The sequence below is a fragment of the Comamonas testosteroni ATCC 11996 genome (assembly GCF_000241525.1).
In the GTDB taxonomy this organism is placed as follows: Bacteria; Pseudomonadota; Gammaproteobacteria; order Burkholderiales; family Burkholderiaceae_C; genus Comamonas; species Comamonas testosteroni.
Map to the genome: position 1 here is coordinate 56022 of NZ_AHIL01000002.1, position 113584 is coordinate 169605.

The window sequence follows — 113584 nt, forward strand, 5'->3', positions numbered from 1 at the left end:
GATTGCCGACGATCTGGTGGACGCCGCCATCGACGCCATCGAGGGCGCGGCCCGCACCGGCAAGATCGGCGACGGCAAGATCTTTGTGCAGGCGCTGGAGCAGTCGATCCGTATCCGTACAGGAGAAACCGGCGACGCGGCCCTGTAAAGGCCCAGTCTCTCTGGAACCGTTTTGAGAAAGATTGCCATGATCAAGAAACTATTGAGCGCAGGCCTGGGACTGGGCCTGCTGGCTGCCGGCGCCACCGGCTTTGCCCAGGAAGCTGCAACGGCTGCAGCCGCCGCAGCACCTGTGGCCGAAGCAGCGGCCGAGGCCGTTCCCACCCTGAGCGCCGGCGATACCGCCTGGATGCTGACCTCGACCATGCTGGTGATCCTGATGGTCATCCCCGGCCTGGCGCTGTTCTACGGCGGCCTGGTACGCAGCAAGAACATGCTGTCCGTGCTGGCACAGGTCTTCGTGATCTTTTCGCTGATCACCGTGCTGTGGGCCATCTACGGCTACTCGCTGGCTTTTGGCGGCGAGGGCAAGTTCTTCGCAGGCTTCGACAAGCTGTTCCTCATGGGCATCACGCCTGACACGCTGTCGTCCATGCTCAAGACCATCCCCGAATACGTGTTCGTGGCCTTCCAGTCCACCTTCGCCGCCATCACCGTGGCGCTGATCGTGGGAGCGTTTGCCGAGCGCATCAAGTTCGCGGCCGTGATCGTGTTCTCCGTGCTGTGGTTCACCTTCAGCTACATCCCCATGGCCCACATGGTGTGGGGCGGCGGTCTGCTGGGTGCCGATGGCGCGCTGGACTTCGCGGGCGGCACCGTGGTGCACATCAACGCCGCCGTGGCCGGTCTGGTGGGTGCCTACATGCTGGGCAAGCGCATCGGCTTCGGCAAGGAAGCGCTGCCTCCTCACAGCCTGACGCTGACCATGGTGGGCGCTTCGCTGCTGTGGGTGGGCTGGTTCGGCTTCAACGCCGGCTCCGCCGGTGCCGCCAACGGCATTGCCGGCCTGGCCTTCATCAACACCATCCTGGCCACCGGCGCCGCCGCCATCTCCTGGATCGTGGCCGAAGCGCTGCTGCGCGGCAAGGCCTCCATGCTGGGTGCTGCCTCGGGTGCCGTGGCCGGTCTGGTGACCATCACCCCCGCCGCCGGTTTCGTCGGCCCCATGGGCTCCATCGTCATGGGCATCATCGCCGGCCCTCTGTGCTTCTGGGGCGTGTCTGGCCTCAAGCACCTGCTCAAGGTTGACGATGTCTGCGACGTGTTCGGCGTCCACGGCGTCGGCGGTATCCTGGGTGCCATCCTGACCGGCGTGTTCTGCGCCAAGGGTCTGGGCGGTATCGAGCCCGAGGGCTACAACATGGCCCATCAGCTGTGGGTGCAGGTCGAGAGCGTGCTGGTGACCATCGTCTGGTCCGGCGTGGTCTCCTACGTGGCCTACAAGATTGCCGATCTGACCGTGGGTCTGCGTGTCTCGGAAGAGTCCGAACGCCAGGGCCTGGACATCACTTCCCATGGTGAGGTGGCCTACACCCGCTAAGCGGCAGGCTCTTCGCAAGTTCAGTTTCATTACGTTGCCCCGCAGTGCGAACTGCGGGGCTTTTTTATTCACGCCTGCTTTTCAAAAAAATCAAAGACCAGGCCTTCCTGCCCAAGGGGCGCCCCGGCTACCATGCAGGCCATGGATTCAGCCACCAGCCAAATCAATCAGCTCAGCGAGCGCATTCGCGCCGCTGCCAGTGACAAGACCCCGCTGCGCATCTGCGGCAGCGGCAGCAAGGACTTCTACGGCCTGCGTCTGCAGGGCGAACCGCTGTCCACGCGCGCGCTCAGCGGCATCGTCAGCTACGAGCCCAGCGAGCTGGTTGTCACCGTACGCGCCGGCACGCCGCTGGCCGAGCTGGAGGCAACATTGGCCAGCCAGGGCCAGTGCCTGGCTTTCGAGCCGCCGCACTTCGGCGCCGCCAGCACCGTTGGCGGCATGGTCGCCGCAGGCCTGTCGGGCCCGTCGCGTGCCAGCGTGGGCGCAGTGCGCGACTTTGTGCTGGGCCTGGAGATGATCAACGGCCAGGGCGAGCTGCTGCGCTACGGCGGCCAGGTCATGAAGAATGTGGCCGGCTATGACGTCTCGCGCCTGATGGCGGGCAGTTGGGGCACTCTGGGCCTGATCACCGAGGTCAGCCTCAAGGTCCTGCCCGTGGCTCCGGCCGAGGCCACTCTGCGCTTTGATAGCTGCAGCCAGGCGCAGGCGCTGGACTGGCTCAATCACTGGGGCGGCCAGCCTCTGCCGCTCAATGCCAGCAACTGGCTGGAAGAAGACGGCAAGGGCACGCTGTATCTGCGCCTGCGCGGCGCCCGCGCGGCCGTGCAGGCCGCCACGCTGCGCCTGGGTGGCGAGCGGCTGGACAGCGACGCCGTCGCCGCCGACTGGAGCGCAAGCCGCGATCTGAACCTGCCCTGGTTCCAGCAGCGCGCTGCCGATCATTGCCTGTGGCGTCTGTCCACTCCTGCGACCGCAGCGCCGCTGCCATTGCCGCAAGGCGCGGCAGGCCCGTTCATCGACTGGCATGGCGCTCAGCGCTGGGTGCAGGCCCCGCGTTCGGCCGCCGCAGCCTTGCAGCAACTCGCGCAGGCAGCCGGCGGATCCGCTTCTCTTTTCAGAGCCGAAGACGCCAGCCAGACAAGCGCCAACAGCGATCTCGATGTGCATGCACAGGCCAGCCCGGCAGGCCGCACATCGGCACAGCTGCATGCCCGGCTCAAGCAGGCCTTCGACCCCGCCGGCATTCTCAATGTGGGCCGTCTCTCGGCGCATTGGTAAGAACAAGGACAGCGCCCCATGCAAACCAATCTCGCGCCCGAATACCGTGCCACGCCCGAAGGTCAGGAAGCCGAAGCCATTTTGCGCAAATGCGTGCATTGCGGCTTTTGCACCGCCACCTGCCCCACTTACCAGACCCTGGGCGATGAGCTGGACGGCCCGCGCGGCCGCATCTATCTGATCAAGCAGGTGCTGGAAGGGCAAACACCCACGCGGGCCACGCAGCTGCATCTGGACCGCTGCCTGACCTGCCGCAACTGCGAATCCACCTGCCCCAGCGGCGTGCAGTACGGCCACCTGGTCGATATCGGCCGCAAGATCGTCGATGAGCAGGTCGAGCGCCCCACAGGCGAGAAGCTGCAGCGCTGGCTGCTCAAGGAGGGCATGAATTCCCCGCTGTTCGCCCCCGCGCTGAAGCTGGGCCGCGCCGTCAAAGGTCTGTTGCCCGAGTCCCTGGGCGAAAAAATACCGACCGTCCAGGATGCCGGTGCCTGGCCCGTGCGCGAGCATGCGCGCAAGGTGCTGCTGCTGGCAGGCTGCGTGCAGCCGGCCATGATGCCGCGCATCAATTACGCCACGGCCCGCGTGCTGGACGCCGTGGGCGTGCAGACCGTGATTGCCGACAAGGCAGGCTGCTGCGGTGCGGTGAAGTTCCACCTCAACGACCAGGACGGCGGCAAGGCCCAGATGCGCGCCAATATCGACGCCTGGTGGCCGCTGGTGGAACGCGGCGAGGTCGAGGCGATTGTGATGAACGCCTCGGGCTGTGGCGTCACCGTCAAGGAGTACGGCCATCTGCTGCGGCTTGAGCCGCAATACGCAGACAAGGCCGCGCGCATCAGCGCCTTGACTCGCGACCTCAGCGAACTGTTGCCCGCCATGCTGCCCGAGCTGGTGGACAAGCTCAAGGACCGCGTCACGGTGCCCCCCGCTCCCGTGGCCTACCACCCGCCCTGCACGCTGCAACATGGGCAGAAGCTGCGTGGCGGCGTGGAAGCGGGCCTGCGCGAGCTGGGGTTTGATCTGCGCGTGGCGCGCACCGAATCCCATCTGTGCTGCGGCTCTGCCGGCACCTACTCGGTGCTGCAGCCCGAGATCTCGCACCAGTTGCGCGACCGCAAGATCGCCGCACTGGACGAGCCGTTCGCGCCCGAAAAGCCTGCGGCGATTCTCTCGGCCAATATGGGCTGCATCGTCCATCTGCAAAACGGCACCGAGGTCCCGGTCATGCACTGGGTGGAGCTGCTGGATCAGGCGCTGGCCGCCGGCTGACACCCCCGCATGCCACTGCAGTTTGCAATGCTGGCATGATTGGGGGTTTTGTTTTCCCAGGCCCACGGGCTTTGCCATGACTGAAATCGTGTCTGAATCACAAGAGCAGAAAGCCTCGCAAGCGGCATCGCAGCACAGCGTGCAGGACTCGCAGCCCGGCTCACGCTCGCGCCGAGGCGGCCGTGGCCGCCAGAACCCGGCCCCTGCAGCCAAAGCCGCCCCGCAGGCCGCACGTCCGCAACACCCCTTGCTGGAGCAGCTAGCGCAGTGGCACCCGGCCCTGTTCGGCGAGCAGCTGCTGCCCTTCAAGCGCGGCATTTTTGAAGACCTGCTGGCCGCACACCCGGAGCTGGACAAGGACGCGCTCAAGAGCGCACTGCAGCAGCACACCCGCTCCGGTCGCTATCTGGCTGCCATGGCCAGCGGCCAGCAGCGCCATGACCTCGACGGCCAGCCCGTGGAGGCCACGCTGCCCGAGCATGTGCACCACGCGCTGATCGAAGTCTTCCGCCGCCGCCAGCAGCGCACGCAGGAAGACCTGACGCCCAAGCTGCGCAACCGCATCGTCGTCGCCTACGAAGCCTCCGGTCTCACGCGCGAGGAATACGCCGAACGTGTGCAGGGCCGTGACGAAAAGACCAACGCCCTGGTGGTAGATGCCCTGGCCGAGGCCGATGCCCGCGCAGCCAAGGACGAGGCGCTGCTGCGCTCCTTCCAGCTCAGCGGCCAGACTTCGGAGCAGGAGTTCGCCGAGATGTACGGCATGAATCCGCGCCAGGTCGCCCAGCAGCTGGAACGCGCGCGTCGCCGCCAGCAAAATATTCAATAAAAATAGCTGCTGGCGCCCATCAGATAGGCACCAGCAGCTATTGATCTTGAATAGATCAGGCTGCGCCGTAGCCCATGACAGCCTTGGTTTCCAGGAAATCGCGGAAACCGTGCTCGCCCCATTCACGGCCATTGCCTGACTGCTTGTAGCCGCCGAACGGCGCATTGAAATCGGGCCCCGCGCCGTTGAGGTGGACCATGCCGGTGCGCAGGCGCGCGGCCACGCGGCGCGCACGCTCCAGGCTGCCCGACTGCACATAGCCCGAGAGACCGTACACCGTGTCGTTAGCCATGCGGATGGCGTCTTCCTCGTCATCGTAGGGAATCATCACCAGCACGGGACCGAAGATTTCCTCGCGCGCAATGGTCATGTCATTGCTCACGTCGGCAAACACCGTGGGTTTGACAAAGTAGCCCTGAGCCAGCCCCTCGGGACGGCCCGTACCGCCGGCCACCAGGGTCGCGCCCTCTTCGATGCCCTTGCGGATCAGGGCCTGGATCTTGCCCCATTGCGCCTCGCTGACTACGGGTCCCATGTGCATGCCCTCGGCCAGCGCATCGGCCACAGTCGCTGCGCCGGCGACGCTGCGGGCGATCTCCACGGCCTGCCCATGCAGGGCGCGCGGCACGAACATGCGCGTGGGGGCATTGCAGCTCTGGCCCGAGTTCATCAGCACCGCTTGCACGCCCTGGGTCACGGCCTTTTGCAGGTTGGCGTCGTCCAGCACGATATTGGCGGACTTGCCACCCAGTTCCTGGGCCACGCGCTTGACGCTGTCGGCCGCGGCCTTGGCCACGGCAATGCCCGCCCGCGTGGAGCCGGTGAAGGTCATCATGTCTATGCCGGGGTGAGAGGACATGGCTTCGCCCACGCCTGGGCCGTCGCCGTTGACAAGGTTGAAGACGCCGGGGGGCACGCCCGCCTCGTGCAGCACCTCGGCCACGAGCAGGGCATTGAGCGGGGCGACCTCCGAGGGCTTGAGCACCATGGTGCAGCCAGCGGCCAGGGCCGGGGCAACCTTGCACATGATCTGGTTGATGGGCCAGTTCCAGGGCGTGATCATGCCGACCACGCCCACGGGCTCGTGCACGACGGCCGTGCTGCCCTGCACATGTTCGAAGGCGAAGTTCTTGAGGACCTCGATGGTGGAGCCCAGATGGGCCACACCCATGGCGGCCTGCGCCGCCTTGGACAGCCACAGCGGCGCCCCCATCTCCTGCGAGATGGTCTGCACGAAGTCGCCGTAGCGGCGCTGGTAGACCTCCAGCACCTTGGCCAGCAGGGCCAGGCGCTCTTCGCGGCTGGTGCGCGAGTAGCCCTCGAAGGCGCGGCGCGCGGCGGCCACGGCCTTGTCCACGTCGGCGGCCGAGCCCATGCTGATGCGGGCGATGGCCTGCTCGTTGGAGGGATTGATGACCTCCAGGCTGCGCGGGCTGACCGGGTTCACCCATTGGCCGTCGATGTAGAACTGCAGATGGTCTTGCATAAGGCTATTTCCTTGGTGTCGAGTCAAAAGAAGAGGTTTGCGATCCGGGGCCGCCGGTGCGTGGCTCGGGGGCACCTGTGGCCCGGCGTGGTGAAGTACAGCTTCAGGGCTTGGGCCGGATGGCGTCCGCCGTCCCCTGGATGAAGGCCTTGAGGGACTCCACGTCATCGCCCGACAGCTTGCCCGTGAAGTCCGGCATGCCGCGCGCCATGGCCGGGCCCTTGAAGACGAAGCTGGGCAGGTTCTCGATAAAGCTCGCGTCCATATAACCCAGATTGGGAATGTTGCCGCCACGGTCCACGCCCGGCACGCCGTGGCAGAAAACGCAGTTGGCCACATACAGCATGGTGCCGGCCTCGACCTTGGCAGGGTCGTATTTCACACCCTGCAGCAACTGGCCCGTGCGCTGGGCCACGAACTCAGGCATCTTGGCCTTGCCGCCCACGACGAAGGTATAGACCGTGCCCGGGCCCTGGCGCTCGGTGGCGCGCGCAGCCAGGCCGTAGACACCGCCCCAGCCCACGGCCACCGAGACATACTGCTTGCCGTCCACCATATAGGTGCTGGGCGCTGCCACCACCCCGGTGCCCGTGGGCGCTTCCCACAGCTTTTCACCGCTGGTCGCGTTATAGGCCACGAGGCGGCCGTCCGCCGTGCCCTGGAACACCACATTGCCCGCCGTGGTCAGCGTGCCGCCGTTCCAGGGCGAGACATGCTCCACGCTCCAGGCGGCCTTTTGCGCAACGGGGTCCCAGGCCAGCAGGCGGCCAAAGGGCTTGCTCTTGGGCGGCTCGGCATTGAAGAACTTGGCCGTGTTCCAGCCGGTGCCCGACTGGGGCTTGCCCGGTCCGGCCTGGTTGAACTCCCACTTCTTGTCGTCCATCAGGTTGACGGGCACGTTCTGCGCAGGCAGATACACCAGGCCCGTCTGGGGGTTGAAGGACATGGGGTGCCAGTTGTGCGCGCCATAGGGGCCCGGCACCGCGTCCTGGGGCTTGCTGCCGTCGCGTGCCGCGGCAATGTTCATGGGCTTGCCGTTCTTGTCGTAGCCGCTGGCCCAGTTCACGGGCACGAAGTTCTTAGCCGAGATGAACTTTCCATTGGTGCGGTCGAGCACGAAGAAGAAGCCGTTCTTAGGCGCATGCAATATGACCTTGCGCGGCTTGCCGGCGATCTTGATGTCGGCCAGGATCATGGGCTGGGTAGAGGTGTAGTCCCAGTTGTCGCCCGGCGTTTCCTGGTAGTGCCACTTGTATTTGCCGGTGTCGGGATCCAGGGCCACGATGGAAGCCAGGTACAGGTTGTCGCCGCCCTTGGGGCTGCGCACCTTGTGCGACCAGGGCGATCCATTGCCCGTGCCCACGTACATGGTGTTGAGCTCGGCATCGAAGGTCATGCTGTCCCACATAGTGCCGCCGCCGCCGGCCTCCCACCATTTGCCGCTGGGGTCCCAGGTCCTTGCGGCGCGTTTCATGGATTCGTCCTCGAAGGGTTTGGACGGATCGCCGGGTACGCTGAACCAGCGCCATTTCTGCTCGCCGGTCTCGGCGTCATAGGCCGTGATGTAGCCGCGCACGCCATATTCGGCGCCGCCGTTGCCGATGATGACCTTGCCCTTGAATACGCGCGGCGCGCCGGTGATGGTGAGCGAGCCCTTTTGCCCCTCGAAGGTATTCTTGTGCCAGACCTCCTTGCCGGTGGCAGCGTCCAGCGCGATCAGGCGGCCGTCCCATGCACCCACATAGACCTTGCCCTTCCACAGCGCCACGCCGCGGTTGACGACGTCGCAGCAACCCTTGAAGCCGGTGCTGCGGTCGATCTGCGGGTCATAGGTCCAGATTCTGTTGCCGGTACGGGTGTCGATGGCGTGCACGACGCTCCATGAGGCGCTGACGTACATGATGCCGTCCACGACCACAGGCGTGGCCTCCACGCCGCGCGTGGACTCGAGGTTGTACGACCATGCCAGGCCCAGGTCCTTGACGTTGGCGGCATTGATCTGGTCGAGGCGGCTGTAGCGGGTCTCGGCATAGTCCACGCCGACGGTGGGCCAGTCGGGCGTCTTGGCGGCATTGGCGCGGATGAAGGCGCCATCGACGCGCTGCACGGCGGCCGCGGCCTGCGCCGCAGGGTCGGCTTGCGCGAGGGCCGCTGCGCTGCCCAGGCAGGCGGCCAGCATCCAGGCCATGCGGCCGGGCCGTCCATGAGAGTTGTCGATCAGCCGTTCCATCGAGGTCTCCTGTTGTGATTTCTGTGCCGCAAAGCATGGTGTATCGCCTGTTTTTCTTCATGATCGGGATTTCCCCAGGCTCGAACTGTTCCATTGCGGAACACATTGACCGCTCCTGCGGACAGCCTGGACATGACATGAACGTTGATGAGCCACGCGCGATGGATGCGCTACAGCAGTGCTTCTCGAGCACCGGGGCGGAGCGTGCCCTGCAGGCTCGCCGCCAGTTCTTCGAGGCCGGCATACGCCCCTCGGGCCTGGTCAGCGAGGCGGTCATCCAGTCCTGGCTGCGCAGCCAGCGCCAGCACTGCAATGGACGGCGGCTGGCTCTGGCTCCCGTCAGCCCCAGCAGGCTGCATGCCACGCAGGAGCGCTGCCGCAGCCTGCTGCAGGCACTGCAGCACGAGCTGCCGACCCTGGAGCAGGCCCTGGCGGGCACCGGCACGCGCGTCATGCTGACGGACGACAAAGGCATCGTGCTCCATGTCTCCCCGGCATCCATGCGGCCCCGTGACGAGCGGGTCGGCCTGAACATGTCCGAGCAGGCCATGGGCACGAACGCACCGGGCATCGTCGCCGCCACCGGCCAGGCATGCACCGTCACCAACGGCGAGCACTATTTCGACGAGCTGCACGCCTTCCGCTGCGCAGCAGCCCCCATACGCGATGTGCACGGCCGCCTGGCCGGAGTACTCAATCTGATGGTGGAGGAGCAGCATTTCAGCTTCGACGCCAGCCCCGTGGTCGGCATGTACGCCACGACCATCGAGAACACCTTGCTGCAGGCGCAGTCGCACGAGCATCTGGTACTGCGCTTTCAGGTGACGCCAGCCCTGCTGCACACGCCGCTGCAGGCGCTGATGGGCGTGGCTGCCGATGGCCGCGTCGCCTGGATGAACGGCACCGCCGCCCAGCTCATCGGCCAGCCCGTAGATACAGCTTGCAGCGCGCAGGAACTGCTGGGCCATGATCTATCGCGCCTGCTGCAACTGAGCGGCCAGCCCGACCCCGCGCCGCTGCGCCTGGCCAGCGGCCTGGGCGTCTGGATGCAGGCACACCTGCAAACCTCGCATGGCCTTGGCTCGCACCTGGACATCAGCAGTGCGCAAGACCAGACCAGCCCCATAACCACCGAAGCAACGCCCGTCGCCGAGACACAACCCCTGGCGACGCTGCGCGAGCACGGCGAGCAGTTGATCAGGGAGATGCTGGATCAGCATGGCGGCAATGTCTCCCAGGCCGCGCGCGCCCTGGGCATCTCGCGCGGCACGCTGTACCGCCGCCTGCGCGGCGGTCGGGATGAGGGTTTCTGAGCCCATTCCCGACCCACGGCGCAAGACTCTTTTGCGTTCGCACAGGGTTACGCACCGCCCCACACGGCCCCACAATCCTCGCCGCGCTGCACCAGCCTGCAGCCAAGGAGCTTTTGTATGTGGTTGGGTTTGTCGCTGTTTTATGTGGGAGCCGTGCTGTTTCTCAACGGCCTGTGGATGCTGGGCAAGATTGCCGACAAGGAAATCTGGGTCATCAACATCTTCACCGGCGTGGTGTCGCTATGCATTGGCCTGGCCAGCATCTTCGGCCCGGCGGCCGATGCGGCATCGGTCAAGAGCGGCGCGCTGACCCTGCTGTTCGCCTTCACCTATCTCTGGGTGGCTTTCAATCGCTTCAGCGGCGCCGACGGCCGGGGTCTGGGCTGGTTCAGCCTGTTCGTGGCGGTCACCGCCGTGCCCGTCGCCCTGGATACGCTGACCAGCGCCAGCTCGGGGCTGGACTGGTGGATGGGCGTCAACTGGGCCGCCTGGGCCGTGCTCTGGGCCTTGTTCTTCGCATTGCTGGCCCTGAGAAAAAGCATTGAGCGCCCCACGGGCTGGCTGTGCATCGCACAAGGCGTGCTCACGGGCTGGGTGCCCGGATACCTGATCCTGGCGGGGAAGCTGATGTGACACCCTGAGGCGCTGTGCGCCTCCCCCCTGAAAGGGGGAACGACGCCCTTGCTGCGGGGCGGGGCGGCCGGCTCGAACCTTGCTCAGTGTCTCTGGGTTTGATTGGCGCCTGTTCAGGCCTGTCTTCTTCGGCCCAGAGACGCCAGCAAGGCTGCCCCCATGATGAGCGCACCGCCGGCCAGCGTGCGTGCACTGAGCTGCTCGTTGGCGATGAGCACGGAGGAGACGCTGGCAAACACCACTTCGCTGAGCATGACCACCGATGTCACGCCCGAAGGCAGATGGGCGGCACCGAATTGCAGGGCCCAGTTGCCCAGCATCAGCAGCCCGGCCAGGCCCAGTGCCACCAGGGCCCAGCTGCCGTCGAAGGCCGGAAAGCCCGGCACCACGCCCAGGCTGCCGGCGGTCAGGGCAGTCAGCAGGCCCATGCTCATGCAGCCGGCAAACATGGCCAGCATGCGGGCCTGGGCCGGAATGCCTTGGAAGCGGCGCAGCAGCACATTGGTCAGCGCAAACATAAAGCCGCCAAACACGGCCAGCGCATCGGCCACGGTGAGACCGGCAAACAGCCCGGAGAGCGAGGCATCGGCAGGCAGCAACACCAGCACCACACCGCCAAAGGCCAGCAACAGGCGCAGCAGCGCCATGGGAGTGGGTTTTTCGCCCAGCAGCCTCCAGGCCAGCAGCACCGCCCAGGCCGGCATGAGATAGAACAGCAGGATGACGCGCACCACGTCGCCCACGGTCACGGCCCAGTTGAAAGCCACGTTGTTCAGGCCCGAGCTGGCCGCCAGCAGCAAGAGCACCGGGTATTGCAAGGCCTGCCTGATGCTGGCGGGACGCAGCGCCAGCAGACCGGCCAGCACCAGTGCATACATCGCTGCCGTGGCCCACAGCGGATGCAGTCCGGCCTCATGCATGAGACGAAACGGCCACCATGACAAACCCCAGATCAGGGCATTGAGCAGCAGCGCAAATACAGGCAGTGGACTATGCATAAAAAAGGCTTCTAACGCCCACTCTAAAAGCGTTAGAAGCTATTGATTGTGTAGTTAATGCAGCGCGCTGGCTGCAGGGCTTCAATGGCAGTCGCGACGGGCGATTTCCAGTAGTTTCTCGACCTCTTGCGGGTGTCGTTTGCAATTATTCCAGTGCCAGAGACCGATCAGCACCATGCTAGCGGCAACCAGCAGACCGAATACCGTGATCGCACCGAAGGCAGTCAATCCCATCTTGGTGGACAGGCTGTAGAAACCGCCCATGGCCAAAATGGCCAATTGCTCGTTGAAGTTCTGCACCGCAATCGAGCGACCCGCACCCATGAGATTGTGGCCACGATGCTGCAGCAGGGCATTCATGGGCACGACCAGAAAGCCGCCCAGACCGCCAAGCAGAATGAGGAAGGGCACGGCCACCCAGAGATTGTCGATAAAGATCATGCAGACCACGAGCAGGCCCATGAGTACGCCCAGGGGAATCACACGCGTGGCGTTGTCCAGGCGCATGCGCATGGATGCCAGCACTGCACCGACGGCCGTACCTATTGCAACCACCCCCACCAGGGCCGAGGCCTGGGTGGTGCTGTAACCCAGAGCAGCGGCCCCCCAGGCCAGCACGATATAGCGCAAATTGCCCGAAGCCCCCCAGAACAGCGTGGTGGTGGACAGCGAAATCTGGCCCAGCTTGTCGGCCCACAGGCGCTTGCTGCACTGCCAGAAGTCGGGCAGCAGGCCCAACAGATTGGCAACCAGGCTCTTGTTCGGGTCTTCGCGCAGCGGGCGCATGGCCACGCCCGTCAGCGGAATATGCAGATTGAACCAGGCCGCAACAACGTAGATCAGGATCAGCAGGGCAATGGCGGCCTCGGCAGGGGTGTCCACGCCAGTATTGAGATACGGGAAGTCGAAGCCCAGCAGATGCTGGGAAATGGTCGGCCCCACCAACTGGCCGCCCACCAGCACGCCCAAAATGATGGAGGTGATCGTCAGCCCCTCGATCCAGCCATTGGCCTTGACCAGTTGTGAGGCCGGCAGCAGCTCGGTCAGGATGCCATACTTGGCCGGCGAATAGGCGGCCGCGCCCAGCCCGATGACGGCATAGGCGATCAGGGGATGATGACCGAAGAGCATCATCAGACAACCGATCACCTTGATGGCATTGCTGATGAACATGACCTTGCCCTTGGGCAAGGCGTCCGCAAAGGCTCCGACAAAGGGGGCCAGGACCACATAGAACAGAGCGAACATGGGCACCAGGGCAGCACGTTGCCACTCGGGGGCACCATTGGCACGCAACAGCTCTACAGCGGTCACAAACAAGGCGTTGTCTGCCAGCGAGCTGAAAAACTGCGCTGACATGATGGTGTAGAAACCGCGCTTCATGAATTAGCTGTAACTGGCACCGGACGGACCGATGCCAAGGAAATAATAGACCCCGTGGCAAGTGACTGGCGGTTATATCACGCAGGCTCCGGCTGACAGTGCCAGAATCCCACTGGTCTGATTGAGAAAAACCATGCCTCGTCCCATTACTGCCACCATCCATCCTGAAGCCGTTCGCCACAATCTGGAGCGGGTACGGCAAGCCGTCCCTGATGCCAAATTGTGGTCCGTGATCAAAGCCAACGCTTATGGCCACGGTATCGAGAACGTGTTTGAAGGGTTGCGAGCGACGGACGGTTTTGCCATGCTGGACCTCGATGAGGCCCAGCGCGTGCGCAATCTGGGCTGGCGCGGCCCCATCCTGCTGCTCGAAGGCGTGTTCGAGTTGCGCGACCTGGAAATCTGCTCGCGTCTGGGCATCTGGCATGCCGTGCACTGCGACGAGCAGATCGACTGGCTGGCCGCCCACAAGACCCAGGTCGGCCATCGTGTCTTCCTCAAGATGAACAGCGGGATGAACCGACTGGGCTTTACACCCGAGCGTTTTCGTGCGGCTTATGCGCGGCTGAATGCCCTGCCCCAGGTCGACGAGATCTCGTTCATGACCCACTTCAGCGATGCCGATGTGGAGCATGGCATGGACCACCAGCTCAGGGTCTTTCACGAAACCACGCTGGACCTGCCCGGCGAGCGCAGCATCAGCAACAGCGCTGCCACCTTGCTGCATGGTGACGAAAACAATGTGCGCTGCGACTGGGTGCGCCCCGGCATCGTGCTCTACGGCAGCTCGCCCGACTTCCCCACCCATGATGCGGCTCACTGGGGTCTTGAGCCGACCATGACGCTGTCGTCAAAAATCATCGGCACGCAGGAGCTGCATGCCGGCGACACCGTGGGCTACGGCTCGCGTTTTCAGTGCGACGGACCGCTGCGCCTGGGCGTGGTGGCCTGCGGCTATGCGGACGGCTATCCGCGCGTCTGCCCCACGGGCACGCCCGTGCTGGTGGACGGTGTGCGCACCCGCACCCTGGGCCGCGTCAGCATGGACATGATGGCCGTGGACCTGAGCCCTGTTCCCAAGGCCAGGCTGGGAAGCGAGGTCACGCTCTGGGGTCGCGCCAGCAATGGAGTCGTGCTGCCCATCGACGAGGTAGCCGCTGCTGCCGGCACGCTGGGCTACGAGCTGATGTGCGCCGTGGCTCCCCGCGTACTCAAGGTGGTGGAAGGCGCGGGCAAATAAGACTGCCCGCCTCCCGCAAGCCAGAAGCCGCTGCATGGCAGCGGCTTTTTTGCGAACTCAGCAGGCGCGGGCTAGACGGCCTGGTGGCTTGCGCCACTGTGACGGCACAGACTTGCAACTCGAGCCACGATGTCGTCAATCTGCGCTTCCTCACAGATCAGCGGCGGCAACAGCCGGATCGTGCGCTCACGGGTCACGGTAATCAGCAATCGCTGTTCGGCCAGCGCGCGGCCGACCAGCTCCTGGCAGTTCCGGTTCAACTCGATCCCAGCCATCAGCCCCAGGCCTCGGATGGCCTGCACACCTGGGTGTCCTCCCAGAGCCAGCCGCAGCCCGGCCAGCAGGCGCTCGCCCAGCAGGGCTGCCCGCTGCGCAATGCCGTCTCTTTCCATGATGTCGAGCACGGCGCAGGCCACGCGGCAGGCCAGCGGATTACCACCGAAGGTTGAGCCGTGCTGGCCCGGGGAGAACAGATCGGCGGCGGCGCCGCGCGCCAGGCAGGCGCCGATGGGAACACCGTTGCCCAGTGCTTTGGCGAGGGTCATCACATCGGGCGTGATACCGGCGTGCCGGTGCGCGAACCAGGCCCCCGTGCGGCCCAGGCCGGTCTGTATCTCGTCGAGCATCAGCAACCAGCCCTGGCTGTCGCAGAACTCGCGCAGAGCGCGCAGGTAGCCGGGACTGGCGACACGGATGCCGCCTTCGCCCTGTACCGGCTCGACCAGCACGGCGACGATACCTGGTGCTTCCCGGGCCGCTCGGCGCACGGCATCGATGTCGTCATAGGGCACGCGCACAAAGCCGGGCATCTGCGGCTCGAAGCCCTGTTGCTTGGCCGCGTTGCCCGTGGCGGCGAGCGTCGCCAGCGTGCGGCCATGAAAAGCGTTCTCCATCACGAGAATTTGCGGCTCGGCCACCTGCTTGCGATGTCCGTGCAAGCGGGCGAGCTTGAGAGCCGTCTCATTGGCCTCGGCACCCGAATTGCAGAAGAACACCTTTTCCATGCCGGCGAGCGCGCATAAGCGCTCGCCAAGCTGCTCTTGCCAGTCGATACGGAACACGTTGGAGGTGTGCAGCAAGGTCGCGGCTTGCTCGGCCATGACGGCGGCGAGCTCCGGATGGGCATGACCCAGGCTGGTGACAGCCACGCCGGCGATGGCGTCCAGGTATTCCACCCCTTGATCATCCCAAAGGCGCGCACCGCGACCGCGCACAAAAGAAACAGGCTGGCGGGCATATGCCCTCATCAGATGGGAATCGGTTTGCGGCATGCAATGCTCCGGTGGGATGTAAAAGAAAACTGGCGGATATCAACCAGTTCAGGAGAACTCTGCAGCGGGTCGAGGCCCGGTGTCAGCGGCAAAAATCGTGCATCGCGCCTGCCGGGCATGGCGCAGCACCCGCAGGACTTGGCGGCAGATTGGCCGGCTTGCTGCGGCCGCAACACGCAGCGCGGGCACAAGCCACCTGCGATTGCGCCAATGCCATGTCAATCGGCAGCGGATTGCGGCGTATCCGGATCAGGGCGCGTTGGCCAGTAATAGCTATCGGGTAACGGACGCGCGCCAAAGATGGCCTGCCCCACGCGCACCACGGTAGCGCCCTCCTCGATGGCGATCTCGAAATCGCCGGACATCCCCATCGACAGAGCATCCAGCTCAATACCCACGGGTGCGCTTTGCCGCAACCGATCACGCAGCTCGCGCAGGAGGATGAAGCACCGGCGCACCCGTTCGGCTTCGGCGGAAAACAGCGCCAGCGTCATCAGACCACGCACGCGCAACGCGGAAAACACAGGCAGTTGCTGGATGAAGTCCGGAACAGCCTCGGGACTCAAGCCATACTTGCTGGCCTCGCCCGAGGTATTGACCTGCACGAACACATCGAGCGACCGCCCTTGGGCCTGCAGATGCCTGTCCAGCGCCTCTGCCACGCGCAGGCTGTCCAAGGCCTGAAACTCGCTGGCAAAGCGTGCCACCAGCCTGGCCTTGTTGGTCTGCAGGTGGCCGATGACCGACCAGCGCAGATCGGCCAGGTCCTGCATGGACTCCCATTTCCCAAACGCTTCCTGTACCTTGTTCTCACCCAACAGGCGGCAGCCCGCTGCATAGGCCAGACGCAGGCTGGCTTGCGGCTTGGTCTTGCTGACGGGCAGCAAGCGCACACTGGCTGGATCACGCCCCACGCGCTGGCAGGCAGCTGCAATGCGCTCCTGAACGGTGGCGAGGTTGCGGCGGAAATCCTCTACCGTGCCGGCCTCAGGGTACAGGCCATGTTGATCGTGACGGGTCGGGGTTTCTGAAGTCATGGGCACCCCCTCATCCTTTTTCCATGGCGGCTATCGCGCCCGGCTGTGCGCTCCACGGCATCCGGCCGTTGAGGACTGCATAGGCGAGCAGCCCTATGACCAGTCCCCAGAAGGCGCCGCCAATACCCAGCAGCGTGATGTTGGCGGCTGCCGCCAGGAAGGTGATCAGCGCGGCCTCGCGCACCTTGGCATCCGCCAGGGCCGTGGCCAGGCTGGCGCCAATGGTTCCCAGCAGGGCCAGGCCCGCCAACGTGGTGATGAAGGTGTTGGGAAAGGCCATGAAGACCGCCGCCAGCGTCACCCCGAACACGCCGACCAGGATGTAGCACACGCCGGCAGCAACACCGGCAATCCAGCGCCTGGCTGGATCTTCATGCGCCTCCCGGCCCGTGGCGATTGCAGCCGTGATCGCGGCGATGTTGAACGCGTGCGAACCAAACGGAGCCATCAGCAGCGAGCCCAGACCCGTGATCGTGACGATGGGGTTGGCACTGGTCTTGAAGCCATCGTTGCGCAACACCAGCATGCCGGGCATGTACTGTCCGGTCAGCGTGATGAGAAACAGCGGCAGCGCGACGCTGAGCAAGGCATTGGGCGAGAACTCCGGCCTGGTGAACACGGGAGCAGCAAGCTGCAATTCCAGCCCGGACAGATCGACCCGATTCTGCGACAGCAAAAAGACCAGCCCCAGCACCAGGAGGCCGACGACGGCATAGCGTGCCGAAATCCGTTTGAGCACCACATAGGTCGCTATCAGCAGGCCCGCCAGCAGGGGATCGACGCTCATGCCGCCAAACGCCTTGATGCCGAATTGCAGCAGGATGCCCGCGAGCAGCCCGGCCGCAATACCGGCAGGGATCAGCCGGATGACGCGTTCGAAATAGCCCGACAGTCCCAGCACCACGAAAGCCAGCGCCGAGACAAGGTAGGCCCCCACGGCTTCGGCGTAGGGCGTGGTCGCCAGGGCAGTCACAAGGAAGGCCGCTGCAGGCGTGGACCAGGCCGTGATGATGGGCTCGCGCGTCACCCAGCTCATCAGCAGACCTGTCACCCCTACGCCAATCGAAATCGACCATACCCAGGAGGCCGTCAGCTCCGGGCCGAGGCCCGCCACCTTGGCCGCCTGGAACACAAGAATGAAGGTGCCGCCGTAGTTGACGATGACCGAGATCAGGCCAGCCACGATGGGATGAAGGAGATCGCTCCAGCGCAGGGAGGTTGGCGAATGGATGGTTGGCATGTCTTGCAGTAGCTCTTGAAAATTGATCGGCCCTGGGGGCATTCGATTTATAGAATCGGAATGGACTGATATTCCCTGCCACTTTCTTGAAGGCATACAGACCAATTGTTCAAGCACGCCCAACTCGAATCCGTCAAGGCCTGGATCGGCGACCCCGCTCATGGCGCCTTGCCGCTGCATGTCCGCATCCAGCGAGCCCTGCGGCAGCTGATACTCGATGGCTTGCTGGACGTGGGCCGACGCCTGCCGGCATCGCGTCCTCTGGCCCAATCGTTGGGCGTCTCGCGCGATACGGTGGAAGCCGCCTATGGCCAGTTGCATGCCGAAGGCTTCATCGAACGGCACACGGGCAGTGGCAGCTTTGTGTCCGAGCAGGTGCAGCGCCTTCCGGGGCGCGGCCTGATGCACAGCCCTGCGGTGCGCGTTCCAGCCCTGCGCTTGAGCCAGCGCGGCGCAGCCATGTTCGCGGGCGGTGGCCTGCGTGATTTCCTGGCGCCACGCGCTTTCGCGCCCGGTGTGCCTGAGACACGCAACTTCCCGATTCAGACCTGGGAGCGCTTGCAACGGCAGGTACTCAAGGAGCACGGCACCCGGGCTCTGCTGCACAGTCCGCCGCAGGGCATCGAGGCTTTGCGCCAAGCGATTGCCGCCTATGTCAACCTGGAGCGCGGCGCACGCGCCACGCCCGAACGCGTGCTGGTGCTGACCAGTTCGCAACAGGCTCTGACTCTCTGCGCCAACGTGCTGCTGGACGCCGGCGAACGCATCTTCATCGAAGACCCGGTGTATCACGGCGCACGCAAAGCCTTCGATGCGGCGGGACTGGAATGTGTGCCCGTGCCGATGGACGGCGACGGCATGAAGGTGGATTTATTGCAAACACTGCCCTCTGCCAGGGCAGTGTTTCTGACTCCCTCCCATCAGTTCCCGACGGGCACCACACTGGCCCTGGATCGCCGGCTGGCCGCCATAGCCTGGGCGCAGCAGGAGCAGGCGTGGATCATCGAAGATGACTACGACAGCGAATTTCACTACGCCGGCAAGCCCACGGCCTGCGTGCAGGGGCTGGATCAGCACGAGCGCACGATCTATGTCGGCACCTTCACCAAGTCGATGTTCCCTGGGCTACGCATAGGCTATATGGTGCTGCCGACTTCGCTGGTTGCCCCCATGACGGTGGCGCGGACCTTGCTCGATGGACACAGCGCACCGATTGCGCAATTGACGCTGGCGCGGTTCATCGAAGGCGGGCACCTGGGAGCGCATGTGCGTATCATGCGCGCCGTCTATGCCGAGCGGCGTGACGTGCTGGCGCGGCTGGTGCGCGAGCATCTGGGGGATTTTCTGGAGCCGCGGGTGCCTGCAGGCGGCATGCAGATGCCGTGTACCTTGATTCGCGACATTTCCGAGCTTTCCGCAGTGGACTGCGCTCGCAGAGCAGGCATCGACCTGCTCGGGTTGACGCAGTTGCATGCATCGAGCCCGCAGCAGGCTGGATTCCTCATGGGATTTGCTGCACATACACCGCATGAGCTGGAAGTCGCCGCGAGGAAGCTGGCGCAGGTACTGCAGGCGCTACGCCGCTGACAGCGAGCAGCGAGCGGCCAGGCCTCAGCCTGCCAGCTCCTGCAGCGCTGCCAGCAGCTGGCTCACATCCGCCTCAGTGTGCAGCGCCGACAGTGCGATACGCAATCGAGCCGTGCCCACGGGCACGGTGGGAGGGCGAATCGCCGGCACCCACAGGCCATGGCGGCGCAGCCCTTCCATAAGGCCGAGCGCAGCGTCGTTGCCGCCCACTACCAGCGCCTGCACGGCGGTGTCCGATGGCAAAAGCCTCCATCCCTTGCCCTGCAACAAGGGCTGCAGACCCGCGCGCAGCTGGGCGATACGGGCCTGCAACTGCAGGCGCAGGGCGCTTTGCTGCTCTATCAGTTGCACACTGGTTTGCAATGCACGCGCCAGCATCGCAGGGGCAGCCGTCGCAAAGGTGTAGCTGCGCGTTTTCTGCAGCAGCCACTCGATCAGCAGTTCATGCCCTGCCACAAAGGCGCCCGAGACGCCGGCCGCCTTGCTCAGCGTAGCCATGTACAGCACGCGTGGCGAAGCCTTGGCCCCCGTCAGCCCTGCGGCTGCCAGGCTGCCCCGGCCTTGCGGACCGAGCACGCCGAAGCCGTGGGCATCGTCGAGCAGCAGCAGGGCGTCGTAGCGCTCGCACAGGGCCAGCAGCCCATCAATATCAGCCACATTGCCGTCCATGCTGAAGACGGCGTCGCTCACCACCAGCTTACGCTGCACCGGGCAAGCAGCCAGCAGCTGCTCCAAGGCGACCAGGTCGCCATGCCCGAAACGGTGGATCTGTGCGCGCGACAGGCGGCAGCCATCGATCAGGCTGGCGTGGTTCAGAGCGTCCGAAAAAATGGCGTCGTCCGCGCCCACCAGCGCCGGGATGATGCTGGCGTTGGTGGCAAACCCGGCATAGAAGTAAAGCGCACGGGGCAGTTGCACAAAGCGGGCCAGCTCTTCCTCGAGCGCGGCATTGGCCGTGCTGTGGCCGTTGACCATGGGAGAGCCACCCGAGCCCACGCCAAAGTCTTGCGCACCGGCGCAGGCCGCCTCAATCATGGCCGGGTGCTGGGCCAGCCCCAGATAGTCGTTGCTGCAGAACTGCAGCATGGGCTGCCCGTCAACCAGAATACGCGCACCTTGCAAGGGCGCCACGGTACGGCGGGTACGGCGCAGTGCGGCGGCGTCCAGGGCAGCCAGCTGCTGTGGAATATCCTGCAGCCAGAAATTGGAAGATGCGGTCATTGCCATTCCTTGGGCAAAGAGAAACTGGTCAGGCGAGGATCGGGATTGGCCTGCCAGGGAATATCGGCCAGCAGCGGCGCGCCAAGCCGTCCCAGCTGGTTGCGCAGCCAGTCCATGTTTTCCTCGGGCACCAGCATCTGCGGCTCCACACGGCTGGCCACCCAGCCCGCCAGCGGCAAGCCGGCGGCGCGAATCGCCTCGGCGGTCAGCACCGCATGATTCAGGCAACCGAGCTTGAGGCCCACCACCAGCACCACTGGCAGCTGCAGCGCCACGGCCAGATCGGCAATACACAGAGTCTCGGACAACGGCACGCGCCAGCCGCCCGCGCCTTCGACCACCACGACATCGGCCTGCGCCGCCAATTGCCGGTAGGCGTCCAGAATCGGGGCCAGCGTCACCTCCACGCCCGCGCGCCGGGCCGCGATATGCGGCGACATGGGGTCGGGCAGCAACACGGGGTTGTCCAGCGCTGCCGGCACGGCCAGCGTGGAGGCCGCGCGCAAGGCCACCGTGTCTTCGTTGACCCAGCCGCCCTGCCCGTCGGGATCGGCGCCTGCGGCCACGGCTTTCATGCCCACCACGCGCGGATGATGGGCTGCCAGTGCGTGCAGCAGCGCACAGCTGGCCAGGGTCTTGCCCACACCGGTATCGGTGCCCGTGACGAAACAGCCGATCATGCTTTTCCCTTCTTCGCGGCAAGCTCCGCTTCCTGCTGCAAGGTGGTGTTCAGCGCGGCCAGCGCGGCCTGACCCAGGTGGGTGATATCGGCATCGTCCAGCACATAGGGCGGCATGCAGTACAGCGTGCGTCCTATGGGGCGCAGCAGCAGACCCAGGTCCAGCGCCGCCTCGTGGTAGCGCTGTGCAAAGTCCGGCAAGGAGGTATCGATGTCCCAGGCCCAGATCATTCCCTGCTGGCGCGCGTTGCTGACGCGGGGGTGAGCATTCAGCCCGGCGAATGCCGCACTGATTTTTTCGGCCAGCTGCCGGTTGACGACCAGTTGGTCCAGCTGCTCGAACAGCTCCAGCGTGGCCACGGCAGCGCGGCAGGCCAGCGGGTTTCCGGTATAGGAGTGCGAGTGCAGAAAGCCGCGCGCGGCATCGTCGTCATAAAAAGCGGCATAGACCTTATCGGTCGTCAGCACGGCAGACAAGGGCAGCGTGCCGCCCGTCAAGCCTTTGGACAGGCAGATGAAGTCCGGCCTGATACCGGCCTGCTGATGGGCAAACAGGCTGCCGGTACGGCCAAAGCCCACGGCGATCTCGTCCACCACCAGATGCACGGAATAGCGATCGCACAGCGCCCGGGCCAGGCGCAGGTATTCGGCGTCATGCATGGCCATGCCGGCTGCGCACTGCACCAACGGCTCCAGAATCAGGGCAGCAGTCTCCTGGTGATGCGCTTGCAACCAGGCCTCCAGGCCCTTGGCTGCGCGGCGCGCCACATCGGCAGCGGTTTCGCCAGGTCGGGCCTGACGGGCATCGGGGCTGGGCACGGTGGCAGACAGACGCACCAGAGGGCCGTAGGCATCGCGAAACAGCGCAATATCTGTGACCGACAGCGCGCCTACTGTCTCGCCGTGATAGCCACCGGCCAGACCCACGAAGCGGTGCTTGGCCGGATGCCCCTGGTTGCGCCAGTAATGGGCGCTCATCTTCAGTGCGATCTCGGTGGCCGAAGCGCCGTCGCTGCCGTAGAACGCATGGCCCAGGCCCGTCAGACCGGCCAGGCGCTCGGACAGCTCGACCACGGGAGCGTGGGTGAAACCGGCCAGCATTACATGATCGAGCTTTTGCAACTGCTCGGTCAGCGCCGCCCGAATATGAGGATGCGAGTGACCGAACAGATTGACCCACCAGGAACTGATGCCGTCCAGATAGCGGCGGCCATCGATATCCACCAGCCAGGGACCGACGGCATGGTCGATGGCAATCGGCGGTGCGGCTTCGTGCCGCTTCATCTGTGTGCAGGGATGCCAGACATGGCGCACGCTGCGGCCGGCAAGGCTGTGGTCCATCAAAAACTCCTGAGGCGAATCACCGGCCTTGTCAAAACGCAGGCGCAGCGCGGCCTGGCCTGTACCGGAGGCAGGGCCATGCAATTTGCAACGAGAAAACCCCGGTGCGATGACCGAGGGAGATTCAGGGATCAGCTTGCGGCCGATGTCCCCAGGCCCTTGAGGCCCAGCTTGCGCATCAAGGTGATATCGGCCTGCACATCGGGATTGCCGGTCACCAGCAGCTTGTCGCCGTAGAAGATGGAATTGGCCCCGGCCATGAAGCACAGGGTCTGCACGGCCTCGCCCAATTGCTGGCGGCCCGCCGACAGGCGCACGCGGGCCTTGGGCATGGTGATGCGCGCCACGGCGATCACACGGACAAAGTCCAGCGGGTCCACCGGCTCGCTGTCGGCCAGCGGCGTACCGGGCACGGGCACCAGGCTGTTGATGGGCACGGACTCGGGGTAGGGCTGCATGTTCGCCAGCTGGGCAATCAAGCCGGCACGGTGGACCTCGGTCTCGCCCATGCCGATGATGCCGCCGCAGCACACGCTGATACCTGCATCGCGCACCGCAGCCAGCGTGTCCAGCCTGTCCTGGTACTGGCGCGTGCTGACCACATCCTTGTAGTACTCGGGCGCGGTATCGAGATTGTGGTTGTAGTAGTCGAGCCCCGCATCGCGCAGCGATGCCGCCTGGTGCGGCTGCAGCATGCCCAGCGTGGCACAGGTCTGCATGCCCAGGCCCTTCACGGCGCCAATCAGCTCGTTCATCTTCTCGATGTCACGGTCCTTGGGCGCGCGCCAGGCAGCTCCCATGCAAAAGCGGGTGGCTCCGGCATCCTGGGCCGCCTTGGCAGCGCGGGTGACCTCCTCCACGCTCATCAGCTTCTCGGCCTTCACTCCCGTATCGAACTCGGCCGACTGCGGGCAGTAGCCGCAGTTCTCGGGGCAGCCGCCGGTCTTGACTGACAGCAGGGTCGCCAGCTCGATCTCGCCCGCCGGCCAGTGCTCGCGATGCACGCTCTGGGCGCGGTGCAACAAGTCCAGAAAAGGCAGGTCCAGCAAGGACTGTACTGCCTCCACGGGCCAGCGCTGCACTTCGGGGGCCGCGACGGGCTTGGCCGGCGCATGCCAGTGCATGGTCTGGCTGCCGCAGGCGGCGGCTTGCTGTGCGTCGGCGGCGCGCACTGGGTTGTCTTGCTCGGGCACGGAATAGGACATCGCGGTCTCTCCTCAGTCGGGGGAATGCCGCGCATTTTGGGCAAAAAAATCAAGGATTTACAGAGCCCACATGCAAATAGTTGCCTACCAAAGAGTTGCAGCAAGAAGCGCTATTTTTGAGCGCCATTTCAATGCACTTGACAGATTTTCAGCACTCATTAGAAACAGCCAGCCATAACTTCTGCCAAATTGAGCTCTAGTGCACTCAATTAAGTGGAATACACCAGATTCAGATCTTGGATTTCAACGATGAAGAGCGTAGATAGCGGCGAAAAACATGATTTTTGGCGATTTTTACCCGGACAAAACCTGAATCAGGACCAGAAACGGTGCTGTACTACCCGTGCCAAGGCGGACAAACACCCCAAACTGGCGGATTTAATTCCCTCAACTCTTGTTGGACATTCCGCCAGGCACAAAAAAAGCCGCAGCAAGGCTGCGGCGGGAGGCCGGGGCTCAGAAGGCGTGCGCCATGCCCACACCGAACGAAGTCCCCGAATCCGCACCGTACTCGTAGCTCTTGCGCCCCAGGCTGGCATAGAGCGTGGTGCGCTTGGACAGCGCGTAGTCGGCCCCCAGGGAATAGAAATGATTGGTCTGCTCCTGCATGCGCTGGCGTCCATAGCCGGCCTTCAGCGTGGTCTGCCCCATCTGGTAGGTGGCACCCAGCGTCAGGGCCTTGGCCGAGAGTGCCGTCTGGGCCACGCGCGAGTAATCCCAGGCGGCCATCACGGCGGCCGCGCCAAAGCGGTATTTACCCGCGACAAAAGTGTCCTTGTCACCGCTGCCGTTGCGCTCGAAGGCCAGCATGCCGCTCAGGCTGTCCGAGTCGTAATTGAGAGAGGCCGAGTAACCGCGTCCTTCGCGGCGTAAGGTCAACGGCACCTCGGTGCGCTCCGGCGAGGCGCTCAGATGCAGAGTGAAGCCGCCCACCGTGGGCGAGTCGTAGAAGATGCCATTGGCCATGCGCCCATACTCAGCCGCGCCGTTGTTGCTGTAGCGGTCGGTAGGCGTGAGGTAGTGCCACTGATACCAGGCCGGCGAGGAGATGCGGTTGAAATTGGCCCAGGGGTCGAATTTCCAGTCCTGCGACCACATGGCCGACAGGGCGCGGCCCAGGCGCAGATGGCCAAAGCCGCCCTGCAGGCCCACCGTGGACTCGTCATGCCAGAACGGCTTGCTGCCCTGATCCTCCAGACGCCCGGTATCGATATCGAAACGTGCGCTCAGACGAAACGTGGCCTTGAGGCCGCCGCCCAGGTCCTCCCAGCCAGCAATCGAGAGATTGCTGCGCTGAATCGTGCCGGCCTGAGCCGTGCCGTCAAAGCCGCGATAGATGCCGCCGTCAATCAGACCTCCAATGCTGACGCCGGAGGACTGGGCCGCCGCAGGCAGCACGGCTGACAAAAGAGTGAAACATGTGGAACAAGCAATGCCAGTACGCAAGCGCATGCCGGTGGTTCTCCTTGAATTGTGAAGTCACTGCCCCCGCAGCCAGCTCTTGGCACAGCAGAGGACAGAGAAGGTCGAAGACCTGTGAGATGAGGCGATGACAGGCAGTCAGGTCCTGCCTGATGCACTGAAGACAGCCGGAACATGGCTGGCAGCGGAGCTGCCAATTCCGACCCGAGAAGCCTGCTCAAAAAGCAGGCAACGAGACGCATTATGAAAGTGGGGCCTTGGCAGAGTCCAGCCCAACGTCAGCTTGGTTCAGCCGCTGCGCGCCACGCCGGAGGTGGCCCAGATGCGGTTCATCTCGCTGCAAAAAGGCTGGGCACAGGGTGCCAGGCCCTGGTACTGGCAGCCTTCGGTCATGCATAGATGCGAACGGTGCTCGCCGCTGCGGCGCGGAACAGGCAGGGCATTGGCAGCCTGGGCCGCCGCCATCATCAGCCAGGGATCGGACTTGTTCTGCAGCAGCTGCTGCACTTCCTGCGCCAGCGCCGGTGCGGGCAGGGCCAGGGGCAGACCGGCCATCTGTGCCGGCGTCGCCTGAGCGGCGCTCGCCGTGACGGGCTGCAGCTCCAGCCACAGCAATGCGCTGGTGGCAAGCGTGCTGGTCGCTGCGGGCGACTGCGGCTGCACCACCAGCGCCAGAGGGCCGCTGCTCAAGACACCCGGATCCGCCATGGGCAGGCGCAGAGCCGTCCCCGCTCCCTGGGCTGCCGGGATGCTTGGGGCGCCCACAGCCTGCGCCCAGGCGGCGGGCACCTGCAATGTCAGGGAAAAGCTGCGCTCGCCTTGCGGCGTGACCAGCGTGCCTTGCTGCACCAGCCAGTTCTGCAGCTGGGGCAGACGCGGTGCGGCAGCGCCGCCAGCAGCAGCTGCTGCCATGCCCTGCTGTGCCTGCTCCAGCGCCACGGCCGCCGTGGGCGACAGGGCCGCAGCCGTCTGCAAAGCCGAGCTGGGCGGCTGCGCGCCAGACGCCGCAGCCTGCGCCAAGGCCTGCATCAGCGCAACCGATCCCTGCTGGCCGGACAGCAGCTGCAAGGGCTGGGCCTGCCCCTGCAGGCTGACCTGAACCTGCGCGAGCAGGCTTTGCACAAATTGCTGCACGGCCGCTGGCAGGCCCTGACTGGGCCAGCTCGCTGCAGGCGCACCGGGTTGGGCTTGCACCTGCAGGGCCAGCTGCGCAATCAGATGTTCAAAGGCCTGGAGCTTGAGGTTCTGCAAGGTTTGCGGCGACCACTGCACCATGCTGGTCGCCGGGGACGGCGCCTGAGCGGCAGGCGGTTGCTGCACTGCGGGAAGATCCGGGACAGCGGTTGCAGCCACATTGCCGACCTGCGCTGCCGCCTGGCCCGTGGGCACGGACACGGGCAGTACGGGGGCAACGGGTTGCAGTGGAGCAGTCATGCGGTCGTCGGTGCTGGGGCAGCAAAGCCGGAATCAGGCCATTGTGCCCGCCCCTGCGGATAAGCATCGGAAAAAGAGCTGCCAGTGCTTGTGGCTCAGGCACCAGGGCTGCCCGGATCGTGCCGGAGCCGCATGGTTCACGCCTGCGATCCGAAGCGCGGGTCAGAGGCGAACCATTGCGGGCTGAATCAGGCTTCGGCCGGGTAGAACAGCTTGCGCGTGGCCGTGGCCTGCACGGCCTTGGCAATGGCACCGATATGGTCGGGTGTGGTGCCGCAGCAGCCGCCCACGATATTGACCAGACCTTCGGCCGCGAACTCGTGCACCAGACGGCTGGTGATCTCGGGCGTTTCGTCAAAGCCGGTGTCGCTCATGGGGTTGGGCAGACCGGCATTGGGGTAACAGCTGATGAAGGTGTCGGGAGCCGCCTTGGCCAGCTCCTGCACATAGGGACGCATGAGCGTGGCACCCAGGGCGCAGTTCAGGCCCACGGACAGCGGGTTGCTATGGCGCACGCTGTGCCAGAAGGCCGTCACGGTCTGCCCGCTCAGAATGCGACCCGAGGCATCGGTCACCGTGCCGCTGATCATGATGGGCAGGCGCTCGCCGGTCTGCTCGAAGGCCTCGTCCACGGCAAACAGCGCGGCCTTGGCGTTGAGGGTATCGAAGATGGTCTCGACCAGAATTACGTCGGCACCGCCTTCAATCAGCGCCAGCGTCTGCTCCAGATAGGCCTGGCGCAGCTGCTCGAAGGTGATGTTGCGTGCGGCAGGGTCGTTCACATCGGGGCTGATGGAGGCCGTCTTGGGCGTGGGGCCCAGGGCTCCGGCCACATAGCGCTTGTGGTCGGGCGTGCTGTACTTGTCGCAGGCCGCACGCGCGAGCTGGGCGCTCTTGAGGTTCATCTCATAGGCCAGATCGGCCATGTGATAGTCCTCCTGCGCAATCGTGGTCGCACCAAAGGTGTTGGTCTCGATCAGATCGGCGCCGGCAGCCAGGTATTTCTCATGGATGTCGCGAATCACGTCGGGACGGGTCAGCGACAGCAGCTCGTTGTTGCCCTTGACGTCATGGGCAAAGTCCTTGAAGCGCTCGCCCGCACCTTCGGCACCGGCATAGCCCTCGCCGCGATACTGAGCCTCGCCCAGCTTGAAACGCTGAATCATGGTACCCATCGCACCGTCAAGAATGACGAGGCGCTTGGCAAGCGTTGCGGGCAGCTCCTGGGCTCGGGTGTAGGCGGGGGTGGGGTGCGACTGGCTCATAGACCGCCATTGTAGGAAAGCTGGCAGGCTTTGCCGGGCTGCCGGGCATTGCCCTGCCGCCAGCGCCTATTCCGATGGCTGGCCTGCCGGGTAGCGAGCCTTGGCCATGCGGAACGTCAGATTCCAGCGCTCATTGCCAAGCAGCGGGTGTTGGCCCTGCTTGAGCGGGGCGACGCCATGAAACACCAGGCGCGAACGCCCGCCCCAGACCAGCACATCGCCATGGGTGAGCGCAAGGCGCCGGGTGGGACTCTGGCGCGTCAGCCCGCCCCAGAGAAAGCTGCAAGCCAGGCCCAGCGAAACCGAGACTATGGGCGCCGCATAGTCATGTTCGTCCTGGTCGCGGTGCAAACCCATGCGCGCGCCCGGCTGATAGCGGTTGATCAGGCAGGCATCGGGCGCAAAATCCGGATAGCCGGCCAGCGCCGCAGCCCTTGCGGCCTGCTCGCACAGAAAAGCGGGGATGGCAGGCCAGGGCTTGCCGGTCTGCGGATCGACGGCGCTGTAGCGATAGCCCTGCAGATCCGAAATCCAGCCCCAGCCGCCGGCGTTGGTGATCGCCACCGACATGAACTTTCCGCCGGGCACCTGCATGTTTCGAAATGCGGCCCGTGTCTGCAAAGCCGTCACATCGGCCACCCAGCGCTGCTCCTGGGCTGCCGCAAAACCGCGCAGCAGCACGGCACCGTCATCAATGATTTCGGCGGGCAGGGGTTCGTCAGGAAACAGCGAAAGCGTCATTGCAGCGCCATCATAGGCTTGGCCGGTGGCGGCCCTCCCAGCCGCCGGCCAGCGCCTGATACAGCGCCACGGCGGCACGCAGGCCGCGCGCGCGGCTGTCGGCCGCCGCGTCCTGGGCCGCGTAGAGGTCGCGCTGTGCGTCCAGCACCTCGTACAGGCCCACGCTGCCCAGGCGGTAGCGGCGCTGCGCGAGCTGCTCGGCCCGTGCACGCTGCTCGGCGGCCTGGGCCAGATGGGCGTCCTCGGTGCGGGTGCGCGTGAGAAGCACCAGGGCGTTTTCGGTGTCCTCCAGCGCCAGCAGCACGCTTTGCTGGTACTGGGCCAGCGCGACCTGGGCACCGGCCTCGCTGGCAGCGATGCGCGCGCGCACGCGGCCCACGTCGAGAAAAGACCAGTCCACACCCAGGAACACGCTGCGGCTCGCGCTGCCGGCCTCGAACAGCGCTCCCGTGCTGAGAGCGGAGCTGCCCAGCAGACCGCCCAGCGACAGGCGCGGGAACAGCTCGGCCGTGGCCACGCCCACCCGCGCAGTGGCGGCATGCAGACGCGCCTCGGCGGCGGCCACATCGGGGCGACGGCGCAACAGGTCGGCGGGCGTGCCGGGAGCGATGCTCTGCGGCAACTGCGGCAACGCGGCCGGTGCGTCCAGCGCTGCGATCAGTGCCTCGGGCACCTGGCCGGTAAGCACGGCCAGCCGGTGCTGTTCCATGGCGATCCGTGCCTGCAGCGCCGGAATGCGCGAGCGCGTGGTCTCCAGCTGCGCCTGGGCGCGCGCTAGGTCGAAGTCGGTGCCGCTGCCATGCGCCAGCCGCAGCTGCACCAGGCGCAGCGTATCTTGCTGATTGGCGGCATTGGCTTCGGCCAGATGCAGACGCTGCTGCCAGCCGCGCAGATCAGCGTAGCTGGCCGCGACCTGGGCAGCAATGGCGACCTGCAGCGCAGCCAGATCAGCGGCGCTGGCACGCAGGTCGGCGCTGCCGGCCTCGATGCTGCGACGCACGCGACCGAACAGATCCAGCTCCCAGCTCGCGTTGATGCCGGCGCTGTAGCTGCGCTGGCTTCGCGGCCCGCTTTGTGCCCCGCTTGGTGCCTGGCTTTCGCTGCGTCTTTGCTGCAGCGCCTGGCCCGACACGGTGAGCGTTGGCAGCTGATCAAGACGGCTTTCGCTCAGCAGGGCCTGGGCCGCATCGAGTCGCGCCAGCGCACCGCGCAGCTCCTGGTTGGCCCGCAGGGCCTGCTCGACCAGCTGCGTGAGTTGCACATCCTGGAACTGACGCCAGAACGCGGCATCGGAGCCGATCTCTGGGGATGCCTGCTGCGGGACTGCGGACGGCTCGGCCCGCGCGAACTGCGCGCCGGCCTCAGGCGGCTCGGGTGCGCGGAAATCGGGACCGACGGCGCAGCCTGCGAGCAGGGCCGAAAGGCCCGCCACGGCCCATGCCAGCGCATGCCGGCGCAGAGGTTGGGAGATCTCAGACATGGCTGCCCTCCAAGGATGCGGGTGAAACAGGTGAAGCGGGATGGGCAGGCGTTCGGGTCGCCAGCGACCGCCCCGACAGACGGCGCAACGTGACGTAGAACACCGGCGTGAGGAAGAGGCCAAACAGGGTTACGCCCAGCATGCCCGAGAACACCGTCACGCCAGTGGCAGCGCGCACCTCGCTGCCTGCGCCGCTGCCGATCAGCAAGGGAACGGCGCCCGCGATGAAGGCGATGGAGGTCATGACGATGGGACGCAGCCGCAGGCGGCAGGCCTGCAGCGCGGCATCGACGATGGGCGAGCCGCGCATCTCCAGCTCGCGAGCGAACTCCACGATCAAAATCGCGTTCTTGCAGGCCAGGCCCATGAGCACCACCAGGCCGACCTGCACGAAGACATTGTTGTCCCCTCCGGCCAGCCACACGCCGAACAGCGCCGCGCAGATGCACACGGGCACGATCAGGATCACGGCCAGCGGCAGGGTCCAGCTTTCGTAGAGCGCGGCCAGCACCAGAAACACCAGCATCACGGCGATCACGAAGACCACGGCAGCGGCATGGCTCTGTTCGACCTGCTGGTAGCTCAGGTCCGTCCAGGCCAGCTCGATGCCGCGCGGCAGCGTGCGCTGCGCGATCTCCTGTAGCTTGGTCAGCACCTCGGCCGAGGACAGCAGGCGCGGATCGGAATCGCCGATCAGATCGGCGGCTGGAAAGCCGTTGTAGCGCAGCACCGGATCAGGCCCGTAGCTGGGCACCACGGTGACCATGGAGCCTATGGGCACCATCTCGCCGCGCGCGTTGCGCGTGCGCAGCTGGGCGATGTCCTCCACGGCCTGGCGGTAGTCGGCATCGGCCTGCAGCATCACGCGCCAGACGCGGCCGAAGGCGTTGAAGTCGTTGACGTAGACCGAGCCCAGATAGGCCTGCAGGGTCTGGAACAGATCGGTCAGCGCCACGCCCTGGGCCTTGGCCTTGATGCGGTCCACCTTCACTTCCAGCTGCGGGATATTGGACTGGTAGCTGCTGACCGGGTAGGTCATGCCTGGTGTCTTGGCAATCTCGGCCTGAAAGGCCTCAAGCGCCTGCTGCAGCGCTGCATAGCCCAGGCCCGCCCGGTCCTGCAGGAACAGCGAATAACCCGATCCGTTGCCCAGGCCCTGGATGGGCGGCGGCATCAGCGCATAGGCGAAGCCGCCTTCGATCTGAGCGAACTTGGCACCCAGCTCGGCATTGATGGCCTCGGCGCTGCGGGTGCGCTCGCCGAAGGGCTTGAGCATGATGTAGGAGCTGGTCAGATTGGGCGTGGTCGTGGACTGCAGCGCATTGAAGCCCGCGAAGGCCGCGACCATGTCCACACCATCCACGCTCTTGGCCGCCTCCACCATCTGACGCGTGACCGCATCGGTGCGGTTCAGCGACGCACCCTCGGGCAGCTTGGCGCCGGCAAACAGGTAGAGCTTGTCCTGCATGGGGATGAAGCCGCCGGGCACGGCATGGAACAGCACGGCGGTGCCGGCCAGCAGTGCCGCATAGACCGCGAACACCAGGCCGCGTCGGCGCAGCGAGCGACCCACCGAGTTCTGGTAGCCGTGGGCGCTGCGATCGAAGAAGCGGTTGAAGGGCCGGAAGAGCCAGCCCAGGCCCTTGTCGATGACGCGTGCCAGCGCGTCGCGCGGTGCGCCGTGCGGCTGCAGCAGCTTGGCCGCCAGTGCCGGCGACAGGGTCAACGAGTTGATGGCCGAGATCACCGTGGAGATGGCAATCGTCACCGCGAACTGCTGGTAGAACTGGCCCGTGACGCCGCTGAGAAAGGCCATGGGAACGAAGACCGCGCACAGAACCAGGGCGATGGCGATGATGGGCCCGGAGACCTCCTTCATGGCCAGATGGGCCGCCTCCTGTGGGCTGTGGCCCTGCTCGATGTAGCGCTCCACGTTCTCGACCACGACGATGGCGTCGTCCACCACGATGCCGATCGCCAGCACCAGGCCGAACAGCGTCAGCGTGTTGATGGAATAGCCCAGCAGGTACAGGCCCGCGAACGTGCCGATGATAGACACGGGCACGGCCAGCAGCGGAATGATGGAGGCGCGCCAGGTCTGCAAAAAGACGATGACCACCAGCACCACGAGGATCACGGCCTCGATCAGCGTGCTCTGCACGGCCTTGATCGAGTCGCGCACAAAGACCGTGGGGTCCCAGACGGATTCGAAGGCCACGCCTTCAGGCAGGTCCTTCGAGAGCCGGTCCATGGCCGCGTAGACCTGCTCGGCCACGCCCAGCGCATTCGCGCCCGGCGACAGGAAGATGCCCACGGCCGCCATGTTCTTGGTGTCGCTCCACGAGCGCAGCGTGTAGTCGCTGGCGCCCAGCTCGATGCGCGCCACGTCGGCCAGACGCACGACCTGACCGCCTTCGCCGCTCTTGAGCACAATGCTGCCGAACTCCTCGGCCGTCTTCAGCCGCCCGCGCACATTGATGGACAGCAGCTTGTCGGACTTCTGCGCACTGGGCTCGGCGCCCAGCTGGCCGGCCGAGACCTGGATGTTCTGCTCGCGGATGGCTGCGATCACCTCGCCGGCCGTGAGCTGGCGTGCCGCCACCTTGTGCGGGTCCAGCCAGACACGCATCGCATAGTCGCCCGCGCCGTAGATGCCCACGTCGCCCACGCCGGGAATGCGCGCCAGCACATCCTTGATCTTGAGCGTGACATGGTTGCGCAGGTACAGCGCATCATGCCGGCCATCCTTGGAGACCAGGCCCACGTACATCAGCGGTGTGGACGCCTGCTTCTGCGTGGTCACGCCGAACTGTCGCACCTCCTCGGGCAGCCGGCTCTGGGCCTGGCTGACGCGGTTCTGCACGCGCACGGCTGCGGTGTCGGGATCGATTTCTGGGCGGAAGGTGGCAACCACCTGCAGACTGCCGTCCGAAGCCGCGACCGACTTCATGTACATCAGGCCTTCGACCCCGTTGATGGCCTCCTCCAGTGGCACGGCCACCGACTCGGCGACCTCCTTGGGATTGGCCCCCGGATAGGTGGCGCGCACGACCACGCTGGGCGGCACGACCTCGGGATATTCGCCCACCGGCAGCTGCGGAATGGCCACCAGGCCGACGGCGAACATGATGATGGAGAGCACGACCGCGAAGATGGGCCGGTCTATGAAGAATTTGGAGAAGTCCATGGCACTCCCTCCTTACTGCGCAGCGGCGGGCGTGGGCTGCACGGCCGCTGCCACCACCGGCCTGGGATTGACGGGCATGCCGGGGTAGTAGATACGCTGCACGCCGCCCACCACCAGCCGGTCACCCGCGGCCAGACCCTTTTCCACCAGGCGCCGGCCATCGACCATGCGACCCAGCGTGAGTTCGCGACGCTCGGCCAGATTGCCTTCGCCCACCACATAGACGTACTTGCGGTCCTGGTCGGTAAGCACGGCCTTGTCGTCGATCAGCAGCGCCTGGGACTCGACCTCCTGCCGGTCCGGGCCGCTTTGCATCTGCACGCGTGCGAACAGGCCTGGCGTCAGCATCCGGTCGGGGTTGGCCAGGCGCGCGCGCAACCGCATGGTGCCCGTGCCCGGCTGGAGCTGGTTGTCGCTGAAGTCCAGCGTGCCCGCATGGGAAAAGCCGCTGTCGCCGACCAGGGCCACGCGCACCGCGCGGCCCTGGCCGCTCAGGCCAGCCAGACCTGCCTTCTGGTAGCGCAGAAAGCTGTGCTCGTCGGCATCGAAATAGGCATACACCGGGTCCTGCGAGACCAGGGTGGTCAGCACGCTCTGGTCGGCCTGGGCCATATTGCCCACGGTGAGCAGGGCGCGGCTGGCACGGCCCGTGATCGGCGCGCGCACCTCGGTGAAATCGAGCTGCAGCCGTGCGGTGGCCAGCTCGGCCTCGGCCGCACGCACCTGGGCCGTGGCCTGGGCCAGCGTTGCGGCCCGCGTGTCGGCCTCCTCGCGCGAGACAGCATTCTCGGCCACCAGTTGGCGTGCGCGCTGATCCTGGGTCTGCGCCAGCCCGGCAGCGGCACGCGCGCGTTCGAGCTGTGCCTGGGCGCTGGCCAGGGCCGCGCGATAGGGCCGCTGGTCGATCACGAACAGCAGCTGGCCCTTCTTCACCTCCTGGCCCTCGGCGAAGGCGATGCGTTCGATATATCCCGACACGCGCGAGCGCAGCTGCACCGACTCCACGGCCTCGATGCGGCCGTTGAACTCGTCCCAGGGGCGTATGGCCTGCAAGGCGACCTCGGCCACCTGCACCTCGGGCGCGGGCGGCGGGCCGTTGCTGGCATGGGCATCGCCCGTGCCGGAGCGGCCGCAGCCGGAAAGCAGGGCCAGCGCCGCTACGGCGCTGGCAAGCATGGTAGGCCGCAGCTGCGGTGCTTGGAAGACAAACATGAGACTCTCTCCTTCAGGAAACGGCCGTGCACGGCGTGCTGCGGCGCTTTGCGGGTACACCCGCCCCTGCGCGGCTCATGGTGCGCAATGGACGTCGTGGGAAACAGGTTGGAAACGGGGCCTGCCGGCCTTCAGACCGCGGCCCCGGACACAGGCCGCAGCCCGGGCCACGCAGGCTGCAGCGGTGCTCTGCGCTGCGCCAGAAAGCGCCGCGGCGAGCTACCCACCGCCTTGCGGAACATGGTCACGAAGGCAGGCGCACTTTCGTAGCCGAGGGCGTCTGCCACGGTCTGTATGCGCTGCCCTTCAGAGAGCTGCTGCAGCGCGGTAAGCACATGGAGCTGACGGCGCCACTGGTTGACGGTAAGACCTGTCTCGGCCAGAAACAGCCGGGTCATGCTGCGCTCGCTCATGCCTATGCGCTGCGCCCAATCGGCCAGCCGAGCCTGCAGCTGCGGCTCGGCGCACAGGGCGCTGGCCATGCGGCGCAGACGCCGGTCACGCGGCATCGGCAGGTGCAGCCCCTCGGGCTGTGCCGCCTGGATTTCGTCGATCAGCACCTGCATCAACCGGCCGTCGCCGTCATCAAGACGGTAGCGCTGCGGCAAGGCCTGCACGCGCTCCAGTAGCGCGCTCAGAAATGGCGATACCGCCAGCGCATGACAGGGGCCGGCCATGGGACGCGCCGCCCCCGCTGCCACGAATACGATGTAGCCGCTGGCAGCACCGCTGCAGCTAACGCGATGCGGCATTCCGCCTTCGATCCAGGCAGCGCTGCGCGGTGGCACCACGCAGACGCCAGCATCGGTCTCCAGCGTAATCAGCCCCGCATTCGTGACCATGAGCTGACTCTTGCTATGGGCATGGAAATCCATGCCCCAATCCCCCGGGCCCGACTGCATGGGCAGCACGATCACCGGGCGGTCCACCTGATCGGGATCCCACATTCCAGGCCGGCCCTGCAGCAAGGCTTCATCCACGGCATTCATCGCTTTTCCCTCATTTCAATCGCTCTCAAGAAGCTCCAGCGCTCGCTCGCGCGCCTCTTGTGTGGAGGCCACCAGCAGCATCGGATAACCCCAGGCCTTGCCGAACATCTGCGCCAAGGCCTGGGCCTGCTCCCGCTTTTTCGCATCGGGCTCGGCGTGAACCAGAGCGCGAACCAGGCTTTTGAGCTCGCTGCGGCGGGCTTTCATCCAGAGCACTACCTGCTTGCGCTCCTCGGGCGAGTGCTCCTGCTGGGACATGTCGCCGTCGCTGTAGAAGACAAAGGCCTGGCCGCGATCTAGCAGAGCCGAGAAATCCGCCAGCAAGCGGTCCATAGGCTGGGCCTTGTCACGCTCGTAGCTCATGCGGACCAGTGGATAGCTGCTGCTGTCGATGTACATGGAAACTCCCGTCTATGTTTGCCAATAAAAATGCGTCTCATTACTTTATGAGTGAACAGGAGCGACGTCATTGCAGCTTCCAGCCAAAGAATTTCTCAGTCCGGCCAACTGGCCTTCATGGACTGTCTCAGCGGACTTGCCCAGCTCCTGCGCTATCGATCACAATGGCCCACATTCTTCAAGTTCAAGTTAACTTGAAGTCAAGCACCAAGGAAAGACATCATGAAAATTGAGGATGATCCGCTGATGAGCATCAGCGACTTCGCACAGCGCAGCGGCGTCAACGCATCGGCGCTGCGCTTCTACGAGTCGCTGGGTCTGATCGAATCGGTGCGCAGCAGCGGCGGAAGGCGGCGCTACCACCGCTCGGGCCTGCGGCGCATCGCCTACATCGTGTTTGCGCAGCGCGTGGGGTTCACGCTGGAGGAGATCGCCGCGCAGCTGGCACAGCTGCCGACGCGGCATGTGCCCACGGGCGGCGACTGGCAGAAGATGTCGCGCATCTGGCAGCAGCGGCTGGACGAGCGCATCGACGAGCTGCAGCGCCTGCGCGACAGCCTCAACCAGTGCATAGGCTGCGGCTGCCTGTCGCTCAAGGTGTGCACCATGTACAACCCTGGCGACCAGTGCCAACGCTGCGGCCCGGGCCCGCGCCGCTGGATGGGCGACGAGCTGCAGGCCGCAGGCCACTAGCGCAGCGGCCGCGGGGCCTGACTCAGCTTCGAGCGAAGGCCAGCACGGCCTGCAGCAGACGCTGCATGGTGGGCTGGATGCGCGCCGCGACCTCGGGCAGGTAGTCGAACGGCATCTGCTCCTGCATATAGCTGGACTGCGTCATCTCCAGCTGCACGGCGTGGAAGCCCTGCTCCGGCTGACCATAGTTGCGCGTGATGAAGCCGCCCTTGAAGCGGCCATTGAGCACGCTGGTGTGACCCGGTGCCTGCCGTGCAATGTCCAGCAGTTGCTGGGCCAGCGCCGGCGCGCAGCTCTTGCCGTCGGCGGTTCCCAGGTTCAGGTCGGGCAGCTTGCCCTCGAAAAAGCGCGGCAGCACCGAGCGGATGCTGTGCGCATCCCACAGCATGGCCACGCCATGCTGGCTCTTGATGCGATCGAGTTCGGCGCGCAGCTGCGCATGATAGGGCTGCCAGTAGATTTCGCGGCGGCGCGCGACTTCCGCCTCGTCGGGTTCGAACGCCTTGCTCGCATACAGGGGCTTGCTGTCAAAGCCGTCAACCGGGCACAGCCCGGTCACGCTCTGGCCCGGATAGAGGCTGGCGCCATCGGGCGGACGATTCAGGTCGATGACATAGCGCGAATGCGTGGCGACCAGAATGGATGCGCCCAGTGCCTTGGCGAAGTCGTAGAGCTGCGGCATGTGCCAGTCGGTGTCGTGGACTTCGCGCCCTTCGGGCGTGAGCCTGGCCGCAATGTCGGCCGGCACATGGGTGCCGGTATGCGGCATGGAAATCAGCAGCGGTGCCGTACCCTGGTGAAAGACAAAGGGGGCGATGGCTTGGCTCATGGAGCGTCTCTCTTCTGTCAAAAATCTGAATGCAGCCGCCCTCAGGCGTTCTGCAGCAATGCCTTGCGGGTCTGCACAAAGCCTTGCTGGGCGACTTCGTGCAGCGCATGGCGACCTGCCTGCACACGCTGCTGGCCGCGAACCCAGACGTCGGCAATGGCCGAAGTGCGATGGCTGGCAAACACATGGGCCGCATGGCCGCTGTCGGCAGGCAGCCCGTTGAGGGCCACATGGCGGGCATCGAGCACCACGAAATCCGCCTGCTGGCCCACGGCCAGACCGGCAATGGCGCGGCCCGACGCCTGGGCACCGCCGGCCACCGCCTGCAAGGTCATGGAGGTCGCCACCTGGGGCTGAGCGCCGCCGCCAAGCACATTGCGCTGGCGCAGGTTCAGGCGCTGGCTGTATTCGAGCATCAGCAGCTCTTCGGCGGCATTCACCGAAGCATGGCTGTCCGAACCAATGCCCCAGCGTCCGCCATGCCTGAGCCAAGTCGGCATGTCGAAAATGCCGTCGCCGAGATTGGCTTCGGTGGTGGGACAGATGCCGGCCACGGCAGCGCTGCGTGCCGCGCCAGCATATTCCTCGGGCGTCATGTGCGTGGCATGGATCAGGCACCAGCGCGCATCGACGGGTGCATGGTCGAGCAGCCATTGCACGGGGCGCTGGCCGCTCCAGGCCAGGCAGTCATCCACCTCCTGGGTCTGCTCGGCGATATGGATGTGCACCGGTGCCTTGGGCAGCATGGCGTGCAGGCCCGCGAGCGCAGTCTTGAGGCTGTCCGGGGGCACGGCCCGCAGCGAGTGCGGAGCCAGGCCCAGAGCTGCCTGCTGCGCCCTGGTCACGGGCTCCAGATGCTGCAGCAGGCCGAGCATATTGTCAGTGCTGCGAATGAAGCGGGCCTGATCCTCTCGAGGCGGCAGGCCCCCGAAGCCGCTGGTCTGATAGAGCACGGGCAGCAAGGTCATGCCTATGCCGGTCTTCTGCGCCGCACGCAGCAGCGCCAGAGACAGGCTGGCATCGTTGGCATAGGGCTTGCCGCCCACATCATGGTGCACATAGTGGAACTCGCACACCGAGGTGTAGCCCGCCTCCAGCATTTCCAGGTACAGCCAGGTCGCGATCGCCTCCAGGGCCTCGGGCGTCATGCGATTGGCAAAGCCGTACATCAGCTTGCGCCAGCTCCAGAAGCTGTCCTGCGCCTGACCGCGGAATTCGGTCAACCCGCCGAACGCGCGCTGGAAGGCGTGCGAGTGCAGATTGGGCATGCCGGGGATCAGCGGGCCGGCCGCCTTGGCGGCTTCCTCCGCCTCTCCGGCCTCGCCGCTTTGCGGGTCCAAACCGGTCAGCACTTCGGTCAGCTGGCCGCTCTCGTTCCAGCTCAGCAGGACGTTGCGCGCCCAGCCTGTGGGCAGCAAGGCGTCTGCGGCAAACAAGGTACGCGAAATGGATGAGGATGCAGTCATGGTGATGGTCTCGATGAGGCGAAAAAGATCAAACCGCGCAGCTCATGCAGTCACGCGCTCAGTCTGCTCCATCGCAGCGAGCAAAGCCAGAACAAAACGCGCGTTGTCCTTCTCGGTACCTATGGATACGCGCAGAAAATTCTCGAAACCGGGCTCCTTCCAGGGCTTGACGATCACGCCCTGTCTGAGCAGCGCCTCGGTCACCGGCGCATTGGGACGGCCCAGGTCGAGAAACAGGAAGTTGGCTACCGAGGGCGCAATGCGCAGGCCTTGCAGCGGCTGGCCCGGCGCTGCCAGCGCCAGCAGCTGCCTGCGCAGGTCCTCGCGCAGCGCCACCGTGGTCGCCACGCCGCTGCGCATGTGCGCAGGATCGTTCCAGGCCGCCAGCGCCGCGCGCTGGGCCGCCATGTTCACGTTGAAGGGCGAGCGCACCTTGTCCATCAGGCCCACCAGCTCGGCGCTGTCGGCCATGCCGTAGCCCACGCGCAGACCGGCCAGGCCCCAGGCCTTGGAGAAGGTGCGCAGCACGATCCAGGGGCCGACCCGCGCATCCAGCATGACCAGCACATCGGGGTAGTCATCGTCGTGCAGAGCGTATTCGTAATAGGCCTCATCCACCACCAGCACGGTGTTAGCGGGCGTGGCCTCCAGCACCTGCGCAAACTGCGCCGTATCCATCATGCAGCCCACGGGGTTGGACGGGTTGGGCAGGAAGGCGATCTTGGGGGCCTTGGCCACGGCAGCGCACCAGGCGCCCAGATCGAAGCCCAGCTGCTCGTTCAGCTCCAGGAGTTCGACCTCCGCGCCCATCATCTTTGGATAGATTTCGTGCAGGCCAAACACGGGACGCTGGGTCACAACCAGATCGCCGGGTGCGAGAAAGACCTCGCAGAGAATCTTGATCAGGTCTTCCGAGCCGTCGCCGAACACCAGGCGCCCGGCGGGCAGCCCCGTGCGCTCGGCAATGGCTTCGCGCAAGGCCGTGCAGTTGGCATCGGGATAGTTACCCACATCGTTGGCCACCTCGGCAATTGCCCGGCGCACCGAGGCGCTGGCGCCAAAGGGGTTCTCGTTGCTGGCCAGTCGCGCGATATCGGTCACGCCATAGCGCGCCCGCACCGCTTCATTGGACAGGCCTGCGTTGTATGCGGGCAGCGGGCGAACCTGGGCACGGGCCAGCGAGGCCACCAGGGAATTCGTCATAGATCAAACACCTTTCCGGGATTCATCAGGCCCAGGGGATCGAGGGCCAACTTGATGGCTCGCATCGCCGCCAGCTCTGCGGGCGTGCGGCTGTTGCTCAGATAAGGCTTTTTGTGCAGGCCGATGCCGTGCTCTGCGGAGACGCTGCCCTGCATCTCGCCCACGATGCGGTAGAGAAGCTCCTCCACCTGCTCGCATTCGCCGTTGACGGTCTTGCCATCCACCGAGACATGGAGATTGCCGTCGCCCACATGACCGAAGTACAGCGCCTGGTGACCAGGCCAGCGAGCGGCAAAGGCCTGCATGCAGGCTTCGGCAAAACGGCCGATGTCGGCCTGGGGCAGGCTCACATCGAAGTTGATTGCGGGGTGCATATTGTTGTTGAGCTCGGCCGGTGCCTCGCGCAGCTTCCACAGCTGCTGCACCTGGGCGACCGACTGGGCCACGATGGCATCGAGCACCTCGCCGGCTTCCATGGCCTCCTCGAGCACCTGCTGCACATCGCCTTGCAGCTGCGCCTCGTCCTTGCCGTCCACATTGATCAGGGCCAGCAAGGGGTAACGCTGTTCAAAAGGCGCAGCGAGCTTGAGCCAGGCCATGGAGGCCTGCACAAAGCTGTCCCACATCAGCTCATAGGCCGCGACACTGTTGCCGAAGCGCGATTGCATGCGCTTGAGCACGGCCAGCGCCGAGTCGAAATCGGGCATGGCCACCAGCGTCGTGGCCGTGGCCTGGGGCGCGGGACGCAGGCGCAGCAGCACGCGCGTGATGATGCCCAGCGTGCCTTCGGCACCGATGAAGAACTGCTTGAGGTCGTAGCCCGTGTTGTTCTTGATCATGGGGCGCAGCATGGGCAGCACCGTGCCGTCGGCCAGCACCACTTCCAGGCCCAGCACCTGCTCGCGCATCATGCCGTGCTGCAGCACGCCGTTGCCGCCCGCATTGGTGGAGACATTGCCGCCGATCTGGCAGCTGCCGCGAGCGCCGAGATCGACGCCGAACACCATGCCGACATCGACGGCCGCCTCCTGCACGGCTTGCAGGGTGACGCCGGCCTGCACCTGCATCAGTCCGGTCTTGGCATCGATGTCCTCGATGCGGTTCATGCGGTCCAGCGACAGGGCCACTGCCCCCTCCATCGGAACCGCAGCACCGGCCAGGCCGGTCAGACCGCCCTGCGGGACCACCGCAATCCGGTGGGCGCTGCACAGACGCATGACGGCGCTGACTTCCTCCGTGGTGCGTGGGCGCACCAGCGCCAGCGGCTGCTGAGGCGGCGTGCCGCTCCAGTCGGTGCGGCACCGCTCGGGCGTGTCCGTGCCGCGCAGCGCGACATCGGCGCCCAGGGTGGAAATCAGTTCATTGAGAAATTGTTCGTGAGACATCAGCAACCTTTCGCGCTCCCCGCATTCAGGCTTTGGCTTGCTGTGCAATCAGACCCTGGCGCACCACCGTACAGTCAGGCTTGCTGCCGAACCAATAGGCCAGCTCTGCTGCCTGCTGCACAGGCCAGAGCACGAAATTGGCGGGGCGACCCACGGCAATCAGGCCTTGCTCGTCCTGCAGGCCCAGAGCCTGCGCGGCGTGCCGGGTGATGCCGGCCAGAGCCTCGGGAACCGTCAGACGGAACAGCGTGCAAGCCATATTGGCCATGAGCAGCAAGCTCAAGCACGGGGAGGTACCCGGATTGTGATCGGTAGAAACGGCCATCGGGACCTTGGCAGCCCTTAATTCCTCAATCGGGGGCACTTTGGTGTCGCGCAGCGTGTAGAAGGCCCCGGGCAGCAGCACGGCCACGGTGCCTGCCTTCTTCATCTCGGCGATGCCGTGCTCGGACAGGTGCTCGATATGGTCGCAGGACAGCGCGCCATAGCGGGCCGCGAGGGCTGCACCCTCCATATTCGACAGCTGCTCGGCATGCAGCTTGACGGGCAGGCCCAATGCTTTGGCCGCTTCAAAGACCTGCTCGGTCTCGGCCAGCGAGAAGGCGATGCGTTCGCAGAACACATCGACGGCATCGATCAAACCTTCGGCAGCCAGTGCCGGCAGCATGACCTGGCATACCAGATCCGTGTATTCCTGGCTGCGGCCCGCATACTCGGGCGGCAGCGCATGGGCCCCTAAAAACGTGGTTCGCACGGTCACGGCACACAGCTCGCCCAGGCGCCGTGCGGCACGCAGCTGCTTGCGCTCGTGTTCAAGAGCCAGGCCGTAGCCCGACTTGATCTCTATGGCCGTCACGCCTTCGGCCAGCAACTGCTCCAGACGCGGCAGCGCCAGCGCCACCAGCTCGTCCTCCGAAGCCTCGCGCGTGGCCCTGACGCTGGAGACGATGCCTCCGCCGGCCCGGGCCACTTCCTCATAGCTGGCTCCGGCCAGGCGCATGGCGAATTCGTTGGCGCGCTCGCCGCCATAGACCAGATGGGTGTGGCAGTCGATCAGGCCCGGCGTGACCAGGCGTCCTGCGCCATCGTGCCTGGGCAGCGCCTGGTATTGGGCAGGCATGGCGTCCTGCGGGCCCACCCAGACCATGCGGCCCTGCTGCACGACGATGCAAGCCAGCGTGCCTTCGGGAATATCCGCCACCTCGGAGACATACAGCTGCGGCGCCAGACGCAGGTTGTGCCAGCAGCCGTCGGCGGAGACTGCGGGATGGGGATTAGCTTGCGCCATGGCGATGCTCCTCATGTTCGATGACGACAATTCAAACCATGAAGCTCCTTATTTCATAGCTTCATGCGCTTGCCTCTCTTGATTTTTCATATCAATACACATTGAAATGACCAACCAAAGGGCGCAAGCTGCTCCTGTTTCAGCTATGCGACGCCAGGCTGACCAGGATCAGCCTCGCCTTTTCGTCCTGCGCGACCAGCGGCTCGGGCCGGACGCTGCTCCACCACAGGCCCTGACCGGCCTGCAGTATCCGCCCGTCGGCGCATTTCCAGCTACCTTGCAACACCATGCAAAGCCCTGCGGCGCTCAGCCCCGCCTCGGCCTGGCCACCAAGCTGCTCCAGCCGGGCCGACCATTGTCCGCGCCGGGTCATGACATTGAAGTCGCTGGACGGGCCGCCCAGCAGATCGCAATCCAGCGCCATATCGCCCGAAAAGGCGAATGGCTGCCAGCGCTCGGTCAATGCATGTTCGAGCCCGGCCTGGGCGTTGTGCAAGCGCACCCCGTCGCCATCGAGCAGCATGATCTGCCGGTCTATGCCCGGAAATGCCGAAAACGGGCCGGCCTGGGCAATCGTGGCCACGCTCACGCGCCAGCCAAAGCTGTCCATGCCCGCGCCTTGCGGCCAGCAGGCAATCTCGCGCGTGCTGCCGCCCCCGTTCTTCCACGGGCTGGGCGCAATCTGGTTCAGGTCAAAGCGTTGCATCGAAGACTGTTGTGAGTGAAGCCGAAGCTCTAAAAACAAGCATGCCCCAGGTGCGGGACGCCCAGCAAGGGCCGCCCCGCAGCAAAGGGCGTCGTCCCCCTGGGGGGAAGCGGCGGGGCCGCCTAGGCGCAGCCGCTCAGGGGGGACGACGTTACTTCACCATCGGCAGATTCAAGCCATGGCGCTTGGACGCTTCCACGGCAATCTCGTAGCCTGCATCGGCATGGCGCATCACGCCGGTGGCGGGATCGTTCCAGAGCACCCGGTTCAGGCGGGCCGCAGCCTCGTCCGTGCCATCGGCCACGATCACAACGCCGGCATGTTGCGAGTAACCCATGCCCACGCCACCGCCGTGGTGCAGGCTGACCCAGGTGGCGCCGCCCGCAGTGTTGAGCAGGGCGTTGAGCAGCGGCCAGTCGGAGACGGCGTCGGTGCCGTCCTTCATGGCTTCGGTCTCGCGGTTGGGGCTGGCCACCGAGCCGCAGTCCAGGTGGTCACGGCCGATCACGATGGGCGCCTTGAGTTCGCCGTTCTTGACCATTTCATTGAAGGCCAGGGCCGCCTTGTGACGCTCGCCCAGACCCAGCCAGCAGATGCGCGATGGCAGGCCCTGGAAGGCGATGCGCTCCTTGGCCATGTCCAGCCAGCGGTGGGTGTGCTTGTTCTCGGGGAACAGCTCCTTGATCTTGGCGTCGGTCTTGTAGATGTCCTCAGGGTCGCCGGACAGCGCCACCCAGCGGAACGGGCCCTTGCCTTCGCAGAACAGCGGACGGATATAGGCGGGCACAAAGCCGGGGAAGTCGAAGGCGTTCTTCACGCCTTCGTCCAGGGCCACCTGGCGGATGTTGTTGCCATAGTCCACCGTGGGGATGCCCATGGCCTGGAAGTCCAGCATGGCCTGCACATGCTGGGCGCAGCCCTGGGCGGCGGCCTTCTTGAGCGTGGGGTGCTGGCCGGGGTCGGCCGCAGCGGCGTTCCATTGCTCCACGGTCCAGCCCACGGGCAGGTAGCCGTTGATCAGGTCGTGGGCGGAGGTCTGGTCGGTCACGATGTCGGGACGGATGCCGCCGGCCTTGGCACGCCTGACCAGCTCGGGCAGGACTTCGGCCGCATTGCCCAGCAGGGCGATGGAGACGGCCTCGCCCTTTTCGGTGTGATGCTTGATCAGGGCCAGCGCGTCGTCGATGTCCTTGGCCTGCTTGTCCACATAGCGGGTGCGCAGGCGGAAGTCGATGCTGGACTGCTTGCATTCGATGGCCAGCACGCAGGCGCCGGCCAGCACGCCGGCCAGCGGCTGGGCACCACCCATGCCGCCCAGGCCGGCCGTGAGAATCCACTTGCCGGTCAGGTCGTTGTTGTAGTGCTGGCGACCGGCCTCGACAAAGGTCTCGAAGGTGCCCTGCACGATGCCCTGGGCACCGATGTAGATCCAGCTGCCGGCCGTCATCTGGCCGTACATGAACAGGCCCTTCTGGTCGAGCTCGTTGAACTTCTCCCAGTTGGCCCACTTGGGCACCAGATTGGAGTTGGCCAGCAGCACGCGCGGCGCATCGGGGTGGGTCTTGAACACGCCCACAGGCTTGCCCGACTGGATCAGCAGCGATTCGTCGGCTTCGAGCTTCTTGAGCTGGGCCAGGATCTCGTCATAGCACTCCCAGTTGCGGGCCGCGCGGCCGATGCCGCCGTAGACGACCAGGGCCTTGGGGTTCTCGGCCACATCCGGATCCAGGTTGTTCTGGATCATGCGATAGGCCGCTTCGGCGAGCCAGTTCTTGCAGTGCAGCTCGCTGCCGCGGGGGGCGCGGATCTCTCGGCTGGCGTCGTAGCGGGGGTCTTGCTTGGCCGCGCTGATGATGGCGTCGTTGGCGTTCATGGTCGTATCCTTCAAGAATGGGTGGGAGGATTCAGCCGGCTTGCACGGCGTAAGTGGTAGCGGCAAAGCTCTTGCCTGCGTCCGTGGGCGCAGCTTGAACCTGGCTGGGGTAAATCATCTGGCTGGGCACGTTCATGCTTCTCCTGGCCAGTGGGTAGTAGACGAGCGAGGTGACGATCAGGCTCACGATCCACGAGATGTCGGCCCCGTTCATGGCCTTGGCCAGCGGGCCCACATACATGGCCTGGTTGATGAAGGGAATCTGCACCGCAACACCCATCACATAGCAGGACAGGGCCGTCCAGTTGTAGGCGCCATAGCGGCCCTGGCTGTCGTAGAGCGCCGGGATGTCCACTTTTTCCTTGGAGACCAGGTAGTAGTCCACCAGATTGACGGCGCTCCAGGGAACGAACACGGTGAGCAGCAGCAGCACGAAGTTCTTGAACGTGGCCAGGAAGTTGGAGCTGGCCAGCAGGGCCACCAGCACCGTCACCAGCACAAAGCCCAGGATGTAGAGCAGGCGCGATGTCGCGGTGAACTGCGTTTTCCGGTTGAAGGCGCTGACCGTTGTCAGCACGGTCATGAAGCCGCCATAGGCATTGAGGCAGTTCACGGTGAGCTTACCGGTGACGATGACCAGGTAGATCACCACGGCCAGCGGGCCGGCCAGCTGGCCCATGAAGCCGACCTGATTCTTGATGAAGTTGGCGCCCAGGGCTGCCACCAGCACGCCGAAGGTCATGGCCAGCTGCGAGCTGATGACGCTGCCGCTGAAGGTGGTCCAGAAGGTGGCAGCCGTCGAGGTCCTGGTGGGCAGATAGCGCGAATAATCGGCCACATAGGGGGCAAACGTCATCTGCCAGCCTGCCGACAGGGCCATGGCCGTGAGAAAGCTGGCCCAAGTGAAAGGCTTCTGGCCGAATGCCGAGACCACATCGAACTGGTGGCACAACTGCCAGGCCAGATAGCCAAAGCCCAGAATGCCGACCACGGTGGAAATGCGCCCCACCACATGGATGAGCCGGTAGCCCACCACGGCGACCAGGGCCGTGAGCGCGCCGAAGATGATGATGCCGGCCGCTGGGCTGTGAAAGCCGAACATCAGATTGATGGCCTGGCCCGAGAGCACGGTGCCCGTGGCGGCGAAGCCCACATACATCAGGATCACCAGCACCAGCGGCAGGGCCGCGCCCTTGACGCCGAACTGCACGCGGCTGGAGATCATCTGGGGCAGACCCAGGCGCGGCCCCTGGGCCGAGTGCAGCGCCATGACGATGCCGCCGAGAATGTTGCCGATCAGCAGGCCGATGATGGCGGTCATGGCTTCGGCACCGAACACCACGGCCAGAGCGCCGTCCACCACCGCCGTGATCTGCATGTTGGCACCGAACCAGAGGGTGAACTGGCTGGAGGGCGTGCCGTGGCGCTCGCTCTCCGGAACCATGTCGATGGTTCTGCTTTCGATGGCGCCAGAGGAGCCCAGCGTTGCTGTATCAATACTCATGAAATTGCTCCGTCAATCCCTCTGGATGTCTCTTATATGTCCGAACAACTTTCAGTAATTTCCATAAAGTTGTCTATACGAATTTTGTGATTTACTCCTGCCAACGTCAATCATCTAGACAGCTTTTCTAATCCAAACAAACCCTATGTCGCGAACCGATACCACCGCCGCCGTACCTGCGTTCCAGCGCATCAAAGACCATGTGCTGCAGCAGATCCACAGTGGCGTATGGCAGGAAGGCCAGGCCATCCCCAGCGAGGCCGCGCTGGTCAAGCAGTTCAATGTGGCGCGCATGACCGTCAACCGCGCGCTGCGCGAGCTCAGCGACGAAAAGACGCTGACGCGTGTCCAGGGCTCGGGCACTTTCGTGGCCCAGCAGAAGTACCAGGCCACCCTGGTGGAGCTGCGCAATATCGCCGACGAGATCGCGGCCCGCGGCCACCGCCATCGGGGGGAGCTGCAGCGGCTCGAGCGCTGCAAGGTCGACACCGCCCTGCTGCGCCAGTTCGAGCTGAACGCCGCCCCCCATCTGTTTCACTCCGTGGTCGTGCACTTCGAAAACGATGTCCCCATCCAGGTCGAAGACCGCTATGTGAACCCGGCTGTGGCTCCCGACTATCTGAGCCAGGACTTTGCAAGCCAGACGCCGAATGCCTATCTGGTGCGCGTGGCTCCGCTGCAGGGCGTGAATTTCTCCATCGAAGCGAGCATGCCCACGGCCGAGGTCGCGGATCTGCTGCGCATGGAAACCTCCGAGCCCTGCCTGGTGCTGCGCCGCCGAACCCGCTCCCAGGGCCAGGTGGCCTCGGTTTCGGCCCTGTGGCACCCGGCATCGCGCTACCAGTTCGCAGGCAGCTTCTGACCCGCCGCCCCGGCAAGCGCTGCCGGAATGCCGCCCCGCCGCGGCGAGAGCCGCTACTGCCCGATGCTTGCGGCGTGACGACATGGCGCAGGCTCAGGCCGCGTTGCTCGGCAGAATGCTCTGCAACACCTCGGGCCAGGCGGTTTCCAGCGCCCACAGTCGCATGATTTCGATATCGGGCGCCAGGTAGCGGTCCTTGTCCAGATAGGGCACCTGACTGCGGATCAACGCGTACTGCTCCTCGATCAGCGGCGAGCTCTTGAGTCGGCGGTCGAAGTCCATTCCCTGGACTGCGGCCATGGCCTCCACGCCCACGATCACCGCCGTGTTTCTGGCCATGTCGGCCAGGCGACGCGCACCATAGGTGGCCATGGAGACATGGTCTTCCTGATTGGCCGATGTGGGCAGGCTGGTCACGCTGCTAGGGTGCGCCAGACACTGGTTTTCGGCCGCCAGGGCGGCCGCCGTGACCTGGGCAATCATGAAGCCCGAGTTGACGCCGCTGTCTTCAATCAGGAAGGCCGGCAGGCGCGACAGTCCTGTGTCCAGCAGCAAGGCCATGCGACGCTCCGAGATGGCGCCGATTTCAGCGATCGCCAGTGCCAGGATGTCGGCCGCAAAGGCCACGGGTTCGGCATGGAAGTTTCCGCCCGAAATCACGTCGCCGTTGTCGAACACCAGCGGATTGTCCGAGGCTGCATTGGCTTCTATGACCAGCACGCGCGCAGCATGGCTGAGGTTGTCCAGGCAGGCGCCCATGACCTGCGGCACACAGCGGATGGAATAGGGGTCCTGCACGCGCCCGCAATTGGGATGCGAGGGATCGATGGCACTGCCGTCCAGCAGGGAACGCACGGCGGCGGCCACGGCAATCTGCCCCTGCTGGCCTCTGGCCTCGTGAATGCGCGCATCGAAGGGCTTGATGGAGCCCTGTATGGCTTCCAGCGTCAGGCAACCGGCCACCAGGCCTGCGGCCAGCACGCTTTCAGCCTGGAACAAACCCGCCAGCGCCAGCGAGGTGGAGACCTGGGTGCCATTGAGCAGTGCCAGCCCTTCCTTGGGGCCCAGCACAAAGGGCTCCAGGCCGATATGTTTCATGGCTTCACGGCCGGAGATGATCTGGCCGCCCACCTTGGCCTGCCCCTCGCCGATCAGCACGCAGGCCAGGTGCGACAACGGCGCCAAATCGCCCGAAGCGCCCACCGAACCCTTGGAGGGAATCACGGGCAGGACATCGGCATTGGCCAGCGCCAGCAGCGCGTCCACCAGCGCCGTGCGGGCTCCCGAATGCCCGCGGGCCAGACTCACGGCCTTGGTGGCCAGAACCAGACGCACCACATGGTCCGGCAACGTATCGCCCGTACCCACGCTGTGCGAAAGCACCAGATTGCGCTGCAGCTCGGCCAGACGCTCATGCGCGATCTTGGTCGAAGCCAGTTTGCCGAAACCGGTGTTGATGCCGTAGACCACCTGGTCTTCATCGACGATGTGCTGCACATGCGCCTCGGCCTTGCGCATGGCGCCATAGGCAGCCTGCGCCATGCTGAGCTGCACGCCGCCGTCCTGAATGCGGCGCAGTTGAGCCAGCGTGAGCTCGCCGGGATGCAGTTCCAGTTCGGAGTTCGAGTGCTCTTGGGTGGTGGTGGTGTTCATGGCTATACCTGTCTATACAGTCAAGAGAAACAAAAACGTACTGAGGATTCAAGGACCTGGCCGGGATCAGCCGCCGTGCACTGAATCGGTTCGGAAACGGCTACCGAGTCGGTAGCGCATGCCTGGATGCACGCAATGCACCCAGGTGATCGGGACGCCGCGCAGCCAGGTACGGCGCGTGAGCATCAGGCAAGGCTGGTCAAGAGCCATCTGCAGCAGCCGGGCCTGTTCGGCCGTCGGCAAGATCGCATCGACCACATGTTCGATCTGGTCGTACTGCACATTGCGCACCAGATAGACCGAGGGCTGCACGGCAGAAAAGTCCTGGTCCATGAAGTCAGGGACCAGGCGGGGGTTCACATAGCGGTCTTCGATCTGGACCGGCAGCTCGTTTTCGAAGTGCACGCCGTGCAGGTGAAAGACCGAGGCGCCGACCGCGAGATCCAGTGCCGCCGCGACTTCGGGCGAGGCGGACTCGCGGCGCATATCGAGCAGCTCGAAGCGATGATCGTGGCCGCGCTGGGTGATCTCTTCACCAATATTGGCAATGCGCAGCAGGGTCGACTGCGGCTTTTCTTCGGCCACGAAGGAGCCTACCCCCGCCACACGCACGATCACGCCCTGCTCTGCCAGCTCGCGCAGCGCTCGGTTCACCGTCATGCGCGCCACGCCGAACTCGTTGACCAGCTCCTGCTCGGAAGGCACGCGCGCACCGGCCGCCAGCGAGCCGTCGCCGATCTTGCGCAGCACATGGTCCTTGACCTGCTGGTACAACGCGAGCGGCATCTGGGCTGCAGGAGCCGTTTTGCGCTGGGCAGGGTCTCGGACATTCATGATGCAGGCCTCAGTGAGCTGCCGCAGCCAGTGACTCGGCGCGAATCTCTTCCGTCAACCGGGCCTTGAGCTCCATGAACTCGGGCGAGGTCTTGACGGTGTAGTGGCGCGGGTGCGGCAGATGGACCGGGATGTCCGCCTTGATGCGGCCAGGACGCGCGCTGAACACGGCCACGCGATTGGCCATGAAGATGGCTTCATCGATATCGTGGGTCACGAACATCACCGTCTTGCGCTCGGCCTCCCAGATGCCCAGCAGCAATTCCTGCATCAGAACCCGGGTCTGGTTGTCCAGAGCACCGAAGGGCTCGTCCATGAGCAGGATCTTGGGATCGTTGGCCAGCGCACGCGCGATCGCCGTGCGTTGCTGCATGCCGCCCGACAGCTGCTTGGGGTAGTGATTCTCGAACCCGCGCAGGCCCACCTTGGCAATGAAGTAGTCGCTGCGCTCTTTCTGGACGGCTTCGCTCACGCCTTTCTCGCGCAGTCCGAAGCGGATGTTCTGCGCCACGGTCAGCCAGGGGAACAAGGTGTAGCTTTGAAACACCATGCCGCGGTCGGCGCCGGGCTCCTGCACCAGCTTCCCATCCAGCAGCACCTGCCCCGTCGTCGGGAAATCCAGACCCGCAACAATGCGCAGCATCGTCGATTTTCCGCAGCCCGAGGGCCCGAGAATGGTCACGAAATCGTTCTCCCGGACCTCGAAATCCACCGGCAGCAGCGCCTGGGTTCTGACGCCTTTGTGGCTGGTGAAGGTGCGCGAAACGCCTTGAATGGACAGCTGGTTCATCACAGGGAACTCCATTCGAACATGCGACGGTTGACGGTTTTGAAGATGAAATCCGACACCAGACCGATGAGCCCGATGATGATGATGCCGAAGATGATCTGTCCGGTATTGAGCAGCGCCTGGCTGTCGGTGATCATGTGCCCGATTCCCGAGGACGAGCCGATCAGCTCGGCAACGATCACATAGGTCCAGGCCCAGCCCAGAACCAGGCGCAGGGTTTCCGCGATGCCCGGAGCGGCACCGGGAATCAGCACCCGCTTGACGATGCCGGTATTGCTGGCGCCCAGTGTGTAGGCGGCCTCCACCAGGTCCTTGCGCGCGCCGCCCACGGTCACGGCCACCATGAGGGTGATCTGGAACACCGAGCCGATGAAGATGACCAGCAGCTTCTGTGCTTCGCCCACGCCGGCCCAGAGAATCAGCAGCGGAATGAATGCCGAGGCAGGCAGGTAGCGGCAGAACGAGACAAAGGGCTCGAAAAACGCCTCCACAGGCTTCCAGGCCCCCATGGCAATGCCCAGCGGAACGGCCACGACGCTGGCCAGTATGAAGCCTCCCATGACACGCCATACGGTCATGCCGATGTCATGGTGAAAGTCGAACTCCGTGAACAGCAGAATGCCTTCGCGCAGCATCGTCAGAGGGCTGGCGAGAAAGGTCGGCGAGACCAGTCCGCCAAAGGTGACGGCCGACCAGACCAGCAGGAACAGCACGAAGAAGCCCGTGCCGAGCAGCCACTTGGCCTTGGGGCTGACAGGCTCCAGAGGAGCCATGTAGCGCCGGCGAGCCGGCCTCACGGAAGGCGATGCCACCTGAACCGATGCGGGCGATGCAGACTTGATAGAAGGTGATACCGCTTCCATGTGCAACCTCTTTGCGCTTACTTGATGAAGCTGGCGTCGTACATGACGCCGTAGTTCTCAGGAATGCTGCGAATCACGCCAGCCTCCTTGAGGATGGCGGCAGACTCCTTCATGAACGGCAGCAGGTCGCTGGCAAAGAACTTCTGATTGGCCTCCTTGTCCGACCATTTCAGAAAGGCTGCCGACTTGCCGAACTGCTCGCCGCTTTGCTTGACGGCCGCGCCCATGATTTCGTAGCTCTTTTCCTTGTCGGAATTGATCATGGCGATCGCATCGAAGTAGGACTGGGTCAGCGCCTTGGCGGCTGCCGTGTTGGCCTTGAGCCACTTGGGATCGCAGCCCACGGTGTCCATCACCATCGGGTAGTCGATGGTGGTGGCCAGAATCTTGCCGGCGCTGGGGTTGGCGCGCACGGTGGACAGATAGGGCTCATAGGTCATGGCCGCATCGTTCTGTCCGGAGACAAAGGCCTGCGCCGCAGGCTGGGGCTCCAGCGACACGGTCTTGATGTCCTTCATGGTCATGCCGTTCTTGTTCAGCATCCAGGCCAGACCGAAGTAGGGAGCCGTACCCGGCGCGCTGACGGCGACGGTCTTGCCTTTCAGATCGGCAAAGTTCTTGACGTCGTTGCGCACGGCAATACCGTCCGCGCCATAGGACTTGTCCATCTGGAAGATCTGCACGATCGGCACACCATTGGTGTTCCAGGCGACATGCGTCTCCACGGTGGTGGCGGCACATTGCACGGCACCCGAGGCCAGCGCCAGATGCCGGTCCTTCTGGGGAATCATCTTGATTTCGACATTGAGGCCGTTCTTCTTGAAGATCCCGGCCTTGTCCGCAAGCGTCAGTGGCGCGAAGCCTGTCCATCCCGACATGCCCAGGACGATCTTGGTCTCCTGAGCCGCTGCATGTTGTGCAGCAGACGCCAGAACGGTTGCGGCTAATGCCAGTTGCCAGATGGGAACGCGACGTGTCGATTTCATGGGACTCTCCTCGGTCGATGCCAGAGCAGTTCGGTTGTTGATGCGGACTTCAAGCCTTGCACGACAGTGCAGACAGCGAAGTTTGCGGTTGCTGATTGAACATGTATATACAGGCTTACCCGAGCGCCATAGTTACCGGATTTCACAGCTGTATAGACATGCATCAACAATCCACAAGAGCAAGCTATGTGCCAACTCGCCCGTCCACGGGCCGCCTCCGCCGGCTCCCGGGGAGCGCACCAAAACAGCACCCGCGTTGCGCTAGTCGGGTGCAATCACGCTTTTTGCCACGGTCAGAAATGGTGCAATCAGCGCCGAGGCATTGCTCCTGGGCACCGACAGCACCACGGCCTGCTTGGCGACGCGACCCTTGATTCTTTTGCAGATCAGCCGCTTGCCGTCGTGGGTTCGGTCGACCACCGGCCGCGTGGTCAGAACGCTGACGCCATGTCCGTTGGCGACCATGGAACGCACCAGCTCTATCGACGCCAGTTCATAGTTCACCGTGGGAACCACGCCTGCCTCGCGAAACAGCGAGAGAAAGTACTCTCGGCTCTGCGGCAGGTTGATCAGCAGCAACGGCGACTGGGCCAGCTCCGCCAGGCTCACGCTGGGCGCCGCAGACAGGGCGTGCCTGGCGGGCAACAAGGCATAGGGCGGCAACGCGGCAACCGGGTGCATGGTCAGCAAAGGGCGAGCCAGACCCAGGTCATATTGCAGTGCGGCATGGATCTCCCCTCGCTCCACTTGCCGCGTCAGCGAGGCGATGTCCCCTTCGACCAGCTCGATGTCGATGGAGGGGTGGCGCTTTTGCATCTGGGTGAGCAGCTGCGGAATCCACAGCGCGCCCAGCGTGCTCAGAAAGCCCAGCCTCAGCGTGCCGGAAACCACCTGCTTGCGTGGCTCCTGAAGCAGTTGCGCAGTCTCCAGAAGGCTCAGGGCCTCCCGGCTTCTGGCCAGCCCTGCCGCGGTCAGGTCCAGCCCGACGGCATGTTTGCGCACAAACAGCTTCTCGCCCCATTGGGCCTCGAGGTCGGCAATCGCCTTGGAGATGGAGGGCTGTGAAACATTGATGGCCAGCGCCGCCCTGGCCGTGCTGCCGTGGCGTGCGGCGGCGACAAAGTATTCGAGCTGGCGCAGATTTATCTGAATCAATTTTTTGAATCCAGTGAATGGGAAATGAATATTTTCCATTGATTCATGTTTTGGGCAGCATGCAGACATCGCTTCAGATCAACAGCGGGAACCTCATGCCTGAATCCACCGAAAAATCTGCCTCCCGTCCGCTGGACGGCATCCGCATCCTGGACTTCACCCGGGTTCTGGCGGGCCCCATGTCCACGGCCTTGCTGGCCGATCTGGGCGCGCAAGTCGTGAAGGTGGAGCCGCCCCAGGGCGACGACTACCGCGCCATCGGCCCCATGAAGAACGGACAAAGCGCCTTGTTCACGGTCATGAATCGCAACAAGCAAAGCCTGGTGCTGGACCTCAAGCATGCGGACGCGGTCGCCGTGGTGCATGAGCTGGCCCGGCAGGTCGACGTGGTGGTCGAGAACTTCAGGCCTGGTGTGGCCGAGCGCCTGGGCATCGGCCCCGAAACGCTGCGCGCCCTCAATCCCCGGCTGGTGTATGTCAGTGTCTCGGGCTTCGGCCAGACCGGCCCGCTGGCCCACCGCCCGGCCTACGACATCATTGTTCAGGCCATGAGCGGCCTGATGGAAGCCACGGGCGAGCCTCAGGGAGCACCCACGCTGGTCGGTGAAGCAGTCAGCGATGTGGTTGCCGGCCTGTTTGCCTCCTGGGCGACACTGGCGGCCCTGCTGCAGGCGCAGAGAACCGGAGACGGCCAGCATGTCGATGTCGCCATGTTCGACACCACGCTGAGCTTTCTGGCCACATCGATGTCGCGCTATCTGTTCACCGGCCTGCCTGCCCGGCGTGTGGGCAACCGGCATCCGCTCTCGGCGCCGTTTGGCGTCTACAGGGCACGTGACGGCCATTACGCCCTGGCCGTGCTCAACAAGAAGCTGTTCGACGCCACTGCGGCCGCGATGGACCTGCCAGAGCTGGCCAGTGACCCGCGTTTTGCCAGCGACGAAACCCGCTCGGCCAACGAGCCCGCCTTGCGCGCCGCGCTGGAGGGCTGGAGCACGCAGCACGACGTGGCCGATGTGGTCGCGCGGCTGGAGAGCGCAGGCGTTCCCGCAGCCCCCATCTGGAATATCGAGCAGGCCCTGAACTCCGAGCAGATCCGCTCGCGCGGCCTGCTCTGCGAGGTCGAGGACGAACGCCTTCCGGGACTGCAGCTGCCGACACAGCCCGTGCATTTCAACGGCGCTCTGCCCAATCGTGCGCAACGCGCACCGGCCCTGGGCGAACACACGGAGCTGCTGCTGCAAAGCTGGCTGGGCCGCAGCACGGACGCCATTGCCGCCTTGCGCGAAGCAGGCGCCTTGGGTTGATTTTGATAGCAAGAAAACAAGGAGAGACCGCCATGTCATTGATTCGCCTGGGCGCGACCGAAGAAGATCAGGCCGTTGCCGATGCCGTAGCACGCTTTGCCGAGGAAACCCTGGCCCCCGTGGCCCAGGCCATGGACGAGGAAGCCTTTTCCGCCACGCGCCATGTGCCCGGCCTGTCCGCGCTGGGCGTGATGGGCATGAATCTGCCGGAACGCTTTGGCGGGCCGGGCGTCACCCCCACCGCCATGCTGATGTCGCTGGTCGCCATCTCGCGCGCCTGCGCCGCGACCTCGTCCATGATCGGTGCTCACTATCTGGGCACGGATGCCGTTCTCATCGGCGGTGACGAGGCGCAGCGCGAACAATGGCTGCCGCGCTGCGCCAGCGGGGAATGGCTGGCGGCCTTCGCGCTGACCGAGCCGCGTGGCGGCTCCCACCCTGCAGACATGCGTACCCGGGCCGTGCGCGACGGCGACGACTATCTGATCACGGGCGTCAAGCACTTCATCTCGAATGCGGCAGAAGCCCGCTTCATGGTGGTGTTCGCCAAGACGGATGCGGAGGCTGCAGCACGCGGGGTCAGCGCCTTCATCGTGCCGCGCGAGCTGCCCGGCATACAGATTTCATCGCCCGAGAAGCTCATGGGCATCCGCGGCGGCCATGCCTTTGAGGTTTCGCTGGACAGCGTGCGTGTCCCGGCTGCCAACCGCCTCGGCGCCGAAGGCACCGGCTTCAAGACCGCCATGAAAGTGCTAGACAACAGCCGCCTGGACGTAGCTGCAACCTCTCTGGGCATCGCCGAGGCCGCTCTCAAGGCGGCAGCCGACTGGGCCAACCAGCGTCTGGTGGGCGGCGAACCGATCGCCAGCAAGCAGGGCATACAGTTCAAGCTGGCCGACATGAAGCTGCGCCTGGAAGCCGCCTGGGCGCTGACCATGCAGGCCCTGGCACTGCGCCAGCAGGGCCTGCCCTTCACCCAGCAGTCGGCCATGGCCAAGCTGTTCGCCTCGGAGATGGTGGGCTTCGTGACCGACGAGGCGCTGCAGATCCATGGCGGCTACGGCTATACCCGTGAAATGCCCCTGGAGCGCTATGTGCGCGACGCCCGCATCCTGCGCATCTACGAAGGCTCTTCCGAGATTCAGCGCACCATCATCGCGCGCTCCGTATTGAACGCTTAGAAGGCGCAGCGGCACCCAACCAGATTTGCTGGTGTAATCCACTGCATGGACAAACACTCTTCCATGTCGCTGCACGGGAAAATTCTCACCGAGATTGAACAGAACATTCTCAGTGGCCGCTGGCCGCCCGGCTATCGCATCCCGTCGGAGATGGAGCTGACCGTCCATTACCAATGCTCGCGCATGACCGTGAGCAAGGTGCTCAACAAGCTGGCAGAAGCAGGTCTGCTGGTGCGCAAGCGCAAGGCAGGAAGCTTTGTGACGCGCCCGCAAACCAGCTCTGCCGTGCTGGAGATTCCCGATCTGCGCCAGGTGGTGCTGGGCATGGGACAGGAGTATTCGAGCAGGCTGCTGGGACGCACGCAACGGCGCAGCACGCGCGAGGACATGGAAGCCATGCGCATGGCCCGGCCGGCCTCCATCGTCCATGTGCTGTGCCTGCACATGGCGGGATCGCGTCCGTTCTGCATCGAAGACCGCCTGATCAATCTCGAATCCGTGCCGGACGCCGAGCACGAGCCGTTCACCGAGCACAGCCCCAGCTCCTGGATGGTCAACCATGTGCCCTGGAGCTCGGCCGAACACCGCATTCGCGCCGAGGCGGCCAGCGAGGAAACCGCCGGCCTGCTGGAGATCAAGCCCGGCTTTCCCTGCCTGGTGATCGACCGCCGCACCTGGACCGGGCAGCTGCCCATCACCTTTGTGCGCCTGACCTATCCCGCCGACCTCTACGAGCTGGATGCGCATTTTTCGCCCTCCACCATTGGGCAGGCTGGCTGATTGCGCATAACCCGGCCCGGGCAGCGCGCCGGGTCGCGGCGCACAATAGGGCCAGTCCCGATGCTTGCACCCGAAGTCAAATTGACTTCTTCCCCATATCCAGCAAGCGCTACCAGCTATCGATTCAAGAGTATCCGGTGTCTTCCGCGCAATCCATTCTGCAAGCCGTTTTTGGCTACGAGCAATTCCGTGGCCCCCAGCAGGCCATCGTCTCGCATGTCATCAACGGCGGCGATGCGCTGGTGCTCATGCCCACGGGCGGCGGCAAATCGCTGTGTTACCAGGTTCCGGCCATTGCGCGCCAGCAACTCGGCCACGGCGTGACGATCGTGGTCTCGCCGCTGATCGCGCTCATGCACGACCAGGTCGGCGCACTGCATGAGGCCGGCATCAGCGCCGCCTATCTGAACTCCACCCTCAGCTACGACGAGACGCAGGAGGTGGAGCTGCGCCTGCAAAGCGGCGACATCACCCTGCTCTACGCCGCGCCCGAGCGGCTGAACACGCCACGTTTTCTGGGCCTGCTCGACGATCTGCATGCCCAGGGCAAGCTGTCGCTGTTCGCCATCGACGAAGCGCATTGCGTGAGCCAGTGGGGACACGACTTCCGCCCCGAATACCGCGCGCTGAGCGTGCTGCACCAGCGCTATGCCGAGGTGCCGCGCATTGCGCTGACGGCCACTGCCGATGCGCTGACGCGCGCCGACATCATCGAGCGCCTGCAGCTGGAAGCAGCCCAGCATTTCATCAGCAGTTTCGACCGCCCGAACATCCGCTACAAGATCGCCGAGAAAAAGGACGTCAGCAACCAGCTGCTGCGCTTTATCGAGCGCGAGCATGAGGGCGAGGCCGGCGTGGTCTATTGCCAGTCGCGCAAGCGTGTCGAGGAGCTGGCCCAGACCCTGGTGCAAAACGGCATCAATGCCCTGCCCTACCACGCCGGCCTGCCCCAGGAAATGCGCCAGAACCATCAGGACCGTTTTCTGCGCGAAGAAGGCGTGGTGATGTGCGCCACGATTGCCTTCGGCATGGGCATCAACAAGCCCGATGTGCGCTTTGTGGCCCATGTGGACATGCCCAAGAACATCGAGGGCTACTACCAGGAAACCGGCCGTGCGGGCCGCGACGGCCTGCCCGCCGATGCCTGGATGGCCTACGGTCTCAGCGACGTGGTCAACCAGCGCCGCATGATCGACGAAAGCCCGGCCGAGGAACAGTTCAAGCAGGTGATGCGGGGCAAGCTCGATGCCCTGCTCGGTCTGGCCGAGGCCACGGACTGCCGCCGTGTGCGGCTGCTGGCCTATTTTGGCGAGCAGTATGGACAGGAGCCGAGCCTGGATGGCAAGCCACTGCAGGCCGTTGCCCGCACCCATTGCGGCAACTGCGACAACTGCCTGGAACCACCGGCACTGTGGGACGGCACGGATGCGGCACGCAAGCTGCTGTCCACCATCTTCCGCGTGCACGAGGCCAGCGGCCTGACCTATGGAGCAGGCCACATCATGGACGTGCTGCGCGGCAAGGAGACGGACAAGGTCACGCAGTACGGACATGACAAGGTGTCCACCTTCGGCATCGGCAAGGACTACTCGGAGCCACAGCTGCGCGCCGTGATGCGCCAGTTGCTGGCCACGGGGGCCCTGGGCCTGCACAAGGTGGTGAGCGAGAACAGCGGCCATGTGTTTGACACCTTGTGCCTGGCCGCGGGCTCGCGTGCCGTGCTCAAGGGCGAGGTGCAGGTGCAGCTGCGTGAAGCCGTGGCCGCTTCACGCAGCAAGAAGCAGAGCAAGAAGTCCGCCGCCAATGCGGCGGCGGTCAATCTGGGTCCCGACGCACAGGTTCGCTTCATCAACCTCAAGGCCTGGCGCGCCGAAGTGGCCAAATCTCACAATCTGCCGGCCTATGTGATCTTCCACGACGCCACGCTGGCATCGATTGCCGAACTCAATCCCCAGAGCCTGCAGGAGCTGCAGGGCGTGAGCGGCATGGGCACCAAGAAGCTCGACGCCTACGGTGCCGAGGTGCTGCGCGTGGTGGCACTGGGCTGATTGGCCCGGGTTCGGCAGCGGTCTGGACGCCGCCTCAAAGACCTGCAGCAAGCCGCGCCCCGGACCTTGAACAGGACCGGGCAAGCTGCTGCTGGCAGCTGCGCGCGCCCGGACACCTGTTGCCGCCGTTTGCGGCGCTGGAAATCGCCCGACGCAGAGCTCTCCACAATTCCCACACAAATGCTCGACAGCCCGGAAATATTGCAAACGCACACTGCTGCCGCATACCGTTGACCGAATTCATTTTTGCGGAGCGCTTTCTGCTGTGATCAATACTGCCCAATTGCTGGCTGACGAAGCCAAATACTGCTCGTTTGGCGACACCGTCCACTACGTCAATCCTCCGAAGATCTTCACAGGCTGCGAAGGCAGCTACATGTACGACGATGCAGGCACGTCCTACCTCGATCTGCAGATGTGGTATTCGGCCGTCAACTTCGGCTACAAGAACAAGCGTCTTGAAGCCAAGATGATCGAGCAGCTGCAGGAGCTGCCCCAGGTGGCCAGCCAGTATCTGCATCCCACCAAGATCGAACTGGCCAAGTTCATTGCCGAAGACGCCAAGAGCAAATGGGGCCACGACGGCCGCGTGCACTTCAACGTGGGCGGCGCGCAAGCCATCGAGGACTCGCTGAAGGTCGTGCGTAACGCCAGCGGCGGCAAGAGCCTGATGTTCGCGTTCGAAGGCGGCTACCACGGCCGTACGCTGGGTGCATCGTCCATCACCTCCAGCTACCGCTACCGCCGCCGCTTCGGCCACTTCAGCGACCGCGCGCAGTTCATCCCCTTCCCCTACCCCTTCCGCCGCCCCAAGGGCATGACGGCAGAGGAGTACGCGGAATCCATCGTGGCCGACTTCCGTCGCAAGTTCGAAAACGAATACCACGCGGTCTGGGATCCCAAGACCAACCAGTGCGAATACGCAGCCTTTTACATCGAGCCCATTCAGGGCACCGGCGGTTACGTGATCCCGCCTGCCAACTTCTTTACCGGCCTGAAGAAGGTGCTGGACGACCACGGCGTGCTGCTGGTGGTCGATGAAATCCAGATGGGCTTCTGGCGTACCGGCAAGCTGTGGTCGGTAGAAAACTTCGGCATCCAGCCCGATGTGCTGGTGTTTGCCAAGGCCCTGACCAATGGCCTGAATGCGCTGTCCGGCCTGTGGGCTCGCGAAGAGCTGATCAACCCCACGGTGTTCCCGCCCGGCTCCACCCATTCCACCTTTGCCTCCAATCCGCTGGGTACGGCCCTGGGCCTGGAAGTCATGAAGATGACCCACGAGATGGACTTCGGCCGTCAGGTGCGCGAATCGGGTGCCTACTTCCTCGAAGGCCTCAAGGAGCTGCAAAAGCGCCACAAGGAAATCGGCGATGTGGACGGCCTGGGCCTGGCGCTGCGTGCCGAAATCTGCACCGAAGACGGCTTCACGCCCAACAAGGCGCTGCTGGACAAGATGGTGGATATCGGCCTCGAAGGCGGTCTGGAATACCAGGGCCAGAAACGCGGCCTGGTGCTGGACGTGGGCGGCTACTACAAGAACGTGATCACCTTCGCGCCTTCGCTGATGATTTCGCGCAGCGAGATCGACGAAGCCATGGTGCTGCTGGATCAGCTGCTGACCAAGGTTAAGAAGGCGTAACCCCCCTGAGCGGCTTTGCCTAGGCGGCCCCGCCGCTTCCCCCTCTCTCTCTTCGGGAGGGGGACGACAGCCTCGCTGTGCGGCGGCGGGGGCCGCCCAGGTCTTGCTCGCTGTCTCTTGCTTGGGTGGTGCCAGTTTTCTGCGCAGCAGACACACTCAGGCGCCATCAAAACCGACTACAAAAGGCGAAATGGCGACGGAAAATTTCCGCAACCAGCTCGAACCCAGTGGCTTGCTGCAGCAGTTCACCAACCATCCTCCAGAAGGCTTTGCCTTGCTCAAGGACTGGCCGACGCCAGCATTCACCGCCCCCTTCGATTTGCTGACCACCGCAGATGACGCGCTCAAGGCGCGTCTTTTGTCGTGGCCGGGCGGCCGCTGGCTGAGCGCCAGGCTCAGGCTGACCACGGACTTCATCGGCACCACCGTCAGCGAATATGCGCCGCTGCCGCGCGCCGTGGATGCCGCGACGCTGGCCCGGCAACTGCGCGCCATGGCCGGGCGCACCCTGCTCACCATCGTCAAGGATTTGCCCCAGGCCTCGCCCTTGCTAAGCGAGGAAGACAACTGCTTTGCGCAGGAGTTGGCTGACGCGCTTTCGGAGCAGGGGTTCATTGCCCTCGAAGGCCAGGCCCTGGCCTATGTGCCCATCAGCTTTGCCAGTGCAAACGAGTATCTGGCCGGCCTGTCCAAAAACCGCCGCAGCAGCCTCAAGCGCAAGCTCAAAAGCCGCGAACAGCTCTCCGTCCAGCGTATCCCTACCGGCGCAGCCTTTGCCGCTGATGCCCAGGTGGATGCCTACTATGCGCTGTTTGATGCGGTGTACGCGCAAAGCGACATTCACTTCGACAAGCTCACGCGCGGCTTCTTTGCCGACTTGCTGCGCGATGCGGACAATGGCGGCATCGTGTTCGAATATCGTGACGCGCAAAGCGATGCTCTGCTGGGCTGGAATCTGTGCTTCGAGCATGACGGCAGGCTGATCGACAAATACATAGGCCTGTCCTACCCGGCAGCGCGCGAGGCCAATCTCTATTTCGTGAGCTGGATGATCAATCTCGAATACGCACTGGAGCGGGGTCTGTCCCACTATGTGGCAGGCTGGACCGATCCGGAAGTCAAGGCCCAGCTGGGCGCCAGCTTCACCATGACGCGGCATCTGGTCTTCATCCGCAACCCCGTGCTGCGCGCGTTGGGGCGGCGCTTTTCCGGTCTGTTTGAAAGCGATAGCCAGTGGGGCGACAAGCTATGATGCAACAAACACCTGTGGTGCTGGATGTCGACGGATCGGTAGGCCCGCTGGCGCAAGAAAAGCGCCTGCCGCTCGCAGATTGGCAGGAGCTGGTGCGCTTTGGCTGCAGCCTGCGCAGCTTCAGGCGCTTCAGCCAGGCCATGCAGGAGCAGCTGCCCGCGCAGCGCGGCACCGTGCTCATGGGCAGCGGCGACTTTCACCATCTGAGCTGGCCGCTGATCGAGCGCTGCATTGCCGACAAGGGCTTCAGCGCCAAGCATCCGCTGCGCGTCGTGGTGCTGGACAACCACCCCGACAATATGCGCTTTCCCTGGGGCGTGCACTGCGGCTCCTGGGTGCGGCGCGTAGCCATGCACCCGGCCGTATCGCAGGTCCATGTGGCAGGCATTACCTCGCAGGACATAGGCTCGGGCCATGCCTGGGAAAACTATTTGCGGCCGCTGCGCGCCGGCAAGCTCACCTACTGGAGCTGCGGCGTGGACACCGGCTGGGCCAGGCGCGTGGGCGCTGGCAAGGCGTTTCGCAGCTTTTCCGATATCGCCGAGCTGGTACAGGCGCTGTCCAGCCATCTGCATGACTGGCCGCAGGACACGTATCTGAGCATAGACAAGGATGTGTTCGCCGCCGAAGTCGTGCGCACCAACTGGGACCAGGGCCGGATGCTGGAAGAGCAGGCCGTGCAACTGATCGATGCGCTGCGCGAACAGATCACGGGCAGCGACATCACGGGCGACGTGTCGTCATGGCACTATGGCACCTGGTGGAAACGACTGATGAGCGCGAGCGACGGCCAGGACACACAGATTGACGCCGCTACGCTGGCCGGCTGGCAGGCCGGGCAACATGCATTGAACCAGCGGCTGATCCAGCGCATAGCGCTCAGCAGCACGAGTTAGAGCGATTTCACCGACCACTTTTCAACACTTCGCTTCAAGGAGCTGACATGCTGGACCGGTTGACCGAAAAATTGCTGCAACAGGCATTTGCACCTTTGGTCACAACGGGACGGCTCGAAGTCATCACCCCTTCAGGAAAGGCGCTGATATTCGGCGACGGCGGCCAGCCTCAGGCGCGCCTGCGCTTTGCCGACAGACGCGCCGTACTTGCGCTGCTGCGCGACCCCGACCTCAACTTTGGCGAGCTGTTCATGCAGCAGCGCCTGCTGGTCGAGCAAGGCACGGTCTACGACGTGCTGGAGCTGGTGCTGCGCGGCGCCAGGCATGTGCCCGTCAGCGCCACGGTGCGCATGCTCGATGCCTGGCGCATGAAGCTGCGGCCCTTGCTGCAGAACAATCTGCGCGGCAAATCGCGTGCCAATGTGGCGCATCACTACGATCTGGACGACCGGCTCTATCAGCTGTTTCTCGACAGCGAGCGCCAGTACTCCTGCGCCTATTTCGAGCAGGGCAACGAAGACCTGGAAACGGCACAACTGGCCAAGAAGCGCCATATCGCCGCCAAGCTGCTGATCGAGCCGGGCCAGCGCGTGCTCGATATCGGCTGCGGCTGGGGCGGTCTCTCGCGCTATCTGGCCGAGGTGGCCGGCGCCGGTCATGTCACCGGCATCACGCTGTCCACAGAGCAACTGGCCGGCGCGCGGTCCAGGGCCTCGCAGTCCATCCATGGCGAGCGGCTGGAGTACCGGCTGGAAGACTACCGCGATACCCAGGGTCCCTTCGAACGCATCGTCTCAGTCGGCATGTTCGAGCATGTGGGCACGAGTTTCCACGACGCCTTCTTCCGCAAATGCCACGAGCTGCTCAGCGAGGACGGCGTGATGCTGCTGCACTTCATCGGCAACAGCGATGTGCCCGACTTCAACAATCCCTGGATAGAGCGCTACATCTTTCCCGGCGGTCATATTCCATCAATGTCGGAGTTCACGCCGGCCATAGAGCGTGCGGGGCTGGTGATCTGCGACATCGAGGTGCTGCGCCTGCACTATGCCCAGACCCTGCGCCTGTGGCGCGAGCGCTTCATGGCACGCCGCGCCGAAGCCGCAGCCCTGTATGACGAGCGCTTTTGCCGCATGTGGGAGTTCTATCTGTCCATGTCGGAAACCGCGTTCCGCTATCAGGACATTGCCATCTTCCAGGTTCAGCTGGCGCGCAGACAGGACGCCGTGCCGCTGACGCGTGACTATGTGCACCAGCGCGAAGGGGCACTCAAAAGCCGGGAGGCGGCCCTGGGCCTGAGCGCACCAGCCATGGCAGGCGCCGCAAAAATCAAAGCATCTACCGCTTGACTGTCATCGATTTCAGCATCAATAAGGCCTGAAATCGTTTTATATCAGGCGTAACAAGCTATCGTTTTATGAGAGTCAGGCACGCTGAACTGCGGACTGAAGGTGGCTCGCCAGTTGGGCAAACCGCGCGTCATCCAGCCACGGGCTGTTGCTGATGGCCAGCAGGCGCTGCGCCCAGTCACGCGCCTGGCCGACCGTGTCGCCCCGCGCAGCACCCAGCACATGGTCATAGCGTCCATAGTCGGGCAGCACATGGACAAAGGGCAGGGACAGACCCCAGCCACCGCCCCAGTGCGCGTGCAGCACGGCATCCCTGGCCTGCTGGCTGGGCATGCGCAGCAGTATCACCGGCCACACGCCCTGCGCCCCGGGCACGGCATCCTGCACGACTTCCAGCCCGCTGGCCCGCAATTGCGCGATACGCAGGCCAGCCTGCTTGGAGGTCTGCTGCTGAAATGCCGCCAGCCGCCGCAACGCCTTGGCACCCACGCTCTGGCGCCAGCGCCCCAGACGGTGCTGGGCAATGAGGTCGTCGAAGTCATCGCCTGCCGCCTCTACCCAGTCACCGCGAGACAGTGATTTCTCCAGCGGCTTGCCATAGGCCATGCGCAGGCCGCAGGGACGGTAGAGCATGGCGTAGCCCAGCAGCTCGATGCTGCGGCGCAGCTCCCACCACGGACTGAAGCGCGTGGCGGCGCCAGCGGCGCGCAGCGCAGCACGCATGGAAGGCTCACGCGCCATCAGCACGCCGCCTTCAAAAGTGCTCAGCCCCTTGCCGACAGCCAGGCTGAAAAAGCCGATGTCGCCCTTGAGGCCCACCGAAGCTGCGCCGCTGCGCGCCCCCAGTGCCTGGGCCGCGTCCTCGATCACATAGGCGCCCACGGAACGCGCGCATTGCAGAGCGGCATCCACATCGGCCACACGCCCACACAAATGCGTGGGCAGCACGGCCAGCGTGCGCTCGCTGCACAGGCGCTGCAGGCAGACCGGGTCCATGTCCAGCGCATCGGCGCGCAGATCGCACAGGCGCAATTGAAGCCCGCACTGCGCAATCGCCAGCGCCACCAGCGGGCAGGTATAGGCTGGTGCAACGACCTCGCTGCGCTCCGGACTGAGGGTCTTGAGGCTTCGCAATGCCACCATCAGGGCCGAGGTGCCCGAGCATTCGAGCTGCACCGACTCCACGCCCAGCCATGCGGCCAGCTGCGCTGCCAGGCTGCCCGCACCCGAGGGCCAGAGATCGCCGAGCTGCAATGGCAGTCCTGCCGTTGGCGGCACGGTGGGCTGGCGCATCTCAGGCGGCCTGCTCTGCCTCTGGCTTCTCGCTCACGGCCAGACACATGATGCCGGCCACGATGAACAGACAGCCAATGATCTGCGGCCAGCCAATGGGCTCGTTGAACAGCCAGTACGAGATCGCCAGCACCGAGATGATCTCCAGATGCGAGGCGGCAAAGGCCGGGCCGATGGGAGCGTGCTTGAGCAGGCTCATCCAGGTGAAAAAGGCTCCGATGTAACCCACGAAGGCACCATAGATCCAGGGCTGGCTAAACACGCGCAGCAGCCAGCCGGTCGAGAACTCCAGCGGCAATGCTGAATCACCAGCCTGCTTGAAGCTGAGCTGCGCCAGCGTGTCAAAGGCCATGAGTACCAGAAAGCCGACAATGTAAAAACGCTTCATAGCCGACGGCCCTCAGTGCAATCCAACGATGGCCACGCCTATGGACACCAGCACGATGCCGGCCACGCGCATGGGCGCGAGCTTTTCACGAAACAGCACCCGGCCCAGAATCATGATGGCGACGATGTTGATGGAGCCCAGCAGCACACCGTCCGACAGCGGCACCAGCGACAGAAACGCCAGCCAGACCAGGAACTCGGCCACATAGCAGGCAATGCCCACCCACAGCCATGGCCTGGCCAGCATGAAGCGCCAGCGCTCCGTGCCATTGCGATGCCCAGGTTCACTGGCCGCTGCCTTGAAAGCCAGCTGTCCGCCACTGTCCACCAGCACATTGAGTATCCACAGCGTCACCACCAGGGGCGAGAGATCACTACCCATTCGCACCCCTGGCAGGCGCCGCCGAGCTGGCAATCCGCGCGATGAATTCATTGAGCCTGGCAATCACGGTGCGGCGCTCGCGGTCGATGGTGATCATGTGATAGCAATTGTCCAGCAGCACCAGGTCGACATGGGCGTTGACCGCGCCGCGCTGGATATCGTGGGCATTGCTGACCGAGGAAATATCGTCTTCCCGGGCATGAATGACCAGACAGGGCGAGCGCAGCTGCGCCAGTCTGGCCTGCACGTTCGCGGACAGGGCGCGCAGCTCGATGACGCTCCACCAGGGATTGCCGGGCAGGCCTGCGGCAGAGCTGTCGCCGCTGTTCATCTGCTCGACCACGCGCGCGCGCAAGGCCTCGTCCTTGATGCCGTAGGGCGGCGCCTCCATGAAGACACTGTTGCGGCCGATGCCCAGCAGGCGGAACAGCGGCAGCAGGAACGCCAGCTTGGTATAGGCCGGAATGCTCCAGCCGTCATAGCGAAAGGTGGTGGACAGAGCGCAGACGCCGGCCACCTTGTCGGGATGGCGCTCGGCCACGGCCAACGACAGCAGCGCCCCCATGGACAGACCGCCGACCACCACATGGTCCACATGCAGCGAAAAGCGCTGCAGACCCGACTCCACACTTGCCAGCCAGTCCGTCCAGCGGGCAGCCACCAAGTCTTCCATGCTGCCGCAATGTCCTGCCAGCTGCACCCCGTAGACCGTGAAGCCCTGCTTGTTCAGACCTTTGGCGAGCAGGCGCATCTCGGCCGGCGTGCCGGTCAGGCCATGAATCAGCAGCACGCCCGTGCGGGCATTGAGGCCCTCGCCGGGCATGACGAACTCATGCGGCGTCACGCACAGCTGCTGCAAATCCGGCTGCTGCAGCAGCCCCAATCCATCGGCGGCATTCATGCAGTCTGCTCCATGCCGAGCAGGACCTGTTCCAGCAGCTGGGTGGCCTGCGCAAAATGCTCGAAGCGCGCATGGGCAATCCCCTGGCTCTCGCAATAGTCGATGAGCTTGTACTTGGCCAGCACGAAATCCGCCTTGCCGGAAACGCAGAAGTCCGACGTGCTGTCGCCGATATAGAGCACCCGTCCGTGCACAGCCTGCTGCTCGGCCAGGCGCTCGCACTTGCAGTTGCCGCTGGCCCGTGCGCAGCGATTGCTGGCCCAGGGCGAATCCAGTCGCCAGCTGCGCTCTCCCGTCTGCACCAGATGATTGGCGATGACTTCCAGATCCCCGAGGCCGTGGCGTGCAAGCACATGGCGAATCGCATAGTCAATACCGTCGCTGACGACCTGCACCTTGATGCCATGCAACCTGGCCTCGGCCACGAAGCCGGCAAAGTGCTCGTCGATCTCTATGCCGTCCAGATGGTTCTGCAGTTCGGCCTCGCTCATGTCCAGCAGGGCTACCTGCCCCTTCATGCATTCGCGCGAGCCGATATCGCCACGCTCCCAGGCGTCTTCCAGCTCCTGCCAACCCGGCTTGCCAAAGCGGTTGAGCAGGGTATCGGTCACGTCCAGCAAGCTGATGGTGCCGTCGAAATCGCTTTGCACCATCCAGCCGGCCGAAGCTGTACCTGCAGACGACGGAAAAATCTGAATGCGCTTATTCATGGAAGCTGACCCTCACGTTCTGACCGACCTTGACATTGGTGGGCGGCTGGTCAAACGCCAGCACGCATTCCACAACTCTTACCGGGCCACGCTGCGCGTCGTCCTGCAGCCGGGCCGTGCCGTAGACGGGGCTGATGCGCAGCACGGTCGCTGCGGGAAACTCCTGGCGGGCAGCGATGCCGTCTGCGTCAGCGGCCACCTGGGCTTTCATGCCTTCGCGAATCGCCGTCACATAGCTTTCGTTGACTTCGGCCCGCACGATCAGAGGGCGCTTTGGCAGCAGCACCGCCACGGGGCTGCCGCTTTGCAGCATGCTGCCGCCCTGGGCCAGCAGGCGCACCACGACGCTGGCCTCGGGCGCACGCAGCTCGTGGCGCTGCAGCAGGGCCCGCAGCTGCTCGGCCTTGCGCTTGGCGACCGTGACTTCCGCAGCCGCAATATCCACTTCGGACTGCGCATCACGCAGGGCCTGCACGGCTTCGTCCACGCTCTGCAGGTCCGCCGCACCCTGTTTGGCTGCGGCCTGCCAGCGCGTCAGCGTGGCCTTGAGCGCGGGCAGGCGATCCTGGCGCGTCTTGAGCTTGGTCTGTGCCAGCTGCAGCTCGGACTCCGCCACCGCCAGATCGGCGCGCGCCGCATCGTCGGCGAGACGCAGCACCAGCTGGCCTTTCTGCACGCTCTGACCTTCCTTGACCAGCAATTGCTGCACCACGCCCGATGCGGTCGACGAAAGATCGAGCAGACCGCCTTCGACGTCGATCTTGCCCCGCGCAACCGCCACCTGGCTCTGAGGCTTGGTCTGGGCTGCAGCCGGTGTGACCACGGAGGCTGCGTCCTGAGACGGAGAGCACCCGCCCAGCATCAGCACGGCCGCCGCCAGCAGCGGCGCGCCCGACACAATGCTGAGACGAAATGGGCTTGGGTTCATGTTTATTCCTTGATGGGGCTGTTCTGGCGCCAGTCGCTGCGAATGGCGCCGTCTTCCATGCCCAGCACACGATCGGCGTGGCGCACCAGACGCGGGTCATGGCTGACGCACAGCACCGTGGTGCCGTGCGTGCGCGCTGCACGGTGCAGCAAGTCGATGACGCGCTGGCCGCTCTCGGCATCCAGCGCACTGGTGGGCTCGTCGGCGAACAGCAGACGAGGCTGCTTGGCCATGGCACGTGCGATGGCCACACGCTGCTTCTCGCCACCCGACAGCTGGGCCGGACGCATATGACTGCGGTGCGAGAGCCCCACTTCATCGAGCGCCTCCTTGGCACGGCGCAATGTCTCGGCGCTTTTGAGGCCCATATAGCCCAGTGGCAGTTGCACCTGCTCCAGTGCCGTCAGGGCCGGAAACAGATTGAAGCCCTGGAAGACGAAGCCCGTATGGCGCAGACGAAATTTCTCCAGCGCCGCCGTACCGAGCTTGGCCAGGTCCTCGCCCAGTGCCAGCGCATGGCCGGCATCGGGCTTTTGCAGACCCGACATCAGCGACAGCAGCGTGCTTTTGCCGCAGCCCGACGGGCCAGAGATCAGGCTCAGCTCGCCCGCATAGAGGCTGACGGACAGCCCCTGCAGCACATGCACCTGGACGATGCCCGACACAAAGGATTTGTCGAGGCGCACGGCCTCGAGGCTGGGCACAGCATCCTTGGCTACAGGTGTTTTGACGCGTTCCATGGTCTGGGCTTGCATGTTTCAGGCCTCAACGCAACAGGGTTGCCGGGTCGGCACGCAGCAGGCTGCGCATGGCGCCCAGACCCGACAGCAGCGACAGCACGGCCACCAGAAAGCCGCAGGCGAGTACCGCGGACAGGTTGAGGGCCACAGGGACCCGATAGGCGGATGCAATGCTCAGCAGCACCGCGCTGGCCAATGCCGCCAGCACGAAGCCCAGACCGCCAATCCAGCAGGCCTGCTCTACCACCACGCGGCCCAGGGCTGCCCGGCTCACGCCCAGGGCATTGAGTACCGCATACTCGCGGGCGGATCCTGCCACCACCGCCTTGAGCGACTGGCTGGTCACGATGGCGCCCACCAGGCAGACGATGACGGCCATGAAGAGCACGCCGGCACCGGCGCCGGTATCGAGCATCCAGTAACGCTGAGAGCGGCGCGCAAAGGCATCCGCCGTCCAGACCTCGTACGGGCCGAAGCTGCTGCTGGACCGGCTCAATCGCGCCTGGGCCTCGCCTGCCTTGGCTCCTTGCTTGAGACGCGCCACAAAATAGGTGCTGCCATGCTCGGCACTGGTTTCTGCAATTTCGCGGGTCGTGCTGAGCGAGGCGATCACGTTGACGCCGCCCAGCCCGCGCAAGCCGTCGACGGCAGCCACGATCTTGACCGCATGGTTGTTGATCCAGGCCGTACTGCCTTCCTGCGCGCCCAGAGTCCCCAGGTCCGCCCTGTCCACAATCACGGCACCGGGCTCGCGCAGCAGCTGTCGCTGCCAGGAGGTGAGCACCTTGGTGAACATCATGGAGTTGTCCGCAGTGCTGACGCCCGAGAGATAGACCGAGACTCCGCCTCCGGCAGCACCCTGGGCACCGGCGCGCGCGCGCCAGTCGCCATCGACCCAGACATAGGACTCCACGGCCGCGACATCGGGGTCCATGCGCAGGCGCATCTCCACATCGCTGCCGATATTGCGCCCGAAGTTCACGCTTTGCGTACCCGGATAGCCCACCCAGAGATCGGCCGAAGAAGCCGTCACGTAGATCGCGGCAGAGCCGAAGATGCCCAGCACCAAGGCGGCCTGCATGGCCAGCAGAACACCCGAAAAGCCCACGGCAAACACCGAGGGGACAAAGCGCCTCCACTCATAGATCAGCGTCTTGCGCGCCAGGGCAATCATGGCTGGGCCTCGGAGACTGCGGCATCGATGGGCGCAGCGCCCACGGCCTTGTAGAGCGCCACATAGGCCAGCGCCTCGGCAGCCCTGGCGGTTGCCAGCTCGCTCTGGTTTTGCAGGCTGGCGCGGGCGCTATCGATGCCCGAAAGCTCGTTGGACAGGCCCAGTTGCTGGCGCACTGCCTGGGCCTTTTCGCGCCCTGCATGGATCTGCCTCTCGGACTGCAGCTGCTGCTGTCTTTGCTGCTGGGCAGCAACCGCTGCCAGGGCGGTTTCAGCCTCGGCAATGCCATTGAGCACAGCCTGACGGTAGGCCTTGATGCTGGCCTGCAGCGCCAGCTCCTTGCCGTCTGCCACGGCACGGCGGCGACCCCAGTCAAAGAGCGGAATATCGATCTGCGGACCGACCATAGGGATGGAGTCCGAGGTCGTGCGGTGATTGCGCGTCAGGTTGTAGGCATACAGCAGGGACCCCGTCAGGGTCAGCCGCGGATAGAGTGCCGCGCGCGATACGCCGACCTCGGCTGCGGCCTGCTCCACCGCGGCCTCGGCGCTTTGAATATCGGGGCGGCTGCGCAGCAGGTCTGCCGGCAGCACGGCAAGCGCCTGCATTGCGGGCAGCGCGACATCGGCACCGGGCTGCAGCCATTGCGGCTCGGCGCGCTCGCGCCCCAGCAGGGCTGCCAGCGCATGGGCAGCACGTGCCTGGGCTTCGTTCAAGGTGAACAGCTGAGACTGTGCAGTGCGCAGCTGCAACTTCTGCTGCTCCAGAGACTGGGCATCTGTCAGCCTCTGCTCATGCCGAATCTGCAAGAGCTGCAATTGTCGCTGTGCCTGCTGCAACTGCCTCTCGGCCAAGCTGCGCTGCACCTGGGCCAGCCGGATATCGAGATAGCGATGCACCACATCGGCCACCAGGGCCACCCGCGCCGCATGCAGCTGGGCTTGCGCGTCCAGCACGCCGGCTGCGCCGGCACGGCGTGCCGCGGCGGAATCGCCAAACAGGCCCAGATCCCAGCTCACATCGATGCTGGCATGAAAGTAGGTGTCAACTGCCGCGATATCCTGCAGGGTCCGCGCTCCGGTATTGACTATGGGGCGGAAAGCCGCATCGGCCGTACCTGCCAGCAAACGCTGCTGACGCAGGCGCAGCACGGCCTGAGCCACATCAAGGTTCTGGGACAGCGCCTCGTCCACCAGCGCATTCAGCGCGGGGTCATTCCAGGCGCGCCACCAGTGGGCCAATGCCGCAGGGTCCGACTTTTGAGCCGACGCCTGCTGCTGCCATTGAGGTGGTGTGGTCCGGTCCAGCTTGACTGCCTCGGGCGCAGCACAGCCTGCCAGCAACGACAAGACACACAGACACAGACTGCCCATGCGAAGACGCGAGACGTGAGAGGGAAATATCACAGCGCAGTTGGCTCAAGCTATAGGTGTCACCCGGGAACCTGCAGAAAGCGGAAACAGCTTTCCATCCTCGCCATTGGACGGCAGCAAGCTTTCGCCAGATTGCAGGGTTTATGTAGGAATTATGGAGAGCCGTAGCCATTCGGCTATTGCAGCGGCAAAGCACATAATGTGCAGATAACAAGTTTCAGGGAGTCCAGCAGATGCATGACTTTGCTGCACACAAAACCATGACTACTTTTGCTCAACCTGCTTCCACGCCCATGGTGCTTGTGGTCGAAGACGAACCTGCAATTGCGGGCGTTCTCAGCGCCTATCTGGAGCGCGACGGCCTGCGAATTCGCATGGCGCAGGACGGCGAGGAAGCCCTGCAGAGCTTTCGCCAGCTGCGCCCGGACCTGGTTCTGCTAGACATTCATCTGCCCAAGGTCGATGGCGTGGATGTGCTGCGCATGATTCGCAATGACAGCGATGTGCCCGTCATCATGGTGACGGCCCTGGCAGACGATGTGGACAAGCTGCTGGCACTGCGCCTGGGAGCGGACGACTATGTGGTCAAGCCTTTCAACCCTCCCGAGGTGGTGGCCCGGGTACGTGCCGTGCTGCGCCGCACCCAGGCCAAGCCTGCTCCGGTGGCAGCCCCCATACGCGTCGGACCGATAGAGATCGACGTGGAAGCCCACAGTGCAGCCGTCTATGACGATGCGGGCCAGGCCGTTCCTCTGGCACTGACGCTCACGGAATTCCGTCTGCTGGCCTGCCTGGCGGCCCAGCCACGCCGCTGCTTTTCACGAGCCTACCTGATTGAGAACTGCCTGCCGGAGAGCGATGCGCTGGAGCGGGTGATCGACTCCCATCTCTCCAAGCTGCGTCGCAAGCTGCAACTGGCCGGACAGGACGGACTGATCGAGACCGTGCGCGGTATTGGCTATCGTCTATGGCCCTGGGACTGAACCGCATCTGGGTCCGCTTTGGTCTGTGGATCACGGCGGCCGTGCTGCTGGCCATTGCCTCGCTGGCGATTGGCGTGCTGGCGTTTTCCGAACTGCAGTACCGCGAGTTCTACCGCCACCTGCCAAGCCCCGTAAAGACCGAGCTGGAAGCGCTGAAGTCCCAGGATCTGGAGGACAGCCCCAGAGCCCTTCAGATCTACTCCGAGTACTGGGAAGGCGACCGCCTGTTCGGCGAGAAATGGTCGCTGGTCATCGGCCTGGCTGTCAGCCTGCCTTTCGGCATGGCCGTGGGCTTCTGGATTTCGCGACGCATCACCAGTCCGCTGGCCTCCATGGTGGAAGTGGCTGCGCGCGTGGAGCGCGGCGATCTGGCCTCCAGAGCCGTCAAGGGCAATGCCCACGGCGAGATGGCAGAAATGATCGATGCCTTCAACGGCATGGTCGATTCGCTGGAAACCCTGGAAGCGGAGCGGCTGGCCACGGCAGCCTCCATCTCCCACGAGCTGCGCACCCCCTTGACGGTGCTGCAGGCAAGACTGCATGCGATCTGCGACGGCGTCATCGACTCCAGCCAGGCCGAGATGAAGACGCTGCTGGCCCAGGTCGAGCACCTGGGACGGCTGGTCGGCGACCTGCACACCCTGTCCATGGCCGACGCCGGACAACTGTCCCTGCGCAAGGAACGCATAGACCTCGCCACACTGGTCGGCGATGTCGTCGAGGAGCTGCACCCGCAGCTGCAAAAGCTGGACATGGCCTTGTCACTGGATCTGCCCATGCAGGACGGCGATGGCAGCACCGACATCAAAGCCGACACCGACCGCTTGCGCCAGATCACCACCAACCTGATCAGCAATGTGCTGCGCCATGCCAGCAGCGGCCACTGGCTGAGCATCCGGGTGCATGCGAGCTCCGACCACCAGAAACAGTCATGGGTGATCCTGGAAGTGGGCGATGCGGGTCCCGGCCTTGCCCCCGAGGTCCAGGCCCATCCGTTCCAGCGCTTTGTCCAGGCCCCAGGCAAGCGCCGCCGGGAAGGCTCGGGCCTGGGCCTGTCCATCGTCAAGGCTCTGGTGACTTCACAGGGCGGAACCGTCAGCACGGGCGTCTCCGAGCGTGGCGGCGCCCTGTTTACGGTGCGCTTTCCGCGTCTCTGACAGAGGGCTCTGCGCTCAGCCCCGGATAGAGATCGGCCATGATCTGCTGCAGGCTTTGCGAAAGCAACTCCATGATGGCGACTCTTTGCGCATCGGTGGCCGCCCCTGCGGTATTTGCTTCGCGCAGCTGCTCCCAGAGAGCTGCCCATTGGGCAGCATGTGCCTGCACCGTGACCTGGGCCAGCTCGCTCCATTGGCTGGGCGCCGCAGGGCTCGTGTAACGCCCGCGACCGCGGCCAAAATGCGAGATCAGCAGGTACTTGAGCAGTACCTGGCTCACGCTGGCGTTCAGATAGTCGCCAGAGAGTCGAAAGCTCTGCTGCTCCTGGTCGAACATCTTGTTCGCTCCCCAGGCCGCCCCGCCAAAGGTGAGGGCCCCCAGCAGCGCGCCCACCAGGGCACCGGCACCCAGCGTCAAGCCTCCGGCCATCAGATCGGCCCCCAGTCCTGTGGCCGCACCGGCAGTCAACGCCCCCCACAAGCTGGCCGCCTGCGCATCCACAGGCGTGGTGATCTGAAGCTGGCTGCGCAGTTGCTCCTGAATCTGACTGGCCGCCTGACCGTCGAGTCCATGAATCTCGAGCAAGCGCTGCGTGGCCTGCACATCGGCCTGACGCAAAGCCTGCAGCAGCCGCTGCACGGCCGCCCTGGCCTGGGCTCCGAGCCGCTCTTCACCCTCTGCCGATTTGCCCAGCTTGGCGGTGAGCTGGCTCAGGCCTTGCCAGGCACGCGCCAGCAGCCGGCCTTGTTCGGGATCGAGCTTTTCATTCAGCCCAGCAGCTGCCAGCAACTGCTCTGCCATGACCGCCAGGCTCGCCTGCTCGCGCTGTTGCTGCAGCCAGGCACGCTGCTCCAGCAGGCGCTGATAGGCGGGCTGTTTCGACAGGGGCAACAATGGCGCAATGCGCTGCATCATCCTGCGCTCATGCCACCAGCTGCGCGTGAAGGCGTCGAGCACCAGCACATCGCGCACCACGCTTTGAAAGCTCTGCGTCGCCTGCTGCCAGCGCCTCAAATCTTCCTGCGTCTGCTCTGCCGTGGTGTCGCTGCCGACCTGGTTGAGCAGCACGATGACCGGCTTTTTCAGCCAGGCCAGTATGTTCATCTCGGCGCTCCAGTAGCCCGCATCGGCAGGGTCCTCTGCCGCGTTGACAAGGTAGAGCATCACATCCGCATGGTCGCGTGCAGCGAGCAGGGCACGCTGGCTCAGGTAAAAAGGCTTGTCGCGCCACCGGTCCCAGACATTGCTGAGAAACCAGCCCAGCGGATTGCCTTGCTGCCGCAGGCGCTCATACAGCCGCACAGAGTCGCCGAAACCCGGTGTATCCCATAGCCACAGCTCATCGCCCTGCTGCGTCTTCTGAAGCAGATAGCGCTGTGACTGCGTGGTCACATGGGCGGCATCGTCAATCTCGCCGACGTCGTCGGCCATCAGCGTACGGGTCAGCGTGGTCTTGCCGATATTGGTGTGCGACAGCAGACACCACTGAATGCTGCTGTCGATCGGAACCAGTTCCTTGCTCTCGCTCATCATGACACTCCTGCACCGGGCACCAGGGTCGCGTTCAATCCCGCGCTGCGCACAAATTCCCGCCACAGCTGCTCGCGCTCCTGCACGCGCGCCTGGGCACCGCTGTTGCGCGCACGAAAGTCCGCCGCCCATAGCCACACATTGGTCTGCGCACCCCAGCGGTTCAATACCTGCGCCAGCAGCACGCCATGGATCTCCGCCTCGGGCGTGGCAGCCAGATTAAGCAGCAGCACCTGCTGTGCCTCAACGGCCGAAGCGTCCGGCAAGGGCGATCCATAGGCCAGCACCGGCAACAGCGCAAGCTGCGCCCCAGCGCCGTAGCTCTGCGCCACATGGTTGCGCAGGGCGGCTTCGCGCTCGGGCGTGATGTCCAGGCTGTAGGGCTGGACCAGCAGCGCCGTGGCGCGCCCCGCCCAGTCACGCTGCAGCTTCTGGAAATAAGGCTGCTGCAGCGGCAAGGCCAGATGCTGGCTCAACCACCAGACCCTGGCACCCTGCCACAGCGCCAGCAGCAGGCGCGGCGCCACCACCATCAAGCCCAGCAGCCAGCTGTAGAGCTGCACCCAGCGCGGCCCCGCATCTGCGGCATCACCGGACGACCAGCCCTGCAGCGCCTGGATCTGGGCCAGACTCCACGGTGCCAGACCCAGCAGATATTGCACCGGCGCAAACAGCAGATTCAGGCAGGTCTGCACGGCGGAGGGCGAGAGAAAAGTGCTCTCCCAGCCCACTTGATAAGCCCTGGTCAGGCCGGTCAGCCATAGCGATGCCAGCGCTCCCAGTGCCAGCATGGCGGCTCCCAGATGCAGGCACACAAGCCATTGCGCATGGCGCGGCCGCTGGTTGACCTGCCACCAGTTTCGCTCGAAGTTCAGCGCCATCTTGCGCAGCCCCGTGCCGCGCGAAACACTCCACCTCCTGGTCTGCAGCTTTTGCAGCCAGCCGCCGGGTTCTGCCACGGGCCGCTGCGGCACAGCGCCCTGACCTGGCTCAGGCTCCAGCGGCGCAATCACCGTCTTCTTGCGCCGCACCAGACTGCGCAGCCAGGTCAGCAGCAACAGCACATAGACCAGCAGATTCCACAGCACGATGCCGATCAGGGAGGCAGAGAGCAGGTCCACACGGTGCGGGTCTGTGATCGCATGACCCGCAAAGCCCAGCGCAAATGCCGCAGCCATCACGGCCAGCACCATCCAGCGCGAAATGCCGGCGTGCTGCCGGGCCATCGCGCGTATGTCGGCAGGCAGCTGCGCTGCAGCGATCACACGTTGTGCCCGCTCCTGCAGAAAACTCTCGAACGCTGCACGGCCGCCACCCTTGGTCTTGCCCAGGGCGTGCAGGCACTCCTGCGTGATGGCAGTGCAGCGCTCGGCCGTTGGCAGCGCCTCGTGCGGGGCTGCGGTTTCCAGAGCATGGGCAAAGACAATATCGCGGGCTGAGCTGGCTTTCATGTTGCTATTGTGTTTCAGAGCAAGAGAGGGCGCCGCAAATATCAAAACAATAGCTGTCAGCACATTCTTCCTGGGGGCTGCAGGCATTTCTCACGACTCTTCCATCCGGACTTGCCTGCAAGCGCCTTGAGCCCGCCGTGTGCTATGAATGCAGCTTTGCTGCACCACACACCAAGGAGACAAGCCATGACCCAGAACCCCCAGGCCATGCCCGATGCGCAAGGCTTCTTCGGCCCCTACGGCGGCCAGCTCGTGCCGCCAGAGCTCAAGCAATGCATGGACGAGATCGCTGCAGCCTATGAAGAGATCGTCAAACGCAAGGATTTCCAGGACGAGCTGGCCGCACTGTTTGCCGACTATGTAGGCCGACCCAGCCCCATCTTTCACGCCAGGCGCCTGTCCGATCAACTGGGCGGCGCGCAGATCCATCTCAAGCGCGAAGATCTGAATCACACGGGAGCGCACAAGATCAACCACTGCCTGGGCGAGGCGCTGCTGGCCAAGTTCATGGGCAAGAAAAAAGTCATTGCAGAGACCGGCGCCGGCCAGCATGGCGTGGCCCTGGCCACGGCCTGTGCACTGGTGGGCATTCCCTGCGAGATTCACATGGGCCAGGTGGATATCGAGAAGGAACATCCCAACGTCACCAAGATGCGCATTCTGGGCTGCAATCTGGTGCCCGTCACGCGCGGCGCGGCCACTCTGAAGGAGGCCGTGGACAGCGCCTTCGAGGTCTATCTGCAAGACCCCGTCAACACCATTTACGCCATTGGCTCGGTGGTCGGCCCCCACCCCTTTCCCATGATGGTGCGGGACTTCCAGTCCATCGTCGGTCGCGAGGCACGCGAGCAGTTCCAGACGCGGCACGGCAAGCTGCCCGACCATGTGGCGGCCTGCGTGGGCGGAGGCAGCAATGCCATGGGCATCTTCACTGCCTTCCTGGGTGACGCATCCGTGCATCTGGTGGGCGTGGAGCCTGCCGGTGAGGGCGTGGACAAGCCCGGCCGCCATGCCGCCACGCTGTCGGTTGGCAAGCCCGGCGAGATTCACGGCATGAAGTGCTATGTGCTGGAGAACGCCGACGGCACGCCGGCCGCCGTGCACAGCATTGCCTCGGGCCTGGACTATCCCGGCGTGGGCCCGCAGCACAGCTATCTCAAGGACATAGGGCGCGTGGACTACCAGTCCGTGGACGACAAGGAATGCCTGAATGCCTTCATGACGCTGTCGCGTGTGGAGGGCATCATCCCGGCTCTGGAAAGTGCGCACGCCGTGGCCTGGGCCATGCGAGAAGCTCCCAAGCTCGGCAAGGGCCAGCATATTCTGGTCAACCTCTCGGGACGCGGCGACAAGGATGCCGATTACGTCGCCAGGAAGCTGGGGCTGTAACCGCCACATCCCGCACAGGGCTGCCGCCCCGCAGCCCTGTGTTTCGGTGCGTGAACACGCTCTGAGGGCACGGTCACACAACCGTCATCAACAACCGCAAGCATGAGGCAACCTCCATCCATGCCTGAAACCATGTTCCATACCCGCCACCCCGTCTTTGCTCTGACCTTGCTTGCCGCCCTTGCCCTGAGCGCCTGTGGCGGTGGAGACGGCCCGACGCCGGCACCTGCGCCGCAGTTTCTGACGCTGGACGGCAAGCAGCCCCAGGTCATCGCTCACCGCGGCTATTCGGGCCTGTACCCCGAGCAGACACAAATGGCGTATGAGAAAGCCATCGATGCCGGTGCCGACATGATCGAGCTGGACATGCACCTGAGCCGCGACTGCCAACTGGTGGCACGCCACAACGCCTGGCTCAGCGACAGCACCAATATCGCCGAGGTCGCCAAGATCAATGCCTATGTGGCGGGCCGCAAGCGCAACACGCCCGGCGTGCTGGTCAACGTGAAGTACCCGGCCATTGCCGCCAACGGCCCCGCGCAGTACCTGAGCGACCGCATCGACCCGAACAATCAGAAGTCGGTGCTGCAGGCTCTGGTGGTCGATGGCGAGGACCACACCGGCGACTGGTCCATCTCGGACTTCACCCTGCACGAGCTGCGCACGCTGTTTGGCGGCACCACGCTGGACAACCGCGCCGATCGCCCCAGCGAATGGAATGGCAAGCTGCCACTGATCAGCGCACAGGATGTGATCGATATCGCACTCGCCAAGGGCAAGGCGACAGGCCGCACGATTGCCGTCTACGCCGAGACCAAAAATCCTTACTGGAACAACCAGCAGGCCATTGCCAACAGCTGCGGAACGGGTGACCACCCCTTCGAAGACGCCGTGATGGCGCTGCTGGACAGGAACAATCTCAACCGCAAGGAAGCGCCCATCTATATCCAGAGCTTCGACCCCGACAGTCTGAAGTATCTGCGCAAGGCGGGCATGCGGGCCAAGGGGGTGCAGCTGATCGATGGCAACGACTACAACTTCAAGGATGGCTCCGTAGGCTATATCACCGCCGACGAATGGACCTTTATCAGCGGCCGCCCCTATAGCTGGACTCTGGCCGGCGATGCGCGCACCTTCGCGGTCATGCAGACACCGGCAGGCCTGGCCGAGATCAAGACCTATGCCGACGGCATCGGCCCCTGGAAACCCCAGGTGCTGGCCCATTCCGTCGTTCCCTACAAGGACGGCGCAGGCCTCAAGGACGTCAACACGCTCAAGGACACCGGCCTGATCGCCAATGCGCACAAGGCCGGCCTGGTGGTGCACAGCTTTACCTTCCGCAGCGAGGCCAGCCGGCTCGCGGGCATCTTCAAGGGCGACCCGCTGCAGGAATATCTGGCTTACTACCGTCTGGGCATTGACGGCGTGTTCACCGACTTCACGGCCGATGGCGTGAAGGCCCGCGACGCCTATATTGCCGAGTTGAAAAAGCAATAGGCCAGGCTTGTTGCCGGCACAGCCTGCTTCAGCGTGCTGCAGCGGACTGCCACGGATCACAGGCATTGAGACCCGTGGCGCCAAGCCGTACCGCCCTCAGATCCGGCTTGTGCCTCAGCGCAGCCCGCCGATATAGCGTGCCGAGGTGCGCAGTATCTCTGCGGCCTTGGTGGTGACGGAGCTATCGCTCTGCGCAGTCTCGGCAGGCGCTGCATGCCGGGGCTTGTCGCCGCTCCAGCTGTCCTGCAGACGCCGGGCCAGACGCGCCAGCTCCTCGTCCTGTTGCTCCCGCGCATGCTCCAGCGCAAAAGCCACCATGGCCTGTGCATAGGCCTGGTTGCAGGCCATCCATTCGGTATCGGTCACCCGGCCGGTCTTGCGGCGCAACACCACATGCAGATGTGCGGCCACCGCCACTCGCTCGCTGTCCTCCATACACCGCTCCTGTCTTTGATGGATCACTAGTGCTGACGCTCCAGATGCAGGCTGATATCCAGGCCTTCCATTTCCTGCACGGCGTCCACCCGCAACGGCATCAGCAGACGGATCAGCACCAGCACCCCGGCCGTGGCCGCGGCGCTGTAGGCAGCCACCGCTGCCACCGCAATCAGCTGATTCAGCACCGTGGCACTCGTGCCCGTGATCAGGGGGTCGGCAAAAACCGCCGTGAGGATGGAGCCGGCAATGCCGCCCACACCGTGCACGCCGAAGACATCGAGCGAATCGTCGGCCCCCAGCCTGCGCTTGAGCCAGGTTGCGCCCCAGAAGCAGACAGTGCCCGCAATCAGACCTATCCACACTGCACTGCCCACCTGCACAAAACCGGCAGCAGGAGTGATGGCGACCAGTCCGCCCACCATGCCCGAGAGCAGGCCCAGCAGGGTCGGAGCGCCGCGCACCAGCCACTCCACCACCATCCATGCGAGCCCCGCGGCCGAGGCCGCTACCAGCGTGACCACAAAGGCCAGCGCTGCACGCCCGTCCGCGGACAGCGCCGATCCGGCGTTGAAGCCGAACCATCCGAACAGCAGCAGCGCCGTGCCCATGGCCGTCCAGCCCAGGCTGTGCGGCTCGAAAGGCTCGGTGCCATAGCCACGCCTGCGCCCCATCATGAAGGCACAGACCAGCGCCGCCACACCCGCGTTCACATGCACCACGGCACCGCCGGCAAAGTCCAGTGCGCCCAGCTGGTTCAGCCAGCCGCCGCTCTCCCACACCCAGTGCGCCACCGGTGCATAGACCAGAACGCTCCACAGCGCAGCAAACACCAGCAGGGCCGCAAAGCGCATGCGCTCGACCACGGCCCCCACGATCAGTGAGGTCGTGATGATGGCGAATGCGGCCTGGAACAGGGCATAGGCCGCTTCGGGCAGATGCGGCGCCAGATGACTGACCGAGATCACGCTGCGCCGACCATCAAAGTGCAATGAGGCAAACCAGGCGCGCCCCAGATTGCCGAGCCAGGGAGAATCGGCGGTGAATGCGAGCGAGTAGCCCAGACCGAACCAGGTCAGAGTCACCACACAGGCCACCGCGAACACGGCCACCATGGTGTTGACCACATTCTTGCGACGCACCAGCCCCGCATAGAACAGGGCGATGCCCGGCAAGGTCATCAGCAAGACCAGCGCCGACGCAACCATGACCCAACCGGTATCTGCCTTGTCGATGGCAGTCAATGGCACCATTTCCATGCACTCCCCCCTGCTTGTTTGCTTTGACAAGAAAAGGAAGCAGGTTCCATGCCAGTGCCATGCCGGTCTTCTGTCGCTGCACTGCTGATAGCAGGCTGCGCTTGCTGATCAATGAGTTCAAGCTCGCAGCATATGAATCAGGGCTTGCAGCTTGTGCTTGGGGCAGAGCCCGCTATGCTCGACAAGGTCCATCGTTGCTGCACTGATTCATGACCTGGCTGCTGCTGACTCTTCATGTATTGCTGATCACCGGCTTCGGCCTGCGCATCCTGCTGCGCCGGGACATGCGGCCCGACGTGCGACTGGCCTGGCTCATGGTCATCGTGCTGCTGCCCTATGTGAGCTGCCTGCTGTACTACCTGTTTGGCGAGGTAGCCCTGGGCCGCGTACCAGGCCGCAGAAGACTCAATGTGCGCGAGTTCTGCCAGTCCCGCAGCGGCGCCGCGACCGATGCCGACCGCAGCCCGCAGGCACTGCCTGCCATGGCCGATCAATGGCTGCCGGCCTTTCGCTATGCCTCGTCCATCAACGGCTTCGTGCCGCTGCCCGGCCACAGGGCCGAGTTGATGCGCGATGGTGCACATGCCCGTTCGCAGATGCTGGCCGACATGGATGCCGCGCGCCACGAGATCAACGTGCTCTACTACATCTGGCTGGACGACAGCACCGGCACCGATGTGGCCCATGCCCTGATGCGTGCCGCGCAGCGCGGCGTGACCTGCCGTGCCATGGTCGACGGACTAGGATCGCGCGCGCTGACGCGCTCGCCACTGTGGCAACAGATGCGGCAGGCCGGCGTGCATCTGGCGATTGCCCTGCCCATCAGCAATCTGCTCAAGGTCATGCTGACCAGCCGCATCGACCTGCGCAACCACCGCAAGATCACGCTCATAGACGGCAGGATCAACTATTGCGGCAGCCAGAACTGCGCCGACGAAGGCTTTCACATCAAGGCTCGCTATGCCCCGTGGGTGGACATCATGCTGCGCCTGCAGGGCCCCGTGGTCACGCAGATGCAACAGGCCTTTGCCAGCGACTGGGCGCAGTCCGATGCGAGCTTTGCCCCACCGGCAATAGAGGCCGAAGCCGGCGCTGCCGCTGACGGCGGCTTCCATGCCGTTGCGATTGCCGAAGGGCCGACGGAAAGAGCACGCTCTACACCCCAGCTGGTTGCCAGCCTGCTGGCCTGTGCGCAGCGCGAGGTCGTGATCTCCACCCCCTACTTCGTACCCGACAGCACGGTGCTTGATGCCTTGTGCGCCGCCGCGCTGCGCCAGGTTCAGGTCACGCTGATCCTGCCCGCCCGCAATGACTCATGGATCGTCGGCGCCGTCAGCCGCAGCCACTACTGGCGGCTGCTGAGCGCGGGCGTTCATATCCACGAATTCCGACCGGGCCTGCTGCATGCCAAGACCCTGTGTCTGGACGGCTCGGTCAGCCTGATCGGCTCCACGAATCTGGATCTGCGCAGCTTCGACCTGAACTTCGAGAACAATGTGCTGCTGCACGACAAAGCCATCACCGAGGCCATCCGTCAGCGCCAGCAAAGCTATCTGCGCGAGTCCGATGCCGTGACGCTGGAGCAGGTACGTTCCACTCGCTGGTGGAAGCGCATCTGGGACAACCTGCTGGGAGCCCTGAGCCCTCTGCTGTAGACCCTGGTGCCCAAGCTTTGGGCATGCTCACCGCCCGCGCACCACACGCGTGCATACAGGCTGCCGATCTCGCACCAGGACGGACAGCCGCCCCGATTTCATGCATGAAAGTCAGGGCTGACCCTCTTGGAAATTACGGAAATCTGCAGGAATACCCTCTGCTGGCACGCCTTTCGCTTGCCTACATTCTTGTATGCAAGTTGCAGTCAACTTGCATACAAGATTCCACAACTTGCGAAAGACGACTATGCGCCGCTTTGTCAGATCACTGTTCGGACAGGTGGTGATCGCACTCATACTGGGTGTGCTCGCCGGACTACTGGCCCCTGAATGGGCCGTGAAACTCAAACCCCTGGGTGATGGCTTCATCAAGCTCATCAAGATGATCATCCCCATACTGGTGTTCTGCGTGGTCGTGCACGGCATTGCCGGCGCGGGCGACCTCAAGCGCGTCGGCCGCGTGGGCGTCAAGGCCCTGATCTATTTCGAGGTGCTGACCACCATCGCCCTGGGCATGGGCCTGGTACTGGCCTTTGTCTTCGAGCCCGGCGTGGGCATGAACGTGGACACCAGCAAGCTCGACGCCTCGGCCATGGCGGCCTACGCCAGCAATGCCGACAAGCTGACCAGCGGCGGCACGGTGGATTTCCTGATGAAGCTCATTCCCACCACCGTGGTGGAAGCCTTCGCCAAGGGAGACGTCCTGCAGGTGTTGCTGTTCGCCGTGCTGTTCGGCTGCGCGCTGACCATGCTGGGCGAGCGCGGCAAGCCCGTTTCCGAGCTGGTGGACACCTTGTCCATGGCCCTGTTCAAGGTCATGGGCATCATCATCAAGCTGGCACCGCTTGGCGTGCTGGGCGCCATCTCCTTCACCGTGGGCCAGTACGGCATAGGCTCGCTCAAGCAGCTGGGCATGCTGGTGGCGCTGTTCTACGTCTCGGTACTGCTCTTCGTGTTCGTGGTGCTGGGCCTGGTGATGCGCCTGTCGGGCTTCAGCCTGATCAAGCTGCTGCGCTATCTGCGTGAGGAACTGACCATCGTCTTCGCGACCACCTCCTCCGACAGCGTGCTGCCCCAGATCATGGCCAAGCTGCGCAATATGGGCGTGCGTGACTCCACCGTGGGCCTGGTGATTCCCACCGGCTACTCGTTCAACCTGGACGCGTTCTCCATCTACATCACACTGGCAGCGGTCTTCATCGCCCAGGCCACCAACACCCCGATCAGCATGTCCGACCTGCTGACCATTCTGGCCATCGCACTGGTGACCTCCAAGGGCGCGCACGGCGTACCGGGCTCGGCCATCGTGGTGCTGGCCGCCACCCTGCATGCCATTCCCGCCATCCCTGCGATCGGCCTGGTGCTGGTGCTGTCGGTGGACTGGTTCATGGGCATTGCACGCGCTCTGGGCAATCTGATCGGCAACTGCGTGGCCACCGTGGCGATTGCAGCCTGGGAAGGCGACATCGACCGCGAACGTGCCCATGCGGTACTTGACGGCAAGGCCGAGCCACTGGCCGAAGCAGAAGAAGACCATGCATCTGCTATCGTGCCGCCTGTCGTAGTCCCCATCCCTCAGTCCAGCCATTAAAGCCAGCAATGACTCCTGCCTCTCCACAACACATCGCGGAACGCGTCGTCGAAGCCATCCTGGCCCAGAAGCTGGCACCTGGCGAACGGTTGGGAGAGCAGGAGCTGGCCAACAATTTCGACGTCAGCCGCACCGTGGTGCGCGAAGCGCTGATGCAGCTGCAGGCCCGCGGCTTTGTCCAGGTCCAGGCCCGCAGGGGCTGGTACGTGGTCCAGCCCTCGGCGGCCGAGGCCATGGACGCATTCTCTGCCCGGCGGATCATCGAGACCGGCATCTTGCAGGAAGCCGGCAAGCCGCTGCAGCGCGTCATCACCAGGCTGCGCCGCCATATCGCCCAGGAGCAGAAAGCCATCGCCGGGGCGGACAGTGCCACGCGCGCCTTCCTGCTTGCAGATTTCCATGTCTGCCTGGCCGAACAGATGGGTCACCGGCTGCTGGCCGACACGCTGCGTGATCTGACGGCACGCACCACCCTGGCTGCCACGCTCTATCAGTCCACGCACAGCGCCAGCCAGTCCTGCGCCGAGCACGAACGCATCGTGGCCGCCCTGGAACGCGGCGACACCGAGGGTGCCAAGGCACTGCTGCTGGAACATATAGGCATGGTGGAGCGCTCGCTGGAAATCCGCGCGACCGAGACCGAGGAGCCCGGCGACCGGCTGCGTGCCACGCTCGCCCCCGTGCTCAAGCAGCGCCTCTGAGCGACGCACTCCAAACGAAAAAAGCCAGGGTAGCCCCTGGCTTTTTTCATTCACAGAACATGCCCGTGAAGCGATTTCAGCCCAGGTTCGGCGCCAGATAACGGCGCAGCTCCTCGATATCCATCGCACGTCGCTGGGCCATATCGGCGAGCTGGTCTTCGCCGATCTGGCCCACGTTGAAGTAGCTGGCCTCGGGATTGCCGATGTAGAAGCCGCTCACGCTGGATGCGGGGTTCATGGCCAGGCTCTCGGTCAGCGTCATGCCGATCTCATCGGCCTGCAGCGCCTTGAACAGGTCGATCTTGGCCGTGTGATCGGGGCAGGCAGGGTAGCCGGGCGCGGGGCGGATGCCCTTGTAGGCTTCCTTGATGAGTTCCTCGTTGCTCAGGTCCTCGTCTTCGGCATAGCCCCACAGATCCTTGCGCACGCGCTGGTGCAGGCATTCGGCAAAGGCTTCGGCCAGGCGGTCGGCCAGGGCCTTGAACATGATGCCGCTGTAGTCATCCAGCGCGGCTTCGAATTCCTTGTCCTTCTTCTCGGCGCCGATGCCGGCAGTCACGGCAAACAGGCCGGCATAGTCGGCAATGCCCGACTCCTTGGCGGCCACAAAGTCGGCCAGGCAGCGGCTGGGGCGCATCACGGGCCGTCCATCCGGGCCGTCCACGGCCTGCTTCTCGGTCTGCTGGCGCATGCCGTACCAGGTGGTCAGCACCTGGCTGCGCGATTCGTCGGTGTAGAACACGATGTCGTCGCCCACGCGATTGGCCGGGAACAGGCCCATCACGCCATTGGCCTGCAGCCAGCGGCCGTCGATGATCTTCTGCAGCATGAGCTTGGCATCGGCGAGCACCTTGCGCGCCTCCACGCCCACGACCTCATCGTCGAGGATGGCCGGGTAGGGACCCGCCAGATCCCAGGTCTGAAAGAACGGGCCCCAGTCGATGTACTGGGCAATTTCGGCCAGGTCGAAGTTCTTGAAGACGCGGCGGCCCAGGGTGCGCGGCACCACGGGGGCATGGCTCACCACGGCGGCATTGGCGCGGGCCTGCTCCAGCGTCCACAGCGGCGTCTTCTTCTTGTTGGCATGCTGGGTACGCACCTTGTCGTAGTCGGCGCTCAGCTCGTCCAGATAGGCTTGCTTGCCGTCGCCCAGCAGGCTCTGCGCCACACTGACCGAGCGCGAGGCGTCGGGCACATAGACCACGGGGCCGTCGTACTTGGGTGCAATCTTCACCGCCGTATGCACGCGCGAGCAGGTCGCGCCGCCGATCAGCAGCGGAATCTTCTTGATGCGGAAGTAGTCGTCCTTGTCCATCTCGCCGGCCACATACTGCATCTCCTCGAGACTGGGAGTGATCAGGCCCGACAGGCCGATGATGTCCGCGCCCTCGGCCTTGGCCCTGGCCAGGATCTCGTGGCAGGGCACCATCACGCCCATGTTGATGACCTCGAAGTTGTTGCACTGCAGGACCACTGTGACGATGTTCTTGCCGATGTCGTGCACGTCACCCTTGACGGTGGCAATGACAATCTTGCCCTTGCTGGTCACGTCCAGGCCCGCTGCTTCCTGCTGGCGCTTCTCTTCCTCGATATAGGGCACCAGATGGGCCACGGCCTGCTTCATCACGCGCGCGGACTTGACCACCTGGGGCAGGAACATCTTGCCGGCGCCGAACAGGTCGCCGACGATATTCATGCCGTCCATGAGCGGGCCTTCGATCACGTGCAGCGGGCGGCCTCCGCCCTGCACCACGATCTGCTGGTAGGCCTCTTCGGTGTCTTCGGTGATGAAGTCGGTGATGCCGTGCACCAAGGCATGCGACAGACGCTCGCCCACGGTCTTCGGTGCCTCGGACGTGCCGCGCCACTCGAGCTTCTTGCTGTCGTCCTTGGCCGCGCCCTTGGCGCTGTCGGCGATCTCCAGCAGACGCTCGGCCGCATCGGGGCGGCGGTTGAGCACCACGTCCTCCACGCGTTCGCGCAGCTGGGGCTCCAGATCGTCGTACACACCGACCATGCCGGCATTGACGATGCCCATGTCCATGCCTGCGCCAATCGCGTGATAGAGGAACACGGTGTGGATGGCCTCGCGCACGGGGTCGTTGCCGCGGAAGGAGAAGCTCACGTTGGAGACGCCGCCCGAGACCTTCGCTCCGGGCAGGTTCTGCTTGATCCAGCGCACGGCCTCGATGAAATCTACGCCGTAGTTGTTGTGCTCTTCGATGCCGGTGGCCACGGCAAAGATGTTGGGGTCGAAGATGATGTCCTCAGGCGGGAAGCCCACTTCGTCGACCAGAATGCGGTAGGCACGTTCGCAGATCTCGATCTTGCGAGCAAAGGTGTCGGCCTGGCCTTTTTCGTCAAATGCCATCACCACGGCGGCCGCGCCATAGCGCTTGACCAGCTTGGCGTGCTTCTTGAACTCCTCGACGCCCTCCTTCATGGAGATCGAGTTGACGATGCCCTTGCCCTGCAGGCAGCGCAGGCCGGCTTCGATCACGTCCCACTTGGAGCTGTCCACCATCACCGGCACCTTGGCGATATCGGGCTCGGAGGCAATCAGATTCAGAAAGCGCACCATGGCGGCCTTGCTGTCCAGCATGGCCTCGTCCATGTTCACATCGATCACCTGGGCGCCGTTTTCCACCTGCTGACGCGCCACGGCCAGCGCTTCCTCGTACTGCTCATTCAGGATCAGGCGCGCAAAGGCCTTGGAGCCGGTGACGTTGGTGCGCTCGCCCACGTTGACGAACAGCGTCTCATCGCCGATGAAGACGGGCTCCAGGCCCGACAGGCGCATGGGAGGAATGGCAGTGGAAGGGGTAGCAACGGACATCAGCTCACCTGTGTGAAAACCAGAAACAGAATCGAAAACAGGTGAGCGCCGTTGGGAGTGCAGGCAGATCGCCAACCGGATCTGCGACCCCGAGCCTGACGGGTCAAACATCTCAGGGATGACCTGCTGCAGCGCTCCTCGGGGTGAAGCCCGTCATTCTACGGCGAGGGCGGGCAATCAGGGCTTCAAGGCGCTTTGCCCCGTGGCCGTGCAGGCACGGCTCTTTGTGAATGGCTATAGCAGATTGGACTTTCCACACCCCAAAAACAGGAGCAAGGCAAAAGGTAATTTCGCAAAACACGAATGCAGCCATCTCATTTCAAGCATATTCCTGACATGGTGCACATCCGCAAGGAATGGCGCGCACAGCTTTCCTGCTCTGAGGCAGCCCGGCACCGACGGGTCCGCTTGCCATGAGTGGACAAGCACCTACAGCCCCTATCTTTGAGTCTTTGGCACCATCGACAGCAAATGTCTGGTCCATGTGCTCAGCCATGTACCGCCGATTGCCAGCCATGACAGGGCAGGCCCTTCGGCCGTTGCATGGAACCACCCAGGAGATCTTCATGAACGTGACCTTCGGCGCGTACTACACCCTCATCATGGCCGTGCTTGTGCTCATGCTTGGCAAGCTCATGACAAGACATATCCGCTTTCTGCGCGACTTCAATATTCCCGAGCCTGTCTCCGGCGGCCTGGTCGTGGCGGCCATCATCTTCATGCTGCATCAGACCACGGGACTGGCGCTGAGCTTCGAGGGCAGTCTGCAGTCGGCTTTCATGCTGGTGTTCTTCTCGTCCATCGGCCTGAGTGCGAACTTCGCCAAGCTGCGTGAGGGCGGCTCGGCGCTGTTCATTTTCCTGGGTGTGATTGCCGTCTTCATCATGATGCAGAACATCGTGGGCGTAAGCCTGGCCACCGTGCTGGGACTGGATCCGCTGATCGGCCTGGTCGCAGGCTCCATCACGCTGGTGGGCGGCCACGGGACGGCAGGAGCCTGGGGCTCGGTGCTGGAAAACCAATACGGTCTCACCGGAGCCACCACCCTGGGCATTGCCTGCGCCACTTTCGGTCTGGTCATCGGCGGCCTGGTGGGCGGCCCGCTGGCCAAGCGGCTGATCACGCGCCACCAACTGGCCCAGCCGCTGACCGAGTCCGAGCAGCTGCGCGCCGATGCACCCACCGTGAGCGAAGGCAGCGAGGTCGCCAACTTCGAGTCGCCCAACAAGGCGCCGCGCCTGATCACGGCGGATGCGGCGGTGGAGACACTGGCCCTCTTCGCGGGCTGCCTGGCCTTTGCCGAATTCATGACCGGCCTGACCATGGGAACGGTCATCCAGCTGCCTACCTTTGTCTGGGCGCTGGGGGGCGGCGTGGTCATCCGCAACGTGCTGGACTATATGTTCGGCTTCAAGGTCTTTGACCGCGCCATCGACGTCTTCGGCAATGCCGCGCTGTCCATCTATCTGGCCATTGCGCTGCTGTCGCTCAAGCTGTGGGAGCTGACAGACCTGGCCGGCCCGCTGATGGTCATCCTGGCCGCACAAGCCATCGTCATGACGCTGTATGCGGCGTTCGTGACCTTCCGCATCATGGGCAAGAACTATGACGCCGCCGTGCTGGCCGCCGGCCACTGCGGCTTCGGCATGGGCGCCACACCCACGGCCGTTGCCAATATGCAGGCCATCACCAACCAGTACGGCCCGTCGCACAAGGCCTTTCTGATCGTGCCCCTGGTCGGCGCCTTCTTCATCGACATCATCAACGCCTTTGTGCTGCAGGCCATGCTCAGCATTCTTCGCTGACCGCTGCATAAGGCAAAAAAGCGTGTTCCCGGTAGACGGGAACACGCTTTTTTTCATGGTTGCTTGCGCTTTCAGGGCAAGCGTCAGAGGCTTGTGCGGCTCAGATCATACAGCCACGGCCTGGGCCGAAGCCGGCAAGCCGAAGATGCGGTCAAAGGCCCAGTTGAAGGCAAAGGTGTAGACCATGAAGAACACCAGCAGACCGGCTTCCATCACTGCAGCTTCCCACAATGAGATGCCGAACCACCAAGCCATCAGCGGGATCAGCATGGCGGCGATACCGCCTTCGAAACCGATGGCATGCACCACGCGGCGCATCAGGGAACGGCCCTTGACGCTCTGGCGCGATTCCCATTTTTCGAACAGGTGGTTGAAGCTCAGATTCCAGCAGATCGCGATCACCGAGGCAGCCACGGCCATGACGCCGGAATCGCCGGCCTTCTGGCCGATGGCCATGAAGATCAGGCTGGAGACGATGATGGCGATGGCTTCATACAGCCCCACGTAGAGGATGCGACGTTTGGGTCCTTGAAGGCCCTTGGCCTTGGCGGGGGTGGCAAAAGCGGCGGTATTTTTGAGAGAAACGGCAGAGGAAGAAGCGGATGCCATCGCTGAGGCTTGTTGAGACATGGGCTGCAGTGTATGTTCTGTAAATTGAAGATAAAAGTCAGTTCCTTTCAATTTTTCTGACAGATCAACGCCATGCCCTTTAGCGCCGACCAGGTTCCACTGTTTCTTGCCGTGCTCGATGCCGGCTCTTTCTCGGCGGCTGCACGCAAGCTCGGGCGCGTGCCCTCGGCCGTCAGCATGGCCATTGCCCAGCTGGAAGCAGAGCTGGACCTGCAACTGTTCGACCGCCGCGGGCGCGAGCCCGTGCCCAGCGCCGCCGCCCGCGCGCTCGAGCCGCAGGCGCGCCTGCTGGCCGAGCAGTTGCAGTTGCTGAACTGGCAGGCTCAGGCGCTGCATGCCGGTCTGGAGGAAAGGCTGACGCTGGCCATCGCCCCCGAACTACTGGCCACGCACTGGAGCGAACCGCTGAACCGGCTGGTGCACGAGTTTCCCGCGCTGCCGATTGAGGTGCTGGCAGCTCCACAGGCAGATGCGCTGGAGCTTTTGCATGCGGGCCGCGCCCATCTGGCCCTGGTATTCGAGCGACCCGCCATGGACGGGCGCGAGGGCTTCCAGGAAATGGGCCGCGAGACGCTGGTGGCCGTGATGTCGCCGCAGTTCGAGCTCTGGCAGCAGGCGCTGGCCGAGCATGAGCAGGGCCGCACCACACGGCCGCAGCTCACGGTGGAGCAGCTGGCAGCCACGCGTCAGGTGCTGGTGGCCAGCCGCGACCCGCAGCAGACCGACCCGCGCTTTGTGTTTGCACGCCAGCTCTGGCGCACGGACAGCCACCAGGCAGCGCTTTCGCTGATAGGTGCAGGTCTGGCCTGGGGCTGGCTGCCCAAGGGCCTGGTGGAGTCGCATATCGGCAGCGGCGCGCTGATGGAGGTTCCAGTGCTCAATATCAGCAACGGCACGACCTTGTTCGTGGACTGGGTCTGGTCCAAGGAGCGTGCCCAGGGTCTGGCAGCCAGGCGCTTTGTGCAACTGCTGCGCGAGCGCTGAGCCTCCATGGGCTTGCCTCCAACATCTGGCCTTGAAGCCAAAAACGCTTAAGGAGCAGAATGTACAAGCGCCAGCCGCTAGTCATTCCATAGCGAATCAATTTGCACTGCACAGGAGTTTCAATACATGCCCCGTCAGCCCGCCAAAGCCGCCCCCGCCACATCGCCTGCTGCGACCACCGAGCCGGACCGCCAGCCGACACGCAAACGCCTGCCGTTTCCGACCAGCGCATCGGCCAAAGCCGCCAAGACAGCCAAGTCATCTGCGCCGCAGCCAGCCACCATCACAAAACCTGCAGCCAAAACCTTGAGCAAGGCTGCAGCGAAGGCACCGGAACTTCCTGCGCCCTCCGCTGCCGCCCATGTCTACCCCTTCGAGACCAAGGACAAGGCGCTGCGCAGGCTATGGCAGCCCTGGCAACCGGGCCAGCCACGCGACAGTCGTGCGACCACCGGGCACCCTCGGCCCACAGTGGATCTGCAGAAGTTCGACCCGACCGCCAAGCCCTTCTCCTTCAGCAAGGGCAAGCAATATGACAAGGACAGCGTGAGTCAGCTGGCCGAGGCACTGGACGGGCTGCAGAACATCTTCTATGCCGACCGGCGTTTCAAGCTGCTGGTCATCCTGCAGGGCATGGATGCCGCAGGCAAGGACGGCACGCTGCGTGCGGTCTTCGGCCGCATGTCGCCGCTGGGTGTGCGCACCGTGGGCTGGAAGGCGCCCACCGAAACCGAGAAAGCGCATGACTATCTATGGCGCATTCACCAGCAGATGCCGGGTGCGGGCGAGATCGTGCTCTTCAACCGCAGCCAGTACGAGGATGTGCTGGTGCCCGTGGTCAACGGCTGGCTCACGCCCGAGCAGCAGACCCAGCGCTATGCGCAGATCAACGACTTCGAGCGCATGCTCAGCGAGACGGGCACGGTCATCGTCAAGTTCATGCTGCATATCGGCAAGGACGAGCAGCGCCAACGCCTGCAAGAGCGTCTGGACGACCCGTGCAAGCACTGGAAGTTCGACGAGAACGACCTCAAGGTGCGCGCCCAGTGGGACGACTACCAGCAGGCCTACGGCCAGTTGCTGGGCGCCACGCACACGCCCTGGGCGCCCTGGACCATCGTGCCCGCCAACTCCAAGACCCACCGCAATCTGATGATCGCCACCGTGCTGCGCGAGGTGCTGACCAATCTGGAGCTGCGCTACCCGCCGGGCGTGCCAGCGCTGGACAAGATCAAGGTGAAGTAAGACTTCAGTACTTCATTCAAGCAGGCTGCGCTGCCGACAAGCTGGACAGAGCCGCCTGCTGGTACACGTCGTAATGCTCGGTAGTCTGGCCGCTAACGGCTTTTTCCAGCCTGTGCTTCATCAACCAGCGGCCATGGACACGCTGATAGCTCACGTCGTAATAGCCAACCACCGTGCGCTGGCCAAAGTATTGGGCTGAGGTGTTGAACAGACCCTGCCACTGAAAATGTACACGGCCTTGCGCGGTATCGCCCTCAATTTGCAGACGCGGCAAATGCATGAAATGCAGGCCTTTGTAGAAGGCATCGACCTGGGTGCAGAAAGCCACCAGCTCTTGCCGCCCCTTATGCACCAGTCTTGGACCGGCGCCCACAGCGGCTAGGTCAAACACTCCGTCTTCCGTAAACACTGCGGCCCAGCCCGCGGCGTCACCCGCATCCCAGGCTCGCGCATATTCGGCTTCCAGATCCATGATGGCCAGGCGCGCCTCGGCCTGCTCCAGTCTGGACAGCACTGCTGCCATGTTGGTATCACTCACTTTTTTGAACTCCCTCTGCGTGGACAAACGCTGCTCAAGCGCCTGATTGGAGAGTTCTTTGCCCGGTTCACGCCCCCGGAATTTCCTGCTTTTCAAAACCGGGGCTTGTTCACAGTATGGCGCTGAAAATTTAAATGAAATTGGCATAAAGCCCATTATTGATATAGGTATGCAGCTATCAAATCAGGACTTCAAATCCTCAGAACTGCCAGGCCAGCTCGCCCAATCCTTCAAAACGGATCGCAAAACGATCGCCCTGCGCCAACGGCATGCAGCCGCACCAGGTTCCTGTGGTCACCACGGTGCCGGCAGGCACGCTGCCGTATTCGCGTGTCACATGCTGCAGCCAGTCCACCAGCAGCCAGGCCGGATCGCCCAGGCTGTGCGTGCCGGTAAAGCGCTGCGGCGGACCACCGTTCACAGCCACCGTGCACAGCTGCCGCGCCCAGTCGCGGCCGGCGATGACGGACGCGCTCTGCCACTCGCCCAGTGCCAGTCCGCCATGGCATTGGCCGTCGGCCAGCAAGGCCAGGGCCGGGGCCTTGAGGCCGTCGCGCCAGCGCACGTCCACCCATTCCACGGCCACGCAGGCGGCATCCACCAGCGCCAGCGCGCTGTCGTAATCGAGGACTGCGGCCTGCTCGGCGCTCACATCCCGGCCTATGCGCAGGGCGATCTCGGCCTCGGCACAGCGCAGATTGAAGACGGTATCGGGCGCAGGCACCGGGTTCAATCCCTGGCGAATGCCGTCCTCGGGCAGCGGCACATGCAGCAGCGCGGCGTTGCGGCCCGGGCCGCCGGACTTCCAGTAACGCGGCGCGCGATCGGCGGGCCACCAGTTCCAGGTACGCGCCAGCGCGCTTTGCACGGCACGGGCATCGGCGGCATCGCGCATCAGCGCTGCCACGTCAGCACCCAGAGCCTGGGCCGTGCCCAGTTTGCGCGACCACCACAGCGCATCGGCCGTGGCATAGCTGTCCTCGGGCAATTCGGGCCACAACGTCTTCCAGTCGGGCAGCACCTCATCCTGCGTCTGCAGCTCGGGAGCCAGCCCGATGGGCGGGGTATTGGCAAACGGTGCCGGGCCGCACCAGCCGCTTTTGCAATCATTGTTTTCAGACATGACGGCAATGATGGCAAATTTCCGGTCCCCATGTCACCAATTCAGTGCTTGGCCCACATCCAGAGCGGCTTTCAGATGGTTATGCACAAAATGCATAGCATCTCAAACAAGAAGCCTTGGACAGGAAAATTCGGCGCGCGCACACTGTGAATCCCGGACAGCAAGGGCTTACAACGACCTTGCTCCACTCAGTCAACCAGGCCTACATCATGCAAGCCAAAGACTCTTCAGCGCTGTCCACAGCGCATGCTCTGCCCTCCTACCTCAACTCTGATCATCTCGGTCCCTGGGGCATTTATCTGCAACAGGTCGACCGTGTCACCCCCTACCTGGGCTCGCTGGCCCGCTGGGTGGAAACGCTCAAGCGCCCCAAGCGCATCCTGATCGTCGATGTCCCCATCGAGATGGACGACGGCCGTATCGCTCACTTTGAGGGCTACCGCGTGCAGCACAACCTGAGCCGCGGTCCCGGCAAGGGCGGTGTGCGCTTCCACCAGGATGTGACTCTGTCTGAAGTGATGGCCCTCTCGGCCTGGATGAGCATCAAGAATGCAGCCGTGAACGTGCCCTACGGCGGCGCCAAGGGCGGCATCCGTGTCGATCCGCGCCAGCTGTCCAAGGCCGAGCTGGAGCGCCTGACACGCCGCTACACCAGCGAAATCGGTCTGCTGATCGGCCCCACCAAGGACATTCCGGCACCTGACGTGAACACCAACGGTCAGGTCATGGCCTGGATGATGGACACCTACTCCATGAACACGGGCGCCACGGCCACCGGCGTGGTCACGGGCAAGCCCGTGGACCTGGGCGGTTCGCTGGGTCGCGTCGAGGCCACGGGCCGCGGCGTGTTCACCGTGGGTGTGGAAGCCGCCAAGCTCACCGGCCTGAATGTGCAGGGCGCACGCGTGGCCGTGCAGGGCTTCGGTAACGTGGGTGGCACGGCGGGCAAGCTGTTTGCCGATGCCGGCGCCAAGGTCGTGGCCGTGCAGGACCATACGGGCACCATTCAGAACGCCAATGGCCTGGATGTGACGGCATTGCTCGAGCATGTGGGCAATACCGGCGGTGTGGGTGGCTTTGCCGGCGCCGAGGCCATGGATGCGGCCGCCTTCTGGGGCGTGGATTGCGACATCCTGATTCCCGCCGCGCTGGAAGGCCAGATCACCAAGGAAAACGCCGGCCAGATCAAGGCCAAGCTGGTGATCGAGGGGGCCAACGGCCCCACCACTCCTGAGGCCGACGACATCCTCAGCGAAAAAGGCGTGCTGGTTCTGCCCGACGTGATTGCCAATGCCGGCGGCGTGACCGTGAGCTACTTCGAGTGGGTGCAGGATTTCTCCAGCTTCTTCTGGACCGAAGACGAGATCAACGCCCGTCTGGTGCGCATCATGCAGGAAGCCTTTGCCGGCGTCTGGGCCGTGGCCCAGGAGCACAAGGTGACACTGCGCACCGCCACCTTCATCGTGGCCTGCAAGCGCATTCTCCACGCCCGCGAGGCACGCGGCCTGTATCCATAAGAACCCCTTGAGGCGCTACGCGCGCGCCTTCTCCCGAGAGGGACGCCCCTGGCCGGGCGCCCCTCTCTACGCGCTTCGCGCCAAGAGAGGGGTCGGCGGCTTCGCCGGGGCCGCGAGGCGGCTCTTGCTCGGCAACTCTTTGTCGGGATGTGCCTGTTTCAGGCGCGAGCACAACGAAAAAGCCTTCTGTTTCCAGAAGGCTTTTTTATTGGTTGCGCGAGAAGGATTTGAACCTCCGACCTTTGGGTTATGAGCCCAACGAGCTACCAGACTGCTCCATCGCGCGGTAATTTGTTTCTCAACAGCAGTCGCTGTGTTGATAGGCGCAATTGTAGCCTAAATCGGCCTGTCATGCGGAGCAGTTATATAAACACGCGCTTTTTTATGGTTACTGGCTCTGAAATTTGTCGCCCGCTCCGCATTGGCGGCAGCAATTGCCACCCGGGCCAGTCGGTATAGTTGCCGCCCATGGCCAAAGAGAAAACCACTTTCACCTGCAACGCCTGTGGCGGCACCAGCCCGCGCTGGCTGGGCAAATGCCCGGGCTGCGGCGCCTGGAACACCCTGGTCGAGACCGTGGCCGACTCCGCCTCGGGCGGCAAGAATCGCCTGAGCCAACCTCAGGGCTATGCAGGTCTGGCCAATGCCCAGCCCGTCACCCCGCTGTCGGCCATCGAGGCCCAGGATGTGGCGCGCACCCCCAGTGGCATCGAGGAGCTGGACCGCGTGCTCGGCGGCGGCGTGGTGGAAGGCGGCGTGGTGCTGATCGGCGGCGACCCCGGAATAGGTAAGTCCACACTTCTTTTGCAAGCCATGGATGCATTGCATCGTATTGGCCTGCCCACGCTCTATGTGACCGGCGAGGAAAGTGGCGCCCAGGTGGCGCTGCGTTCGCGCCGGCTGGGGCTGGACAACAGCCAGGTCAATGTGCTGGCCGAGATCCAGCTCGAGAAAATCCTCGCCACCGTGGAGGCCACCCAGCCTGCCGTGGTGGTCATCGACTCGATCCAGACGGTGTATTCGGACCAGCTCTCCTCGGCTCCGGGCTCCGTGGCCCAGGTGCGCGAATGCGCGGCCCATCTGACGCGCGCGGCCAAGACCACGGGCATCACCATCATTTTGGTGGGCCATGTGACCAAGGACGGCGCGCTGGCCGGCCCGCGCGTGCTCGAGCACATGGTGGACACGGTGCTCTACTTCGAAGGCGACACGCACAGCAACTTCCGACTGGTGCGCGCCATCAAGAACCGCTTCGGTGCCGTCAACGAGATCGGCGTTTTCGCGATGACGGAAAAAGGCCTCAAGGGCGTGACCAACCCCAGCGCCATCTTTCTGAGCCAGCACAGCGAGCCCGTGCCCGGCAGCTGCGTGCTGGTGACGCTGGAGGGCACGCGCCCCATGCTGGTGGAAATCCAGGCGCTGGTGGACCAGGGCGGCCCGGCTGCGCGCCGTCTCTCCGTCGGCCTGGACCGCGACCGGCTGGCTATGCTGCTGGCGGTGCTCAACCGCCATGCAGGCGTGGCCTGCGCCGACCAGGATGTCTTCGTCAACGCCGTGGGCGGCGTGCGCATCAATGAGCCTGCGGCTGACCTGTCGGTGATGTTGGCAATCACTTCCAGTCTGCGTGGCAAGTCGCTGCCCAAGGGCTTTATCGCGTTTGGCGAGGTTGGTCTGGCCGGTGAGGTGCGCCCTGCACCGCGCGGCCAGGAGCGACTCAAGGAGGCCGCAAAGCTGGGATTCACCGTCGCCGTGGTCCCCAAGGCCAATGCCCCCAAGAAGCCCATCGCCGGCCTGACCATCCATGCCGTGGAGCGCGTGGATGAGGCCATCAACATCGTGCGCGGCATTGGTTGATGTATTTTGATAGCTGCTTGCGCCTATTAGTTAACGATATCAGCTCATAAATGATATGAAATCGTTGATTGATATACGCCTGCAGCTACTGTTTTTAAAAACTCCTTGATCACAGCGGCCCGTGCGGGCATACGCACTGTCCGCAACCTCAAACCCACACCCTCGTATGACAATAAGCCCATGAATTTGCGCAATATTTTGGTTCCCCTGGGCTTGATCGTGCTGGTGATCGCGGCCTACAACTCTGCGGGCTGGCCCGGCGTGGCGGCTGTGGCAGGCGGCATCATCATGTGGGTGCTACTGCACTTCACGCGCCTGATGACCATCATGAAGAAGGCGTCGGACCGGCCTATCGGCTATGTGGGCAGCGCCGTGATGCTCAATGCCAAGCTCAAGCCCAAGGCTCCGCTGGTCCATGTGGTGGCCATGACCCGCTCCCTGGGCCAGCGCCTGTCCGAAGAAGGCCAGAGCCCCGAAATCTACCGCTGGACCGACGGTACCCAGTCCCATGTGACCTGCGAGTTTGTCGCCGGCCGTCTCATGAAGTGGGAGCTGCAGCGTCCCGAGCAAAAGGAAGACACGGCGGCTGACGTACAAGCAACAGACCGGACATAGGCGCCGACCTCCCCCTAAAATGGCAGCTTCAGGAGACAAGCGCTGCCGCCGACCCGGCAGCAGCGCCCGCCGAACACACAACCCATAGAGGATGGTTTTATGAGCCCTGTTGTTCCCTCGATGTCCGACCGCGACGGCAAGATCTGGATGGATGGCCAGCTGGTGGAATGGCGCGATGCCAAGATCCACGTGCTGACCCATACGCTGCACTATGGCTGCGGCGCCTTTGAAGGCGTGCGCGCCTATGAAACCGCACAGGGCACAGCCATCTTCCGCCTCGAAGAGCACACCAAGCGCCTGTTCAACAGCGCCAAGATCCTGCGCATGCAGATCCCGTTCAGCCAGGAGCAGGTCAACCAGGCCCAGGTCGAGGTGGTCAAGGCCAATGGCCTCAAATCCTGCTATCTGCGCCCGCTGACCTGGATCGGCGACCGCAAGCTGGGTGTCTCGCCCAAGGGCAATACCATCCACCTGATGGTGGCTGCCTGGGCCTGGGGCGCCTATCTGGGCGAGGAAGGCATGCAGCGCGGCATCCGCACCAAGATTTCCAGCTTCACCCGCCACCATGTGAACATCACCATGAGCCAGGCCAAGGCGGTGAGCAACTACACCAACTCCATCCTGGCCAATACCGAGGCTCTGGACGACGGCTATGACGAGGCCATCCTGCTGGACGCCTCGGGCTTTGTCTCCGAAGGATCGGGCGAGAACATCTTTGTGATCAAGGACGGCGTGATCTACACCCCCGACCTGTCCGCCGGCGCACTCAACGGCATCACGCGCAACACCGTGCTGCACATCTGCAAGGACCTGGGCCTGGAAGTGGTGCAAAAGCGCATCACCCGCGATGAGCTGTATATCTCGGACGAGCTGTTCTTCACCGGTACCGCCGCAGAAGTCACTCCCATCCGTGAAGTGGACCGCGTGCAGATCGGCGAAGGCAGCCGTGGACCGATTACCGAGAAAATCCAGGCGGCCTACTTTGACATCGTCAACGGCCGCAACCCCAAATACGCACACTGGCTCACCAGAGTGTGAATCCCCCTGAGCGGCTTTTCCGCTTCCCCCCCGGGGGACAGCACCGCCGCTGCGGGACGGCCCTTGCTCGGGGCATCTGATCTCAGATGCGCCAGCATTGCCGGCCATGCTTCATTTTTGAAAACACGAAAGACACGAGAAATGACCACGAATGCCGTCGTCGAACTGGCCGCCAAAGACCTGAACGCCCAGGGTGGTGTGTTCTGCCCCAGCCCCAAGGCCGATATGAAGCTGTGGAACAGCCACCCCAAGGTCTACCTGGATGTGGCCAAGACCGGCGACGCCAAATGCCCTTATTGCGGCACGACTTACCGCCTAAAGGCCGGTGAGGTGTTTGCTGGCGGGCATTGAAGCAACCACCCCTCATGAAAAAGGCTCCCATTAGGAGCCTCTTTTTTATGCTTCGGGATTGAGAGCCCGATGCCAGGTGCTGCCTGGCACTGCCCCGCCGTGAGCCTTGAACATTTCCGTGAAATGCCGCCTCTCCCCACCCCTGAGCTTGACGATGGGAGCACTGATCTTCGGCCCCTGGACCCGGCACAGCTGGGGATACAGCAAATACCATTTCCAGCGCAAAGCATGGTGATAGTAATAGGCCGAGTCCTCGGCCTTGAACAATGCCATGCGTGAATACTGTCTTTGGCGCAGCACCTGCTGCGCCGTGATATGGATCAGCAGGTAATGGGGGTCACCGATGTTCTGCCGGATACCGGCCCAGTCTGACCGGGCCTGAAGCCGCTGCAGATAGGCCTCGGTTCCCTCGACAATCAAGGCCTGATGGAATTCCCGCTGCCAGGCGACGATGAAATCAGAGCCCGCCAAAGCGCCAAATGCCCAGCTTTCAATGACAGGCGTCTGCACATTGGTGGTGAATTTTTCAAGATAGAAGCCTACAAACTCCGTCCTGGAGTCGGCAGCTGCCTGCATCCAGCTCAGCGAGCGTGTCAGCAAGGTACTGGCATCCAGCCAGAAGCCCCCGTGCAGGGCCACGAGGTACAGGCGCAGCCAGTCGGACTGCTTGGTGGGATGCAACTCAAGGAACCGTGCAGGCAAAGCCCCTTGCTGCACGTACTGAGCCAGGTTGCCTGGATGCACAAGGCATACCTCATAATCCGGACACTGCAAATGCCAGCTCTGGATGCATTCGCGCACAAACGAATCAGGCTGAGGGTGGTTCCAGTAGGTCCACAGCTTCTTGGGAATCGCGGCACTCTGCGGCGCGGCCAATATCGGCGCCGAACCCAGCACCTCGCCATCGACAACCAACGGTGCCGCACCGCCGTAACTTGCCGAAGATTTCAGCGTGCGGGGCTGAACCAGCTTTAATGCGCTTTTGAACAAATGGGCAGGAATCCGGGTCATGGTACCGATAAATAATAAGAAACAATAAAGACAAAATGATTCGTGCAGATTGTCCATCAGAACGATGAATTCATACTCCTTTGCCAAGCCCTGTACCGAGGGCACAACACCGGTCCGCATTCTTCACTTCGTGACCGGAGGATTCTCCGGTGCCACCCAGGTCGCGGTGGACCTGAGCCTGGCCGCGCAGCGCACGCCCGGCTATGAGGTTCTGCTGGTGCTGCGCCGCAAGCCCAGCACGGATGAACACAAGATTGACGCACTGCGCCAGCAAGGTCTTCAGATCATCGTGGTGTCCAACTGGCTGCATGCACTCACCGTCTGGGAACTGCGCAAGATCATTCGCGGATTCAGGCCCGATGCGTTGTTCGCTCATGGTTTCAGCGACCATATCTGGGGCCGGCGCGCTGCGGCGGCCGAAGGCGTGGCGCATGTCTTTCATGTGGAGCACAACTCGCGTGAGCGCTACACGCCGCGTCGGCTGCGCCAGGCCCTGGCGCTGGAGCCGTTCACCCAGGCCCATATCGGCGTCTCCGAAGGCGTCAGGACCAGCCTGGTCGAGCGGGGTTTCCCGGCTGAAAAATGCATTGCCATCTGCAACGGCATCGACCTGACGCGCTTTCCCCAGGAGGCCATGCCCTCGCTCTGGCAGGAGCGCGAGCCCGCGATTTACATGGCCTCACGCTTTGCGCGCCAAAAAGATCACGACACGCTGATCAGGGCCATGGCCGCTCTCAGGCAACGCGGCCTGACGCCCACACTCTATCTGGCCGGCGCGGGCAAGAGCTCACTCAGGGCCAGAGCCGAGAGGCTGGTGGCTGAACTGGGACTTGAGCAGCAGGTTCGCTTCCTGGGCAATGTCTCGGACCTGCCCCAGCGGCTGTCGAGAACGCAGATCTTTGTTCTGGCTACGCATTGGGAAGGCATGCCTCTGGCGCTGGTGGAGGGCATGGCCGCAGGCTGCGCCTGTGTCGTCTCCGATGTGATCGGCGCTCGGGAAGTGGTGACACCCGAGGTGAACGGCCTGCGGGTGCGGGAATCAGACCCCGAGGCCCTGGCCCAGGCTCTGAAGAAGCTATTGGATAACCCGGAGCTTGCACAAAATCTCGGCCGAGCGGCACGCGACCATGCCCTAAATCACTATGGGCGCGAGCATATGTGGCAGCAATATCAAGAATTATTACGAAGCTAATGCCGGAAGAATGGATTTCACAAAACCATTGAAAAAGCAAAAAACAAAATCAACATGCGTGCAACTCTAAAATATTTATCATAATTTTTTGAAGAAATTTTTCAATTCCAAATGAAATTTCATTCTGAATTTTTTAATTCTTTCAATCCAAGTATTTTTATTTCTGACAGTCCATATACTGCTATCAGCACTTGAATCAGCCAGAATAATTGCAGCAGGATGAACTCCAAATATTTTCAGATCATTCTCCCACCAGAATCTCAAATCTATATCAACCGGCCGGCCAAAAGGTATTCTGGAGCGGATCAATTTCTCTGCACCAGTTCTACTAATGATATACCCTGTTGTACAGCTTGGAACTTTTTTATAATCAACAATTTCATAGCCATCTGTTAAATAAACAGAACTACCGATCTTTTCATTGCCTTCTCTTCCTATCAGTTTAATCATATCCCACTCGATATCAACAGAATCTATCGATTTCAAAATTTTCGAGAAATCATCTTTCAAGCAAATATCATCTTCCAATACCACAAGCGCTGGAGCCTCGCTTGCAAGCAAAATCTTCCATGCCTCGATATGACTGCCATAGCACCCCTTCTCTCCATTAGAGAGAGGCTTGTAGTACTGTTTTTTGTTCAGTGCTATGCTATACAGATCTCGCATTTTTTCAGCAGGAAGATCCGCCCACCATACAGCCTCCAGCCGTTGGGCATTCAGGTTCAGCCGAAGAAATTCGGCTTCCATGTTAGCTCGCCTTATTTTATCTTTCGACAAATTAATATATAGAATTGGTTTTTCTTGCATAAGAAATCCTCAATAAAAGACAGAGCAATGCGTATAAGAAATTTTACCCTAAAGAGTATAGAAAACACATACCTGATATTAATCACATTAGGATATTTTCTATTCCCTTGGAAACTTAATCAAGGCATTGCACTGATTGGCATGGGTCTTTTACTATGGTTAATAAATAATTTTAAAAATCCAGATTTAAAATCTTTAATCAAAGATCCACTGGTTATTTTAATTTTATTGTTCTTAAGTCTTTGCATTTTACATATCAAAGAAATTCCTGGAAATGGAGCTACCAGTGTAGCAGACTCCATTAGCCGATACTATAAATATTTCTTTTCAGTTCTTGCAGTCGGAGCAATGACGGATACCAGATTAAGAAATTACTCCGTACGTGCATACTTCATATCAGTACTATTAATTATAGTATCAATGCATTTAAATATCTTCTGGAATTTACCGTGGTCAAATACAACCACCAAAGGATGGGGTAATGACCAGACTGTAGTTGGAGACTACATCACACAAAACCTTTTCACCTGTCTTTTTGTTATATTAGCAATAGATTCATTTATAAAAAGCACAAAACAACATCAAAAAATATTTTTTATAATTGCTGCACTACTGGGAACACATGCGATTCTATTCTTATCTATTGGCAGAACAGGATACGTGCTTCTCACTGTATCTCTTGGGGCATATGCACTATGGGCTATTCAATCGAAGCTGAAATGGCTTGTCCTCATCGGATTAGCAGGAGTAGTCTCACTGGCAATCTATAGCTCCGATCATGCATCACAGCGCGTGCGGTTGGCCATGACAGAGGCAACCAATGCTGTGGACTCCATCAAAAACGACAAGGTTCCTGACCTCACCAGCATTGGCGCTAGAATTTATATGTGGGACCAAAGTTTAAATATTGTTTCTCAGAGGCCCATCTTTGGATGGGGTATTGGGAGCTACCCACAGCGCTGGTGCACCACAGTTCCTGAAGTATGGTGCAATGAAAGTGCAAAGTACCACCCTCACAATCAATATTTGATGTTTTGGATAGAACTTGGATTTCCTGGGGTTATTTTATATCTAGCAATCATGTTTTATCTATCTCGCACGGGTATGAAAGACAAAAAACACGGAGGAGCACTAGTCTCCCTAGTTGCCATACTATTTATAGATAGTTTTATTAATTCACCTTTATATGTAAGACGAGAATATCAGTTTTTTCTTCTTTGCATCCCATTAATGTATTCATTTGCCATGCCAAAATTAATAACAAAAAAATCTACCATTTCATAAAAACTGTTTCCACCAATTTCTAACTTCGTGCGCAGCCTTAACCTCTTTATTGAAATCACGCATCTCTGAATTCAAAAAAGATGCAAGCTGCATCTCTTTGACATCTTCGAATATCAATACATTATTGGAGTGATAAAAAATATCATTCTTAGCAGATCTCCTGTTGGTAATCAATTTACACCCTAAAAAAGCTGCCTCCATCGATCTCATCGTAGGTCCAGTTTGGTTATTTTGAACAATTTCCACCAAACACTTGGACCGTGCAGCTTTTTTTATATTATCTTCATACGATATTTCATGATGACTTAAATATTTAGACTCCTCCTGAGAATAATTAATCCTCTTGCTCGGTGTGACATGGAAATGACAAATCAACCCTTCATTCTCAGCACGCTTCTTAATTTCAATTAATTGTTTTAAGCGACCTTTATCGGACCCAATAAAATAAATATCGATATCCTTTTCAGAACTTGAGATATTGAGGTCCACAAACGGCTGCACTGCGTACCTTAATGAGTGATTATTAGCATCCGATGAGTCGAACGTAAAAACGTCGTCAAAAAGATTTCTCAGGATATTTAGATTTCGCTGAACCTTCCAATCCTTTCCATCATGCGTTTTTAATGGATTCCACAAAAAAATGCTTTTCCTTCTTACAGGCGGCAAGGCTTTTGAAATTACCTGAAGATCTCTAATATAATCAATGTCAAAGAATAAAACACTGTCATCTTTTGAAATTTTTCCGATTGATTCTTGTATTTCTTTTGAAAGACTAATTCCTTGACCCAGTAAAAAAAACTTAGCCTCAAAATATCTAATTATTTTCCCAAAAAAACTTTTTTTCTTCTTTGAAAATTGAATTACATTAACTCCATTTATTTCATGCAAAGGTTGCAAAATAAATCCAGCCAATGTATTATCTTCATCGGTAATTATATGCAGCATATTTGAAACTTATTAATACGACAGAAGTCAGTCTTTATTATTGATTCATGGACTTGGCAGGAAGTCCAAGGGCCAACGCACCCAGCGCGCCCTGAGCCAAGGCAAAAACGCCATAGAGCAGGCCTACGCCAACAGCCAAGGTAGCGGGCACGCCAAACGGAGCCAGTGCAGCAACCGCCGCGGTTTCCCGCGTTCCCCAGCCACCCACACTGACCGGCAACGCCGCCATCAGGAAAATCGGGGCAATCGCAAAAGCCCACACGGACAGTGGCTGCCACAGACCCAGGGCCAGCGCACCACAGGCCAGCGCAGCGGCCGACAGCAGTTGCACCATGGCCGAGCTCAAACCCTGCAACCATAGTTGAGGTATGAAATCGGCCCTTTGCACCGCGTCTTGCAAGGGGGCCAGCCAAGCTCCCGGCAGCTTGACCCATTCCAGATGTACAGCCTTCAGCAGACCCCATGGCAACAGCAGCCACAGCAAGGTGATAAGCAGCAAAGCTGTCCTGAAAAGCGTCACGTCCAAATGCAGCCATGGCGCCAAGGTGGCTGCACAAGCCACGGCGCCCCAGCCTCCAATGGCGCACAACATCCAGAGACCGCTGAGCCGATCCAGAATCACCGACAGGCTGCTTGCTGATTTGGACTGTCCGGTCTTTTGCATAGCCAAAGCCCGGTAGACATCGCCGCCGACGACCGCCCCTGGCAGCAGCACATTTAGGCCAATGGCCTGGAAATACCAGCGCATGGCTGAGGCCATCGGCATCTCGACCCCCAGCCAAACAGCCATGGCCCTCCAGCGCCAAGCGGATACTGCGTTGGAGGCAATGGCAAACCCAAAGCCCGCCAGCAACCACCAGGGATTTGCCTGCTGCAAGCGCCCCCAGACCTGCACGGGATTGGCGAGATAGATGACAGCGCCCAGCAATGCCAGGCCCAGCATGCCCTTGGCAAATGCTTTGCGGCCCTTGTTCACGATGTGCCGAGCATCGCTTCCGAGGCTTGCGGTTCAGGCGCAGTTTCCACAGCGCCGTAATCCTTAGCGTGGTACTGAAAGCCGCTGCCCGACTCGTAATAGATACGCGTCAGCAGCTCGCCGATCAGGCCCGCAGCGATGAACTGCATGCCCATCAGCACCAGCATGACCCCAGCCATCAACAGAGGGCGGCCTCCAATCGCTTCGCCCATGATCTTTTGCGCCAGCAGCCACAGCAGAATCAACACGCCAGGCGTAGCCATCCACAGCCCCATGCCGCCGAAGGCATGCAGCGGGCGCTGGCGAAAGCGCATGAAAAAGACAATGAAAATCAGATCCAGAATCACCCGAAAAGTACGATCTATGCCGTACTTGGAGACACCGCGCGTACGCGCATGGTGACGCACCGGAATCTCCGTGATGCGCGCACCGGCATCACGCGCCAGTGAGGGGATGAAACGGTGCATCTCGCCGTACAGGCGGATGCGGTCAATGATTTCGCGGCGATAGGCCTTCAATGCACAGCCATAGTCGTGCAGCTGCACATTGGTGAATTTGGAGATCAGGCGGTTGGCCAGCACCGAAGGCAGGCGGCGCGACAGCGCCTTGTCCTGGCGATTCTTGCGCCAGCCCGAGATCATGTCCACGTCGGGGTCGCTTTCCAGGCGCTCCAGCAGCAGCGGAATATCGCCGGGTTCGTTTTGCAGGTCGGCATCCAGCGTGACCACATAACGGCCGCGCACCCGGTCGAAACCGGCTTGCAGGGCACTGGACTGGCCGTAGTTGCGCACCAGACAGACGGCACGCACCCAGGGATGCTGTTCGGCCAGCTCGCGCAGACGCCTGGCACTGCCATCCGTCGAGCCATCGTCCACTGCAATCAGCTCGTAACTCAGTGCCTGGGTGCGCATGGCCTCGTCAATGCGGGCCACCAGATCGGGCAGATTATCGAACTCGTTATATACAGGAACAACGATGGAGACTTCGGGGTTTGAATCGTGCACGGACGTCATGCTGAATGATTGGGGATAACAGTCACCTATACTAACTGAATACCCCATGTGCCATTTGCGCCAGGCCCATTGTTTGGCCTGCAAAGCCAAGCGCAATCGTAAGTGCGCACTATCAAAACATGTGCACCCGCCAAATCCTATGGCATCAAACTCCTCAACTTCTATTCGCCCTGACTGGCAGCAAGCCCTGTATGCCAAGCCATGGATATGGCTGGCCCTTTTGGTGTGCGCCCATATCCTGTCCCGCATCTGCATTTCGGCGGGCATGAAATGGGATGAATCCGAACAGATTCTCTGGGCCCAGCAATTACAGCTGGGCTACGGCCCGCAACCGCCTCTGTATACCTGGATGCAATGGGCGGTCTGCCAGATTCTCGGCCCTTCGGTGCTGGCTCTGGCTCTGCTCAAACACCTGCTGATCGCCCTGACCTATTGCCTGGCATGGCTGGCTGGCCGGCAGTTGCTGGGTCAGAAAGGTGCCTGGTGGGTTGCCGCAGGTCTGCTGCTGATGCCCCCCTTCGGCTGGGACTCGCTGCGCGATCAAACCCATACGGTGATGGTGACGGCGATGACCATGGGTCTATGGTGGGCTGTGCTGCGCCAGGTGCAAAGGCCGCAAGCCATCAATTTTGTTCTGATCGGCCTCTTCTGCGGTCTGGGCATGCTGTCCAAATACAGCTATGCCATGCTCATTGGCGCCTTGTTCCTGGCCTCCATGACGGTGGCACAGGTGCGTCGCGCCATCTTCGCCAGTGGCTGGTGGCTGGCTCCGCTGGTGGGACTGCTGGTGTTTGCGCCCCATGGCTTCTGGCTGGCTTCGCACTGGGGCATGGCAACCACCGAAACCGTGCAGAAGATGTCCATCTCCACCGAGGCCTCGTATCTGACGGGTCTGGGCAATCTGCTCAAGGCCCTGCTTTCGACCTTGGGCCTGTGGCTGATTGCCGCTCTGGTCAGCTATCGCTCCAGACTCTGGAAGCCCGGAACCAAAGCGTCTTTACCGGGCCAGGTCTGGGCCTGGCCTTTGCTGCGCAACTACCTGCTCATCATTGCCATCTGCCTGCTGGCCATGGTGCTGGCGGCAGATGTCACAGACTTCAAGCAGCGATGGATGCTGCCTCTGATAGCCATTGCACCCCTGGCCCTCTATGTCTGGCGTCCGACGCTTCTGGAGCAAGGCGTGGGCCGGATGTTCACCACCTTCGTCGTCGTCTTTGCGCTGATCTTTCTGATCATGGCAACACTGCGCCCCTGGCAGGGCAGTCGCAAGAACGATCCCGACGAGCTCAACCATCCGGTCAAGGCCCTGGCCCAGGAACTGCGCAAGGCTGGTTATGACGGCAAGGGAGTCATCGTTGGCTCCGACCATATGATGGCTGCGATGCTGCATTCGCAGTTCCCGCAAGCCTACGCCCTGAGCTGCTCTGATGGCGCACAGCTGAGGCAATGTCTGTCTCAGGCCGACACCGATGCCGCAGGCGGTCTGCTATTGATTACACGCGCCGACAAGCCCGTGGAGGGCTGGTGGGCCGGCATCTTCACCACACAGACAAAAACCGCAGTGCAGACACTGAGCATCCCTTTCGAGAAAATGCCTGCCAGCGCAACACCTGCGCAATACCAATATCTCTGGATTGCCCCATGAATCCCGTTCTGATCACCGGCTGTGCCGGCTTTATCGGCATGCATTGCGCCAAGCGACTGCTTGAGCAGGGCGTGCCCGTGGTTGGCATCGACAACCTCAACAACTACTACGACGTGGCACTCAAGCATGCCCGCCTCGCCGAGTTGCGTCCGCATGCCCACTTCCGCTTTGTGGAGCTCGATGTAGCGGACCGGCAAGGCATGGCCAACCTGTTTGCCCAAGCGGCCCCCTCCAAGGTGCTCCATCTGGCCGCGCAGGCCGGTGTTCGCTACTCCATCGATCAGCCCGACGACTATACCGACTCGAATCTGCTGGGCTTTGGCAATATCTTGCAAGGATGCCGCAAGCACCAGGTCGGGCATCTGGTCTATGCCAGCAGCTCCAGCGTCTATGGCGGCAACACCAAGATGCCGTTTGCCGAAAGCGACGCGGTGGACCACCCCATCAGCTACTACGCAGCCACCAAGAAGGCCAATGAGCTGATGGCTCATACCTATTCGCACCTGTACGGCATACCCACCACAGGCCTGCGCTTCTTCACGGTGTACGGTCCCTGGGGCCGCCCCGACATGGCCTTGTTCAAGTTCACCAAGGCCATACTGGCGGGCGAGCGCATCGATGTTTATGGCGAAGGCAAGCTGGTGCGCGACTTCACCTATATCGACGATATCGTCGAAGGCATCATGCGCGTGCTGGACAAGCCCGCCACGCCCGATGCCGGCTATGACAGCCAGAACCCCAACCCTGGCACCAGCACCGCGCCCTATCGCATCTTCAATATCGGCAACAACGCGCCCACCGTGCTGATGGACTACATCGCGGCACTGGAGGGATCCCTGCAAATTACCGCCCGCAAGCAAATGCTGCCCATACAGCCCGGGGACATGCACAGCACCTCGGCCGACACGCGCGCCCTGCAAGCCTGGGTCGGCTTCTCGCCAGCCATGCCCGTGGCCACGGGCGTGCAGCATTTTGTGGATTGGTATCGCTCTTTTTATCGCGTATGAAAGTTACTGTCTTTGGTACCGGCTATGTCGGTCTTGTGCAAGGCGCCGTGCTGGCCGATGTGGGCCACCAGGTGCTTTGCGTGGATGTGGATGAGAGGAAAGTCGCGGCACTCAAGGCCGGCCAGATCCCCATCCATGAACCTGGCCTCGATGCACTCGTCACCAACAACCAGCAACTGGGCCGTTTGCAGTTCACCACCAATGCCGCCGAAGGCGTGGCACACAGCGAGTTGATCTTTCTGGCCGTGGGCACGCCGCCCGATGAAGACGGCAGCGCCGACCTGCAATATGTGCTGGCCGTTGCCCGCACCATTGCCAGGCACATGGACGGCCCGCGCATCGTCATCAACAAATCGACCGTGCCCGTGGGAACGGCGGACAAGGTCTCGGCCGTGATTGCCGAAGGCCTTGCACAGCGCAATGTGCAATACCCGTTCGACGTGGTGTCCAATCCGGAGTTTCTCAAGGAAGGCGCGGCCGTGGGCGACTGCCAGCGCCCGGACCGTATCATCATCGGCACCGGCAACCCGGCTTCCGAAGCCAAGCTGCGCGAGCTCTACGCCCCCTTCAACCGCAATCGCGACAAGATCGTGATGATGGATGTCCGAAGCGCCGAGCTGACCAAATATGCAGCCAATGCCATGCTGGCGACCAAGATCAGCTTCATGAACGAGATTGCCAACCTGGCGGAAAAGCTGGGAGCCAATGTGGAGGCCGTGCGCCGCGGCATTGGCAGCGACCCGCGCATCGGCTATCACTTCATCTACCCGGGCGTGGGCTATGGCGGCAGCTGCTTTCCCAAGGATGTGAAGGCGCTGATACACACTGCCAGGGAGGTCGAGTTCGAGCCCCTGCTGCTCAATGCCGTAGAGGACCGCAACCATGCCCAGCGCAATGTGCTGTTCGAGCGCATCAGCGCCTTCTACAACGGCCAGCTTGAAGGCAAGACCATCGCCGTCTGGGGCCTGGCCTTCAAGCCCAATACCGACGATATGCGAGAAGCGCCCAGCCGCAATCTTCTGGAGTCGCTCTGGGCTGCCGGTGCCAAGGTGAAAGCCTACGACCCTGTTGCCATGAAGGAAGCGCGCCGCATCTACGGCGAGCGGGCCGACCTGCAGCTGGTGGATAGCCCTCTGGCTGCCGTGCAGGATGCAGACAGCTTGGCCATCGTGACCGAATGGCAGATCTTCCGTGCGCCGGACTTCGACCTGCTGGCCGCAACGCTGCACGACAAAATGATTTTTGACGGCCGCAACCTCTACGAGCCTGCCCTGCCTGCCAGCCATGGCCTGGGCTATGTCTCCATAGGCCGCCCCGCCCAACTGCCGCGCTGAAACAAAAAAGCCCCGCAGGCTGAAACCTGCGGGGCTTTTTTCTTGAACTGCTGCTCAGGCCAATGGCAGGCTGATCACAAAGCTCGCACCGCTACGGCCGTCGTTGCGTGCCTCGCAGTGCACCGTGCCTCCATGCCGCTCGGCGATCGAACGCACCAGCGACAGACCCAGGCCCACACCGCCGGATCTCTCGCTGGCCCCAGGCAGACGATAGAACTTCTCGAAGATACGCTCGCGCTGCGCCTTGGGAACTCCAGGGCCGTGATCCTCGACACGGATCAACGCCATGCCGTCCTGCTTGGACAGGGACAGAGTGATCTCACCCTCGCTGTAGCGGCGCGCATTCTCCAGCAGATTGCGCACGGCGCGGCGCAGCAATTTCGCGATCCCCTGCACCTCAAGCGGACCATCGGTCTGCATCTCCAGATCGGCATCGATGCGCGCGCATTCCTCGGCCGCCAGACCGATCAGATCGACCGACTCCACCGTGCCCACATCGACCTCGCTGGAGTCCAGGCGGCTGGCCAGCAGGATCTCGTCGACCAGTTGGTCAAGCTCGCCGATATTGCGCTGGATCTCGGCCTTGGCGCGTGCACTGGCCGGATCGTCCCCCATGAACTCCAGGCCCATGCGGATGCGCGTCAGCGGCGAACGCAGCTCATGCGAGGCATTGGCCAGCAGAGATTTGTGAGACGTCATCAAGGTCTCTATGCGCGCTGCAGCGGCGTTGAACTGGTGCGCCAGATCCGCCACCTCATCGTGACCATGCTCGGGGACACGCACCGACAGGTCGCCCTCGCCAAAGCGCTTGACACCGCGCTGCAGGTTTTCCAGACGCTTGAGCAGACGGCGAATGATGGGGAACACGCCCACAACCACCGCCACGCCGACCAGGCCCAGCATCCACAGAAAGCCGAACGGCGGCCGCAGCCAGAAGGCGACGGCACCATCACGCGGGGGAGGGCGGCCCTCACGCCACTCACGTGGCGCCATCCATAGCTCATAGACCTGCCCGTCCCGGGCGGCAATTTCAAAACGCACGCCATCTACGGGAGAGCCGGAGATACGGTTTCCACGCCCCTCCACCAGAACCTCTCCCTCGGGGCCTTTGAGCACCATCTCGCGCGAAGGGGGCGTGGTGCTGTTCTGGGCGCGCTGCTCTTCGGCAATATTCCAGGCCCATGCCACGCACAGGGTGAGCACGGCCACGCCGACCACCACCGCCAGCCAGATGCGCAGATACAGGCGCTGGGAGAACGCATGCAGCAGCTTCATCAGTCTTGTTGCTTGGCAAAAACGTAGCCCACACCGCGCACCGTGAGAATGCGCTTGGGAGCCTTGGGGTCGGCCTCGATCGCGGCACGGATGCGGCCCATGTGCACGTCGATGGAGCGGTCAAACGCCTCCAGTTCGCGGCCGCGAACGGCTTCCATGATCTGGTCGCGCGTCAGAACGCGACCGGCGCGCTCGGCCAGTGCCACCAGCAGGTCGAACTGGTAGGAGGTGAGATCGGCCTGCTGCTCGCCCACCGACACGGTACGGGCATCGCGATCGATTTCCAGGCTGCCGAAGCGCATGACGGCATTGGCGGGGGCCGCCTGGCTTTCGCTGCCTTTACGGCGCAGGATGGCGCGAATACGGGCCAGCAGCTCGCGCGGCTCGAAAGGCTTGGGCAGATAGTCGTCGGCGCCCAGTTCCAGACCGATGATGCGGTCCATGGGATCGCCCTTGGCGGTCAGCATCAGCACGGGGACCTGTGCCGGAGTACCGGGCATGGAACGTATACGACGGCAGACTTCAAGGCCGTCCATATCGGGCAGCATCAGGTCAAGGATCACCA

97 protein-coding genes, 1 tRNA gene and 1 riboswitch (2 of these 99 only partly in view) are annotated in these 113584 nt (G+C 63.3%); of the genes, 39 read left to right on the forward strand and 59 right to left on the reverse strand.

Annotated features, from left to right (window positions below):
- From glnK to CTATCC11996_RS00295, 5 genes are all read left to right on the forward strand, one after another.
- A protein-coding gene (gene glnK, locus CTATCC11996_RS00275; protein ID WP_003059648.1) for a P-II family nitrogen regulator crosses the window boundary here: on the forward strand, nt 1-148 show its 3' portion. It extends 191 nt beyond the left edge of the window; only the last 148 of its 339 coding nucleotides appear in the window; the start codon falls outside the window, past its left edge; its stop codon occupies nt 146-148.
- 39 nt (nt 149-187) lie between these two features.
- Nucleotides 188-1540, forward strand: a complete 1353-nt coding sequence (locus tag CTATCC11996_RS00280; protein WP_003071764.1) for an ammonium transporter — start codon at nt 188-190, stop codon at nt 1538-1540.
- 132 nt (nt 1541-1672) lie between these two features.
- A complete protein-coding gene (gene glcE / locus CTATCC11996_RS00285) occupies nt 1673-2821 on the forward strand; it encodes a glycolate oxidase subunit GlcE (RefSeq protein ID WP_003071765.1) in 1149 nt (382 codons plus the stop codon).
- A gap of 18 nt (nt 2822-2839) precedes the next feature.
- Nucleotides 2840-4093: a glycolate oxidase subunit GlcF gene (glcF, locus tag CTATCC11996_RS00290; protein WP_003071768.1), complete on the forward strand. Its 1254-nt coding sequence runs from the start codon at nt 2840-2842 to the stop codon at nt 4091-4093.
- A gap of 76 nt (nt 4094-4169) precedes the next feature.
- Nucleotides 4170-4922, forward strand: a complete 753-nt coding sequence (locus tag CTATCC11996_RS00295; protein ID WP_003071770.1) for a ProQ/FinO family protein — start codon at nt 4170-4172, stop codon at nt 4920-4922.
- Between the two features lie 55 nt (nt 4923-4977).
- Here CTATCC11996_RS00295 and CTATCC11996_RS00300 read toward each other — a convergent pair whose 3' ends face one another.
- Together CTATCC11996_RS00300 and CTATCC11996_RS00305 are read right to left on the reverse strand one after the other, a co-directional pair.
- Entirely contained in the window at nt 4978-6408 is a 1431-nt protein-coding gene (locus CTATCC11996_RS00300) for an aldehyde dehydrogenase family protein (protein WP_003071772.1), read from the reverse strand.
- Between the two features lie 103 nt (nt 6409-6511).
- Nucleotides 6512-8638: a PQQ-dependent dehydrogenase, methanol/ethanol family gene (locus tag CTATCC11996_RS00305; protein WP_003071774.1), complete on the reverse strand. Its 2127-nt coding sequence runs from the start codon at nt 8636-8638 to the stop codon at nt 6512-6514.
- A gap of 161 nt (nt 8639-8799) precedes the next feature.
- Here CTATCC11996_RS00305 and CTATCC11996_RS00310 point away from each other — a divergent pair, with 161 nt between their 5' ends.
- Nucleotides 8800-9951, forward strand: a complete 1152-nt coding sequence (locus tag CTATCC11996_RS00310) for a helix-turn-helix domain-containing protein (RefSeq protein ID WP_003071777.1) — start codon at nt 8800-8802, stop codon at nt 9949-9951.
- 117 nt (nt 9952-10068) lie between these two features.
- Nucleotides 10069-10584 carry an AmiS/UreI family transporter gene (locus tag CTATCC11996_RS00315; RefSeq protein WP_003071779.1) on the forward strand — a complete coding sequence of 172 codons (516 nt, stop codon included), beginning with the start codon at nt 10069-10071 and terminating at the stop codon, nt 10582-10584.
- A 113-nt stretch (nt 10585-10697) separates the two neighbouring features.
- Here the strand turns inward: CTATCC11996_RS00315 and CTATCC11996_RS00320 are convergent, their stop codons facing one another.
- The gene (locus tag CTATCC11996_RS00320; protein ID WP_003071781.1) at nt 10698-11582 is read right to left on the reverse strand and encodes a DMT family transporter; all 885 of its coding nucleotides are present in this window, start codon (nt 11580-11582) and stop codon (nt 10698-10700) included.
- 81 nt (nt 11583-11663) lie between these two features.
- On the reverse strand, nt 11664-12965 hold the full coding sequence (gene lplT / locus CTATCC11996_RS00325; RefSeq protein ID WP_003071784.1) for a lysophospholipid transporter LplT: 1302 nt from the start codon (nt 12963-12965) through the stop codon (nt 11664-11666).
- A gap of 133 nt (nt 12966-13098) precedes the next feature.
- On the opposite strand from lplT, the gene alr reads away from it, so the two are divergent.
- Nucleotides 13099-14205 (forward strand): alanine racemase, encoded by a 1107-nt coding sequence (alr, locus tag CTATCC11996_RS00330; RefSeq protein WP_003071785.1) that lies wholly within the window; start codon nt 13099-13101, stop codon nt 14203-14205.
- 71 nt (nt 14206-14276) lie between these two features.
- Here alr and CTATCC11996_RS00335 read toward each other — a convergent pair whose 3' ends face one another.
- The 3 genes from CTATCC11996_RS00335 to CTATCC11996_RS00345 form a co-directional block, all read right to left on the reverse strand.
- A complete protein-coding gene (locus CTATCC11996_RS00335; RefSeq protein ID WP_003071787.1) occupies nt 14277-15476 on the reverse strand; it encodes an aspartate aminotransferase family protein in 1200 nt (399 codons plus the stop codon).
- Nucleotides 15477-15694: 218 nt separating this feature from the next.
- Nucleotides 15695-16513 carry a YggS family pyridoxal phosphate-dependent enzyme gene (locus CTATCC11996_RS00340; protein WP_003071789.1) on the reverse strand — a complete coding sequence of 273 codons (819 nt, stop codon included), beginning with the start codon at nt 16511-16513 and terminating at the stop codon, nt 15695-15697.
- A gap of 10 nt (nt 16514-16523) precedes the next feature.
- Nucleotides 16524-17753: a benzoate/H(+) symporter BenE family transporter gene (locus CTATCC11996_RS00345; RefSeq protein ID WP_003071790.1), complete on the reverse strand. Its 1230-nt coding sequence runs from the start codon at nt 17751-17753 to the stop codon at nt 16524-16526.
- Between the two features lie 105 nt (nt 17754-17858).
- Here CTATCC11996_RS00345 and pdxR point away from each other — a divergent pair, with 105 nt between their 5' ends.
- Nucleotides 17859-19340 carry a MocR-like pyridoxine biosynthesis transcription factor PdxR gene (gene pdxR / locus CTATCC11996_RS00350; protein WP_003071792.1) on the forward strand — a complete coding sequence of 494 codons (1482 nt, stop codon included), beginning with the start codon at nt 17859-17861 and terminating at the stop codon, nt 19338-19340.
- A 24-nt stretch (nt 19341-19364) separates the two neighbouring features.
- Here the strand turns inward: pdxR and bioF are convergent, their stop codons facing one another.
- The 13 genes from bioF to CTATCC11996_RS00415 all read right to left on the reverse strand — a co-directional run bounded on the left by bioF (nt 19365) and on the right by CTATCC11996_RS00415 (nt 35915).
- The gene (gene bioF, locus CTATCC11996_RS00355; RefSeq protein ID WP_003071794.1) at nt 19365-20561 is read right to left on the reverse strand and encodes an 8-amino-7-oxononanoate synthase; all 1197 of its coding nucleotides are present in this window, start codon (nt 20559-20561) and stop codon (nt 19365-19367) included.
- Nucleotides 20558-21241 (reverse strand): dethiobiotin synthase, encoded by a 684-nt coding sequence (gene bioD, locus CTATCC11996_RS00360; protein WP_003071795.1) that lies wholly within the window; start codon nt 21239-21241, stop codon nt 20558-20560. Before bioD ends, bioF begins: the two co-directional genes overlap by 4 nt.
- Nucleotides 21238-22581 (reverse strand): adenosylmethionine--8-amino-7-oxononanoate transaminase, encoded by a 1344-nt coding sequence (bioA, locus tag CTATCC11996_RS00365; RefSeq protein ID WP_034347986.1) that lies wholly within the window; start codon nt 22579-22581, stop codon nt 21238-21240. The genes bioD and bioA overlap by 4 nt, the downstream gene beginning before the upstream one ends.
- 131 nt (nt 22582-22712) lie before the next feature.
- The gene (gene bioB / locus CTATCC11996_RS00370) at nt 22713-23705 is read right to left on the reverse strand and encodes a biotin synthase BioB (RefSeq protein WP_042437813.1); all 993 of its coding nucleotides are present in this window, start codon (nt 23703-23705) and stop codon (nt 22713-22715) included.
- A gap of 537 nt (nt 23706-24242) precedes the next feature.
- Nucleotides 24243-25238 (reverse strand): porin, encoded by a 996-nt coding sequence (locus tag CTATCC11996_RS00375; RefSeq protein ID WP_003071802.1) that lies wholly within the window; start codon nt 25236-25238, stop codon nt 24243-24245.
- A 258-nt stretch (nt 25239-25496) separates the two neighbouring features.
- Nucleotides 25497-26642, reverse strand: a complete 1146-nt coding sequence (locus tag CTATCC11996_RS00380; protein ID WP_003071805.1) for a hypothetical protein — start codon at nt 26640-26642, stop codon at nt 25497-25499.
- A gap of 188 nt (nt 26643-26830) precedes the next feature.
- Nucleotides 26831-27907, reverse strand: a complete 1077-nt coding sequence (locus CTATCC11996_RS00385) for a homocysteine S-methyltransferase family protein (RefSeq protein WP_003071808.1) — start codon at nt 27905-27907, stop codon at nt 26831-26833.
- A gap of 66 nt (nt 27908-27973) precedes the next feature.
- On the reverse strand, nt 27974-28648 hold the full coding sequence (gene alkB, locus CTATCC11996_RS00390; protein ID WP_003071810.1) for a DNA oxidative demethylase AlkB: 675 nt from the start codon (nt 28646-28648) through the stop codon (nt 27974-27976).
- Between the two features lie 10 nt (nt 28649-28658).
- The gene (locus CTATCC11996_RS00395) at nt 28659-30128 is read right to left on the reverse strand and encodes an efflux transporter outer membrane subunit (protein ID WP_003071812.1); all 1470 of its coding nucleotides are present in this window, start codon (nt 30126-30128) and stop codon (nt 28659-28661) included.
- Nucleotides 30121-33315 (reverse strand): efflux RND transporter permease subunit, encoded by a 3195-nt coding sequence (locus CTATCC11996_RS00400; RefSeq protein WP_003071814.1) that lies wholly within the window; start codon nt 33313-33315, stop codon nt 30121-30123. Before CTATCC11996_RS00400 ends, CTATCC11996_RS00395 begins: the two co-directional genes overlap by 8 nt.
- Before the next feature lie 12 nt (nt 33316-33327).
- The gene (locus CTATCC11996_RS00405) at nt 33328-34527 is read right to left on the reverse strand and encodes an efflux RND transporter periplasmic adaptor subunit (protein WP_003071817.1); all 1200 of its coding nucleotides are present in this window, start codon (nt 34525-34527) and stop codon (nt 33328-33330) included.
- A 131-nt stretch (nt 34528-34658) separates the two neighbouring features.
- Complete coding sequence (locus CTATCC11996_RS00410) at nt 34659-35516, reverse strand: AraC family transcriptional regulator (protein ID WP_003071819.1); 858 nt, start codon at nt 35514-35516, stop codon at nt 34659-34661.
- Between the two features lie 15 nt (nt 35517-35531).
- Nucleotides 35532-35915 carry a hypothetical protein gene (locus CTATCC11996_RS00415; protein ID WP_003071821.1) on the reverse strand — a complete coding sequence of 128 codons (384 nt, stop codon included), beginning with the start codon at nt 35913-35915 and terminating at the stop codon, nt 35532-35534.
- A gap of 222 nt (nt 35916-36137) precedes the next feature.
- Between CTATCC11996_RS00415 and soxR the strand changes: the two genes are divergently transcribed.
- Entirely contained in the window at nt 36138-36608 is a 471-nt protein-coding gene (gene soxR / locus CTATCC11996_RS00420) for a redox-sensitive transcriptional activator SoxR (protein ID WP_003071822.1), read from the forward strand.
- A gap of 22 nt (nt 36609-36630) precedes the next feature.
- Here the strand turns inward: soxR and hutG are convergent, their stop codons facing one another.
- The 8 genes from hutG to CTATCC11996_RS00460 form a co-directional block, all read right to left on the reverse strand.
- Nucleotides 36631-37437: an N-formylglutamate deformylase gene (hutG, locus tag CTATCC11996_RS00425; RefSeq protein WP_003071824.1), complete on the reverse strand. Its 807-nt coding sequence runs from the start codon at nt 37435-37437 to the stop codon at nt 36631-36633.
- A gap of 41 nt (nt 37438-37478) precedes the next feature.
- The gene (locus CTATCC11996_RS00430; RefSeq protein ID WP_003071825.1) at nt 37479-38903 is read right to left on the reverse strand and encodes a formimidoylglutamate deiminase; all 1425 of its coding nucleotides are present in this window, start codon (nt 38901-38903) and stop codon (nt 37479-37481) included.
- Nucleotides 38904-38945: 42 nt separating this feature from the next.
- Nucleotides 38946-40106, reverse strand: coding sequence for a histidinol-phosphate transaminase (locus CTATCC11996_RS00435; RefSeq protein WP_003071827.1), 1161 nt, complete (start codon nt 40104-40106; stop codon nt 38946-38948).
- Nucleotides 40103-41491, reverse strand: coding sequence for an FAD-binding oxidoreductase (locus CTATCC11996_RS00440; RefSeq protein ID WP_003071829.1), 1389 nt, complete (start codon nt 41489-41491; stop codon nt 40103-40105). The genes CTATCC11996_RS00435 and CTATCC11996_RS00440 overlap by 4 nt, the downstream gene beginning before the upstream one ends.
- A gap of 25 nt (nt 41492-41516) precedes the next feature.
- The gene (hutI, locus tag CTATCC11996_RS00445) at nt 41517-42779 is read right to left on the reverse strand and encodes an imidazolonepropionase (RefSeq protein WP_003071831.1); all 1263 of its coding nucleotides are present in this window, start codon (nt 42777-42779) and stop codon (nt 41517-41519) included.
- A 139-nt stretch (nt 42780-42918) separates the two neighbouring features.
- Entirely contained in the window at nt 42919-43485 is a 567-nt protein-coding gene (locus CTATCC11996_RS00450) for a HutD/Ves family protein (RefSeq protein WP_003071833.1), read from the reverse strand.
- A gap of 151 nt (nt 43486-43636) precedes the next feature.
- On the reverse strand, nt 43637-45358 hold the full coding sequence (gene hutU, locus CTATCC11996_RS00455; RefSeq protein WP_003071835.1) for a urocanate hydratase: 1722 nt from the start codon (nt 45356-45358) through the stop codon (nt 43637-43639).
- A gap of 31 nt (nt 45359-45389) precedes the next feature.
- Nucleotides 45390-46862 carry a purine-cytosine permease family protein gene (locus tag CTATCC11996_RS00460; protein ID WP_003071836.1) on the reverse strand — a complete coding sequence of 491 codons (1473 nt, stop codon included), beginning with the start codon at nt 46860-46862 and terminating at the stop codon, nt 45390-45392.
- Nucleotides 46863-47007: 145 nt separating this feature from the next.
- On the opposite strand from CTATCC11996_RS00460, the gene hutC (CTATCC11996_RS00465) reads away from it, so the two are divergent.
- Nucleotides 47008-47724: a histidine utilization repressor gene (gene hutC, locus CTATCC11996_RS00465; RefSeq protein WP_003071838.1), complete on the forward strand. Its 717-nt coding sequence runs from the start codon at nt 47008-47010 to the stop codon at nt 47722-47724.
- Nucleotides 47725-47817: 93 nt separating this feature from the next.
- Here the strand turns inward: hutC (CTATCC11996_RS00465) and hutH are convergent, their stop codons facing one another.
- The 6 genes from hutH to CTATCC11996_RS00495 all read right to left on the reverse strand — a co-directional run bounded on the left by hutH (nt 47818) and on the right by CTATCC11996_RS00495 (nt 54044).
- On the reverse strand, nt 47818-49377 hold the full coding sequence (hutH, locus tag CTATCC11996_RS00470; protein ID WP_003071840.1) for a histidine ammonia-lyase: 1560 nt from the start codon (nt 49375-49377) through the stop codon (nt 47818-47820).
- Nucleotides 49378-49443: 66 nt separating this feature from the next.
- Entirely contained in the window at nt 49444-50211 is a 768-nt protein-coding gene (gene hutC, locus CTATCC11996_RS00475; protein WP_003069519.1) for a histidine utilization repressor, read from the reverse strand.
- A gap of 10 nt (nt 50212-50221) precedes the next feature.
- Nucleotides 50222-51001 carry an ABC transporter ATP-binding protein gene (locus CTATCC11996_RS00480; protein WP_003071842.1) on the reverse strand — a complete coding sequence of 260 codons (780 nt, stop codon included), beginning with the start codon at nt 50999-51001 and terminating at the stop codon, nt 50222-50224.
- Complete coding sequence (locus CTATCC11996_RS00485; RefSeq protein ID WP_003071845.1) at nt 51001-51864, reverse strand: ABC transporter permease; 864 nt, start codon at nt 51862-51864, stop codon at nt 51001-51003. The genes CTATCC11996_RS00480 and CTATCC11996_RS00485 overlap by 1 nt, the downstream gene beginning before the upstream one ends.
- 17 nt (nt 51865-51881) lie before the next feature.
- On the reverse strand, nt 51882-52850 hold the full coding sequence (locus CTATCC11996_RS00490) for an ABC transporter substrate-binding protein (protein WP_003059705.1): 969 nt from the start codon (nt 52848-52850) through the stop codon (nt 51882-51884).
- A 261-nt stretch (nt 52851-53111) separates the two neighbouring features.
- On the reverse strand, nt 53112-54044 hold the full coding sequence (locus tag CTATCC11996_RS00495; RefSeq protein ID WP_003071847.1) for a LysR substrate-binding domain-containing protein: 933 nt from the start codon (nt 54042-54044) through the stop codon (nt 53112-53114).
- On the opposite strand from CTATCC11996_RS00495, the gene CTATCC11996_RS00500 reads away from it, so the two are divergent.
- From CTATCC11996_RS00500 to CTATCC11996_RS00535, 8 genes are all read left to right on the forward strand, one after another.
- Nucleotides 54023-55312 (forward strand): CaiB/BaiF CoA transferase family protein, encoded by a 1290-nt coding sequence (locus CTATCC11996_RS00500; protein ID WP_172590519.1) that lies wholly within the window; start codon nt 54023-54025, stop codon nt 55310-55312. The genes CTATCC11996_RS00495 and CTATCC11996_RS00500 overlap by 22 nt on opposite strands.
- Before the next feature lie 32 nt (nt 55313-55344).
- Entirely contained in the window at nt 55345-56493 is a 1149-nt protein-coding gene (locus tag CTATCC11996_RS00505; protein ID WP_003071850.1) for an acyl-CoA dehydrogenase family protein, read from the forward strand.
- A gap of 45 nt (nt 56494-56538) precedes the next feature.
- Nucleotides 56539-57273, forward strand: coding sequence for a histidine utilization repressor (gene hutC / locus CTATCC11996_RS00510; RefSeq protein WP_223305653.1), 735 nt, complete (start codon nt 56539-56541; stop codon nt 57271-57273).
- 137 nt (nt 57274-57410) lie between these two features.
- The gene (gene recQ, locus CTATCC11996_RS00515; protein ID WP_003071851.1) at nt 57411-59321 is read left to right on the forward strand and encodes a DNA helicase RecQ; all 1911 of its coding nucleotides are present in this window, start codon (nt 57411-57413) and stop codon (nt 59319-59321) included.
- Between the two features lie 265 nt (nt 59322-59586).
- Complete coding sequence (locus tag CTATCC11996_RS00520; protein WP_003071852.1) at nt 59587-60960, forward strand: aspartate aminotransferase family protein; 1374 nt, start codon at nt 59587-59589, stop codon at nt 60958-60960.
- A 190-nt stretch (nt 60961-61150) separates the two neighbouring features.
- Nucleotides 61151-62212 carry a GNAT family N-acetyltransferase gene (locus CTATCC11996_RS00525; protein WP_003071853.1) on the forward strand — a complete coding sequence of 354 codons (1062 nt, stop codon included), beginning with the start codon at nt 61151-61153 and terminating at the stop codon, nt 62210-62212.
- Nucleotides 62209-63108: an arginase family protein gene (locus CTATCC11996_RS00530; protein WP_003071854.1), complete on the forward strand. Its 900-nt coding sequence runs from the start codon at nt 62209-62211 to the stop codon at nt 63106-63108. The genes CTATCC11996_RS00525 and CTATCC11996_RS00530 overlap by 4 nt, the downstream gene beginning before the upstream one ends.
- A gap of 47 nt (nt 63109-63155) precedes the next feature.
- Nucleotides 63156-64457, forward strand: coding sequence for an SAM-dependent methyltransferase (locus CTATCC11996_RS00535; RefSeq protein WP_003071855.1), 1302 nt, complete (start codon nt 63156-63158; stop codon nt 64455-64457).
- Nucleotides 64458-64532: 75 nt separating this feature from the next.
- Here the strand turns inward: CTATCC11996_RS00535 and CTATCC11996_RS00540 are convergent, their stop codons facing one another.
- From CTATCC11996_RS00540 to CTATCC11996_RS00580, 9 genes are read right to left on the reverse strand one after another with little or no spacing between them, the layout of a single operon-like run.
- Nucleotides 64533-65750 carry a DegT/DnrJ/EryC1/StrS family aminotransferase gene (locus CTATCC11996_RS00540; RefSeq protein ID WP_003071856.1) on the reverse strand — a complete coding sequence of 406 codons (1218 nt, stop codon included), beginning with the start codon at nt 65748-65750 and terminating at the stop codon, nt 64533-64535.
- A gap of 1 nt (nt 65751) precedes the next feature.
- Nucleotides 65752-66138, reverse strand: a complete 387-nt coding sequence (locus CTATCC11996_RS00545; RefSeq protein ID WP_003069549.1) for a DMT family transporter — start codon at nt 66136-66138, stop codon at nt 65752-65754.
- 12 nt (nt 66139-66150) lie between these two features.
- On the reverse strand, nt 66151-66519 hold the full coding sequence (locus tag CTATCC11996_RS00550) for an EamA family transporter (protein WP_003071857.1): 369 nt from the start codon (nt 66517-66519) through the stop codon (nt 66151-66153).
- Complete coding sequence (locus CTATCC11996_RS00555) at nt 66512-67420, reverse strand: alpha/beta hydrolase (RefSeq protein ID WP_003071859.1); 909 nt, start codon at nt 67418-67420, stop codon at nt 66512-66514. Before CTATCC11996_RS00555 ends, CTATCC11996_RS00550 begins: the two co-directional genes overlap by 8 nt.
- On the reverse strand, nt 67417-68130 hold the full coding sequence (locus CTATCC11996_RS00560) for an MtnX-like HAD-IB family phosphatase (RefSeq protein WP_003071861.1): 714 nt from the start codon (nt 68128-68130) through the stop codon (nt 67417-67419). Before CTATCC11996_RS00560 ends, CTATCC11996_RS00555 begins: the two co-directional genes overlap by 4 nt.
- Entirely contained in the window at nt 68123-69058 is a 936-nt protein-coding gene (locus CTATCC11996_RS00565; RefSeq protein WP_003071863.1) for an HlyD family secretion protein, read from the reverse strand. The genes CTATCC11996_RS00560 and CTATCC11996_RS00565 overlap by 8 nt, the downstream gene beginning before the upstream one ends.
- Before the next feature lie 2 nt (nt 69059-69060).
- Nucleotides 69061-69813: an ABC transporter ATP-binding protein gene (locus CTATCC11996_RS00570; RefSeq protein WP_003071865.1), complete on the reverse strand. Its 753-nt coding sequence runs from the start codon at nt 69811-69813 to the stop codon at nt 69061-69063.
- 10 nt (nt 69814-69823) lie between these two features.
- Nucleotides 69824-70972 (reverse strand): FtsX-like permease family protein, encoded by a 1149-nt coding sequence (locus CTATCC11996_RS00575; protein WP_003071867.1) that lies wholly within the window; start codon nt 70970-70972, stop codon nt 69824-69826.
- Nucleotides 70969-72345, reverse strand: coding sequence for an efflux transporter outer membrane subunit (locus tag CTATCC11996_RS00580; RefSeq protein ID WP_034347910.1), 1377 nt, complete (start codon nt 72343-72345; stop codon nt 70969-70971). The genes CTATCC11996_RS00575 and CTATCC11996_RS00580 overlap by 4 nt, the downstream gene beginning before the upstream one ends.
- A 233-nt stretch (nt 72346-72578) precedes the next feature.
- Between CTATCC11996_RS00580 and CTATCC11996_RS00585 the strand changes: the two genes are divergently transcribed.
- Both CTATCC11996_RS00585 and CTATCC11996_RS00590 read left to right on the forward strand, forming a co-directional pair.
- Nucleotides 72579-73328 (forward strand): response regulator, encoded by a 750-nt coding sequence (locus CTATCC11996_RS00585; protein ID WP_003071871.1) that lies wholly within the window; start codon nt 72579-72581, stop codon nt 73326-73328.
- On the forward strand, nt 73313-74485 hold the full coding sequence (locus CTATCC11996_RS00590) for a sensor histidine kinase (RefSeq protein ID WP_003071873.1): 1173 nt from the start codon (nt 73313-73315) through the stop codon (nt 74483-74485). Before CTATCC11996_RS00585 ends, CTATCC11996_RS00590 begins: the two co-directional genes overlap by 16 nt.
- On the opposite strand, the gene CTATCC11996_RS00595 is transcribed toward CTATCC11996_RS00590, so the two are convergent.
- Both CTATCC11996_RS00595 and CTATCC11996_RS00600 read right to left on the reverse strand, forming a co-directional pair.
- Nucleotides 74460-76016: a DUF3482 domain-containing protein gene (locus CTATCC11996_RS00595; protein WP_003071875.1), complete on the reverse strand. Its 1557-nt coding sequence runs from the start codon at nt 76014-76016 to the stop codon at nt 74460-74462. The genes CTATCC11996_RS00590 and CTATCC11996_RS00595 overlap by 26 nt on opposite strands.
- A complete protein-coding gene (locus CTATCC11996_RS00600; protein ID WP_034347911.1) occupies nt 76016-77467 on the reverse strand; it encodes a DUF2868 domain-containing protein in 1452 nt (483 codons plus the stop codon). Before CTATCC11996_RS00600 ends, CTATCC11996_RS00595 begins: the two co-directional genes overlap by 1 nt.
- 186 nt (nt 77468-77653) lie before the next feature.
- Between CTATCC11996_RS00600 and trpB the strand changes: the two genes are divergently transcribed.
- Together trpB and CTATCC11996_RS00610 are read left to right on the forward strand one after the other, a co-directional pair.
- Complete coding sequence (gene trpB / locus CTATCC11996_RS00605; protein ID WP_003071879.1) at nt 77654-78856, forward strand: tryptophan synthase subunit beta; 1203 nt, start codon at nt 77654-77656, stop codon at nt 78854-78856.
- 120 nt (nt 78857-78976) lie between these two features.
- Entirely contained in the window at nt 78977-80353 is a 1377-nt protein-coding gene (locus tag CTATCC11996_RS00610; protein ID WP_003071881.1) for a glycerophosphodiester phosphodiesterase family protein, read from the forward strand.
- Between the two features lie 114 nt (nt 80354-80467).
- Here the strand turns inward: CTATCC11996_RS00610 and CTATCC11996_RS00615 are convergent, their stop codons facing one another.
- Both CTATCC11996_RS00615 and CTATCC11996_RS00620 read right to left on the reverse strand, forming a co-directional pair.
- Nucleotides 80468-80788, reverse strand: a complete 321-nt coding sequence (locus tag CTATCC11996_RS00615; protein ID WP_003071883.1) for a hypothetical protein — start codon at nt 80786-80788, stop codon at nt 80468-80470.
- 26 nt (nt 80789-80814) lie between these two features.
- Entirely contained in the window at nt 80815-82047 is a 1233-nt protein-coding gene (locus CTATCC11996_RS00620) for an ammonium transporter (protein ID WP_003071885.1), read from the reverse strand.
- 209 nt (nt 82048-82256) lie between these two features.
- Between CTATCC11996_RS00620 and cls the strand changes: the two genes are divergently transcribed.
- The 3 genes from cls to CTATCC11996_RS00635 all read left to right on the forward strand — a co-directional run bounded on the left by cls (nt 82257) and on the right by CTATCC11996_RS00635 (nt 85994).
- Nucleotides 82257-83702 carry a cardiolipin synthase gene (gene cls, locus CTATCC11996_RS00625; RefSeq protein WP_003071887.1) on the forward strand — a complete coding sequence of 482 codons (1446 nt, stop codon included), beginning with the start codon at nt 82257-82259 and terminating at the stop codon, nt 83700-83702.
- Between the two features lie 247 nt (nt 83703-83949).
- Nucleotides 83950-85293, forward strand: coding sequence for a C4-dicarboxylate transporter DctA (locus tag CTATCC11996_RS00630; protein WP_003071889.1), 1344 nt, complete (start codon nt 83950-83952; stop codon nt 85291-85293).
- Between the two features lie 8 nt (nt 85294-85301).
- On the forward strand, nt 85302-85994 hold the full coding sequence (locus CTATCC11996_RS00635) for a GntR family transcriptional regulator (protein ID WP_003071890.1): 693 nt from the start codon (nt 85302-85304) through the stop codon (nt 85992-85994).
- Nucleotides 85995-86070: 76 nt separating this feature from the next.
- On the opposite strand, the gene metH is transcribed toward CTATCC11996_RS00635, so the two are convergent.
- The gene (gene metH, locus CTATCC11996_RS00640) at nt 86071-88830 is read right to left on the reverse strand and encodes a methionine synthase (RefSeq protein WP_003071892.1); all 2760 of its coding nucleotides are present in this window, start codon (nt 88828-88830) and stop codon (nt 86071-86073) included.
- Nucleotides 88831-88866: 36 nt separating this feature from the next.
- Nucleotides 88867-88976, reverse strand: a riboswitch (S-adenosyl-L-homocysteine riboswitch).
- A 420-nt stretch (nt 88977-89396) separates the two neighbouring features.
- Here metH and gltS point away from each other — a divergent pair.
- A complete protein-coding gene (gene gltS / locus CTATCC11996_RS00645) occupies nt 89397-90635 on the forward strand; it encodes a sodium/glutamate symporter (RefSeq protein ID WP_003071894.1) in 1239 nt (412 codons plus the stop codon).
- 105 nt (nt 90636-90740) lie between these two features.
- On the opposite strand, the gene CTATCC11996_RS00650 is transcribed toward gltS, so the two are convergent.
- On the reverse strand, nt 90741-91244 hold the full coding sequence (locus tag CTATCC11996_RS00650) for a PACE efflux transporter (protein ID WP_003071896.1): 504 nt from the start codon (nt 91242-91244) through the stop codon (nt 90741-90743).
- 93 nt (nt 91245-91337) lie between these two features.
- On the opposite strand from CTATCC11996_RS00650, the gene CTATCC11996_RS00655 reads away from it, so the two are divergent.
- Nucleotides 91338-92249, forward strand: a complete 912-nt coding sequence (locus CTATCC11996_RS00655) for a LysR family transcriptional regulator (RefSeq protein WP_003071898.1) — start codon at nt 91338-91340, stop codon at nt 92247-92249.
- A 393-nt stretch (nt 92250-92642) separates the two neighbouring features.
- Complete coding sequence (locus tag CTATCC11996_RS00660) at nt 92643-93494, forward strand: PPK2 family polyphosphate kinase (RefSeq protein ID WP_042437821.1); 852 nt, start codon at nt 92643-92645, stop codon at nt 93492-93494.
- A 16-nt stretch (nt 93495-93510) separates the two neighbouring features.
- On the opposite strand, the gene CTATCC11996_RS00665 is transcribed toward CTATCC11996_RS00660, so the two are convergent.
- Both CTATCC11996_RS00665 and CTATCC11996_RS00670 read right to left on the reverse strand, forming a co-directional pair.
- On the reverse strand, nt 93511-94032 hold the full coding sequence (locus CTATCC11996_RS00665; protein WP_114863638.1) for a nuclear transport factor 2 family protein: 522 nt from the start codon (nt 94030-94032) through the stop codon (nt 93511-93513).
- Nucleotides 94033-94231: 199 nt separating this feature from the next.
- On the reverse strand, nt 94232-95155 hold the full coding sequence (locus tag CTATCC11996_RS00670; RefSeq protein WP_003071903.1) for a fumarylacetoacetate hydrolase family protein: 924 nt from the start codon (nt 95153-95155) through the stop codon (nt 94232-94234).
- Nucleotides 95156-95364: 209 nt separating this feature from the next.
- On the opposite strand from CTATCC11996_RS00670, the gene CTATCC11996_RS00675 reads away from it, so the two are divergent.
- On the forward strand, nt 95365-96672 hold the full coding sequence (locus CTATCC11996_RS00675) for a Glu/Leu/Phe/Val family dehydrogenase (RefSeq protein ID WP_034347912.1): 1308 nt from the start codon (nt 95365-95367) through the stop codon (nt 96670-96672).
- Nucleotides 96673-96881: 209 nt separating this feature from the next.
- On the opposite strand, the gene CTATCC11996_RS00680 is transcribed toward CTATCC11996_RS00675, so the two are convergent.
- Nucleotides 96882-96958, reverse strand: a tRNA-Met gene (locus CTATCC11996_RS00680).
- 182 nt (nt 96959-97140) lie between these two features.
- Here CTATCC11996_RS00680 and radA point away from each other — a divergent pair.
- From radA to CTATCC11996_RS00700, 4 genes are all read left to right on the forward strand, one after another.
- Entirely contained in the window at nt 97141-98526 is a 1386-nt protein-coding gene (gene radA, locus CTATCC11996_RS00685) for a DNA repair protein RadA (RefSeq protein ID WP_003071907.1), read from the forward strand.
- Between the two features lie 180 nt (nt 98527-98706).
- The gene (locus CTATCC11996_RS00690; protein ID WP_003071909.1) at nt 98707-99141 is read left to right on the forward strand and encodes a hypothetical protein; all 435 of its coding nucleotides are present in this window, start codon (nt 98707-98709) and stop codon (nt 99139-99141) included.
- A gap of 99 nt (nt 99142-99240) precedes the next feature.
- Entirely contained in the window at nt 99241-100179 is a 939-nt protein-coding gene (locus CTATCC11996_RS00695) for a branched-chain amino acid transaminase (RefSeq protein WP_003071915.1), read from the forward strand.
- Nucleotides 100180-100320: 141 nt separating this feature from the next.
- Nucleotides 100321-100530: a zinc-finger domain-containing protein gene (locus CTATCC11996_RS00700; protein ID WP_003059801.1), complete on the forward strand. Its 210-nt coding sequence runs from the start codon at nt 100321-100323 to the stop codon at nt 100528-100530.
- A gap of 45 nt (nt 100531-100575) precedes the next feature.
- Here the strand turns inward: CTATCC11996_RS00700 and CTATCC11996_RS00705 are convergent, their stop codons facing one another.
- On the reverse strand, nt 100576-101541 hold the full coding sequence (locus CTATCC11996_RS00705) for a glycosyltransferase family 32 protein (RefSeq protein ID WP_172590521.1): 966 nt from the start codon (nt 101539-101541) through the stop codon (nt 100576-100578).
- 64 nt (nt 101542-101605) lie between these two features.
- Between CTATCC11996_RS00705 and CTATCC11996_RS00710 the strand changes: the two genes are divergently transcribed.
- Nucleotides 101606-102733, forward strand: coding sequence for a glycosyltransferase (locus CTATCC11996_RS00710; RefSeq protein WP_003071924.1), 1128 nt, complete (start codon nt 101606-101608; stop codon nt 102731-102733).
- Nucleotides 102734-102811: 78 nt separating this feature from the next.
- Here CTATCC11996_RS00710 and CTATCC11996_RS00715 read toward each other — a convergent pair whose 3' ends face one another.
- A complete protein-coding gene (locus CTATCC11996_RS00715; RefSeq protein WP_034347913.1) occupies nt 102812-103540 on the reverse strand; it encodes a glycosyltransferase family 25 protein in 729 nt (242 codons plus the stop codon).
- Between CTATCC11996_RS00715 and CTATCC11996_RS24710 the strand changes: the two genes are divergently transcribed.
- Nucleotides 103535-104824 (forward strand): O-antigen ligase family protein, encoded by a 1290-nt coding sequence (locus CTATCC11996_RS24710; RefSeq protein ID WP_138983830.1) that lies wholly within the window; start codon nt 103535-103537, stop codon nt 104822-104824. The genes CTATCC11996_RS00715 and CTATCC11996_RS24710 overlap by 6 nt on opposite strands.
- Here the strand turns inward: CTATCC11996_RS24710 and CTATCC11996_RS00720 are convergent.
- Genes CTATCC11996_RS00720 through CTATCC11996_RS00730 form a run of 3 tightly spaced genes read right to left on the reverse strand, consistent with a single transcriptional unit; the run spans nt 104819 to nt 107758 of the window.
- Nucleotides 104819-105769 (reverse strand): WaaS/CpsH family glycosyltransferase, encoded by a 951-nt coding sequence (locus CTATCC11996_RS00720; protein ID WP_003071930.1) that lies wholly within the window; start codon nt 105767-105769, stop codon nt 104819-104821. The two genes, CTATCC11996_RS24710 and CTATCC11996_RS00720, sit on opposite strands and share 6 nt — an antisense overlap.
- Nucleotides 105770-105806: 37 nt before the next feature.
- Nucleotides 105807-106745, reverse strand: coding sequence for a lysylphosphatidylglycerol synthase transmembrane domain-containing protein (locus tag CTATCC11996_RS00725; RefSeq protein ID WP_003071932.1), 939 nt, complete (start codon nt 106743-106745; stop codon nt 105807-105809).
- A complete protein-coding gene (locus CTATCC11996_RS00730) occupies nt 106742-107758 on the reverse strand; it encodes a glycosyltransferase family 2 protein (RefSeq protein WP_003071933.1) in 1017 nt (338 codons plus the stop codon). The genes CTATCC11996_RS00725 and CTATCC11996_RS00730 overlap by 4 nt, the downstream gene beginning before the upstream one ends.
- A gap of 265 nt (nt 107759-108023) precedes the next feature.
- Here CTATCC11996_RS00730 and CTATCC11996_RS00735 point away from each other — a divergent pair, with 265 nt between their 5' ends.
- Genes CTATCC11996_RS00735 through CTATCC11996_RS00745 form a run of 3 tightly spaced genes read left to right on the forward strand, consistent with a single transcriptional unit; the run spans nt 108024 to nt 111744 of the window.
- Nucleotides 108024-109403: an ArnT family glycosyltransferase gene (locus CTATCC11996_RS00735; protein WP_050878818.1), complete on the forward strand. Its 1380-nt coding sequence runs from the start codon at nt 108024-108026 to the stop codon at nt 109401-109403.
- Nucleotides 109400-110410, forward strand: a complete 1011-nt coding sequence (locus CTATCC11996_RS00740; RefSeq protein WP_003071937.1) for an NAD-dependent epimerase — start codon at nt 109400-109402, stop codon at nt 110408-110410. Before CTATCC11996_RS00735 ends, CTATCC11996_RS00740 begins: the two co-directional genes overlap by 4 nt.
- Complete coding sequence (locus CTATCC11996_RS00745; protein WP_003071938.1) at nt 110407-111744, forward strand: UDP-glucose dehydrogenase family protein; 1338 nt, start codon at nt 110407-110409, stop codon at nt 111742-111744. The genes CTATCC11996_RS00740 and CTATCC11996_RS00745 overlap by 4 nt, the downstream gene beginning before the upstream one ends.
- 54 nt (nt 111745-111798) lie before the next feature.
- On the opposite strand, the gene CTATCC11996_RS00750 is transcribed toward CTATCC11996_RS00745, so the two are convergent.
- Both CTATCC11996_RS00750 and CTATCC11996_RS00755 read right to left on the reverse strand, forming a co-directional pair.
- Nucleotides 111799-113019, reverse strand: coding sequence for a HAMP domain-containing sensor histidine kinase (locus tag CTATCC11996_RS00750; RefSeq protein ID WP_003071941.1), 1221 nt, complete (start codon nt 113017-113019; stop codon nt 111799-111801).
- Nucleotides 113019-113584, reverse strand: the 3' portion of a protein-coding gene (locus tag CTATCC11996_RS00755; RefSeq protein WP_034348012.1) for a response regulator. Its footprint extends 184 nt past the window's final position; only the last 566 of its 750 coding nucleotides appear in the window; its start codon lies beyond the right edge, outside the window — the gene reads right to left on this strand; the stop codon is at nt 113019-113021. The genes CTATCC11996_RS00750 and CTATCC11996_RS00755 overlap by 1 nt, the downstream gene beginning before the upstream one ends.

Excerpts from the sequence above, each read along its gene's own strand:
- CTATCC11996_RS00460 (WP_003071836.1), bottom strand. The coding sequence starts at position 46,862 with ATGAGTATTGATACAGCAACGCTGGGCTCCTCTGGCGCCATCGAAAGC.
- CTATCC11996_RS00400 (WP_003071814.1), bottom strand. The coding sequence starts at position 33,315 with ATGGACTTCTCCAAATTCTTCATAGACCGGCCCATCTTCGCGGTCGTG.
- glcE (WP_003071765.1), top strand. The coding sequence starts at position 1,673 with ATGCAGGCCATGGATTCAGCCACCAGCCAAATCAATCAGCTCAGCGAG.
- CTATCC11996_RS00530 (WP_003071854.1), top strand. The coding sequence starts at position 62,209 with ATGATGCAACAAACACCTGTGGTGCTGGATGTCGACGGATCGGTAGGC.
- CTATCC11996_RS00670 (WP_003071903.1), bottom strand. The coding sequence starts at position 95,155 with ATGTCTGAAAACAATGATTGCAAAAGCGGCTGGTGCGGCCCGGCACCG.
- CTATCC11996_RS00395 (WP_003071812.1), bottom strand. The coding sequence starts at position 30,128 with ATGTCTGAGATCTCCCAACCTCTGCGCCGGCATGCGCTGGCATGGGCC.
- CTATCC11996_RS00595 (WP_003071875.1), bottom strand. The coding sequence starts at position 76,016 with ATGAGCGAGAGCAAGGAACTGGTTCCGATCGACAGCAGCATTCAGTGG.
- CTATCC11996_RS00450 (WP_003071833.1), bottom strand. The coding sequence starts at position 43,485 with ATGCAACGCTTTGACCTGAACCAGATTGCGCCCAGCCCGTGGAAGAAC.
- hutI (WP_003071831.1), bottom strand. The coding sequence starts at position 42,779 with ATGGCGCAAGCTAATCCCCATCCCGCAGTCTCCGCCGACGGCTGCTGG.
- alkB (WP_003071810.1), bottom strand. The coding sequence starts at position 28,648 with ATGACGCTTTCGCTGTTTCCTGACGAACCCCTGCCCGCCGAAATCATT.
- CTATCC11996_RS00650 (WP_003071896.1), bottom strand. The coding sequence starts at position 91,244 with ATGGCATCCGCTTCTTCCTCTGCCGTTTCTCTCAAAAATACCGCCGCT.
- CTATCC11996_RS00655 (WP_003071898.1), top strand. The coding sequence starts at position 91,338 with ATGCCCTTTAGCGCCGACCAGGTTCCACTGTTTCTTGCCGTGCTCGAT.
- CTATCC11996_RS00385 (WP_003071808.1), bottom strand. The coding sequence starts at position 27,907 with ATGAGCCAGTCGCACCCCACCCCCGCCTACACCCGAGCCCAGGAGCTG.
- CTATCC11996_RS00485 (WP_003071845.1), bottom strand. The coding sequence starts at position 51,864 with ATGGAAGCGGTATCACCTTCTATCAAGTCTGCATCGCCCGCATCGGTT.
- CTATCC11996_RS00490 (WP_003059705.1), bottom strand. The coding sequence starts at position 52,850 with ATGAAATCGACACGTCGCGTTCCCATCTGGCAACTGGCATTAGCCGCA.
- CTATCC11996_RS00580 (WP_034347910.1), bottom strand. The coding sequence starts at position 72,345 with ATGGGCAGTCTGTGTCTGTGTGTCTTGTCGTTGCTGGCAGGCTGTGCT.
- bioA (WP_034347986.1), bottom strand. The coding sequence starts at position 22,581 with ATGGACCACAGCCTTGCCGGCCGCAGCGTGCGCCATGTCTGGCATCCC.
- CTATCC11996_RS00540 (WP_003071856.1), bottom strand. The coding sequence starts at position 65,750 with ATGCGCCAGCCCACCGTGCCGCCAACGGCAGGACTGCCATTGCAGCTC.
- CTATCC11996_RS00280 (WP_003071764.1), top strand. The coding sequence starts at position 188 with ATGATCAAGAAACTATTGAGCGCAGGCCTGGGACTGGGCCTGCTGGCT.
- CTATCC11996_RS00610 (WP_003071881.1), top strand. The coding sequence starts at position 78,977 with ATGCCTGAAACCATGTTCCATACCCGCCACCCCGTCTTTGCTCTGACC.
- CTATCC11996_RS00570 (WP_003071865.1), bottom strand. The coding sequence starts at position 69,813 with ATGCAAGCCCAGACCATGGAACGCGTCAAAACACCTGTAGCCAAGGAT.
- CTATCC11996_RS00720 (WP_003071930.1), bottom strand. The coding sequence starts at position 105,769 with ATGCTGCATATAATTACCGATGAAGATAATACATTGGCTGGATTTATT.
- CTATCC11996_RS00615 (WP_003071883.1), bottom strand. The coding sequence starts at position 80,788 with ATGGAGGACAGCGAGCGAGTGGCGGTGGCCGCACATCTGCATGTGGTG.
- trpB (WP_003071879.1), top strand. The coding sequence starts at position 77,654 with ATGACCCAGAACCCCCAGGCCATGCCCGATGCGCAAGGCTTCTTCGGC.
- CTATCC11996_RS00550 (WP_003071857.1), bottom strand. The coding sequence starts at position 66,519 with ATGGGTAGTGATCTCTCGCCCCTGGTGGTGACGCTGTGGATACTCAAT.
- hutC (WP_003071838.1), top strand. The coding sequence starts at position 47,008 with ATGTCGCGAACCGATACCACCGCCGCCGTACCTGCGTTCCAGCGCATC.
- gltS (WP_003071894.1), top strand. The coding sequence starts at position 89,397 with ATGAACGTGACCTTCGGCGCGTACTACACCCTCATCATGGCCGTGCTT.
- CTATCC11996_RS00555 (WP_003071859.1), bottom strand. The coding sequence starts at position 67,420 with ATGAATGCCGCCGATGGATTGGGGCTGCTGCAGCAGCCGGATTTGCAG.
- CTATCC11996_RS00305 (WP_003071774.1), bottom strand. The coding sequence starts at position 8,638 with ATGGAACGGCTGATCGACAACTCTCATGGACGGCCCGGCCGCATGGCC.
- bioB (WP_042437813.1), bottom strand. The coding sequence starts at position 23,705 with ATGCACTGGCATGCGCCGGCCAAGCCCGTCGCGGCCCCCGAAGTGCAG.
- bioD (WP_003071795.1), bottom strand. The coding sequence starts at position 21,241 with ATGATCGGCTGTTTCGTCACGGGCACCGATACCGGTGTGGGCAAGACC.
- CTATCC11996_RS00410 (WP_003071819.1), bottom strand. The coding sequence starts at position 35,516 with ATGAATGCCGTGGATGAAGCCTTGCTGCAGGGCCGGCCTGGAATGTGG.
- CTATCC11996_RS00525 (WP_003071853.1), top strand. The coding sequence starts at position 61,151 with ATGGCGACGGAAAATTTCCGCAACCAGCTCGAACCCAGTGGCTTGCTG.
- CTATCC11996_RS00440 (WP_003071829.1), bottom strand. The coding sequence starts at position 41,491 with ATGTCTCACGAACAATTTCTCAATGAACTGATTTCCACCCTGGGCGCC.
- CTATCC11996_RS00630 (WP_003071889.1), top strand. The coding sequence starts at position 83,950 with ATGCGCCGCTTTGTCAGATCACTGTTCGGACAGGTGGTGATCGCACTC.
- soxR (WP_003071822.1), top strand. The coding sequence starts at position 36,138 with ATGAAAATTGAGGATGATCCGCTGATGAGCATCAGCGACTTCGCACAG.
- CTATCC11996_RS00300 (WP_003071772.1), bottom strand. The coding sequence starts at position 6,408 with ATGCAAGACCATCTGCAGTTCTACATCGACGGCCAATGGGTGAACCCG.
- glcF (WP_003071768.1), top strand. The coding sequence starts at position 2,840 with ATGCAAACCAATCTCGCGCCCGAATACCGTGCCACGCCCGAAGGTCAG.
- lplT (WP_003071784.1), bottom strand. The coding sequence starts at position 12,965 with ATGAAGCGCGGTTTCTACACCATCATGTCAGCGCAGTTTTTCAGCTCG.
- CTATCC11996_RS00715 (WP_034347913.1), bottom strand. The coding sequence starts at position 103,540 with ATGCAAGAAAAACCAATTCTATATATTAATTTGTCGAAAGATAAAATA.
- CTATCC11996_RS00750 (WP_003071941.1), bottom strand. The coding sequence starts at position 113,019 with ATGAAGCTGCTGCATGCGTTCTCCCAGCGCCTGTATCTGCGCATCTGG.
- CTATCC11996_RS00345 (WP_003071790.1), bottom strand. The coding sequence starts at position 17,753 with ATGCCAACCATCCATTCGCCAACCTCCCTGCGCTGGAGCGATCTCCTT.
- CTATCC11996_RS00495 (WP_003071847.1), bottom strand. The coding sequence starts at position 54,044 with ATGGAAAATATTCATTTCCCATTCACTGGATTCAAAAAATTGATTCAG.
- CTATCC11996_RS00740 (WP_003071937.1), top strand. The coding sequence starts at position 109,400 with ATGAATCCCGTTCTGATCACCGGCTGTGCCGGCTTTATCGGCATGCAT.
- hutC (WP_223305653.1), top strand. The coding sequence starts at position 56,539 with ATGGACAAACACTCTTCCATGTCGCTGCACGGGAAAATTCTCACCGAG.
- CTATCC11996_RS00745 (WP_003071938.1), top strand. The coding sequence starts at position 110,407 with ATGAAAGTTACTGTCTTTGGTACCGGCTATGTCGGTCTTGTGCAAGGC.
- CTATCC11996_RS00705 (WP_172590521.1), bottom strand. The coding sequence starts at position 101,541 with ATGACCCGGATTCCTGCCCATTTGTTCAAAAGCGCATTAAAGCTGGTT.
- CTATCC11996_RS00575 (WP_003071867.1), bottom strand. The coding sequence starts at position 70,972 with ATGATTGCCCTGGCGCGCAAGACGCTGATCTATGAGTGGAGGCGCTTT.
- hutG (WP_003071824.1), bottom strand. The coding sequence starts at position 37,437 with ATGAGCCAAGCCATCGCCCCCTTTGTCTTTCACCAGGGTACGGCACCG.
- CTATCC11996_RS00380 (WP_003071805.1), bottom strand. The coding sequence starts at position 26,642 with ATGACTGCTCCACTGCAACCCGTTGCCCCCGTACTGCCCGTGTCCGTG.
- CTATCC11996_RS00310 (WP_003071777.1), top strand. The coding sequence starts at position 8,800 with ATGGATGCGCTACAGCAGTGCTTCTCGAGCACCGGGGCGGAGCGTGCC.
- CTATCC11996_RS00430 (WP_003071825.1), bottom strand. The coding sequence starts at position 38,903 with ATGACTGCATCCTCATCCATTTCGCGTACCTTGTTTGCCGCAGACGCC.
- CTATCC11996_RS00320 (WP_003071781.1), bottom strand. The coding sequence starts at position 11,582 with ATGCATAGTCCACTGCCTGTATTTGCGCTGCTGCTCAATGCCCTGATC.
- alr (WP_003071785.1), top strand. The coding sequence starts at position 13,099 with ATGCCTCGTCCCATTACTGCCACCATCCATCCTGAAGCCGTTCGCCAC.
- CTATCC11996_RS00730 (WP_003071933.1), bottom strand. The coding sequence starts at position 107,758 with ATGACGTCCGTGCACGATTCAAACCCCGAAGTCTCCATCGTTGTTCCT.
- CTATCC11996_RS00505 (WP_003071850.1), top strand. The coding sequence starts at position 55,345 with ATGTCATTGATTCGCCTGGGCGCGACCGAAGAAGATCAGGCCGTTGCC.
- hutC (WP_003069519.1), bottom strand. The coding sequence starts at position 50,211 with ATGAATGTCCGAGACCCTGCCCAGCGCAAAACGGCTCCTGCAGCCCAG.
- CTATCC11996_RS00585 (WP_003071871.1), top strand. The coding sequence starts at position 72,579 with ATGCATGACTTTGCTGCACACAAAACCATGACTACTTTTGCTCAACCT.
- CTATCC11996_RS00295 (WP_003071770.1), top strand. The coding sequence starts at position 4,170 with ATGACTGAAATCGTGTCTGAATCACAAGAGCAGAAAGCCTCGCAAGCG.
- CTATCC11996_RS00590 (WP_003071873.1), top strand. The coding sequence starts at position 73,313 with ATGGCCCTGGGACTGAACCGCATCTGGGTCCGCTTTGGTCTGTGGATC.
- CTATCC11996_RS00545 (WP_003069549.1), bottom strand. The coding sequence starts at position 66,138 with ATGAAGCGTTTTTACATTGTCGGCTTTCTGGTACTCATGGCCTTTGAC.
- CTATCC11996_RS00340 (WP_003071789.1), bottom strand. The coding sequence starts at position 16,513 with ATGACTTCAGAAACCCCGACCCGTCACGATCAACATGGCCTGTACCCT.
- bioF (WP_003071794.1), bottom strand. The coding sequence starts at position 20,561 with ATGACCGCATCTTCCAATTTCTGGCTGCAGGATATTCCACAGCAGCTG.
- CTATCC11996_RS00560 (WP_003071861.1), bottom strand. The coding sequence starts at position 68,130 with ATGAATAAGCGCATTCAGATTTTTCCGTCGTCTGCAGGTACAGCTTCG.
- CTATCC11996_RS00435 (WP_003071827.1), bottom strand. The coding sequence starts at position 40,106 with ATGACGAATTCCCTGGTGGCCTCGCTGGCCCGTGCCCAGGTTCGCCCG.
- CTATCC11996_RS00565 (WP_003071863.1), bottom strand. The coding sequence starts at position 69,058 with ATGAACCCAAGCCCATTTCGTCTCAGCATTGTGTCGGGCGCGCCGCTG.
- CTATCC11996_RS00535 (WP_003071855.1), top strand. The coding sequence starts at position 63,156 with ATGCTGGACCGGTTGACCGAAAAATTGCTGCAACAGGCATTTGCACCT.
- CTATCC11996_RS00500 (WP_172590519.1), top strand. The coding sequence starts at position 54,023 with ATGGGAAATGAATATTTTCCATTGATTCATGTTTTGGGCAGCATGCAG.
- CTATCC11996_RS00690 (WP_003071909.1), top strand. The coding sequence starts at position 98,707 with ATGAATTTGCGCAATATTTTGGTTCCCCTGGGCTTGATCGTGCTGGTG.
- metH (WP_003071892.1), bottom strand. The coding sequence starts at position 88,830 with ATGTCCGTTGCTACCCCTTCCACTGCCATTCCTCCCATGCGCCTGTCG.
- hutH (WP_003071840.1), bottom strand. The coding sequence starts at position 49,377 with ATGAACACCACCACCACCCAAGAGCACTCGAACTCCGAACTGGAACTG.
- CTATCC11996_RS00375 (WP_003071802.1), bottom strand. The coding sequence starts at position 25,238 with ATGCGCTTGCGTACTGGCATTGCTTGTTCCACATGTTTCACTCTTTTG.
- CTATCC11996_RS00405 (WP_003071817.1), bottom strand. The coding sequence starts at position 34,527 with ATGTTTGTCTTCCAAGCACCGCAGCTGCGGCCTACCATGCTTGCCAGC.
- CTATCC11996_RS00600 (WP_034347911.1), bottom strand. The coding sequence starts at position 77,467 with ATGAAAGCCAGCTCAGCCCGCGATATTGTCTTTGCCCATGCTCTGGAA.
- radA (WP_003071907.1), top strand. The coding sequence starts at position 97,141 with ATGGCCAAAGAGAAAACCACTTTCACCTGCAACGCCTGTGGCGGCACC.
- CTATCC11996_RS00735 (WP_050878818.1), top strand. The coding sequence starts at position 108,024 with ATGAAATGGGATGAATCCGAACAGATTCTCTGGGCCCAGCAATTACAG.
- CTATCC11996_RS00635 (WP_003071890.1), top strand. The coding sequence starts at position 85,302 with ATGACTCCTGCCTCTCCACAACACATCGCGGAACGCGTCGTCGAAGCC.
- hutU (WP_003071835.1), bottom strand. The coding sequence starts at position 45,358 with ATGAACGCCAACGACGCCATCATCAGCGCGGCCAAGCAAGACCCCCGC.
- CTATCC11996_RS00480 (WP_003071842.1), bottom strand. The coding sequence starts at position 51,001 with ATGAACCAGCTGTCCATTCAAGGCGTTTCGCGCACCTTCACCAGCCAC.
- CTATCC11996_RS00335 (WP_003071787.1), bottom strand. The coding sequence starts at position 15,476 with ATGCCGCAAACCGATTCCCATCTGATGAGGGCATATGCCCGCCAGCCT.
- CTATCC11996_RS00675 (WP_034347912.1), top strand. The coding sequence starts at position 95,365 with ATGCAAGCCAAAGACTCTTCAGCGCTGTCCACAGCGCATGCTCTGCCC.
- CTATCC11996_RS00700 (WP_003059801.1), top strand. The coding sequence starts at position 100,321 with ATGACCACGAATGCCGTCGTCGAACTGGCCGCCAAAGACCTGAACGCC.
- CTATCC11996_RS00415 (WP_003071821.1), bottom strand. The coding sequence starts at position 35,915 with ATGTACATCGACAGCAGCAGCTATCCACTGGTCCGCATGAGCTACGAG.
- CTATCC11996_RS00695 (WP_003071915.1), top strand. The coding sequence starts at position 99,241 with ATGAGCCCTGTTGTTCCCTCGATGTCCGACCGCGACGGCAAGATCTGG.
- CTATCC11996_RS00315 (WP_003071779.1), top strand. The coding sequence starts at position 10,069 with ATGTGGTTGGGTTTGTCGCTGTTTTATGTGGGAGCCGTGCTGTTTCTC.
- cls (WP_003071887.1), top strand. The coding sequence starts at position 82,257 with ATGACCTGGCTGCTGCTGACTCTTCATGTATTGCTGATCACCGGCTTC.
- CTATCC11996_RS00710 (WP_003071924.1), top strand. The coding sequence starts at position 101,606 with ATGAATTCATACTCCTTTGCCAAGCCCTGTACCGAGGGCACAACACCG.
- CTATCC11996_RS00620 (WP_003071885.1), bottom strand. The coding sequence starts at position 82,047 with ATGGAAATGGTGCCATTGACTGCCATCGACAAGGCAGATACCGGTTGG.